The organism is Acidaminococcus sp. HCP3S3_H5, assembly GCF_052122235.1.
GTDB lineage: Bacteria > Bacillota > Negativicutes > Acidaminococcales > Acidaminococcaceae > Acidaminococcus.
Genome location: NZ_JBQKCS010000001.1, coordinates 283,185 through 397,065, shown reverse-complemented (window position 1 = coordinate 397,065; position 113,881 = coordinate 283,185). Strand labels below are relative to the sequence as shown.

Genomic DNA, 113,881 nt, shown 5'->3' with positions numbered 1-113,881 from the left:
GGAAGGGTACGATATCGGAGCTGTAGAAAATCTCCAGGGCATCCACTGGCAGCAAGTGACCATCAAAGGAGCCGCCAACCATGCAGGGACTACGCCCACACGGCTCCGCCACGATGCGGGCCTGGCTGCGGCCAAAGTCAATGTGTTCTGTCGGCAGATGGTGGAAAAATCCGGCGGGGTGTGCACCATCGGCACCATGGCCTACCAGCCCAATGCGGTGAACGTGATCCCCAGTGAGGCGAAATTCACCATCGACCTGCGGAATCCGGACAAGGCCAGATTGGATGGAGATGAAGAGATCCTGGCTGCCTATCTGGAACAGCTGGCCCAGGAAGAGGGCGTGGAAATCACCGCCAAACGGATGACCTGTTTCGATCCAGTGCCCTTTGATGAAGGAATTTGTCAGAAAGTGGAAAAAGCCGCTGCTGCCCGGAACTTGAAATGCCGCCGGATGGTGTCCGGAGCCGGTCAGGACGCCCAGATGATGGCTCGGATCTGTCCCACCGCCATGATCTTTGTACCCAGCGTCAAAGGCATCAGCCACAATCCGGCCGAATACACCCCGGACCAGGCCTGCATCAACGGGGCCAATGTGTTCTTGGATGTGGTGCGGGAAATGATCGGGGCATAAGAAAGGGGATGGGAGAGAGGATTGAAATGGATTTCAAAGAACAACTGACGGCTTGGCGCCATTATCTCCATCAGCATCCGGATACGGCCTTTGAGGAAAAAACGGCTCCCCAGCTGGTTGCAGAACAGATGCGGGCCTGGGGGATCCAGGTGGAAGAAGGCATCGGCAAGACCGGAGTGGTAGGCACTCTCCGGTGCGGGAACGGCGGAGGCTGTATCGGCATCCGAGCGGATATGGATGCTCTGGATATCACGGAACGGAGCTGCCATGACCATATTTCCCTGTGTCCGGGGAAAATGCATGGCTGCGGTCATGACGGCCATACGGTGATGCTGTTGGGAGCGGCCAAACTGCTGGCGGATCGGAAAAATTTCAATGGCACGGTCCGCTTTATCTTTCAGCCGGCAGAAGAACCAGGCCGGGGTGCCCAGGCCATGATCGATGACGGGCTGTTCGAACGGTTCCCCATGGATGAAATCTATGGCCTCCACAATGCGCCTTTCCTGCCGGCCGGGACCCTTTCCACCCGGGTGGGGGGCATGGCTGCCAGCGAAGATGATTTTTCCTTCACCATCACTGGAAAAGGGGGCCATGCTTCTTCTCCCCACGAAGGAAATGATCCACTGGCTTCTTTCGCAGAAATTTATCTGGCACTTCAGACCATCGTCAGCCGGAATGCGCCGCCCATGCGTCCCGTGGTGATTTCCTGTACGGAAATCGAGACGGATGGGGCTCACAATGCCATCCCCACCACCGTGACGGTACGGGGAGATGCCCGGACTACAACACCGGAAGACCAGCAGTTGGTGGAAAATCGGATGCGGGATATTGTGGAGGGAATCTGCCGGATGAACCACGCCCAGTGCAGCTTTGCCTACACCCATGAGTTCTTTCCTACGGTCAATGACGCTGGATGCGTCCAGCATGCGGTGCGGGCTGCCCAGGCGGTGGTGGGAGAAAAACGGACTTTTGGAGACTGTGAGCCATGGATGGCGTCGGAAGACTTTGCTGCTTTCCTGAAACATGTGCCTGGTTGTTTCCTGCTTTTGGGAACTGGAAAAGAGAAAAGCGGAAATGTCTCTCTTCATCAGAATATCTATGACTTCAATGATGATGTATTGGCAACAGGAGCAGAATTTTGGGCCGAGCTGGTAAGACTACGGCTGGCAGCATAAGAAGGGAGCATGACCATGGAGAACGAAATCAAGATCGTGACCCGGAAATCCAGCGGGAAATGTCAATGGGACGGGCTTTTTACCCGGCAGGCAGCAGAAACGGCCCGGAACTTCCATCGGACCATCCCAGGATATGCGCCCACGCCCCTGGTGGATCTGAAAGGATTGGCAGAACACCTGGGGTTGGAGGCGTTCTATGTGAAAGATGAAAGCTTCCGGTTCGGCCTCAATGCCTTCAAAGGACTGGGAGGCAGTTTCTGCGTGGCCCAAGTCCTGGGAGAGAAACTGGGGATTCCCATAACAGAAATGACTTTTGCCCGTCTCCAAGATCCTGCAGTCCATGCAAAGATCAAAGATCTGTGCTTTGTGACGGCCACCGACGGGAACCATGGCCGGGGCATTGCTTGGACCGCCCACTGCCTGGGAGTGAAGAGCCGGGTATTCATGCCCAAAGGAAGTTCTCGGGAAAGACTGGAGAACATCCGGGCTTTGGGCAGCGATGCCTGTATCACGGAATTCAATTATGATGATACGGTACGCCATGCTGCCCGGGTGGCGGAAGAAACCGGCGGAGTACTGGTCCAGGATACCGCTTGGGAAGGATACGAGACCATTCCCGGGTGGATCATGGAAGGGTACACCACCCTGGCCCTGGAAGCGGCAGAGGCTCTCTCTCAGCCGCCCACCCACATTTTCCTCCAGGCGGGAGTGGGGGCCATGAGTGGGGCTCTCACCGGATTCTTCGCCGATTATTACGGCAGCCGGAAGCCGGTGATCACCATTGTGGAACCCAATCGGGCGGACTGCATTTTCCGTACGGCTGCTGCCGGGGATGGGAAGCTCCATACTGTGACTGGGGCATTGGACACCATTATGGCCGGATTGGCCTGCGGGGAACCCTGTACCTTGGGCTGGGGGGAACTGGCAGCTCATGCCGAGCACTTCGCTTCTGTTCCTGATTGGGCAGCGGCCCAGGGCATGCGGATCCTGGGTGCACCGGTCCCCGGGGACTCCAGAGTGATTTCTGGGGAAAGTGGAGCAGTGACCAGCGGCTTTGTCTGTGAATTGTATCGGAACAAAGAGCTGGAACCTCTGAAAAAGGAACTGGGCCTGGACAAAGATTCCCGGGTCCTGTGCATCAGCACTGAAGGCGCTACGGATCGGGAGAGCTACCGGCGCATCGTCTGGGACGGAGCCTGGGGAAAACCCTGCAGTTGATGCACCTGACCACCTGACCACATTGGCGGGGCGCCGGGCCTGCCCCCCTGACCGCATAATTCCTTGCCCCCGTCCTCCTGGGACAGGGGCGCCTTTTTATGATATAATAAAATATAAGTATCCATTTTTTTCAATTTCAAGGAGGTCATTCTCATGATTCAATTTACGTATACCATCCAGGATCCTCAGGGTATCCATGCCCGTCCCGCCGGCATGCTGGTAAAGGAAGCGGCCAAATTCCAGTCCAAATGCAGCGTGGCCGGCAACGGCAAGACCGGGGACCTGAAACGGATCTTCTCCCTGATGGGCATGGGGATCAAAGCCGGCATGGAACTGACGGTTTCCGTGGAAGGACCGGATGAAAAAGAAGCGGCAGCCGCTCTGGAAGCATTCCTGAAAGCCAATCTGTAAGGAGGACTGTCCATGAAGCTTGTACAAGGGAAGGGAGCCTCTGCCGGGGTTGCGGCAGGGCCCATCCTGGTAAAGCCGGCAGGCCGTCAGCCGGAGATCCGGCTGGACACCTGTCTGGATCCCCAGCAGGAACTGAAACGGCTCCAGGCTGCCCAGCAGCAGGTCATCGAAACCCTGGAAGGGCTGAAGGAAAAAGCACGGCAGCAGGTAGGGGAAGAAGAAGCCGGCATTTTTGAAGTCCATCAGATGATGGTCCAGGATCCGGATCTGTGTGACACCATTACAGGTCTGATCCAGGAAAACCACATGACGGCGGAAGGGGCGGTCCGGGAAGCGGGCAGCCAGTTCGCCGCCATGCTGGAAGCCATGGACGATGAATACATGCAGGCCCGGGGGGCCGATGTGCGGGCGGTGTGCGGCCAGCTGGAAGATGCCCTGGCCCAGGGAAGCCGGAGCTGGACGGAACTTCTCACCCAGCCTTCCATTATCTGCGCCGACGACCTGACTCCCAGTGAAACCCTCCAGCTGGACAAATCCCTGATTCTGGGCTTTGTGACCAGCGGAGGCAGCGCCAACTCCCACACCGCCATCCTGGCCCGGACCATGAAAATCCCTGCCATCGTCCATACGGGAATCACCCTGGACGAAGACTGGAACGGTACCCTGGGAGCCCTGGACGGGGGCACCGGGAATTTCTGGCTGGATCCGGAACCCCAGGTGCTGGAAGCCCTGAAGGAAAAACAGCAGCAGCACCGGGCGGCGGAAGATGCCCTGGAACAGTTCCGGGGGAAACCCACCTGCACTGCCGACGGCCGGACGATTGCTTTGTACGGGAACATCGGCCAGCCGGAAGACATCGACCTGGTGCTCCAGAACGACGGGGAAGGGGTAGGCCTGTTCCGCAGTGAATTCCTCTATCTGGGACGGGAAGACTATCCCACGGAAGACGAACTGTTCGAAGCCTACTGTACCGCAGCCCAGGAACTGGAAGGCCGGAAGCTGATCATCCGGACCCTGGACATCGGGACGGACAAAAAAGTGGGTTATTTCCAGCTGCCGGAAGAAGAGAATCCGGCTCTGGGGTTCAGAGCCATCCGGATCTGCCTGAAGCGGCCGGAAATCTTCCTGACCCAGCTCCGGGCCATTCTCCGGGCCTCTGCCTATGGGGAAGTGGCAGTGATGTTCCCCATGATCGTTTCCGCAGAGGAAGTGAAGGCGGCCCGGGCCCTTCTGGAACAGGCGGCAGCCAGCCTCCGGGCAGAAGGGATCCCCTTTGACGAAAAGCTGGAAGTGGGGATCATGGTCGAAACGCCGGCGGCGGCCATCATCAGCGACGACCTGGCCCGGTACGTGGATTTCTTCAGCATCGGCACCAACGATCTGACCCAGTACACTCTGGCGGTGGACCGGCAGAATGCCAGCCTGGAAGAACTGGGGAAGGCCAGCCACAAGGCGGTGCTCCGGCTCATCGACCTGACCATCCGGAACGGCCATGCCGGGGGCTGCTGGGTGGGCATCTGCGGAGAAGCCGCAGCGGACCCGGAACTGATCCCTTATTTTGTAGCCATGGGTGTGGATGAACTGAGCATGTCCCCCGGGAAGATCCTGGGGGCCCGGAAGCTGATCAGCACCCTTCGGGCGGAATGAGAAAGGAGGCGGACCGTTGATCGATCTGGATTTGAAACAGGCGGCGGACAAAGCCATTGCCCTCCAGCCGGATAAACGGGTCCTGCCTTTCCTGTACCAGGACCAGGCCCTGTTCATCAAACGGAAACTGTCCAACCACCGGAACGCCTTTGCCAAACAAAGTGTGGAAGGGGCCTTCTGGTGCGAGGTGTACAAAATCATGACGGTGAACCAGTATTTTCCCCTGGCACCGGAAATCGTCCTGCTCCAGGATGACTATTTTGTCATGAAAGCGGTGGGCAAGACCCTCCAGGGGGTGGCCAAGGAAGCCCCCTGGAAGGACTGCCGGCTGGAAGCCTACCACAAGGCAGGGGAAGCCCTGGCGAAACTCCACCAGATGGGGCTCCACCATGGCCGGCCGGCTCTCCGGGACATTGCCTATGACAAGGAACAGGACAAGATCACTTTCCTGGACTGGGAAAATGAAAAGCGGTTCATCGACGCGGACCCCCGGGTGCTGGATCTGTTCCTGTTCGTCCACAGCTGTTTCCGGGAAAAGAGCTGGAAAGACAGGAGTCTGTTGGAAGAAGCCATGAAAGGCTACTGCAACAGTCCGGCGGGACGGGAAATCCTCCGCCAGGCCAAGGCCCTTATCGGCAGATACAAAACGGCTTTTGCTCTGTGCGAAAAGCTCCGGTGCTTCGGCTGGCGGGACGTGACCAGCCTGGATGATGCCCGGAAGTTCATCCTGGAACGGGAGTAAGGAGAAACCATGCATTTTGGACCTCGATTGGAGGCAGTGGCGGCCCTGGTGCCTCCTTGCCGGACCCTGGCAGATGTGGGCACGGACCATGCCTACCTGCCGGTACTGCTGCTCCAGGAAGGAAAAATTGAGCAGGCCATTGCCGGGGATGTGGTCCCCGGTCCCTGTGAGGCAGCCCGGCACACGGTTCGGCAGTTCCATCTGGAAGAACGGATCGCCGTGCGCCAGGGCAGCGGCCTGACCGTGGTGGCCCCGGGCGAAGTGGAAACGGCTGTTATGGCAGGCATGGGGGCGGAAACCATGCTGCAGATTCTGGGGGAAGCCCCGGAGGTGTGGCAGCATCCCGCCTTCCGACATCTGGTGCTCCAGCCCATGAGCGATTCCTGCCGGCTCCGGCTTTGGGCGGAAGACCATGGCTGGGCGGTGGTCCGGGAGGAGCTGGTCCGGGAGGGAAAGCGGCTTTACGAACTGCTGCTCCTGGAACCTTCCCCGGGCTGGAAATATCCTGGCAGCTGCCGGGAAGTGGGGGATGATCTGGTCCGCCGGCATCATCCCCTGCTGGCAGAATTCGTGGCGGAAAAGAAAAAGAAGATCCAACGGCTGCTGACCCAGATGGACCGGAGTGAGCGGGCCCGGGCCAGCCGCCAGTACAAGGAATATGAGACCCTTTGGAAACAACTGGAGGAAATTGACTGTGGAAACGGAAGAAATGGAAAGTAAGGAAACCACCGTAACGGACATTTGTCTGTTCATGAACCAGCTGGCCCCTGTAGCCTATGCGGAAAGCTGGGACAACCCGGGGCTGCTCCTGGGACATCTGGCCCAGCATGTGCACAAGATCCTGGTGGCCCTGGACCTGAGCCCGGAAGTGGCGGAACAGGCCATCGAACAGGAATGCGATATCATCATCACCCACCATCCCTATTATTTCAGCCTGCCCAAGACCCTGGCGGTTACGGACACCAAGATGGAAGTGCTCTATGAGCTGATCAAACACGATGTGGCTCTTTATGCGGCCCATACCAACCTGGATGCGGCCAAAGGCGGGGTCAATGATGTGCTGGCCGCCCGGCTGGGTCTGGAAGATGTAACGGAAATCCCCCGGAAGGACTGCCCGGAACAGGGTCTGGCCCGGATCGGGGTGCTGGCCGAACCGATGGAACTGAAGGCTTTCGCTGCCAAGGTCCGGGATGACCTGGGTGCGGAACACCTGACCTTTGCCGGCGGGGAAGAACCGGTTTACAAAGTGGCCGTAGTAGGCGGCAGCGGAGCCGACTTTATGGAGGATGCCCTGGCGGCCGGTGCCGATACCCTGGTTACCGGAGATCTGAAGTACCATGTGGCCCAGAAGGCCCTGAACCTGGGTCTGAATGTAGTGGACGGCACCCATCAGCTTACCGAGAGCCCGGTGATCGACAAGCTGGAACAGGTGCTCAACACCTGGCGGGATGAATCCGGCCGTCATTTTGAAGTGATCCGTGCCGAAGAAGAACGGATCCTCCAGACGGTGTAAGGGGCGGCTGTCATGATCCGAGATCTGCAGTTGGGGAATGCCATGGAACAACCCTGCCTGGTCCGCCTCCAGAAGGTGGGCACCTCCTCCAACGGCAAGCCTTATGCCAAGGGGCTGCTGGAAGACAACAGCGGCTGCATTCCCTTTATCTGTTTCGAAGCCGGTCCCATTGGCCGGCTCCGGACCATGGAGGCCCCTTCTCCCTATATCATCGGGGGAAAGGTGGATGTGAACAAATATTCCACCACCATGGCCTACCAGGTGATTGTCCAGAAGGTCCAGGCGGTGACGGAAGAGGACGATCTGTCCAATCTGCTGCCCAGCGGCCACATCGATCTAGAAAAATACAAGACAGAATTTCAGGCCTTTATGGGCCGGATCCAGGATGACGGCCTCCGGGAACTGGTGGAAACCCTGTTTTCCGGGAATACCCTCCGGCAGTTCTTGAAGAATCCGGCGGGAATGCGGCTCCACCATGCCTATGTGGGCGGGCTGCTCCACCACACCGTGTGCGTCACCCGGCTGGCCGTGGCCATGGCCGGGGCCATCGGGAACGTGGATCTGGACCTGGTGATTGCCGGGGCCCTGCTCCATGACCTGGGAAAGATCCGGGAAATCTCTTCGGATCTGGGATTCCCCTATACCACCGAAGGCCGGCTCATGGGCCATATTTCCATTGGAGCCATGGCCGTGGACCGGGCTGCCCGGAAGATCCCCGACCTGTCGGCGGACCGGCGGGAACGGCTCCTCCACATCATCCTCAGCCATCACGGGGATCAGGACAAAGGATCCCCGGTGGTGTGCGTCACCAAGGAGGCCTTCATCGTCCATTATGCGGACGAAGTGGATTCCATCATGAATCAGTTCCACGAAAAAGAACGGAGCGAATCCTGGGAATACGACAAAATGTTACAGCGGTACCTGTGGAAGGTTTGACGGATTGACCAACCTATGGTATCATTTCATCCAGTGAGTGCGGAAAGATAATCGCGGCAGCCTTTGTGCTGATGAGGAAAGTCCGAGCTCCGCAGGGCAGGATGCTGGATAACGTCCAGTGGGGGCGACCCTAAGGAAAGTGCCACAGAAAATAAACCGCCGGCTTTGCCGGTAAGGATGAAACGGTGCGGTAAGAGCGCACCAGCGGTCAAGTGATTGGCCGGCTTGGTAAACCCCATCCGGAGCAAGACCAAATAGGGAAGGGATGAAGCGGCCCGCTGATCCTTCCGGGTAGTGTCGCTTGAACCTGCAGGCAACTGCAGGGCTAGATAAATGATTATCGTTGACAGAACTCGGCTTACTGAGCACTCACCTTTTTGAAAAATACCTTGTGCGGAAGCACGAAGGAGGAAATACCATGGAAATGATGCATATTGGCAGCGCAGACGCTTTTGACAAACTGATCCAGGATGCAGGCAAACCGGTACTGGTGGACTTCTGGGCCACCTGGTGCGGTCCCTGCCGGATGCTGGCTCCCGTTATCGAAGACCTGGCAGCAGAACATCCGGAAGTCCAGTTCGCCAAACTGGATGTGGACCAGGTGCCAGACGTGGCCATGCGGTTCAACGTATCCGCCATCCCTACGGTGGTGCTGTTCAAGGCCGGCAAGGAAGTCCAGCGCTTTGTAGGGGTTGAACCCAAAAGTGCCTACGAACAGGCTTTGGCCGTTTTATAACGGAAAGGAAGACAATGCATGAAAAAGATCTCTTTTGTCGTGCCTGTCTTCAATGAAGAGGAGAATATCCACGAGTTTTACAGGCGCCTTACGCAAGTAATGGCGCCTTTGCCGTATGATTACGAAATCCTGTTCATTGACGATGGTTCCAAAGACCGGACCAGCCAGCTGATCCGGGAACTGGCAGAGAAGGATCCCAATGTCCAGGGGTATGTGTTTGCCCGGAATTTCGGCCACCAGCTGGCTCTGACCTGCGGTCTGGACCAGTCCACCGGGGACGCGGTGATCTCCATGGACGGGGATCTCCAGCACCCGCCGGAAATGGTGCCGGAACTGCTGAAAAAATGGGAAGAGGGCTTCGAAATCGTCCAGACCGTGCGGAAAGCCACGGAAGACGCCACCTGGTTCAAAAATATAACCTCCCGCTTATACTACAAGCTGATCAATTCCATGAGCGAAGTGCGGATCACCCCTGGGGGCAGCGATTTCCGGCTAATGGACCGGAAGGCGGTGGATGCCCTGAACCGGTTCCGGGAACGGGCCCGGTTCATCCGGGGGATGGTGAACAATCTGGGGTTCCGGTACACCACCCTGGAATTTGTGGCACCGCCCCGGTTCGCCGGCCATTCCAAGTTCAATCTGCGGAAAATGCTCCGGTTCGCCCTGGACGGGATCACGGCTTTTTCCCGGGTGCCCCTGCGGCTGGCCCTGTATGTAGGGTGCATTGCAGGGCTGGGGAGCATCCTGCTCATCGGTCATGTCATTTATGTGAAATATATTATCCAGGATGCGGTTCCCGGGTGGACCACCCTGGCAGCGGCAGAGTTCTTCCTGGGAGGTGTGGAGCTGATCGGCATAGGGATCGTGGGAGAATATGTGGGCCGGATCTTCGATGAAGTGAAACAAAGACCTTTGTATATTATTCGTGAACATATCGTGAAAAGTGGTAACAGCCAATAGACAGCGAATAAGAGAATTGTTATAATTAGAACCGGCAAAACTAAATAAAAAAGCCGAATCACAGCAATGTGAACGGGGGAACCAAAGTGGGGTTAATTTCTTCGGAATAGGGCATCTCGACCCGCACCCGGCAGCTAACTTCGTAGGCGTAATCGAGAGGATGTGTTTATTATATTTAGGAGGATGATGCTTGGCGTAGTGCTGGCAGCGGCAACCACCGCAGCAGTGGCACTGCCTGCGCAGAACGTTTTTGCCAGTTTCAAACAGGGTCAGTCAGGACCGGAAGTGGCAGCCATCCAGGAACAGCTCCTGATGGAAGGCTACGATATCGGGATCCCTGACGGGGTCTATGGAGCCCGTACCGTGGCTGCAGTAAAGAAATATCAGGCCAGCATGGGTCTGGCAGCAGACGGGGTCATCGGGAACTTCACCTACAAAAAGCTCATGGGCAGAGAAATGCCCACCCACCGTACGCTGAACACCAACCGGGGCTATGGCAGCAGCTATGGTTACGGCAGCAGCACGGCCAGAGAGCTGATCAGCACCGCTTACGACTATGTGGGCGTGCCTTATGTATTCGGGGGGACCACTCCCTGGGGCTTTGACTGTTCCGGTTACACCCAGTACGTGTTCCGGCAGATGGGGATCGAAATCCCCCGGACAGCGGATGCCCAGTACTATGCTTTCCCGAAAGTTTCTTCCAGCGAGCTGGAACCGGGAGACCTGGTGTTCTTTGAAACTTATGAACCGGGCCCTTCCCACTGCGGCATCTACATCGGCAACGGTCAGATGCTCCAGGCAGGGAGCAGCACCGGTGTCACCGTATCCAACGTATTCAGCGGATATTGGGGCGCAAGATATATCGGAGCGGCAAGAGTCCTCTAACAGCCGCTTACCCGTCAGGGATGATCCCTGACGGGTGTTTTTTTTGTATGGAGAACATCTGCCGGTGGCAGATGGCTTTACATGGAAACGCAGCTCCATCGGCCGCCGGAAGTTGACAAAAGCCGCCGGACTTACCGGCGGCCTTTTCCTACCTTGTCCTGTCTGCTGGTGGGGAGGAAGTAAGGAGCAGGGAAGGGCGTACCCCGGCTGCCCAGAAGCCGATATGTTCAAAGGCGGATGCAGCGGTGCAGGTGCGTCCCTCTTTTTTTTTTTGAACAATGCAAAAAACGTATCCATAAACATGAATTATAACAATTAGCAATGGATACCTATCTGTGTTACACTGGTCCCTGTAAGAAACACAGCACCTTACCCTGGATTCCGGGGCGGGAAATACGCTGGAGAGACAACAGGAGGTCATATGAGCAAAGTACTTGTAATCGGGACCAGTCTCCGGACTGGAAGCAACTCTGACAGATTCGCGGAAGAAGTGGTCCGGGGAGCCAAAGCCGCCGGCCATGAGGTGGAATGGGTGACGCTGAAGGGAAAAGAAATCCATTTCTGCACCGGGTGCTTCGTCTGTCTGGAAAACCATCAATGCATATTCCATGACGGGGCTGCGGAAATTGCGGAAAAGGTCCGCCGTGCCGATACCCTGGTGTTTGCTACTCCTATTTACTACTATGAAATGAGCGGCCAGATGAAAACTCTGCTGGACCGGTGCAATCCGCTGTTCGGATCCGATTACCAGTTCAGGAAGGTGTATCTGGTGTCTACTGCGGCAGAGGATGCTCCTCATATGCCGGAGAAGGCACTGTCCGGGCTCCAGGGCTGGGTGGACTGCTTTGACCGGGCAGAACTGGCAGGTTCTTTCTTCTGTGGCGGCGTCAATGATGGGAAAGAAGCAGAAACCCGGGAAAAGGATCTGGCCAGAGCTTATGACTTTGGAATGAAACTGCAATGATTTGGACAAGATAGGGAGGAAACAATCAATGGATGCAAAGATGCTGGAGGGAAAAGTGGCCATTATCTCGGGAGCCAGTTACGGTATGGGCTTTTCCATGGCTGAGGTGTTTGCCCGGGAAGGGGCCAAAGTGATCATGACTGCCCGTGGCCAGGAAAAATTGGGAGCGGCGGTAAAAGCGCTCCGGGACAAAGGATATGAAGTAACCGGAGTGGCGGCGGACAACAAGAATCTGGAAGATGTACAGCGGGTATTCCAGATGGCATTGGAAACCTACGGAGATCTGGATGTCGTCATCAACAACGCAGCCATCGGGGAACAGAAGATGATCGATGAAACCGATGATGAATGGCTGGAATATGTGTACCAAACCAATGTGTTCGGACCCTTCCGGTTCATAAGGGAAGCCCTGAAAATCTTCCTGCCGAAAAATGAAGGGTGCATCATCAATATTTCTTCTGTAAACGGGACCCGGCCTTTTTGTGGAGCTTCCTATACTTCCTCCAAAGGCGCCATCAATACGCTGACCAAGAATGTGGCCATGCGGCTGATCGATACCAATATCCGGATCAATGCGGTGGCTCCCGGATCCACCATTACCCCGGCTCACCTGGCCAACAAAGCGGGCAAGCAGCCGGGAGGCGCCAAAATGCTGGAATACAGCAAGCATTTTGTGTATTTCCCGGGACCGGAATGTGAACCGGAAGATCAGGCCAATGCCTGTCTGTTCCTGGCATCGGATATGGGAAAACATGTCAAAGGACAGGTCATCCAGGTCTGCAACGGTGCATTCCTGTAAGGAATGGATTTGATTGGCTGGATGGGATTGTTCCATTGTACCAGCAAATACGGTCGTCAAGAGGCCGATAAGTTTAAAACCAGATGGGGGAGCATCTGATCTCCAACGCCCATTGACAATCGACAATTGACCGCTGACAAAGGCCTCCGGACCAACCGGCGGCCTTCTTAGTGTAAAATAGTTCTCGGTAAAAGGTTTGGAAACACAATCTGGAAGACGTCCGCTGCTGCCTGGACATGCTGGAAGGAGAAACCAGCAACGCCGACGAGGAAGAGAACGTTAGGAAACTGCGGGTTTACCTGGAGCGGAACTGGGAATACCTGACGCCCCTGGCAATGCGGGAAGGACTGGAAGAGTACCAGAAAGGACTGGGAACATGTGAGAGCAACCATCGGACGTACACTTACCGGATGAAGAAGCAGGGCCGGCGCTGGAGCAAAGACGGCGGTCTGGCGATGGTCGAGGTGATCAGTGGTTTGAAGAACGGAGACCTGGAGCAGGCCCTGGCAGGGGACTTGTACGGTATGCTGCTGAAAAACCGGAAAGAGTACCGGAATGCTGTGCGGGAAGCCCTGAAAAAAACGCTCTTTGTCCCTCACGTAGGTGTCCACCAGTGCTGCATTGCCAATTACGGACCCAGAAGCAGTCCCATGGGACATTTGGCCGCAGTACTGAACTGGTGATAAGGACGGTCCCAAAGTCCGCCCTGTGAGGGGCGGGGGACCATCCGCAAGGATGGTGGTGGGGGCATCGGCGACAGCCGATACTTCGCAGGACCGGCAGACAACAATGGAGTGTACGGATAAGAGCAAGGCCTCAGGGTTTGCAGTTTCCATTGTTGTATCCCTGGAAAGTGTGACCGTACCCCCGCCAAGGTATTCGGTCCTTTCAGGACCTCATGCCCCCACCACCGGGCAAGCCCGGTCCCCCGCCCCTGCAGGGCGGACTTGGCCTCCGGCCTTGCTGGTACTTTGTGCGGGTATACGTCGATTCTTCGGGAGCCGGGAGGGCAGGCCCAGGAGGAGTCGGCGGGACAACATCGGGTGTTGTCGCTCCTGGGGTGGAGCACGCGGGCGATAGGGTCTGGCTTCCTGGTCCGTAGCCGCTGCCTTTGACCATCAGGGCAAGGCGATAGGCTGTGAGCCTCCCGCCAGGGACGAACGGGTCTGCCCTCCCGGCGGAGAGTCCTCGCGGGTGTATGGGTATAGAAGTTTTTGCCCTCTGGGCGGCCGGAACGGGTTTGCCTGCGGCGAAACCCCTACGTCGTCGACCTCAAAGCAACGATAAAAAATTTTAACCCCATTTCTAAATAACTATACGGCGATGAAGGATTCACCGAGAACTTGTTGACACATACCATCGGCCGCCGGCCGTTGACAAAAGCCGCCGGACTTACCGGCGGCCTTTCTTGCCATTTACTTTCCCCGTCCAGTACGGTACAATTAACACGATTGACTATAAAAACTGACAGAATGGAGAAAACCATGAGCAACGAAAACAAAAAAGTCAAAGTCCATTACGAAGGCACCCTGAACGACGGGACCAAATTCGATTCTTCCTATGACCGGGGCGAGCCTTTGGAATTCGTGGTCGGGGCCGGCATGATGATCAAGGGGTTCGATGATGCGGTCCGGGATATGGCTGTAGGGGAAGTGAAGAACATCCACCTGATGCCGGAAGAGGCCTATGGCCAGCCCAATCCCCAGAACATCCTCACCGTGGAAATTGCCAAGATGCCCGGTTCGGAAAACCTGGAAGTGGGCCAGCGGGTGGCCCTGGGCACCCCCAACGGCCAGCAGATCCCGGTACGGGTTACGGAAAAGACCGAATCCACCATTACCTTCGATGCCAACCACGAAATGGCCGGCAAGGAACTGAATTTCAAGATCGAACTGGTCGAGGTGGAAGGGTAAAAGGAGGATTCTCATGAACCCTTTGTATTTCCTGGAACACCAGTTCTTCCCGGCTGTGGTTTATCCGGATCCGGAAGGGAAGCAGATCAGTCCTTTCCTTTTGGGGAATGCTTTTGGAACCCTGTGTGCCAGTGTTCTGGCGGATCTGCCGGAAACCGGAGACGAGAACGAAAGGTTCTATCAGGAAGAGGACTTCACCGCGGAAGGACTGGAGATCCGCAATGAACATACGGGGCACCCCCAGTTCTATGTGCTGCGGATGCATTTTCCCTTTGAAGCGGGTTGGAACTTCAACACTCTGTGCCCCCGGGCCTACCTGGTCCACGGGCTCCAGGGAGAAAATCCCCGGTATTATACGGTGGAATATGACGCCAATACCATGGGGTATATGCTGTGCAGCTGGGACGGAGAAGGGAACCACACCAATTTCGGCCCGGTGGACCTGGGAGAAGACCCGGAACTGGCCACGATCCTGAAACGGGAGAAGGGGAGGGCCGCTGACCATTGACAGCTGACCATTGACAAAGGCCGCCGGAGGTTCCGGCGGCCTTTCTATTGGGAAGGAAAACGCCAGGGGCGTTTTCCAACCCTTCCATTTGTGCTATAATGGGAGCAATTCTGTACGAGAGAGGCTGGCTGGTTCTTATGGGTATTTCATTGGCAAAGGGCCGCAGGGAATCCATCATCCTGCGGACCAGTTTCATCGGTATCGGAGTGAACGTGCTCCTGGCCGGGTTCAAGGCGGTGGTGGGGTTTTCCACCAACTCCATTGCCATCCTGATGGATGCGGTGAACAACCTGTCGGACGTGCTGTCTTCGGTGATCACCGTGGCCGGGGCCAAACTGGCGGACCGGAACCCGGATTTTGAACATCCCTTTGGCCATGGCCGGTATGAATACCTGAGTGCCCTGGTGATTTCCATCATCATTTTCTATGCCGGGGTCACGGCCATGGTGGAAAGTGTGAAAAAAATCATCGAACCGGAGGTGCCGGAATACACCACCGCCTCTCTGATCCTTTTGGTGGTGGCGGTCATTGCCAAGATCATTCTGGGCCGGTATGTAAAGGCCAAAGGCCAGGAGGCGGATTCCGGAGCTCTCATCGGGTCCGGGTCCGATGCCCTGTTTGACGCGGTACTGTCTTTTTCCGTACTGGTGGCGGCTCTGGTGTATCTGGAATGGGGGCTCCCTCTGGAATCCTATGTAGGGGCCCTGATTGCCTGTTTCATCCTGAAAAGTGGCTATGGGATGCTCCGGGATACCCTGAATGAAATCCTGGGAGAGAGGCCGGATCCCCAGCTGGTCCGGGAAATCAAGAATCTCCTGGTGGCGGAACCGGAAATCCAGGGGGCCTATGATCTGATGATCAACAACTACGGACCGGGCCGGAACTATGCCTCTGTGCACATCGAACTGCCGGATGTGATGACCGTGGAACAGGTGGACCTTTTGACCCACCGGATCCATGAAAAAATCTTCAAGGCCACCGGGGTCCATCTGTCCGGGGTAACAGTGTATTCCTACAATACCCGGGATCCGGAGGCGGCAGCCATCCGGGAAAAAGTGAGCCAGATGGTGATGCGGCACCCCTGGGCCCTCCAGGTCCACGGGTTCTATGTGGACCGGAAAGCAAAGACCATGCGGTTCGACGTGGTGGTTACCTTCGGCCGGGACCGGGGACCCATCGTCCAGGAACTGAAAGAAGAAGTGGGGAAGCTGTATCCAGGCTACACAGTATCGGTGGACGTGGACAGGGATATATCGGCGCTGCAGGGGTGAAAAAGGGCTGTGAAAAAATGAGGAATCATTTTTTCACAGCCCTTTTAGTCGGGGGTGTGGATTTTCACACCCCCGTTATTTCACTTTCTCCGCCAATTCCGGAAACGGGGCCAGGACTCTGGGCAGGATCCCGTTCATACAGGCTATGGCTATGCCGTAGTTGGTCATGGGGATGTTTTGTTTATGGGCGGCACTTTGCCGGTAGGCCACTTCCTGGGGATTCAGCATACAGGCCCCGCAGTGGACGATGAGCTTGAAGGGGCTCAGGTCGTCAGGGAATCCCTTGCCGCTGCTGTAATGGAAGTCAGGCTGTGCCCCGGAATACTTCCGGATCCAGTTGGGCAGCTTTACGGTACCGATGTCGTTGCACTGCCGGTGATGGGTGCACCCTTCGGAAATCAGCACCGGATCCCCGTCCTTCAGGTCTTTCAGCTTCAGGGCTCCATCCAGGAAGGCGGCCAGCTGGCCTTTGTACCGGGCAAACAGAATGGAGAAGCTGGTGAGCCGGATCTTCGGAGGCACCATCTGGTTCACAGTATGGAAGGCCTGGCTGTCGGTAACTACCAGGCTGATCTTTTTGCCCAACAGGCTGATGATTCCCGGAAGTTCCTGGGGCTGGACCACAACGGCACTGCAGTGGCCGTCCAAGAGTTCCCGGATGGTCTGCTGCTGGGGCAGGATCAGCCGTCCCTTGGGAGCGCTTTCATCGCAGGGCACTACCAGCACCACCAGGGCATTGGGTTCCAGCAGGTCCAGGAGCAGGGGCTTTTTCACCCCATCTTTTCCCAGGGCCTGGGAGATCCGTTCCTTCAGTTCCCAGATCTGGGTACCCGCCTGGGCACTGACCAGCATGCTGTGATCCTTCAGGTCTTCCGGCAGGGTGAAGCTGGGCACCAGGTCGCATTTGTTGAACACTACCAGGTAGGGGATCTTCCGGTCACGGATTTCCTGGAGCAGTTTCCGGTCGAAAGTATTCATGCCTGTGGACGCATCCACCACCAACAGGGCGATGTCCGTGCTCCGGAGTACCAGCCGGGCCTTTTCGATCCGGGACTGGCCCAGGTCCGTGTCGTCGTCCATCCCCGGGGTGTCGGTGAGGAGTACCGGCCCCAGAGGCAGGATTTCCATGGCTTTGGAAACCGGGTCGGTGGTGGTGCCCTTGTAGTCGGACACAATGGCCAGGTCCTGGCCGGTAATGGCGTTGATCAGAGAAGATTTGCCGGCGTTCCGGCAGCCGAACAGACCAATATGGACACGTTCCCCGGACGGGGTGGCGTTAAGAGATGCGGGCATGGAAAGTTCCTCCTTCAGGAATTGAAATTTGCCGAACATTGGGCAAACAGAAAACATAAATTGTTTGTGAATATCATACAATAAAAGGGGGGAAGGTGCAAGGGCTGCGTTTCTCTTCAAAAGGACCCGTCAGTTACGGGTCCTTTCCAGCGGCCAGCGGCCGGTAACAGGAGACCGGTGACAGGGGTTGTTCATACAACGTGCAACAACCCCTCTTGATTTTTCAGACAGTTTCCATGTATACTAATACTCGTTTGCAGGCGTAGAAAACTTCTATTATATGCAGCAAGGGATGTGAGCCTATGGAAGATGTGTATTGTGCAGCCTTGGCAGATCTGCTGAGCTACGAGGCCCCTCAGGGGGTACCTTTGCTCCGGGAGGCCTTCGGGTCTCTGGAAAAAGCCTGGAAGGCGGGGACAGGGGAACTGAAGGAGGCGGGGCTTTGGAGCCCGGCTCTGGACAAGGTCTGGCAGTCGCCCCACCGGAGAAATCTGCCGGAAAGGATCTGGGACTGGTGTGAGCATCACCAGGCCCGGGTGATCAGCCGGTGGAATCCGGACTACCCGGTTTTGGTGGACCAGCTGGCCGCTCCTCCACCAGTGCTCTATGTAAAGGGCACCCTGCCGGACCAGCCGGCCTGTGTGGCGGTGGTAGGGTCCCGGAAGGCCACGGATTACGGTCTGGCCGTGGCCGCCCGGTTTGCCCGGGCGGCGGCCCTCCGGCAGGTGCCGGTGATCAGCGGGGGCGCCTACGGCATCGATGCGGCGGCCCACAAGGCGGCCCTGGATGCAGGCGGCCCCACAGTGGCCGTACTGGGCGGCGGACTGGGGGAATTGTATCCCCGGCGCCATCTCCGGCTTTTTGACCGGATCGCCCAGCAGGGAGCCCTGGTGACGGAATATGCCCCCTGGACTCCGCCCCTGCCCCAGAACTTCCCTCTGCGGAACCGGATCATCGTGGGCTTTTGCCGGGCAGTGGTGGTGGTGGAAGCTGCCATCCGCAGCGGGGCCATGAGCACCGCCCATGCCGCTCTGGACGAAAACCGGGAACTGTTCGCCGTCCCCGGGCCCATCTTTTCCGAAACCAGCCAGGGCACCCACCATCTCCTGAAGCAGGGAGCCCGGGTGGGGGATGATCCCCAGGAAGTACTCACCAGCCTGCTGGGGCCGGAAGAGGGAACTCTGCCCCAGGCCGGAGAAGAACCGGACCTGTTCCGGGATTTCGCTCCCGATGAAAAAGAAAAAGCCGGGGCCCTGTGCCGCTGGCTCCAGAAACACCAGGGCAGTTCCCTGGAACAACTGGCCGATGCATTCCCCTGGCCCCTGGCCGTGCTCAGTACCCTGCTCCTGGAGCTGGAACTGTCCGGCCGGGTCCAGCGGAACAGCCGCAATCGCTATCATGCAGTTTAGGAGGAGAAAATCGTGACGAATAAACTGGTCATTGTGGAATCCCCTACGAAAGCCAAGACCATCGAAAAATTTCTGGGCAAGACCTTTACGGTACGGGCCTCCATGGGCCATCTCCGGGATCTGCCCAAAAGTCAGTTCGGTGTTGACGTAGAGCATCATTTCACTCCCAAATACATCAATATCCGGGGGAAAGGACCTTTAATCAAGGAACTGAAGACCCTGGCCAAAAAAGCCGACAAAATCTATCTGGCAACGGACCCGGACCGGGAAGGGGAAGCCATTGCCTGGCACCTGAGCTACATCCTGGGGGTGGATCCGGCGGCTCCCTGCCGGATTTCCTTCCATGAAATCACCCAGACCGCCATCAAAGGGGCTCTGAAGGATCCCCAGTCCATCGACATGGACAAAGTGGACGCCCAGCAGACCCGGCGGATCCTGGACCGGATCGTAGGGTACCAATTGAGCCCTCTCCTGTGGCGGAAGATCCGGAAGGGCCTCAGCGCCGGCCGTGTCCAGAGCGTGGCGGTGAAGATCATCTGCGACCGGCAGAAGCTCATCGACGACTTCGAACCGGAGGAATACTGGACTTCTTCCGTGGTGCTGGCTCCCGGCAAGACTCCCAAGATCACGGCGGATGTGGTGAAACGGGATGGGAAGAAACTGGAAATCCACAACCGGGAAGAAGCGGACCAGGTGACGGAAGACCTGAAGAAGGCCAGCTACCAGGTGACGGACTGCTCTGTCCGGGACCGGCTGCGGAAACCGGCGCCTCCCTTCACCACCAGCAGTCTCCAGCAGGAAGCCAACAAAAAGATGAACTTTTCCACCAAAAAGGTCATGATGCTGGCCCAGCAGCTGTACGAAGGGGTCACCCTGGGCCGGAAAGGCTCTGTAGGGCTCATTACCTATATGCGTACCGACTCGGTGCACCTGGCGGATGCGGCGGTCAGCGAGATCCGGGGCTATGTGGATGCCAATTACGGTCCCAGTTACCTGCCCAAGAAACCCAATGTGTACAGCAGCCGGAAGAATGCCCAGGAAGCCCATGAAGCCATCCGTCCCACCAGTGTGAGCCGGACTCCGGAAGATGTGGCGCCCTATCTGGACCGGGATCAGCTGCGGCTCTACACCCTGATCTGGAAGCGGACGGTGGCCAGCCAGATGGCCAGCAGCGTCAGCACCCTCACCACCCTGACCATTGCCGGGGACAATTACGAACTCCGGGCCACCGGTTCCGTGGTAAAGTTCGACGGGTTCCTGAAGCTGGCGGACCGGAAGGACGAGGAAAAGGACAAGAAGGTTCCGGCTCTGGAAAAAGGCACGGCCATGAACCTGATCCGGGTGAACGAGGCGGTCCAGCACTTTACGGAACCCCCTGCCAACTTCACCGAAGCCACCCTGGTCAAGGAACTGGAAGAAAAGGGCATCGGCCGGCCCAGCACCTATTCGCCCATTATCCAGACCATCCTGGCCCGGGGCTATGTGGCCAAGGAAGGGAAGAAGCTGCTGCCTACGGAACTGGGGAAACTCACCATCGACATGCTGACCCAGTATTTCTCCCCCTTCATCGACGTGCCCTTCAGCGCCCATATGGAAAGCGAACTGGATGCCATCAGCGAGCACAAGACCGATAAGGAAACGGTGCTCCAGGAATTCTACGGTCCTTTTGAAAAGGCTCTGAAGGTGGCGGATGAAAACATCCCGGTGGTGGAAAAGCCCGTGATCGTCAGCGATGTGAAATGTGAGAAATGCGGCCGGTTCATGGTGGTGAAGGAAGGCCGCCACGGCAAGTTCCTGGCCTGCCCCGGATTCCCGGAATGCCGGAACACCAAGCCCATCCTGGTGAAAGTGGGGGTGAAGTGCCCCCAGTGCGGCGGGGATCTGATCGAACGGCACAGCAAGACGGGACGGCTGTTCTATGGCTGCGCCAACTATCCCACCTGCCGGTTCACCTCCTGGGACAAACCCACCAACGAAAAATGCCCCCAGTGCGGCAGCATGATGGTGGAACACAAGGAGCGCAGCGGAAAGACCGTGCTCCACTGCAGCAAAGAGAAGTGCCCCAACGCTTCCCTGAAGAAGAAATGAAAGGAAAATTTCCATGACCGTCCATATTATCGGAGCCGGGCTGGCAGGCTGTGAAGCGGCCTGGCAGCTGACCCGCCGGGGGATCCCGGTGATGCTCCACGAAATGCGCCCGAAAAAAAGCGACCCGGCCCACCATACGGCCCTGTTCAGTGAGCTGGTATGCAGCAATTCCCTTCGGGCCAACAACATTGAAAACGCCGTGGGCCTGCTGAAGGAGGAAATGCGCCGGCTGGATTCCCTGATCATCGCCTGCGCCGATGCCCACCAGGTGCCTGCCGGGGGAGCCCTGGCAGTGGACCGGGAAGGGTTTGCCCAGGCCGTCACTGACGCCATCCGGGAAAATCCCCTGGTGACCCTGGTGGAAGAAGAGGTCACTGATTACAGCCGGTTCGCTCCGGAGGACTATGTAATCACCGCCTCCGGACCTCTCACCAGCGGGGCCCTTTCCGAAGCCATCCAGCAGCTGGTGGAAAAGGATTACTTCCATTTCTTCGATGCGGCGGCCCCCATTGTCACCGTGGATTCCCTGGACCAGGACAAGGTGTACAAGGCTTCCCGGTACGACAAAGGGGAAGCGGCTTATTACAACTGCCCTTTCACCAAAGAGGAATACCTCCGGTTCTGGCAGGAACTGTGCCATGCAGAAACGGCTCCGGTGAAGGATTTCGAGCACAATGTGTTCGAAGCCTGCATGCCCATTGAAGAAATGGCCCTCCGGGGAGAAGACACCATGCGGTTCGGACCTCTGAAGCCGGTGGGACTTCCGGATCCCAGGACCGGGGAGGACCCCTATGCAGTGGTCCAGCTCCGCCAGGACAATGGGGCCGGGACCCTGTACAACATCGTAGGGTTCCAGACCCATCTGAAATGGCCGGAACAGAAACGGGTGTTCCGGATGATCCCGGGACTGGAAAATGCGGAATTCGTCCGGTACGGGGTGATGCACAAAAACTCCTACCTGAACAGTCCACTGCTGCTGAACCCGGATTATTCCCTCCGGAACCGGCCTCATTTCTATTTTGCCGGTCAGATGACCGGGGTGGAAGGGTATGTGGAAAGCGCCGCCTCCGGTCTGGCGGTGGGAATCTATGCTGCCCGGGCCATAGCCGGGAAAAAACAGGTGCTGTTCCCCAAAGAGACTGCCATGGGAGCCCTGAGCCACTACATCAGCAACCCGGAGGTAAAGCATTTCCAGCCTATGAACATTAATTTCGGGCTGATCGCCCCCTGGGATGGCCCCAGGATCCGGGGGAAAAAAGAGAAAAATGCGGCTATAGCTGCCAGAAGTCTAAACTTTCTCGAAAATGTAAAAAATAACTTGCATGATTAGTCTGAATATGGTAGTATGAATTGTCGGGAATTCAATAAAATTCGTACAATTTGAGGCTTGCCATGGAACTGACACATACTCCGGGTTCCTCAGAAAAACTTGGGAAATGGGCGGAGGACTTTGCCACCTATCTGGAGGTGGAAAAGGACGCCTCCCCCCTGACCATTGAGAATTATCTGGCGGATATCCGGCATTTCAGAGACTTTATGGTCCGGCGGAAGGAATCTTTCAGCTGGCCCCAGGTCACTGTCCTGGACATCCGTTCCTATCTGGCGCTGATGCACGATGATAAACTGGCCCGGCGGACCATCGCCCGAAGGATTTCTTCTCTTCGTTCTTTCTACCGGTATCTCCGGCGGGAAGACCGGGTGAAGACCAATCCCTTTACCCAGGTGCGGACTCCCAAACTGGAAAAGAAGCTGCCTGTATTTTTGGAAGAATTTGAAATTAATCTCCTGCTGCGGATGCCGGACTGTACCACTGTCCTGGGCCGCCGGGACAGGGCCATCCTGGAATTCCTCTATTCTACAGGCTGCCGGGTTTCCGAATTGGTGGGACTTACGCTGACCCGGGTGGATCTGGGCAACCGGTATGCCATCCTGATGGGGAAGGGCCGGAAGGAACGGCTGGTGCCTTTGGGGCATCCCTGTGTGGCGGCCATGGAAGACTATCTCCGCCGCAGCCGAAGGCAGCTGATGGTCCGGTACCAGGCAGCTCCTCATCAGGCTGTGTTCGTGAACAGCCGGGGGACACCTCTCAGCAGCCGGAGCGTACGGAGGATCCTGGACAAATACGTGGACATGTGTGCCCTGCAGAAACATGTGAGCCCCCACACCATACGGCACACCTTTGCCACCCATCTGCTGGATCACGGGGCGGATCTGCGGGCTGTACAGGAATTACTGGGACATGTGAGCTTATCCACAACACAAATTTATACTCATGTGACGGCGGAACGTCTCACCGCAGTCTATGAGAAACATCATCCAAGGGCCTAGGAGGGACTTACTATGTTAGCTTTACTGGAAAAAACGCGTATGATCAACAAACTGCTTCAGAACACGGAAACCGTCAGCTACAAAAAGATGGCGGAAGTGCTGAAGGACGTCATCAAGGCGAACATCTACATCGTCTCCAGCGACGGAGAGCTGCTGGGCTACTCCATCCTGGACGGCTTTGAATGCGAGCTGATGATCAAAAAAGTGCTGGATGTGGGCCGTTTCCCTGCCGACTATGTGAAATGGCTGGAAGGAATCCGGGAAACGTCTTCCAACTACCGTCTGGTGAAGAACATGTGCGCTTTCAGCGAAGGGACCAAATGCCTGTTTGAAAGCAAATACACCACGGTGGTGCCCATTTTCGGGAACGGTGTCCGTCTGGGGACCCTGATCCTGGGGAAATTCAAGAAAGAATTCGTGGACAGCGACCTGCTGCTCAGCGAATATGCCGCTACGGTCATCGGCATGCAGCTGCTCCACGACAAAGCCATGCATATTGAAGAAGCCAGCCGGAAGAAGGCCATGGTCCAGATCGCCTTCTCCAACCTGAGCTACAGCGAACTGGAAGCCATTTCTGAAATCCTCAAGGCACTGCCCGGGGACGAAGGACTGCTGGTGGCCAGCAAGATCGCCGACCAGGCCGGGATCACCCGGAGCGTGATCGTCAACGCCCTGCGGAAATTCGAAAGCGCCGGGGTGCTGGAAACCGAATCCCTGGGAATGAAAGGGACCTATGTACGGATTCTCAACGAATACCTGCGGGATGGGCTGAAAGAACACAAAAAATAAGGAAATGGGGAAAAGGGTCAGGCTGCAGGATGCAGTTTGACCCTTTTTCGGCTTTATGGTAGTATGATAGGGATATGGGGCTGCTGCCCCGTCAGCTGTCAACGGTCAGCGGCCGCAGGAGGCCGGCTGCGCCGGCTCTGATTTGAATTCTACCTAATGGAAAGGAAATTTTCCCTATGCTCAATCTGGATGCGTCTCTGATCTACCGGATCCCGGCGCTGCTGTTTACCATTACGGTCCATGAATATGCCCACGGGGCCATGTCCGCCAGCCTGGGGGACCCTACTCCCGAATCGGACGGACGGCTTACCATGAATCCCCTGGCCCATCTGGACCTGATCGGGTCCCTGATGCTGGTACTGGTGGGGTTTGGCTGGGCCAAACCGGTGCGGGTGGACCCCCGGTATTATCCCAACCCCCGGGAAGGGATGCTGAAAGTGGCTTTTGCAGGCCCGGCCAGCAATCTGTTCGTCACCTTTCTGGCCATGTTCCTCCAGCTGTTCCTGGCCCGGTACTTCAACGCCGGCCGGGGCGTGCTGCTGTTTTTGAACTGGCTCATGCTGTACAATGTATGGTTTGCCTTCTTCAACCTGATCCCCATTCCCCCCATGGACGGATACAAGGTGCTCCAGACGGCGCTGCCTCTGGACAAGGCCCTGGCCTATGAGCGGATGGTGGGGCCCTATACCAACCTGATCCTGATCATCCTGTGCTTTACCGGAATCGTGGGCCTGGTGATCAATCCGCTGTCCACTCTGTATCTCCAGCTGTGCCGGGGAATCCTGGCCCTGTTTCTGTTCTGACCGGGAAGAAGGCGGCCTGTGTACCAAGTGAAACTGGCGGATTTCCAGGGCCCGTTGGACCTGCTGATCCACCTGATTGAAAAAGACAAAATCGATATTTATGATATTCCCATTGTTTCCGTTACGGAGCAGTACATTGCCTACATCAATGCCATGCAGGAATACAACCTGGACGTGGCCAGCGAATTTTTGCTGATGGCGGCCATCCTGCTCCAGATCAAATCCCGGATGCTGCTGCCCCGGGACCCGGAGGAAGAGGGGGAGGAAGAACCGGATCCCCGGCAGATGCTGGTGGACATGCTGGTGGAATACCGGAAAACCAAAAAGCTGGCCCAGGCTCTCCGGGAATGTCTCCAGCGGGCCAGCCTCCAGACCGCCCGGTCTCCGGAACCCCAGGGAAAGGTGCTCCAGAAGGTGAAGCGGTACGGCCTGGCGGACCTGCTCCGGGCCCTGGCCGGGCTCATGCCCCGGCAGGAGGACGAGGAAACGGTGATTCCCCGGCAGGAATTCCCCGTCCAGGAACGGATGGAGGCCATCCGGGAGACGCTGGGCAAAAGAAAGGAAAAAATGGATTTCCGCCAGCTGCTCCAGGACCGGAAAAACCACAGCGAGGTGATCGCCACCTTCCTGGCCGTGCTGGAACTGCTGCGGCTGAAGGAAATCGATCTGATCCAGGAAGAGCCTTTCGGGCCCATGGTCCTGGAACCCCGGAAGGAGGAGGCCCATGAAACTGAAGAAAACCGCTGAGCTGGAAGCCCTGCTCTTTGCCAGCGGGGATCCCCTGACCCTGGAGCGGGCGGCAGGGGCCCTGTTCTGTTCCACCGAAGAAGTGGCCCAGCTGCTGGAAACCCTCCAGCAGGAATACCAGCAGGCCGGCCGGGGCATCGAACTGCGCCAGGCGGCGGGAGGCTGGCAGCTGGTAACCAAGAAGGAAGCGGCGGGCCTGGTGCGCCGGCTCCAGGAAAAACAGGAAGTGAAGCTGTCCAATGCAGCCATGGAGACCCTGGCCATTGTGGCCTTCAAGCAGCCGGTGACCAAAAGCGAAATGGAAGCCATCCGGGGGGTGAAGGTGGACGGGGTGCTGAGCACCCTGGTGGAACTGGACCTGGTGGGGGAAGTGGGCCGGAAGGAAGTAATCGGCCGGCCCATCCTTTACGGCACTACGGAGGAATTCCTCAAGGCCTTCGGCCTCAATTCCCTGGAGGATCTGCCCCAACTGCCGGAAGAAGTGCTGGAAGGCCGGCTGGAAGAACCGGAACCTTTATTTGACTGAGTGAAAGGATTAGACAACCATATGGAACAAACCAAAGAACGGCTCCAGAAAGTCATGGCAGCCGCCGGTGTGGCTTCACGCCGGGAATGTGAAAAGATCATCCTGGCCGGACGGGTGCAGGTGAACGGAAAAACGGTGACGGAACTGGGCACCCGGGTGGGGAAGGCGGACCGAATCACCCTGGACGGGAAGGCCATCCACCGGAAAAGCGCCCGGCACACCTACCTGCTGTACAAACCCAAAGGGGTGGTGACCACCATGAAGGATCCCCAGGGCCGGCGGACGGTGGCGGATCTGATGGCGGGGCTCCACCAGCGGCTGTACCCGGTGGGACGGCTGGATTATCTCACAGAAGGGCTGCTGCTCATGACCAACGACGGGGAGCTGGCCCAGCATCTTACCCATCCCAGCCACCATGTGGACAAGACCTACGAAGTGGAAGTCCACGGCCGGGTGCCGGAAGAAAAACTGGACGTGCTCCGGCTGGGGGTGCCCCTGGAAGACGGGCTCACTTCTCCTGCGGTGGTATATGTGAAGGAATGGAATCCGGACAAAAACCTGACCCGGTTCACAGTGACCATCCATGAGGGACGGAACCGGCAGGTCCGGCGGATGTGCGACTTCATTGGATTCCCGGTGAAATCCCTGAAACGGATCCAGGTGGGAGACCTGACCCTGGAGGGGATGAAAAAAGGAGAGTTCCGGGAACTGACTCCCGAAGAAGTAGCCTCCCTGGAAGGACAGGATAACAAATGAAGCGGGTTGTGATTGTGGGAGCCGGAGCAGCCGGGATCCTGGCGGCCATCAAGGCGGCGGAAAACGGAGCCCGGGTGCTGCTCCTGGAAAAAATGGCCATGCCCGGCCGGAAACTGATGATCACGGGCAAGGGACGGTGCAACATCACCAACGCCTGTGACATGAGGGACATGATCCCCATGCTGCCGGGAAACGGAAAATTTTTATTTGGGGCTTTTCATACCTTCACCAATCGGGATATAATGGAGCTGTTGGAAGAAAACGGACTGCCGGTGAAGGTGGAACGGGGAGGCCGGGTGTTTCCCCAGAGCGACCGGGCCCTGGATGTGGTGGAAACCCTGGAGAAGATCCTCCGGAAAAAGAAGGTGGAACTGCGGACCAACACCCGGGTCCGGGAACTGGTACTGGAACAGGGACGGGTCACAGGGGTGGTCTGCGGGGACGGCAAGATGATCCCTGCGGATGCGGTGGTCCTGACCACCGGCGGGGCTTCCTATCCCCGGACCGGTTCCACCGGGGACGGGTATGCCCTGGCCCGGGAAGCCGGGCACACCATTGTGCCTCCCCGGCCGGCCCTGGTGCCCCTGGAAAGCGACGACCCGGAGATCCGGTCCCTCCAGGGCCTGAGCCTGCGGAACGTGCGGGCCACCCTGCTGAAGGGAAACAAGGTGCTGGGCCAGGAATTCGGGGAAATGCTCTTCACCCATTTCGGGGTCAGCGGGCCCATTGTGCTGACCCTGTCCCGGGCGGCTTCCACCGCCTGGAAGAAGGATCCCCAGGCTCTCCTGGACCTGTCCATCGACCTGAAGCCGGCCCTTGCTCCGGAACAGCTGGACGCCCGGGTCCAGCGGGATTTTGCCAAATACAGCCGGAAGCAGCTGAAAAGCGGACTCCATGATCTGCTGCCCCAGAGCCTGATCCCGGTGATCATCGACGCCGCCTGCCTGAAACCGGAGCAGGAAGTGAACCAGATCACCCGGAAGGAGCGGCAGCGTCTGGTGGAGACCCTGAAAAACTTCATGGTGCCCCTGACCGGCACCCGTCCCCTGGCGGAAGCCATTGTCACCGCCGGGGGCGTAAGCACCAAAGAAATCAATCCCTCCACCTTTGCCTCCAAAAAAGTGCCCAACCTATACTTTGCCGGAGAACTGATGGATGTGGATGGATATACCGGCGGCTACAACCTCCAGGCAGCCTTTTCGTCAGGCTGTGTGGCAGGGACTCACGCCGCTTTGGATGGAAAAGAGGAATCTGTGTGAAAAAAATCATCATTGCCATTGATGGCCCGGCGGGAGCCGGCAAAAGCACCATCGCCAAAAAGGTGGCGGCCCTTCTGGGCTATGCCTACATCGATACGGGAGCCATGTACCGGACGGTGACCCTGCGGTTTTTGGAAAGCGGGAAGCCTTTCAGCGACGAGACGGTCACTTCCATTGCGGACCAGATTGCCATTACCTTCCGGTACGCTGATGGAGTGAACCGGGTCTTTGCGGACGGGGAGGAAGTCACCGATGCCATCCGCAGCCTGGAAGTGTCCCGGAACGTGTCCAAAGTGGCAGCTGTAGGCGGGGTGCGCACAGCCATGGTGGCGGCCCAGCGGAAGATCGGCTGTGAGGGCGGCGTGGTCATGGACGGCCGGGACATCGGCACCGTGGTATTCCCTCAGGCCCAGCTGAAGGTGTTCCTGACCGCTTCCGTGGAGGAACGGGCCCGGCGCCGGTATCTGGAACTGAAGGAAAAGGGTACGGAGGTATCCCTGGAAGACCTGGAAAAACGGATCGCCCAGCGGGATGCCCTGGATGAAAACCGGGAGATTTCTCCCCTCCGGTGTGCGGAAGACGCCCGGTATCTGGATTCCACCCATCTTTCCATCGATCAGGTGACGGAACAGATTGCCGCCATGGCCAGAGAGGTGCTGTAACATGTGGTACCGCTTTGTCCAGCTGATTTTTTCCATCCTGTTCCGGATCATTTACCGGCTCCGGGTCATTGGCCGGGACAACATCCCCAAAGAGGGACCGGTAGTGATCGCCTGCAACCACGTAAGCCTGCTGGACCCGCCCATGGTGGGCACGGCCTCTTCCCGGCCGGTCCATTTCATGGCCAAAAGTGAGCTGTTCGTACCGGTGCTGGGAACCCTGTACAAAAGCCTGGGAGCCTTTCCGGTCCACCGGGGAGCAGGGGATGCCCATGCCATCCGGACAGCTCTTACCATCCTGAAGCACAAAGAGGTGCTGGGGATCTTCCCGGAAGGCCACCGGAGCCGGGACGGGAAACTGGGCAAAGCCCAGCCCGGGGCTCTGGCCATTGCCCTGAAGGGGAAGGCGGAAGTGGTGCCCACCTGCATCCTGGGCAGCGACCTGAAACGCCGGAAAAGCTTCTGGCCCAGGATCACCGTGGTGTTCGGCAAGCCCATGAAGCTGGAAAACGAACAGGGAAACAAACTGAAAGTGGAGGAGCTGAGCGAAGAGCTGATGAAGGAAATCCAGGCTCTTATGGACGCGCACAGCGATAATTGACGGATGAAAATCTATGTTGCAGACCCCTGCGGATTCTGTTATGGAGTAAAAAGAGCAATACACGTTGCAGAACTGCAAGCAAAAGGGTATAATGATAGTATTGCCACTCTGGGTGAATTGGTTCATAATCCCCGTGTTGTCGAAAAACTGAAACAGCAAGGTGTAGAATGCAAGGAGAAGCTGGCGCAATTCGCGGCTGGCGATACAGTCATATTCCGATCCCACGGTGTGGGCCCTGCTCTTTATGAGGAGGCCCGCCAGCGGGAACTGAAAGTCATCGATGCCACTTGTCCTCATGTGCGGAAAGCACAGAAAACGGCTGCCGAACTGGCGGACGAAGGCCGTTTTGTCATCATTATTGGGGAGAAGCGTCATCCTGAGGTGCAAAGTATCAAGGCTTGGGCAGGCAGCGATTCTGTGATCATCGAAACACCCGATGATCTTGGATCTCTTCCTGAAAAAGATAAGTTTGGGGTAGTCAGTCAGACGACTTTTGAAGCTGAGAAGTTTAACCTTCTGCTTCGAATGGCTCAGGAGAAACGTCCGGGCGACTATAAAGTCGTGCGAACCATTTGCACTGCCACCGCAGAACGACAGGCTGCCGCACGGCAGCTGGCAGGGAAAACAGATGCTTTCTTCGTGTTTGGCGGCAAGAACAGTGCCAACACGAGACACCTGTGGGAACTGGCCAGGGAAATCAACCCCCGTTCCTATCTTTTGCAGGACGCCAGCGAGATCACTGGACCGATGCTGGCCGGAGCACAAAAAATTGGCATCACTGCTGGCGCATCGACGCCGCAGGAAATTATTGAGGAGGCTATTGGAACTATGGAAACGATGGAAAGTTTGTTGGGCGAACAGGAATGCATGAAATTGCACATTGGCATGATTGTGGAGGCTACCGTGGTAGAGGTGACCGATGATGAGGTCGTGGTAGACTTCGGGTATCAGAGTGAAGGTTCTGTGGCCTTCGACCAATGGACTTTGGGTGGGACCAAGGACACCGTAGCCCCCACTGTGAAACCGGGCGACAAAGTGACCCTGAAGGTTATTGCCAGCGAAAACCAGGATGGTCTGGTTGTTCTGAGCAAAATCAAGGCTGAAGCTGACCAGGCTTGGCTGAAACTGCCGGAAGAACTGGCTGACAAGAAGACTGTTCAGGTAAAAGGCCTGCGGGCTGTAAAAGGCGGCCTGACTGTTTCCTATGATGGACTGACTGGCTTCATCCCTGCTTCTCATCTGGATCTGAAGCATGTGGATGATGTGAAGGAATATGAAGGCAAAGACCTGGAAGTTTCCCTGCTGGAAATCAACCCGGAAAAGAAACGTCTGGTATTCTCCCGGAGAAACGTCCTGCGTGAAGAACGGGCTGCCAAGAACGCTGCCTATAAAGAAGAAAGAGCCAAACGGGAAGAAGAACGGAAAGAAGCCCTGGAAAAGGCTTTCCAGACCTTCCATGAAGGCGAAACTGTGGAAGGGACCATCAAGAGCATCGTTGATTTCGGTATGTTCGTGGAAATCGCTCCCATGGTCCAGGGCCTGGTGCACATCTCTGAAGTGTCCTGGGACCGCAGCGTGAAACCGGCTGACCTGTACAAAGTGGGCGAAAAGATCAATGTGTACATCAAAGGCCTGGATGAAGAAAAAGGCCGTATCAGCCTGTCCATCAAAGCTCTCCAGGAAGATCCCTGGGTGGCTGCTGCCAAGGAATTCCATGTGGGCGATGTAGTGACCGGTACTGTGGTACGGTTCCTGCCCTTCGGTGCCATTGTGAAACTGAACGACAAGAACGAAGGCATGATCCACATTTCCGAAATCGCTGAACAGCGGATTGAAAAACCGGAAGATGTTCTGGAAATCGGCCAGGAAGTGAAAGTGAAAGTCCTGCGTGTGGATACCGAACACAAGAAGATTGCCCTGAGCATCACCAAAGCCAAGGAAGATGCCGAAAAGGCTGAAATGCGTCAGTATCTGGGCAAGAAGAGCACTCTGTCCCAGGGCCTGGGTGAAAAACTGGCTGAAGCGGAAGCCGAAGCAGAAGCTCACAAATAAGCTGTCGGAATAAGCGGGGTTTATACAGATGAAAAGCCGGGAGAGCCGTAAAATCGATCACATCAAGTATGCCGTGCACCTTGAGGATGGTCCAAGGGCCACCGGCTTTTCTGATGTGCAGGTGATGCATCGCTGCCTGCCCCAGGTGGACCGGAGGAAAGTGGACCTTTCCACCAGCCTGCCCGGGGTGGGCATTCTGCCCCACCCTCTGGTGATCGACGCCATAACGGGAGGGGCGGAGAAAGTCACCCATCTGAACCGGAAACTGGCCCTGATCGCCCGGGAAACCGGGTGTCCCATGGCCGTAGGGTCTCAGTACGGAGCCGTCCGGTCCGGAGAGTATGCAGACACCTACAAAGTGGTCCGGGAGGAGAATCCCGACGGGGTGATCTTTGCCAACGTCAGTGCACTGGCCACTCCGGAGGAAGCCCGCCGGGCTGTGGACATGGTGGAAGCCCAGGCCCTGGAGATCCATCTCAACAGTGCCCAGGAATTGGCCATGGAAGAAGGGGACCGGGATTTTTCCCGCTGGCTGGAACAGATCGCCGCTATCTGTGAACAGTCGGAAGTCCCTGTAATCGTGAAGGAAACAGGCTGCGGTATGGAACGGGAAGACGCCAGACGGCTGCTGGACTGCGGGGTATCCATCCTGGATACCGGCGGGGCCGGCGGCACCAATTTCCCGGCCATTGAATGCTGCCGCAACCGGGAAGGGAACAAAGAACTGATCGAGTGGGGCATTCCTTCGGCCCTGTCCCTTCTGGAAGTGGTGGAAGCCAAAGGCTGGCAAAAGGGCATTATCGCTTCGGGAGGCATCCGGACGGCCCTGGACGTGTTCAAGGCCCAGATGCTGGGAGCCAATGCTGTGGGGATGGCTGGAAATATCCTCCGTTTTGTCCGGAACGGCGGGGGACCCCAAAGAGCCATAGACTGGATCCGGCAGCTGCTGGAAGCTGTGAAAGATTTTTACACCCTCACCGGGTGTACCAGAGTGGAGGACCTGCGGCAGGTGCGGTATTATGTTACCGGGGACCTGGCCGCAGCGGTCCGCGCTCTTCCCTACGGGGAAAAATGAATTTAACTGAAAGAGGTTCTTTCCATGAGCAAACCCATAGTTGCCATTGTCGGCAGACCCAATGTCGGCAAATCAACACTATTTAACATATTTGCCGACAGCCGGATCTCCATTGTGGAAGATACCCCCGGTGTGACCCGGGACCGTCTCTATGCTGACGCGGAATGGCTGGACCGGAAATTCACCATGGTGGATACCGGGGGCATTGAAATGCAGAATACTGATTCCATTGCGGTTTCCATCCGCCAGCAGGCGGAAATTGCCGTGCGGGAAGCGGATGTGATCCTGTTTGTGTGTGATGCCCGTACCGGGATTACCAACGACGATATGGAAGTGGCCAAAATGCTCCGCCAGTCCAAAAAACCGGTGGTGCTGGCCGTGAATAAGGCAGATACTCCCAAACAGGAGGCAGAAGCCTACGAATTCTACAACCTGGGCATCGGGGAACCCTACCTGATTTCCGCCTCCAACCGGCTGAATCTGGGGGACCTGCTGGATGCCGTGGTGGAGAAATTCCCTCCGGAATCCGACGATGACGAGGACAATGAAGACGTGATCAAGGTGGCCATCATCGGCCGGCCCAATGTGGGCAAATCCTCCATCTTCAACGATATTATCGGCCAGACCCGTTCCATTGTCAGCGACGTGGCGGGCACCACCCGGGACGCCATCGACGTGCCGGTGGAAAAAGACGGCCAGACTTACCTGTTCATCGATACTGCCGGCATGCGCCGGAAAGGGAAAATCGACGAACCCATCGAAAAATACAGCATCATCCGGACTCTCCGGGCTGTGGACCGGAGCGACGTGGTGCTCCTGGTACTCAACGCCGAGGAAGGAATTACGGAACAGGACAAGAAAATCGCCGGCTATGCCCATGAGGCAGGGAAGGGCATCGTAATCGTGGTGAACAAATGGGATCTGTATCCCAACAAGACGGTGATGTCCACGGAAGAATTCACCAAGAACATCCGCCACGAACTGATCTTCATGCCCTACGCCAATGTGGTGTACGTATCCGCTCTGACCCAGCAGCGGATCAGCCGGCTGCCGGAAATGATCAAGGATGCGGCGGAAGCCAACGCCATGCGGATTTCCACCAGCGTGCTGAACCAGGTGGTCACCGATGCGGTGGCCATGAACCAGCCGCCTATGGAAAAAGGCAAACGGCTGAAGATCCTCTACACCACTCAGGTGAAGGTAAAACCGCCCACTTTCGTGATTTTCTGCAACGAACCGGAGATCATGCACTTCTCCTACCAGCGGTATCTGGAAAATCAGCTGCGGGAAGCCTTCGGGTTCAAGGGCACGCCCATCAACATCATCGTCCGGGGCAAGAACGAGGACGAGGCATAAGGACGGTTGATGATTATGGATTACTTTCTCAGTGCACTGATCGGGTATCTCCTGGGGTCCATTTCCTGCGGGCTGCTGCTGGTGAAGCTGGTATGCGGCATCGATATCCGGGATTATGGCAGCCACAACATCGGTGCCACCAATGTGTTCCGGACCGTAGGGGCCCGGATGGCATCCTTTGTGCTTCTGGGGGATCTGCTGAAAGGGGTGCTGGCCCTGTACCTGGTGAACCGGTTTGTTTCTCCGGATCTGACGGTACAGCTGGTATGCGCCGCCTGTGCCATACTGGGCCACAGCTTTTCCTGGATGTGTGGATTCAAGGGAGGCAAAGGGGTGGCCACCGGTCTGGGGATCCTGCTGTACTTCATGCCGGAAGTGGCGGTGTTTTCTCTGACCATCTGGCTGGCAACGGTATTCGTTACCCGTTATGTGTCCCTGGGGTCCATCCTGGCGGCTCTGGCGGCTCCTTTTTCCGCCTGGTACCTGGGGTATGACTGGAAACTGGTGGCCTTTGCAGGCCTGTGTGCCATCGTTGTGGTGGCCCGTCACTACCAGAACATGATCCGCCTGAAAAATGGCACAGAAAGCAAGATCCGGCAGGGACATTGGAAAAAATGATAGGGGTGTGAAAGGATTTACACCCCGGTCACGGGTCGCGGGCCATGGGCCGCGAGCCTGGACGCTGAATCCGGTTGTTCTTTTTCTATAGAATGATAAGGTAACATCGGTTGGAATCAAAAAACGGGTCTTCGGTTTGCACCAACAAGCCCGCGACTCGAGACCCGCGACCAAAGGGCTGTTGCACCTGCAACAGCCCTTTCTATTTGCAAAGGAGTTGAAACCATGAAAGCAGCTGTGATTGGGGCCGGGAGCTGGGGAACGGTACTGGCCCAGATCCTTTCGGACAACGGCCGGGACGTGTGCCTGTGGGCCCGGAACCCGGAGAAGGCGGCAAAGATCCGGGAAACCCGCTGCAACGGGGATTACCTGCCGGATTTCCGGCTTTCCCCCTCCATCCAGGTGACGGCGGATTTAAAGGAAGCTGTCACGGGAGCGGAAGTCCTGGTGTTCGTGGTGCCTTCCAAAGGGATGGGGTCCATTGCCCGGCAGGTGGCGGCCATCACGGACTGCCGCAGCCAGGTGATCCTTACCTGCACCAAGGGATTTGATCTTGCCACCCATAAACTGATGACGGATATCCTGGAGGAAACTTTCCCCCGGGCCCGGGCCATTGCTGCCCTCAGCGGTCCCAACCTGGCCCGGGAAATCGCCCAGCAGCAGCCGGCTGCCACGGTGATTGCCTGCCGGGAGATGAAAGAGGCCCGGTTCCTCCAGCAGTGCTTCCTGACTCCCTACTTCCGTCCCTATACCTCCACGGATCTTGTGGGGGTGGAACTGTGCGGCTGTGTGAAGAACTGCATTGCCCTGGTGGGAGGGATGCTGTCCGGCCTGGGGCTGGGAGAAAATGCCCAGGCGGGACTGATCACCCGGGGACTGGCGGAACTGACCCGGCTGGGGGTGAAGATGGGAGCCCGGCGGGCCACTTTCTTTGGTCTGGCCGGGGTGGGGGACCTGATTGCCACCTGCACCAGCCCTCTCAGCCGGAACCGGTCCGCCGGCTATGCCCTGGCTCAGGGCAAGACCCTGGAGGAGATCACCGGCGGCACCCATATGGTCATCGAAGGGATCAACGCCACGCCGGTGGTCCGGGAACTGGCCCGGGCCCATCAGGTGGAAATGCCCATCATCGAACAGCTGTACCAGGTGCTGTTCCAGGGAAAGGATGTGCGCCAGGCCATCGGGGATTTGATGAAAAGAACTGCCAAGAAAGAGTAGCATTATTCCACGCACTATGATATAATGTCTTCCTAGGAAGGATTAACATTCTTATGGAAAGGATAGATAACACATGAACAACGAGAAGAAATCAGAATTTTATTTGGTAAGAGAAGAAATTCTTCCAGAAGCAATCAAAAAGACCATCCTGGTCAAAGAAATCCTGAAGCGGGGTAAAATGAAGACTGTCAACGAGGCCGTAAGCAAAGTGGGGCTCAGCCGCAGTGCTTACTACAAATACAAGGATTATGTCTTCCCGTTTTACGATGCCAGCAAGGAAAAGGTCATTACCATTTCTCTGCTGCTGGAACACAAGCCCGGGGTACTTTCCAGTGTGCTGAACACGATTGCTGCCGATGGGGGGAGCGTCATCACCATCAACCAGGGTGTGCCTCTCCAGGGTGTGGCCAATACCACCATTTCGGTGGAGACCAAGTACCTGAACATCGATATGGAAGCCCTGATGGACAAACTCCGGCTCATTGACGGAGTGAAGCGGCTGGACGTGTTGGGCCAGGTGGACTGACCCGGGAAAGAAAAACAGAGGAACCGGCTTCCCGGAAGGGGTAAAACAGGATATCTGCAGGATTTTCAGAGGGCTGTCGTTTTCGGCAGCCCCTTTACAACAGGAGGATGAGGGGAATTGGCTAAGAACGAACAGAAGAAAATCAACATCGGACTGCTGGGAGCCGGTACCGTGGGGGGCGGTGTGATCCTGGTGCTGAACCAGAACCGGCCGCTGATCACCGAACGGGTGGGGGCGGAAATCTGCATCAAAAAGGTCCTGGCCCGTCATCCGGAAAAGGTCCGGGCCTTGGATGCCTCCCTGGCCACCACAGACAAAATCGAAGACATTGTCAACGATCCGGACATTGACATTGTGGTGGAACTGATGGGACGGGAACACCCGGCCCTGGAATACATGGAGGCGGCGCTGAAAGCCGGCAAGAACGTGGTCACCGCCAACAAGGACGTAGTGGCCGTCCATGGAAAGGAACTGTTCGAACTGGCGGCGGCCAACCATGTGGACTTCCTGTTCGAAGCGGCGGTGGCCGGGGGGATTCCCATTATCCGTCCTTTGAAGGAAAGCCTGGCAGCCAACAAAATCAGCAAGATCATGGGGATTATCAACGGTACCACCAACTTCATGCTTACCAAAATGACCCAGGATCATATGGATTTTGCGGAAGTGCTGAAGGAAGCCCAGGACAAGGGTTATGCGGAAAGCGACCCTACCGCCGACGTGGGGGGCTTCGACGCGGCCCGGAAGATTGCCATCCTGGCCTCCATTGCCTTCAACAGCCGGGTGAGCCTGGACGATGTGTATGTGGAAGGCATCGACAAGATTTCTTCCCGGGACATTGAATACGCTGACGAACTGGGCTATGTAATCAAGCTCCTGGGGATCGCCAAGCAGAAGGAAGGCAAAGGGGTCAGCGCCCGGGTCCATCCCACCATGCTCCGGAAGGACCATCCCCTGGCTACGGTGAACGATGTGTTCAACGCGGTGTATGTGGAAGGCCAGCCTGTAGGAGAAGCCATGTTCTTCGGCCGGGGCGCCGGACGGATGCCTACGGCCAGTGCCGTATGCGGGGATATCATCGAAAGCACCCGGAACATCCTGGCCGGCTGCACCGGCCGGGTGGGCTGCACCTGCTACGAAGCCAAACCCATGCTGCCCCTGGAAGAAATCATCTCTCCCTGCTACATCCGGATGCTGGTGGAAGACCAGCCCGGTGTCTGGGCCACCATTGCCTCCGCCTTCGGGGAAAACAAGGTCAGCCTGAAGACCGTTGTCCAGAAACGGTCCCTGGGCACCTTGGCGGAAATCGTGGTGATCACCTACGGGGTCTCTGAGTTCGCCCTGCGGAAAGCCGCCGACGCCCTGTCCAAACTGGCTGTGGTAGCCCGGATCTGCAACATCATCCGGGTGGAAGACAGCACCCTGGACTGAGGAAAGAGGCGCTGACCATGGCAGATATGTTGAAAAAAGTGACGGTACAGGTCCCTGCCACCTCCGCCAACTGCGGACCCGGGTTTGACTGCCTGGGGCTGGCCTGTACCCTGTACAACCGGTTCACCTATGAACGGGTGCCGGAAGCAGAAGGCATCCAGGTGGAAGCGGAGGGCCAGGGAGGGGAATCCCTGCCCCAGGGCCGGAACAACCTGGCGGCGGAAGCTTTCTGCATCCTTTGGGAAAAACTGGGGAAACCGGCCACCGGCCTGCGGATCTCCACCCGGATCGAAGTTCCCGTATCCCGGGGCCTGGGCAGCAGTTCCACTGCCATTGTGGCCGGGCTTACAGCGGCCAATGCCCTGGCGGGCAGCCCTCTTTCCAAAGAGGAGCTGGTGACGGAAGCCACCCGGATCGAAGGCCACCCGGACAATGTGGCTCCGGCCATTCTGGGGGGCATTACTGTGAATGTTATGGAAGAGGGGAAGGTGGAAAGCCTGAAGCTTGCCCTGGCCAGACCCCTTCAGCTGGTGGTGCTGGTGCCCTCCATCCCCCTGCCCACTTCCAAGGCCCGGGCGGCTCTGCCCCAGGAAGTGCCCCATAAAGATGCGGTGTACAATGTAAGCCGGGCGGCTCTCCTGGTAGGGTCTCTTTTGACCGGGGACTATCACTTCCTGCGGACGGCCCTGGAAGACCGGCTCCACCAGCCCTACCGGCTGCCCCTGATCCCGGGAGCGGAAGAAGCCCTGGAAGGGGCCCGGCAGGCGGGAGCCTACAATGGAATCATTTCCGGCGCCGGTTCCACCCTTTTGGCTTATGTGCCGGCGGAGGGAGATGCCCGGAAGGTGGGAGAAGCCATGGCGGCGCCCTTCCGGAAACGGAACATTGAAACGGCTCTCCATGTGCTGGACATCGATCCGGAGGGAGCCAGAGTCATCGAAATCCAATAAGGAGGAATCACCATGCTGCAGTTCCATTATATCCATCATGCCTGTTTCACCCTGTCTGACGGGAAGACCACCCTGTTGTTCGACCCCTATCTGGAGGGGAATCCGGAAGGCCTGAAGCCGGAGGATGTGGCAGCGGACGTGATCTTCATTTCCCATTATCACGGGGACCATCTGGGTTCTGCCTACGAAATCGCCAAAAAACAGGATGCCCTGATCATTTCCACGGCAGAAATCGCCAATGATGCAGCCCAACACGGGCTCCGGTCCCATGCCATGCACCTGGGGGGCACCCATCAGTTCCCCTTCGGCCGGGTGCGGGTGACCCCCGCCTTCCACGGCAGCGGTATTGCAGGCGGCCATGCCTGCGGGTTCATGGTGGAATTCGGGGGGAAGACCGTGTATTTTGCCGGGGACACCAGTGTCTTCGGGGATATGGCCCTGCTGCCCCGGCTGGAAACCATCGATGTGGCCCTTCTGCCCATCGGGGACAACTTCACCATGGGCCCCAAAGACGCCCGTCTGGCGGCAGAACTGCTGAATGTGCCCCTGGTGATCCCCATCCACTACAACACCTGGCCTCTCATCGCCCAGGATCCTGCAGCTTTCAAGAAGGAAGTGGAAACCACCACCCAAAGCAAAGTGCTGGTGGTGGAACCGGGGAAGACGGTGGAATTGTAAAAAAAAGGGTGTGAAAAGGTTCACACCCTCGGTCACTGGTCTCTCGGCCAGTGACCAGTGACAACCAGAGGGGGTGACGCATTGCGTCACCCCCTCCTTTACAATACGCCTCAAGTAAAGTACAATGATGATTGTTGAGTTCCAGTCGCACCTTACTATAAACTGCTTGGAGTGATTTTCATGAATTTGTATCTTGGGGTCATTGTAGGTTATGCGCTTTTGCTGATCCTCCTGGGTCATCTGGTGGGGAAACATGTGAAAGGTGCAGCGGACTTCTTTGTGGGCGGACGCTCCTTCAATGCGGGGCTTTTGTTCACAACCCTGATTGCAGCCAACATCGGAGCAGGTTCCACAGTGGGGGTAACGGGACTGGCGTACAAATTCGGGGTTTCCAGCTGGTGGTGGATCGGCTGCAGCGGCCTGGGGTCTCTGATTCTGGCCTACATTGTAGGGCCGGCTGTGTGGAAAGTGGCCCGGAAGTACAATCTGTACACCATGGGGGATTATCTGGATTTCCGCTATTCCCACGCTTTCCGGGGAGTCACCTCCACCATGATGGCCATCGGCACCCTGGCTCTTTTTTCCGGCCAGCTGCTGGGCATTGCCTGGATCCTGAATGTGGTGGCGGGGATTGAAAAACTCTACGGCATCATCATCGCCGCGGTGGTTGTGACTCTGTACTTTTCCGCCGGGGGCATCAAAAGTGCCGCCATTGTGAATATTATCGAACTGATCGTGATCCTCTTGGGATTCTGCATTGCCACACCCTTTGCCCTCCAGTATGTGGGAGGATGGAGCGGACTCCAGGCCGCTGTGGCCAGCCATATGGCCGATCCGGCCCTGACGGCGAAGTATTTTGCCTGGGATGGCATGGGCACCACCGCCATTGTGGGGTATTTCCTCATGCTGACCCCGGCTTTCTGCATCTCTCCGGGGCTCATCGGGAAAGTCTATGCGGCCAAAGATGAAAAAGCCGTCCGGGTGGGGACCCTGTGGAACGGCATCGTCCAACTGGCGTTCGCTTTCCTGCCCATGCTTATCGGCATGTGCGCCTATGCGGCCTTTCCGGATCTGGGGAACCAGGAACTGGCCCTGCCCAAGGCCATGAAGGAAATGATGCCTTTCGGGGTATCCGCACTGGCTCTTTCTGCTATTTTTGCCGCGGAAGTGAGCACCTGTGATACGGTGCTGTATATGCTGGCCACTTCTTTATCCAAGGATTTGTACAAAACCTTCTTCCGTCCGGATATTTCCGATGAGGAACTGCTGAAGGTCAGCCGGAAACTGACGGTGGTCTGCGGCATCGCCGGGATCTTCATTGCCTGCTACATGGCCAACATCATTACCGCTTTGGCCATTTTCTATTCCCTGATGACCGTATCTCTGGCAGCTCCCTTCCTGTTCGGCCTGTTTACGGAAAAAGCCTCCACCCGGGGGGCCTTCTGTTCCGCCGTGCTGGGGGTGGCTGTGGTGCTGGGGCTGAAGTTTTTCAATGGAGGCAAGGGCATCGGCATCCTGAATTCCACCAGCCTGGGGATCATTGTGGCTGCTGTGGTGATGCTGGTGAGCCTGTGGGTGTTCCCCCGGCAAAAAACTGGGGAAAAATAAGGAAGACAGTGGGGAAGGGGAGCCTGGCTCCCAAAAATCTATTGAGTAACGAGGTATGACCCATTGAACAAGAAACAGAAACGGCTGGCCCTGGGCCTTGTACTGGCCGGCCTTTTGGGGACCGGCACCGCCTGGGCCTCTCCCCTGGAACAGGGTGTGAAGCCGGCGGAAACCGTTCTTTTGGACGAAACTGACGGACCGCTGTCCCATGTCCAGAAAAAGAAACAGGACAAGAAAGAAAAAGTACAGAGAAAAGAAGAAGTCCGGAAAACAGATGAGGAGCAGGAGAAAAAGCCCCTGAGCTTCCGGGAACGGATCCGGCGGCACCGGAAAGAAGAGGACAAAAAGGACCGGAAACAGAAAAAAGCCCGGGACCTGCAGGAGAAGAAACCGGCCCGGGAAGAAAAGACTCATACGGCGGAACCTCCCAAAAAGGAAAAACGCCGGGACAGAGAAAATGAACGGCCCAGGACTCCGGTGATCCGGGATCTGGGGCCGGCGGACCAGGACAGCCTAGTGATCCGGAAGGGTATGATCGCTGTAGTGGGAGAAAAGCTTACCCTGCCCCGGTGGCCGGACCCGGACAAACTGCTGAAGCTGGAAAATCAGGACCGGGTGATCACGGATCCCAGCCTGCAGATCATCATCAACCATCTGACCACCAGGGCTAAGATCTGGGAACTGCCGGACAACTACCAGGAAGTGACCATTGCCGGACCCGGCGAAGCCACCCGGGACCAGGCGGTGGTGCTGCTCCGCCGGTACAATCCCAAACTGCCCATCAAGGCCACCCCGGAACAGATCGTGGATCTGTACTACCAGGAAGCCAGCCGGGAAGGGCTCCGGTGGGACATCGTGTTCTGCCAGGCCCTGCTGGAAACCGGATTCTTCCGGTTCGGGGGCACGGTGGTCCCGGCCCAGAACAATTTCTGCGGTCTGGGGACCACCAGCGCTACGGTCCAGGGCGCCTGGTTTCCCACCCCCAGGGACGGGGTCCGGGCCCATGTCCAGCATCTTATGGCCTATACCACCGACCGGCTGCCGGCCACCCCGGTGATCGACCCCCGGTACTATCTGGTGTACAAGGGCAAGGTCCAGAACGGCTTCTACACCCGCTGGTCCCAGCTCAACGGCAAATGGGCCACCGGCAGCTATTATGCGGAGAAGATCCTGAATCTCCACGAACAAATGAAAAAAATCATCGCCATTTCCGGCAATGACTGGGATGGAGGCGTATTGAAATGATGCACATTGTACTGGTGGAGCCGGAAATCCCCGGGAATACCGGGAACATTGCCCGGCTCTGCGCCGCCACAGGAGCCAGTCTCCATCTGGTCCGGCCCCTGGGCTTTTCCGTGGATGACAAATACCTGAAACGGGCCGGTCTGGACTATTGGCACCTGGTGGACATCCACTATTATGATTCCGTGGAAGAAGTGCTGGCCGCCTATCCGGACAGCCCCCGCTTCCTCTTGACCACCCACGCCCACAAATCCTACAGCCGGGTCCATTACGGACCTGATTCCCTGCTGATCTTCGGCAAGGAGAGCGCCGGCCTCCCGGAAGACTTCCGGCTGGCCCATGGGGAGGAATGTGTGCGGATCCCCATGGTTTCCGAAGCCCGGTCCCTGAACCTGGCCAATTCGGTTTCCATTGTCCTTTACGAAGCTTTGCGGCAAAACGATTTTGATCTTCAGGAGGGAACCATATGATCTGTATCAAGGAATTTGAGTTTGACGCAGCCCATTATCTGCCCAATTACCACGGCAAATGTGAACATCTCCACGGCCACACCTACAAGCTGGTGGTGAAGGTGGAAGGCCATCCGGACCAGGAAGGCATGGTGCTGGATTTTGTCCAGTTCAAGCACACGGTGAAGGATCTGGTGGTGGACCAGCTGGACCATCACTGCCTCAACGACATCCTGCCCCAGCCTTCTGCGGAAAACATTGCTGTCTGGGTGTGGAACAAACTGAAGGAACCGCTCACCGGGGCCAACTATGCCCTCTATGAAGTCCAGGTCTGGGAAACCAAGACCAGCGGCATTGTGTACCGGGGTGAATCATGCTGAAAGATGTCCAGGCGCAGCAGGATCTGCGTCACATTGCACTGAAACATGTGGGCATCCGGAACCTCCGGTGGCCCATTGTGCTGGCGGACCGGGAAAAAGGCAGCCAGCATACGGTGGCGGAAGTGGCCCTGGCAGTGGATCTGCCCCAGGAACAGCGGGGCACCCACATGAGCCGTTTCGTGGAATGCCTGAAGCAGGTGGGCCCCATCCGTCCCCACGAACTGGAAGAAGTGCTGGACGGGCTCCGGCAGAAACTGGAAGCCCGGAAGGCCCTGTTGGAATTTTCCTGCCCCTATTTCATCACCAAAAAGGCTCCTGTCAGCGGCATCGAAAGCTATCTGGACGTGGACTGCCATTTCAAGGCGGAAAAAGGGGACACCTTCTCCCTGGAAGTGGGCGTGGATGTACCCATCCACACCCTGTGCCCCTGTTCCAAGGAAATCAGTAAATACGGGGCCCACAACCAGCGGGCCTGGGCCCGGATCCGCATCCGTTCTTCCCAGCCGGTGTGGATCGAAGAACTGGTGGATATGGCGGAAAAAGGCGCTTCCACTCCTCTGTATTCTCTTTTGAAACGGCCGGATGAAAAATGCGTCACAGAAATGGCTTATGAGAATCCCCGGTTCGTGGAGGACGCGGTCCGGGAAATCGCTTTGCAGCTCAATGCCGATCCCCGGATCGACTGGTATACGGTCACGGTGGAAAGCGAGGAGAGCATCCACAACCACAATGCCTTTGCTACAGTAGAAAAAGAGGTGTGACATGTATCTGACCATTCCTCCTGAACGGATCCGTTATGAAATGGAAAAAATCGAAGTCCATCCCATGGGCATCCAGCTTATGGAACCCAAGGCTTCCGTGCTGCCCCTGAAACTGCTCCAGATCCGCACTCCCGCCGCCAACATCCTGAAACAGGAAATGCTGGCTCTGGGAGGGGAATGTGTGAACCCCAAGGGCACCATCAACTGCAGCCTGGACCGGGTGGATGTGATCCTTCTGGGAAACCGGCGGCAGTACCGGGACCTGGTGAAGAAGCTGGGCTCCATGGCCAACTGGTTCGGGATCCAGGCCATTATGGACGATCTGTGGGAGTTTTTGGAACCGGGGACCCTGGTGACGGTACTGGCCGACGGCCGGAAGCTGACCTATGAGAAAATGCGGGTCATGGGGATTTTGAACGTGACCCCGGATTCCTTCTATGCCGGTTCCCGGATCAGCGGAGAACAGGCCCTTTTGGCCAAGGCGGAAACCATGCTCCGGGACGGGGCGGACCTGCTGGATATCGGAGGAGAATCCACCCGGCCGGGAGCGGATCCGGTGACTCCGGAAGAGGAAAAACGCCGGGTAACCGGGGCTCTGGCTGCTTTGCGGAAGCATTTCCCGGAGAGCATCCTCAGTGTGGATACCTACCATGCAGAGACGGCGGAAGCGGCTCTGGAAGCCGGGGCGGATATCATCAACGACGTTACCGCCGCTACCGGGGACGGCCGGATGCTGGATGTGGCTGCCCGGGCCAAGGCTCCCCTGGTGCTCATGCACATGCGGGGCACCCCCAAGACCATGATGGGGGACGAACTGAAGACCTACCACAATGTGGCGGGAGAAGTGTCTCAGTATCTGCTGGAGCGGGCGGCAGCCTGCCAGGCAGCGGGACTGGGGAAGGACAAGGTGATCCTGGATCCGGGCCTGGGCTTTGCCAAGGACCTGGAAGGGAACCTGGCACTGTGCAGCGGGCTGGGGGAAATGACCGGACACGGGATCCCGGTGCTCCTGGCCGGCTCCCGGAAGGGGTTCATCGGCAAGGTGCTAGGTGGGCTTCCCACTGAAGAACGGCTGGAAGGGACCATGGCCCTTTCGGCTGCCGCCGTGTACGCTGGCGCCCAGATGGTCCGGGTCCACGATGTGAAGGAAAATGTCCGGCTGATCCGGATGCTGGAGGCGATCCGGGCATGTCAGTAGCCTATGTGGCCCTGGGCAGCAACCTGGGGGACAAAGAACAGAATATCCGCCGGGCCCTGGAACTGATGGAGCACCATGGAATCCAGGTGATCCAGGTATCTCCCCTTATTACCACGGAACCCTATGGGGTGACGGACCAGCCGGAATTCCTCAACGGAGCGGCGGAAGTGGAGTGGCCGGGGGATGCGGAAAGTCTCCTCCATACCCTTCTGGCCATTGAGCTGGAAATGGGCCGGCAGCGGAAACGCCATTGGGGAGAACGAAACATCGACCTGGATCTGCTCCTTTTCGGAGATCAGCAGATCCACAGCCATGACCTGGTGCTGCCCCATCCGGACATGGCCAACCGAAGCTTTGTGCTGGAGCCTCTGGCAGCCATCGGGGCCCAGGTGGTCCACCCGGTGCTCCATCGGACCATCGGGGAACTGTGGGAGGAACTCCGGCAAAAAGAAGACAAACAACGAAACAAATGACGAAAGCAGGGAATCATAATGGGTGAACGTGTGAAGACAGGTGCGGTCCTGTTCTTTCTGTATGCAGTTTTATTTGCGGTTTCTCAATTCTACCAGGTGGTGCCGGGCCTCAGCGGGCTCCGGATCCAGGCCATGCTGTCCGTACCCTACGGGCTGATCTTCGGCCGGACCGGGGCGGTGGCAGCGGCTCTGGGGGCAGCAGCGGGGATGGCCCTCACCGGGGGCAACTCCAATTTCATCCCCATTGAATTCCTGGGGGCCCTGCTGTCCGCCTATCTGCCCTTCCGGGTGTGGCAGGGGATGCGGTCTCCCCAGGAACCCTACCTGTGTGTGGAAGACCAGCGGACGGCTACCATGTTCTTTATCCTGAGCCTGATCGGAGCCGTACCCATGGCAGTGTTCCCTGCGGTGGGCGGGGACCTGTACCAGGTGGTGCCCTTCCCGGCATCCTATCCCCGGATCTTCCTGGCTTCCCTGGTGTTTACGGTGGTGGGGGGCTTTCTGGTGTACAGCCAGGCGGCACCCCGGATGTTCCGGGGGGCGGGAGAAGCCCTGTGGAACCGGATCCGGGACAGCAAAGGCACCACCCGGAGCATGGCGGTGGCCATGCTCCGGATCACCCTTACCGGAGGCTTTCTGGGGCTGGGGCTGGCCTTTATCTTCCCCAATGAATTTGAACTGATCATTGTGGAATATGTAATGGGGATCTTTGCGGCGCTCCTGTTCATCCTGACGGCTGTGTGAGGAACTTTCCATGATGTATGTACTGACCTTCATTGTCCAGCTGCTGCTGGTGCTGACCTTTCTCTGGACCTGCAGCACCGTGTTCCTGGGCCTTGTGACCCGGCGGAAAAAACGGCCGGTGGTGGCGGGACCCAGCCGGTTCGCCGTGCTGGTGTGTGCCCATAACGAGGCCAATGTGGTGGGCAAACTGTTCCAGAGCCTGGAAGATCAGGACTACCCTGGTGAGCTGTACCGGGTGTTCCTGCTGGCGGATCACTGTGACGATGCCACGGCGGAGGTAGGACGCCGGTACCCTCATGTAACCGTGCTGGAAAGGCAGGAAGGACCCCGGACCGGGAAAGGGGCGGTGCTCAGCTGGGGCATCCCCCGGATCCGGAAACAGTACGGACGGGAATTCAGCCATATTGTGATTTTTGATGCGGACAATATGGCAGACCGGGGATTTTTGTCCGCCCTGGATTGGAGTTTCCGCCGGGGCGCCCGGCTGGTGATGGGGAACCGGTTGCCTCTCAACCCCTTTGACAATCTGATCTCCCAGTGGTACAGCATGTACTGGCTCAGTGTGGATCTGTTCAGCAAACCCCGGTACAATGTGGATCTGCCCGGGATCATCTCCGGCACCGGGTTCGGGTTCGATGCTTCTTTGCTGGAACCGGACGGCTGGCATACCCGGACTATTGTGGAAGACATGGAATTTTCCATGCAGCAGAATTTTAAGGGTGTCTTCTCTGAATACCAGGACAAAGCCCGGTTCTATGACGAACAGCCGGTGACCCTCCGGGGCATGGTGAGCCAGCTCCGCCGGTGGATGACCGGGAACTACCAGATTGCCCGGCTGTACCGGAAGGAATGGCTGGCCCATTTCCGGGCCCGGCCGGACGCCCGGCTCATCGATAATTTCGTCCCCATGCTTATGTGCGTGGTGTTCGGGTTCTATTTCCTCACCAATGTACTGTGGGTGGGAAACCGGGCCTTGAATGGACTTCCACCTCTGGCCGGCAAGGACATCCTTTGGTGGACCATGCTCTATGTGCTGAGCCTTGTTATGGGCACCTGCGCCATCAAAGCCGGAGATCTGCCGGTGAAGAAAATGCTTCCCGGGATCCTTACAGGAGGGTTCTTCTGCATTTTCCTGTCCCTGGTGGCCGTCTGCTCCGTATTCTTTCCCCAGAAGAAATGGATCCCCATCGCCCATGTCCACGAGGCAGGGCCGGAGAAGTAGGGGGCAGCAAAGCTGACCGTTGACAAAGGGGCTGTTGCATGGGCAACAGCCCCTTCTTATGGTATAATGGATACAGAATATTCAGCCAGAGGAGGGATTGGGATGAAAAAAATGACACGGAACCTGGTGGGTCTCCTGACGGTGCTCCTGAGCCTGCTGTGGGCTTCTGCAGCCCTGGCTTCTTCTCCCATCAGTGCTGACGGAACCTTTAACGGTATCCGCATGGCCGGCAAAGTACGGGTGGTGGAATACAATCCGGACATCAAAGTCCAAGTGGTCACCAGTTTTCCGGATCTGAAGGTGAAAGTGGTGGATCATTTTCCGTCCGCCATCGGGGAATGGCAGTTCGTGGAATACGGCGAAGACTTTACCATCCAGTTCGTCACCAGTTTTCCGGACATCCGGATCAAGTACGTGACCAGTTTCCCGGGGATGCCTTGATGTGAGTGGAGAGTGAAGAGTGCAGAGGGAAGGGGAACCACCCCTTCCTTTTTTTTTCATTTCATCATATAATAAACTATTGAGACTTTTTACTACCGATTAGTTACTCTATATAGAAGGGAAACAGAAAACCAATGACCAAAAGTTACACCATTCTGAATTACGGCTGTCAGATGAACGAGAGTGATTCGGAACATTATGCCGGGCAGCTGTCCGACCTGGGGTACCATTATACGGAAGACTATCACGATGCGGATGTGATCCTCATCAACACCTGCTGCGTCCGGGAAAGCGCGGAAAAGAAGATCCTGGGAAAAATCGGGGAGATGAAGCAGATCAAACGGGAAGATCCTTCCAAGGTCCTGTGCGTTACCGGCTGCATGGCCCAAAAAGACGGGGAGGACTTTTTGAAAAAGTATCCCCAGGTGGACCTGCTTATCGGCACTGCCCATGTAAACAACTTCAGCGCCATTTTGCAGGATTATCTCCAGCAGAACGACCGGAAGGCGGGGATGTACAACGATCTGACGGTAATGCCCAGGGAATTCGAGGGGCATTTCGTCCGGAAAAGCAGCTATGCCGCCTGGGTACCCATCATGTACGGCTGCAACAATTTCTGCACCTACTGCATCGTCCCCTATGTCCGGGGTCGGGAACGGAGCCGGAGCGCCGATGCCATCTGTGAAGAAATCAAGCATGCCGTGGACCAGGGCTACCGGGAATTCACCCTTCTGGGCCAGAACGTGAACTCCTACGGCAAGGACCGGGGAGAAAAGGATGCCTTTGCCGCTCTCCTCCGCCAGGTGGACGCCATCCCCGGGGTGGAACGGGTTCGGTACATGACCAGCCATCCCCGTGACATGAGCGAGGAACTGATCCGCACTGTGGCGGAAAGCAAACATGTGTGCAAGCATTTCCACATCCCTGTCCAAAGCGGCAGCACCCGGATCATGCAGGCCATGAACCGGGGCTACACCCGGGAATCCTACCTGCAACTGGTGGACACCATCCGGAAATATGTGCCGGAGGCAGTGCTTACCACTGACATCATCGTAGGCTTCCCCGGGGAAACGGAAGAAGATTTTGCAGAGACCCTGAGCCTGTTCGATACCGTCAGCTACGACGCCGCCTATACCTTCATCTATTCCAGACGGTCCGGGACCCCGGCTGCCACCATGGCAGATCAGGTGCCGGACAAGGTGAAGAAGGAACGGCTGAACCGGCTTATGGAACTTCAGAACCGGCACAGCCTGAAACACAATCAGAAACTGGTGGGACGCACCCTGCCTGTGATGGTGGAAGGGCTCAGCCACAACAACAGCAAAATGTGGAGCGGCCGCACCGATGGGAACAAACTGGTGCTGTGGCCGGTGGGAGAGCGGTTCTTCAACCCGGGAGATGTGGTCCCGGTGACCATCGAAACCGCCCAGACCTGGCTCCTTAAAGGTCGTGCTGCCTTATGACCGCCCTTACACCCATGCTCCAGCAGTATCTGGAAATCAAGGAACAGCACAAGGACGAGCTGCTGTTCTTCCGACTGGGGGATTTCTACGAACTGTTCAATGAAGACGCCCTTACCGCTTCCCGGGAACTGAACCTGACCCTGACCAAACGGGCCGGAGGAAAGGCCGGTGCTTCCAGTTCCATGCCCATGTGCGGGGTGCCCTTCCATTCGGTGGACGGGTACCTGGCCAAGCTGATCCGGAAAGGGTACAAAATCGCCATCTGCGACCAGATGGAAGATCCGAAAAAAGCCGTGGGCATCGTGAAGCGCCAGGTGACCAAGATCCTGACCCCGGGCACGGTGCTCAGCGACGCGGTGCTGGAAGAGAACCACAACCAGTACCTGGCCTGCCTGGAACAGAATCAGGACACCCTGTGCCTTTCCTACGCCGACGTATCCACCGGGGAATGTGCCTGGTACACCGCCCGGGGCAAAGACCGGGAAGAAGCAGTGCTGGACCAGCTGTACCGGATCCAGCCGGCGGAACTGGTGCTTACCGAACCCAACGAAGCTTTCGGTACCCTCCTGGACAAAATGGTCCAGAAGCTGCCGGACTGCATGATCAACCACTGGGACCCCATCCCGGAACTGGATTACTTCACCCGCCATTTCGGCAGTGACAGCCCGGGGGCAAAAATCCCTCTGGTCCGGGGCACTGTGGAGCACATGCTCCAGTACATCCACGAAAATGTGAAAAGTGACCTGGCCCAGATCAACCGGCTCCGGGAAATCACCACCGATGCGGTGATGAACCTGGACGCCACCGCCATCCGGAACCTGGAACTGGTGAAGAACATGAAGGACGGCACCCGCCACGGCACCCTGCTGGATGTACTGGACTACACCCGCACCGCCATGGGGGCCCGGCAGCTCCGCCAGTGGGTGGAAGCACCCCTTCTGGACACCGCCCGGATCCGGCTCCGGCAGCAGGCCATCGGTACCCTGGTGGACAATGCCCGGCTCCGGACGGACCTGGGGGATGCCCTGGGGGAAATCACCGACCTGGAACGGATCCTGTCCCGGATCGAAGTGGGTTCCGCCAACGCCCGTGACCTGGCTTCCCTGCGGACCGCTCTCCGGGCCCTGCCCCAGGTGAAAAATCTGCTGGACCAGGTGCCCCAGGGTCTGCTCCATACCCTGGACAGCCGGATCAGCCTCCATGAGGACCTGCTGGATGAACTGGAACGGGGCATTGTGGACGACCCGCCCTTTACCGTCCGGGAAGGGGGCATGATCCGGAAAGGCTTCAACGCCGAACTGGACGAAGTCCATGATATTGCGGAAAACAACAACCAGTGGATGCTGAACTTCGAACAGAAAATCAAGGATCAGACCGGCATCAAGAATCTGAAGGTGGGGTACAACAAGGTCTTCGGCTACTACATCGAAGTGTCCAAAGGCCAGGTGTCCCAGGTGCCGGATACCTTTATCCGGAAGCAGACCCTGGTGAACGGGGAACGGTACATTGTGCCGGAACTGAAGGAATTCGAAAACAAAATCCTCAGCGCCAAGGAAAAGATCCAGCAGCTGGAATACTACCTGTTCAACGAGATCCGCCAGGATATCCGGGGCCATCTGGTGGAAGTCCAGGAAACCGCCCGGGCCCTGGGGGTGCTGGATGTGCTCTATTCCCTTGCCATGGCTGCCTTCAAGGGGAACTATGTGTGCCCCCGGCTCAATGACCGGCAGGAAATCACCATCAAAGACGGCCGGCACCCGGTGGTGGAAAAGCTCCTGGAACGGGAACTGTTCGTGCCCAACGATGTGCATCTGAACAACACCGATGAACGGCTGATCATCCTTACCGGCCCCAACATGGCCGGGAAATCCACCTACATGCGCCAGGTGGCCCTTTTGACCCTCATGACTCAGATGGGCAGCTTCATCCCGGCCCGGGAAGCGGACGTGTGCCCGGTGGACCGGATCTTTACCCGGGTGGGGGCCAGCGACGACCTGGCCACCGGCCAGAGCACATTCATGGTGGAAATGAACGAAGTGGCCAACATCCTGAAATACGCCACCAGCCGCAGCCTGATCATCCTGGATGAAGTGGGCCGGGGCACCAGCACCTACGACGGCATGAGCATTGCCCGGGCGGTGGTGGAGTACATCAACGACAGAATCAAGGCCAAGACCCTTTTTGCCACCCATTATCACGAACTGATCGAACTGGAACAGCTGGATCCGGGGATCAAAAACTATTCCGTGGCCGTAAAGGAAAAAGGGAAGGAAGTGGTGTTCCTCCGGCGGATCGTCCCCGGGGGCACCGATAAAAGTTACGGGATCCATGTGGCCCGGCTGGCAGGGCTGCCGGAAAAAGTGGTGAAACGGGCGGATGAACTGCTGGAAGAATACACCGCCCAGGGAACGGCCGTGAAACCGGCGGCACCGGCTCCGGCCAAAACCCCTGCACCCAAAGAAGAGAATCTCCAGCCCAGTCTCTTCGGAGACGTGATCGGAGACACCCTCCGGAACTTGGATGTGATGACCATGACGCCCCTGGAAGCCCTGAACACCCTGTACAAGCTCCAGGAAGAAGCCAAACGGGAAGGAGGCCGCAGCTGATGAGTGTCAAAGTGCAGCTGCTGGACCAGAACACCTCCAACCAGATCGCAGCCGGGGAAGTGGTGGAAAAACCCGCTTCCGTGGTGAAGGAACTGGTGGAGAATTCTCTGGATGCCGGCGCCGATACCATAGAAGTGAGCATTTTCGCCGGGGGGACGGAATTCATCCGGGTCCGGGACAACGGGTCCGGCATGGACGAAGCCAACGCCCGGATGGCCATCCTGCGCCATGCCACCAGCAAGATCGTGAAAGCGGACGACCTGCTGACCCTCCATACCCTGGGATTCCGGGGAGAGGCCCTGCCCAGCATCGCCTCTGTATCCCACTTCACCCTGCTCACCCGGGAGACCGGGGCGGAATTCGCCACCCGGATCACCCTTGACGGAGGAGAGGACCTGGACGTGGAAACCATGGGGGGCGACGTGGGCACCACCATTACGGTAAAGGACCTGTTCTACAATGTGCCTGCCCGGCGGAAGTTTCTCCGGACGGTGAATACCGAAGGCCGTTACATCAGCGACATCCTCTCCAAAATCGCCCTGTCCCGGCCCGATGTGCACCTGGTCCTTACCCGGGACGACAAGGAAGTCATCAACACGCCGGGCAGCGGGGACCTGGTGGATACCATTGAATCCCTGTACGGGAAAGAAGTGACCAAGGAACTCTTGACGGTGGATTATGCCCAGGACGGGATCACCCTGAAAGGGTTCATCAGCCGTCCCACTCTGCTGAAGGGCACCCGCCAGTGGCAGACCCTGTTCGTGAACGGCCGGTGCATCAACAACCGTATGGTGAGCAAGGCCATCGACCATGCCTACCAGTCCCAGATCCCCAAGGCCGGGTTCCCCTTTGCGGTGCTGAACATCGGCATCGATACCCACCTCATCGACATCAACGTCCATCCCCAGAAAAGCGAGATCAAATTCGGGGATGAAAGTGCCGTGTACCGGGCGGTGTACCATGGTCTGTGTCAGGCTCTTACCCAGCCCATGGCCGGGAAGAGGGAAGGGGACGGGTCCGTGGCCCTGGCCCAGCCCGGATTCCGGAAAATGGAACCGCCATTGGCGGGAGTTCCGGCCGGGAGAGCCCCTGAACCGGAACAGAAGCCCCTGTTCCAGGGGGGCGACAAAGGGTACCAGCCCCGGACCAGCGCCTTCGGACGGAGCTATGCCTCCAGTCCTTCCGGCAGCTACGGGCAGCCGGTGTGGAAGGTCCCAGATGCCATTTCCGAAGACACCACAGCGAAATTCTTTGCAGCCCAGCGCCGGGACGACCTGGGAGCCTCCGGGGAAACGGCCGGTGCCGGGAATCCGGCTCCTGAAGGGGAGGCTCTGCCGGCATCCCGACCGGGAGAAGAGGCTTCTCTCAGCGATGAGACCCTTACGGAAGAAGCCCGGGACGGCGCTTTGGCCAGCGGTGTGGACCTGATCTGGCCTCTGGGCCAGGTGGACCGGGTGTTCATCATCGCCCAGTCGGAAACTGCCCTGTATCTTATCGACCAGCATGCCGCCCACGAGCGGATCATGTACGACAAATTCATCCGCCAGCAGCAGGAAATCCCCTCCCAGCAGCTGCTGCTCCCTCTCTTCCTCAATGTGACCCGGCCCGATGTGGACCTGATCGAGGAATATCGGGATGAATTTTTGAAGCTGGGGGTGGATGTGGAACCGGCGGGAGAAACCTCCCTCCGGGTGTCCGCCCTGCCGGCGGATGTGGAAAGCAGCCAGGCGGAAGGGTTCATTGAAGACATCCTGAAGCTGCTGTCGGAAAACAAAAAAATCAAGGCCAGCGACCTGCGGGAAAGCGTGCTCCATTACGCCGCCTGCCACAGCGCCATCCGGGCCGGGGAAGTGCTGAACATCCGGCAGATGCGTCAGCTGATCCTGGAGCTTCTCAACACGGAGCATCCCTTTACCTGTCCCCATGGCCGGCCCTGTATGATCCAGCTGACCAGCGACGAACTGTACCATATGTTCAAACGAACCTGAGGAAGGAGCGATCCATTCATGTCCATCTATGCGGTGACGGCCATCCGGAAATGCGGCACCGAACTGTACAACGAAGCCCAAAGCTGGGCCCGCACCCTGGATCTGCCCTATATTCCCCGGCCCATCCACGGTACCCTGGACCAGCTGCTTCGGGACAGGGGGCTGAAGGCGGTGCTGGTGGCCACCCATCAGGGACCCCAGGTGTATACGGAAGAAGGGATCCTGAAATACCATCCCTCCATGGGGGTGCCCCGGATCCGGAACCTGAAGCGGGGCGGGTCGGACCATCTGGCCCAGGCCTGCGGCTTCCGGCCCGGCATGCGTGTACTGGACTGCACCCTGGGCCTGGCGGCAGATGCAGTGGTGGCCTCCTTCCTGGTGGGCCCTGCCGGGAAAGTGGTGGGGCTGGAAGCCTCCCCGGTGCTGTACTGGGCTGTGTCCCAGGGACTGCAGCACTACGAGATCGAGGACCCGGACATTACCGCCAGCCTCCGGCGGATTGAACCTCGGCTGGGGAAGGCGGAGGACCTTTTGCCCGCTTTTCCTGCCGATTCCTTCGATGTGGTCTATTTTGACCCCATGTTCCGGAAACCGGTGGGGAATTCTGCCAGCATGCAGCCGCTCCGGCCCGCTTCCTACCACAAGCCCCTGGATGCCGGGATGATCCGGGACGCCCTGCGGCTGGCCCCCCGGGTGGTGGTAAAGGAGCGGGACGAAGACCTGCTCCGGAGCCTGGGAGCCCGGGAAATCCAGGGAGGCAAATACAGCAAGCTCCGGTACGGTATCATCCTCCGGGAGGAAGGGGACCAGGATGGAAAATAAACCCAGAGTCATTGCCATCATCGGCCCCACTGCCACCGGCAAAAGCCACTGCGGCATCGCCCTGGCCCAAAAACTGGGGGGAGAGATCATTTCCGGAGATTCCATGCTGGTGTTCAAACACATGGACATTGCCACCGCCAAACCCACGGCGGAAGAATTGGCCCTGGTGCCCCACCATCTGGTGGATATCCTGGAACCGGACGGCAAATTTTCCGTGGTGGATTTCCAGCAGCAGGCGGACCGGCTGATCCGGGACTGCAATGCCCGGGGGAAAGTGCCCATCCTGGTGGGAGGCACCGGCCTGTACATTAAGGCCCTGCTGGAAGCTTACGATTTTTCCCGGGTGGACGAATCTTCTGCCCTGCGCCGGCAGCTGGAGGAATTCGCCGACCGGGAAGGGAATGAGGCCCTTCATGACAAGCTGAAAGTATTAGACCCGGTAAAGGCCAATGAATTGAAGATTAACGACAGAAGGCGTATAATAAGGGCAATCGAAACGATCCGGGGCGGGGACCGGGTGTCCACGGCCAAGGCCACTGAAAGTCCCTACCAGGCGGTCGTATTCGGGTTGACAATGCCTCGCGATTCTTTGTATGAGCGGATCAACCGGCGGGTTGATCTTATGGTGGAACAGGGCCTTTTTGAAGAAACCAGGAAGCTGGTGGCCATGGGGGTGCCGGAAACGGCCCAGTCCATGAAGAGCATCGGGTACCGGCAGGTGCTTCAGTATTTCCATGGTGAATGGACAAAAGAAGAAGCCATCGCCAAACTGAAACAGGCCACCCGGAACTTTGCCAAGCGCCAGATCACCTGGTACAAGAAAATGCCCTACATCCAGTGGTTCCAGCTGGACGATCCTCCCGATTACGGGAAATGTGTCGCAGCCATGCTGGCAGCCCTGGCAGAACAGAAGTTTATTCCGCAACAGGAACCCTGAGGCGTTAAGCGGCCCTTCGGCCACTGAAGCTCAAGGCGGATGCTGCCCAGGCAGACTCCGTGCCAAATCCCAACAAGAGAGAAGGAATACCTATGACAACAGGTAACAATAAACCATTGAATTTACAGGACAGCTTTCTGAACAAAGTACGCAGCGAAAAAAAGACCATTGTGGTGTATCTCCTTAATGGCTTCCAGGTCCGTGGCAGGGTCTGGGGCTTCGACAACTTCACTGTCATCATGGAAAGTGAAGGGAAGCAGCAGCTGATCTACAAACATGCCATCTCCACCATCGCTCCCTTGGAAAACGAAGCAATTCTAGTGCTGAAAAAAGGGAATGATCAGGGTGTCACTAAGGAATAAACTGGAAAAAGAAATCAATCTGTTTTTGGAATATCTGACAGTGGAACTGGGGCTGGCCTACAACACCCGGGAATCCTATGGCCGGGATCTCCGTCTGTTTGCAGGCTGGATCAAAAAGCCCCTGGAAGAAGTCCAGCGGGAAGATATCCTGGGGTACATGCGGATGCTGAAGCAGCACCAGTACGCCCCCACCTCTGCTTCCCGGAAACTGGCGGCACTCAAGGCCTTTTTCCGCTTTATGACCGCCGAAGGTTTCCTGGAAGAGGATCCTTCGGAAGTGGTGGAAGCAGGGAGCCGGGGAGTGGTGCTTCCCAAGGTCATGAGCCTGGAGGAAGTGAAGCAGCTGTTTTCCGCTCCCGACCTGACCCAGCCGGAAGGTTTCCGGGACCGGACCATGCTGGAAGTGATGTACGCTACGGGCATGCGGGTTTCCGAACTGCTGAACCTGAAACGGGCCAGTGTGAACCTGGAGACCCGGTATGTGATCGCCTACGGGAAAGGATCCAAGGAGCGGCTGATCCCTCTGGGACAGTACGCCATCCAGTTCCTGAAAAAGTACCTGGCGGAAGTGCGGCCTCTTTTTGTGAAGAACGGGAAGGACGATGACAGCCTGTTCCTGACCATCCGGGGCACCGGCATGACCCGTCAGCGGTTCTGGCAGATCATCCGGGCTTACGGAGTGAAGGCGGGGATCCAGAAGCCTCTTACACCCCACATCCTCCGGCATTCTTTCGCCACCCACATGCTGGACAACGGGGCGGACCTCCGGACGGTCCAGGAGCTTCTGGGCCATGCGGACATTTCCACCACTCAGATCTATACCCATCTTACCAACAACCGGCTGAAAAAAGTCTTCGACAAAACCCATCCCAGAGCGTAACGAGGTGAAAAACCATGATGAAAACCACACTCTTAATGGGCCTGATGACCGGTCTCCTGCTGCTGATCGGCGACTATATCGGCGGCAGCAGCGGCATGACCGTGATGCTGGCCTTTTCTTTGATTTCCAATGTGCTGCTGTACTGGTACAGTGACAAACTGGTCATTGCCCAGTACGGGGCCCAGCCGGTGGACGCTCAAAGCGCTCCCCAGCTGTACGGCATTGTGGAAAGCCTGGCCCGCCGGGCCCAGCTGCCCATGCCCCGGGTGTATGTGGTGGATACCATGCTGCCCAATGCCTTTGCTACCGGACGGAATCCGGAACATGCGGCGGTGTGCGTTACTACAGGGCTCATGGAAATGCTTACCCCCCGGGAAGTGGCCGGGGTCCTGGGACACGAAATGAGCCATGTGAAGCACAATGACATTTTGATCAGCACCATTGCCGCCGGCATGGCCGGGATCATTTCCGTCATGGCCCGGTTTGCCTTCTGGTTCGGGGGAGACCGGGATGACCGGCGGAACAACCCCATGGCCGGGGTGCTGATGCTGGTGCTGACCCCTCTGGCGGCGGCCATTATCCAGCTGGCCATTTCCCGTACCCGGGAATACATGGCTGACTTTACCGGGGGACAGCTCAGCGGGGACCCGGATGCCCTGGCGGACGCTCTGGAAAAGATCGAAGGGTACGCCCGTACCCGGACCATGCCCAGGGCCACCGAAGCCACTGCCCACATGTTCATCATTTCCCCGTTTTCCGCCAAAGATGCCCAGGCCATTTTCAGCACCCATCCGCCTACAGAAAAGCGGATTGAGCGGCTGCGGGAAGAAGCCAATGAAATGAGGAACCGGGGATTGATCGATCCGGTGGTCTAAAATTGGGGTTGCTGCTTCGGCAGCAGCCCCAATTTTTTTGTCATCATACTTGCAGGCCAATCACTTTTATTTATAGGAAAATACTGTATACTGTATATTCAGTGTACACACGATTTCGTTAAAAGACGAATAAGGTCAAAATTATAGTTAGTAATATTCTGATTATTCTCTTGTTATTTAATCGGAAGTATGCTACAATGATAGCCGTAACGAGGGACTGTCCTTCTGGAGGGGACAGTGCTGTTGCGCAAGGTTTCATAATCTTTTATTATTTCAGAGGGGGTCTTTTGTATGTCGCCTGCAATTATGAAGTACTTCGGTACTTTGACAGCCAAAGCAGGGAGCGTCGCAACGTTCAAGTTCGAGTATCTGACTACCTTGGGCATTGCGGCCATCGTGATTTTCCTGGGCCGGTTCCTGGTGGCCCACAGCAAGGTACTGAGAAAATATGCCATCCCGGCACCTGTTGTTTCCGGTATTATCATTTCCATTATTATTGCCATCATCAAAGGATCCGGTATCATTGCTTTTAAATTTGATACCAAAATCATGAAAGACCTGTGCCAGAACCTGTTCTTCCTGTGCGTGGGCTACGGGTTCAGCACTCAGCTGATCAAGAAAGCCGGCGGCAAGCTGGTGGTCGCCATTGCTGTGGCTGCCTGCCTGCTGATCACGCTCCAGGATATCCTTGGGGTTGTGGTGGGCAATCTGGTTGGCCTGCATCCGCTGCTGGCTCTCCAGTGCTCTTCCGCTTCCATGTCCGGCGGTGTTGGTACCGCTTCCGCTTTCGGGCCGATCTTTGAAGCCAGAGGCGCGGCAGATGCCACGACCGTAGGGGTGGCAGCCGGCACCATGGGCAACATCATGGGCTCCCTGATCGGCGGCCCTGTAGCTGCCTTCCTGATCCACCGGCATCACCTGAAAGCTGACCCCAACGATCAGCCTCAGAAGGAAACCAAGGAAACCATCAACAAACTGGACAACCAGAGAATGGTGGTAGCCTTCGCTTATTCCCTGCTGTTCGCTGCCATCGGTATGCCCATCTACTGCCTGCTGGACAACATCCCTATGATTTCCATGCCGAAATTCATCGGTTGCCTGTTCGCCGGCGCCATCTGCCGGAACCTGCTGGAATCCATGGGCAAAGATACTTATGTGCCTGAATTCAACGCCATCCAGGATATGTTTCTGGAACTGTACCTGGCTCTGGTGCTGATGACCATCGACATCACCGCCCTGGCTCCTGTAGCCGGCCAGATGGGTGTGGTTCTCCTGGCACAGGCCATCTTTATGGCTCTGTTCGGCATCCTGGTTTCCTACAACGTGTTCGGCCGGGATTACGGTGCTGCTGTTATGACCGCAGGGAACTGCGGCTGGGGCTGCGGCTCCGGCCCCAACGCTGTGGCCAACGAAAAAGCCGTTATGGAAGAATACGGCTGGCACACCGTTGCCTGGGTTCTGTATCCGTCCTGGTCCGTTATCTGCGACGATATCTACAACCCGATTTTCCTGTCCATTTTCTCCAACTTCGTTCTCTGATCGAAGCAGGAAATCCAGCGAAACAAAAAGTGGTCCCACTCCAGGGGACCGCTTTTTTGTATATGAAAAGACCGCTGACAGAAAAGGGGATGCTGCACGGAAGGTGCAACACCCCTTTTTTATATGTATACAGAATACACACAAACGACTATTGGAAATAATAAAAATACAGTTACAGTTAACAATATTCGGAAAATATCCTTGAGATTTCACAGTTTCTTTGCTAAAATTGAACATGTAAACCGGCTGTCCCTTCTGGAGCGGGACAGCCAATCTGGAATCATACTTTATATCTTTAAGGGGGGTTCATTATGGAGAGGATGATTATCAAATTATCCATGTTCCACACACTGGCATTGGGAGTACTTTCTATCTGGTTCGGCGACTGGCTGAGAGCCAAATTCCCGTTCCTGAAGAAGTACTGCCTGCCTGGTGCAGTTGTCGGCGGTACGATTTTTGCCATTATCAGTTTATTGCTTTACAACGCGGGCATCTGCGAACTGCAATTTGACTACAAGGTAGCCAACAGCCTGTTCTACTGCATCTTCTTTGCCGCCAGCGGTGCGGCAGCCAGCCTGAGCCTGCTGAAAACCGGCGGCAAATACGTGGTGCTGTTCTGCATTTCCGCTGCCGTCCTGGCCGCTCTTCAGAACGGTATCGCCCTGGGCCTGGGCTCTGTACTGAAGGTTCCGCCTCTGCTGTCCATGATGACCGGTTCCATTCCCATGACCGGGGGCCACGGCAACGCCGCAGCCTTTGCTCCCATCGCCGTACAGTTCGGCCAGAGCAATGCCATGGAAGCCGCCATCGCTGCAGCCACCTTTGGTCTGATCTCCGGCGCCATCATCGGCGGGCCTTTTGGCCGGTTCATCGTCCGGAGACATCACCTGGAAGATCCTGCTCTGGATGGGAAGGGTGAAATGGAAGAAGAATCCGGGAAGTCCACCATGGGCAACCTGATGCACAAAGGGGATGTGGTCCAGGCCATGTACCTGATGTGCTTCGCCCTGGGGGTTGGCGGTGCCGTGTTCACCGTGCTGAAAGCCCTGCACATCTCCTTCCCGATCCACGTATGCTGCATGTTTGCCGGCATCCTGATCCGTCTGTTCTTCGACGCCAAGAAGGGCGCAGATCATACGGCCCTGTATGAAGGCATCGATACCGTTGGGGACTTCTCCCTGGGTCTGTTCGTGTCCATGTCCATCATTTCCATGAAACTGTGGACCCTGGCCGGCATGGGCCTCCAGCTGTTCATCCTCTGCATGGCCCAGGCCATTTTCATCATCTTCTACTCCTATTTCGTGGATTTCTTCGGAATGGGCAAGAACTACGATGCAGCAGTCATCGCCGTTGGTCATACCGGGTTCGGCCTGGGTGCCGTGCCCGTATCCATGGTAACCATGACGGCCGTGTGCAAGAAGTACCGTTACTCCAAACTGGCCTTCTTCGTGGTACCGGTTATCGGTGGGTTCCTGAGCAACATCACCAACGCCATCATCATCAGTAAGTTCCTGGACATTGCACATACCATGCAAATGGCCATGGGGCTGTAAGCGCAAGGATAGTCAACAGAATATCCAATCACACAAAGAGGATCCTGCTCCAGAGGGTCCTCTTTTCGCATATCTGAGAAAATTTCCCAAACCCGCATCCCGCCTTGCGTTCCATGAACACACGTTTTTGTCAAGTCTTTTATATTTTTTCAGCCGTGATATAATGATACCGATTTGTCAGGAGGGGAGGGAGAAACATGCACATTGCCGGCTGGCAGAAAGTATCCCTGGTGGATTACCCGGGGAAAGTGGCCTGCACCCTGTTTACCGGGGGATGCAATCTCCGGTGTCCCTACTGCCACAACAGCGAGCTCCTGGAAGGCGAAATGCCCTCCCAGGATATGGAGGAAGTGATGGCCTATCTGGACGCCCGGAAGGGCATCCTGGACGGTGTGGTGGTCAGCGGAGGAGAGCCCTGTCTCCAGCCTGATCTGGCAGCCTTCCTGGCACGGCTGAAGGAAAAAGATCTTTTGGTGAAGCTGGATACCAACGGGTGTTATCCGGACCTTCTGGGAGAGATCCTGAACCGGCACCTGGTGGATTACGTGGCCATGGACTGGAAAAACGCTCCGGAAGACTACGCCCTTACTGTGGGCCGGGAGGTATCCCCTCTGGAACAGGTGACCGGGAGCCTGGATAAGCTCCTTTCCGGATCCGTCCCCTTCGAGCTTCGTACAACCGTTGTGGAACAGCTCCACACCGAACGTTCGTTTGAAAAAATCCGGGATTACCTGGAGCCGCTCCTTGCCAAAAAAGGGAAAAAGATCCCGGCTTTTTATCTCCAGGCTTTCAAGGACCGGGACACCGTCCCCTTTGCCGGCTTCACTGCTCCGGATAAAAAATCCCTGGAACGGTATGCAGCCTTGCTGGAGCCCCTGGCGGACAAGGTTGGACTGCGGGGCGTATGACACAACATCTAGTATACAACGTTGTATATTACCACCATATATTGACAAGCGTTCCAATACGGGCTACAATGAAAGAGCATTTTGGAAGAGCAATCAAGAGAAAGAGGGAATGGAGCCATGTATTCAGTGGTAAAACGCGATGGCCAGATCGTTGATTTTGACGTGACCAAGATCAGCAGTGCCATTACCAAAGCATTCGAAGCACTTCACAAAAACTACCATCCCAGCATCATCAACATGCTGGCTCTGCAAGTCACTGCCGACTTCGATCCCAAGATTAAGGACAATCTGATCAGCGTGGAAAGCATCCAGGACAGTGTGGAAAAGGTACTGTCCGATTCCGGCTATGCCGATGTGGCAAAGGCCTATATCCTGTACCGGAAACAGCGGGAGCAGATCCGGAACGTGAATTCCTCCCTGCTGAACTACAAGGAACTGGTGGACAACTACCTCCATGTCAACGACTGGCGGGTAAAGGAAAATTCCACGGTCACCTATTCCGTAGGGGGCCTGATCCTGTCCAACAGCGGAGCCATTACCGCTAACTACTGGCTGAATGAAATCTACGACAAGGAAGTGGCTGACGCCCACAAAAGCGCTGCCATGCATATCCACGATCTGAGCATGCTCACCGGCTACTGCGCCGGCTGGAGCCTGAAACAGCTGATCCAGGAAGGACTGGGTGGCATCCCCGGGAAGATCACTTCTTCTCCCGCGAGCCACCTGTCCACCCTGTGCAACCAGATGGTGAACTTCCTGGGCATCATGCAGAACGAATGGGCCGGAGCCCAGGCTTTCTCTTCTTTTGATACCTATCTGGCGCCTTTTGTGAAAAAGGACAACCTGAGCTATAAGGAAGTGAAGCAGTGCGTCCAGTCCTTCATCTACGGGGTGAACACTCCCAGCCGGTGGGGTACCCAGGCACCGTTTTCCAACATCACCCTGGACTGGACCGTCCCCGACGACCTGAAAGACGTGCCTGCCATTGTGGGGGGTAAGGAACAGGACTTCACCTATGGGGACTGCAAGAAGGAAATGGATATGGTGAATAAGGCCTTCATCGAAAACATGATCGAAGGGGACGCCAACGGGAGAGGCTTCCAGTATCCCATTCCCACCTATTCCATTACCAAGGATTTCGACTGGAGCGATACGGAAAACAACCGGCTGCTCTTTGAAATGACCGCCAAATATGGCACTCCTTACTTCTCCAACTACATCAATTCCGACATGAAACCCAGCGATGTCCGGAGCATGTGCTGCCGGCTGCGGCTGGATCTCCGGGAGCTGCGGAAGAAATCCGGGGGCTTCTTCGGGTCCGGGGAATCCACCGGGTCCGTAGGGGTGGTCACCATCAACATGCCCCGGATTGCCTACCTGGCCAAGGACAAAGATGATTTTTACCGCCGACTGGACCATATGATGGACATTGCCGCCCGGAGCCTGAAGACCAAACGGACCGTAATCACCAAGCTGCTGGATGCCGGGCTCTATCCCTACACCAAACGGTACCTGGGCACCTTCAAGAACCACTTCAGTACCATCGGGCTCATTGGCATGAACGAAGTGGGGCTCAACGCCAACTGGCTCCGGAAGGACCTGACCCATCCGGAAACCCTGGAATTCACCAAGGAAGTGCTGACCCATATGCGGGAACGGCTGAAGGATTACCAGGAACAGTACGGAGACCTGTACAACCTGGAAGCCACTCCGGCGGAATCCACCACCTACCGGCTGGCCAAGCACGACAAGGAACAGTATCCGGACATCATCACCGCCAACGAACACGGAACCCCGTATTACACCAACTCCTCCCATCTGCCGGTGGGGTATACGGAAGACCTGTTCACCGCCCTGGATATGGAAGATGATCTCCAGACCCTGTACACCTCCGGTACCGTATTCCATGCCTTCCTGGGCGAAAAACTGCCGGATTGGAACTCTGCCGCCGGTCTGGTGCGGAAGATTGCCAACAACTACAAGCTGCCCTATTTTACCTTGTCTCCCACCTACAGCATCTGCCGGGAACACGGGTATCTGAACGGGGAACAGTACACCTGCCCCTACTGCGGCAAGAAGACCGAAGTCTACAGCCGGATCACCGGATATTATCGGCCGGTGCAGAACTGGAACGACGGGAAGATCCAGGAATTCAAGGACCGGAAAGTCTATGACCTGGGCCAATCCTATCTGAACAAAGAAGAAGCCAAAGGCCAGCGGCCCCAGTTCCGCAAACCGGCGGTGAAACCGGCTCCCACTGAAGCCAAACAGGTGGTCAGCGCCGGCAGGGACAAAGGCTGGATCCTGTTCGGGACCCACACCTGCCCCAACTGCAAAATGGCTGTGAAAGAACTGGAAAAACACGGAGCCGCCTTTACAGAGATCTTCGCCGAAGAACATCCGGAACTGGCGGAAAAATACCAGGTGCAGAGCGCACCCACCCTGCTGGTAACCCAGGGAGACACCCTGAACAAAATCGAAGGGTTCGGACCCATCCGGGCCTTCATCAAGAAGCAGGGGATGTAAAAGAAAAAGGGATGTTGCACGGGCAACATCCCTTTTTTGTCTCGAGACTCGAGACCGAACCGCTGCGACCGGCCCTGCGGAGCCTAACCGATTGGCCGGTAGAAATCCGTAGGGGATGACCAAGGGCTGCGAAGCAATCCCGCCCGGTCATCCCGTATGCACGGACGAATGATGGAGCGGCGGCAGAGAAAAAACCGCCCAGAGAGCCCTCCAGAACGCCATACAGGAGAAAAGCCGGTATGTGGCCAAACGCATCATGCCAGGTTGAGAAAAACGGCAATGCCTGGCTAATGTAAAAACGATAAAAAGTATTGACTTTAAAGTAAAAGGATGGCCTGTTGAGAGGAGAAAATAAGATGAAAGTTAGGTATATTGGCCCCAATCAAGGGGTAGATGCGTTTACAAGTAATAAAATTTATGCAGTTGTTGGGGTCAAGGTTCCTTGGATAAAAATCATAGATGATTCGGGAGAAGACTATGTTTATTTGATTAACGAACCTCGTTTGCTGGATAGTGAGGTATCTGGTAAGTTTGAAATTGTTGAAGATGATGAAAATGGTACGTTAAAAAAAGCTTTTGACGAAGCAAAAAAATGGGCAAATCCAAACTGATTTTTATCGAAGAAAATCCCCCTGCTCCGGCAGCGGGCTTTTCTTCTGCCTGAATTTCATAGTGTTATACAAGGGCACCGGGAAACCGGCTGCCCTATTTTTATGCACAAAAAGGAGAGATGCAAGATGAAGAATGTGAAAACTATGGCCCTGGCTCTGGCAGCCGGTGTGGAACGCGGCTTTCCAGACTTTGAAAAAGTGCGCAAATTTTGCTCTGCTGATTTTTGAAAAGTTGGCAAAAAGTTGGCAAAACAGGCATGAAAAAAGGAACGGTGTGAAACGTCCAAACTGGTTTAAAAACCCCAAAACCCGCATGTTTACAAGGTTTTTAACAGTATGTGACGCTAACCCGTTCCCGTAATAAGCATTGGTGGAGATGAGGGGAGTCGAACCCCTGTCCGAAAGAATTGCCATGCGAACTTCTCCGAGCGCAGACTGCATATTTTGTTTCGCAGCCGGCTTGCCTGCAGACGGGCCAGTCGACCTGCTATCTCGATGGGTTTCCCTGTCATCCTCCGAGAATTGGATGGCAGGTATCCTGCAAGTGTCGTCTATTCTTCTTCAGCAGGAATGAAGAGGAAAGACGTTAGCAATTTAAGCTGCTAAAGCGTAAGAATCGTCTGCGTTTATAACGCGTTTCCACCGTTTAATGGGGTTGGCGGAATCCCAGCTCGCTTATCGCACACCATCTACCCCCGTCGAAACCGGTACATCCCCAGGTATAGTGTGTACATTGTATTTTATCATGCCCATGTGGCTCCGTCAAGGGAGGCCAGGATTTCCCGGGCCCGGTCCACATCTTTTTCTTCCACATCGATGTAGTACATATCCCGGTCGATTTTTCCTTTAGGGCCAAAATCCCGGATATCCAGCTTGGCACCGCAGCCGCAGGCGGGGGCTTCGCTGGGAAGGGAGGTGGAGGAAAAGGAAATGCCGGCGTTTTTCAGGGCTTCTTTGGCAGTTTGCCAGTGGGCTTTGCAGCCTTTTTCCTTATAAACAGTGATCTTTTTGGTGAAAAATCCCATAAGGGGCCTCCTTTCAAATAGCAGATAATATTTTAAGCAAAGAATTATTATTTATTTACTATTATATCACATTATCCCCTTTCTTTCCTCCTGTTTTTATGGTATCATGGACTTGTCAGAAAAGATTGTCGACGAAGGCTGACAACCATACCATTTGCTTGTGAGGAGGAATTTTTTATGGAACAGAAATTCTACAAATGCGCTCATTGTGGGAAGATCATCGCTGTTGTGAAAGAAACCGGCGTGCCGGTAATGTGCTGCGGCCAGAAGATGGATGAACTGGTGCCCAATACCACGGACGCCGCTCAGGAAAAACATGTGCCGGTAGTGGAAGTTTCCGGCAATATCGTAACGGTGACCGTTGGTTCCGTGCTCCATCCCATGCAGCCGGAACATTACATTGAATGGATCTCCCTGCACACCAAACAGGGGAACCAGAGAAAAGAACTGAAGCCGGGGGATGCTCCCAAGGCCGTGTTCGCCCTGGTGGATGGGGATGAAGTGGAATTCGCTTACGCTTACTGCAACCTCCATGGGCTGTGGAAAAAGTGAATTTGGTTGTTAACGGTTAATAGTCAATGGCCGTTGGATGCCAGCACAGCTGGCTTTGAATGGATAAAAAGGACCTGCCGAACATCCGGCAGGCCCTTTTTTATGCTATAATCAACATAAAATCCCTGTCAAGGAGGCCTTTCCCATGTCGTTTCCCCTTTTCTGCATCACCAACCGGCATTTGTACTCCATGCCCTTTCTGGACCAGCTGGACCGGATCCTGACCCTTCGTCCGGCGGGAGTGATTTTGCGGGAAAAGGACCTTTCTTTGGAGGAATATGTTTCCCTGGGCCGGCAGGTGCTGGAAAAATGCCGCCGGGCGGGGGTTCCCTGCTGGTTCCATACTTTTGTGGAAGCGGCGCTGGAACTGGAGCCGGAGGGAATCCAGCTGCCCATGCCGGTGCTCCGGGCCTTGCCTCACAGGTGGCGGCAGAAATTCCCAGGGCAAGTGGGGGCCTCCTGCCACAGTCTGGAAGAGGTGCTGGAGGCAGCCTGGCTGGGGGCGGACTGCTGCACCTTCAGCCATATTTATCCCACCCGGTGCAAGCCGGGTCTGGCGCCCCGGGGCCTTGAACAGCTCCGGCAGGTGTGCGCCCAAAGCCCCATCCCCGTCTACGCCCTGGGAGGCATCACCCCGGAAAAGGTCCCGGAACTGAAAGAAGCCGGAGCCGCCGGGGCGGTGATGATGGGGTGGTGGGGAACTGTTGCCAGTCCAACCCCTTGACTTGCAACCTGGTATCCTATAATATGAAGGAATAAAACCAACTGTGAAGGAGTGGGCCTATGAAAAAACAACTGCTGGCCCTGGCGTTTTCCTGCTTTGTCCTTTGGGGCAGCGGGGATGCCCTGGCGGCCAAACCCACTGATTGGAGCCTTCTGGGAGAAAATACTTCCGGAGCCTACTATACGGACCTTGCCTCGTTCCGCCAGGAATCCAGGACCCCGTCCCTGACCCAGGCCACAGCCCGGGCAGTGCTGAAGAATCCCTCGTTCATCCGGCTGCTGGATCACCTGTATGCCAAGGATCTGAAAGAGGATGATTCGGCCAAAGAATGCATTATGGATGTGGAAATCAACCAAGCTGACCACACCTACCGGATCAACCAGATCCAGGTGCTGACCCGGAAAGGGAAGAGCCTGGAAAAGAAAAAGATCAAAGAAGAATTTCTCCCCATTCCTCAGCGGACCTTTGTGGCCGCCCTGGAAAAAGAGATCCAGGCCTGGAATCTGGAGAACAAAAAGGAGCCTGTGAAACATGAAAATCCGCGGATTTGAAAAAATCTCTTCCTATAAAGAGGTGGATTTCCCCCTGCCCAGCCGGCAGACCGCCCGGAGTGCCGGGTACGACATTTATCTGCCGGAAACCGTGACCATTCCGGCCCACAGCCAGAAAATGGTCCCCACCGGAGTAAAGGCCTACATGCAGGACAACGAATACCTGGGCATCCACATCCGGTCCAGCATGGCGGTGAAACGCCACCTGCGCCTGGTGAACAACGAAGGCATTGTGGATGCGGATTACTACAACAATCCAGACAACGAAGGCCATTTGCTGCTGGCCCTGGCCAATGACAGCAGCCAGGACGTGACCCTGGAAAAAGGGGAACGGGTGGCCCAGGGGATTTTCTATACGTATCTGCTGGCCGATGATGACGCCAGGGCTCCCAAACAGGAGCGGAGCGGCGGCTTCGGCAGCACCACGAAATGAGGGATGACCATGACGGACAATAAATGGAAGAAAATGATCGGCCTGGTGGACACCATGGGAGACTGGGGCGGCTACCAGCTGTATGAATGGTTCAAACTGTTCCCGGAACAGCGGGAAACGGCCCTCCGGGAATATATTTATTTGAAGGCTCACCTGATCCGGGGCTGCCTGACGGCCCTGAAAAAGGACCTTTCCAAAGAAGAATGGAATGAATTCTACCTGGCCCTGGGCAAACAGATGGAAGCCACTCCGGATTACAGCTACGGAGCCACCTATGATGGGCTGGTGGAAGCTCTCCGGGGCTACGAAGGCCAGAACCTGGCCCAGCAGAAAGCCATCTTTGCCAAACGGAGCACCATTGACAGCACGGTATATTCCCAGCAGTTTGTAAAAGATTTAACAAATTTCTTCAGCCGGACCCAGGCGGAACTGCGGAAAGGGCTCCGGGACTGAAAAAAGTTGTCTTCGGTAGTGAATAAAGGTTGACAAGTTGAAGATAAACTCCTATACTGTTACCATAACTAAACAAAAGATAGAGGCGCGGAAAACATCAGTAATTCTCTGAGGGACACCGTTGAGGGGAATGAAAGGGGAACCGCCGAAGCAAAGCTGCGGGTGCGCGCTTATGCTGGGATGCAGGTGAACAATCTGCAGACTGTCGCCTTTGGGTGGAGAGCTATCAATGGGAACGGAACCAAGTCCCCTGCCACGGCAGGAGCGGCTTCTTTTCTTGCAGGTCATTGGGCTCGCCTCGATGACCTGCTTTTTTGTCTCCCAAAGGATCAACAAAGGAGAGATGCACAGAATGATCAAAGTGATGGTAAACGGTGCCCTGGGCAGAATGGGGCATACAGTGGTACAAACGGTCCTGCAGCAGAAGGATATGGAACTGGTGGGCGCCGTGGACGTGTTCGGCAAGGACAAAACCGTGGAAGGCTGCCCGGTGGATACGGACCTGGTACAGGCCCTGGAAGCCCATAAGCCCGATGTGGTGGTGGACTTCACCCGGCCGGATGTGGTCATGGGGAACCTGCGGATCATCCTGAACGCCGGGGTCAACGCCGTAGTAGGCACCACCGGCTTCACCCAGGAAAACCTGGGTGAACTGAAGGGCCTGGCGGAAAAGAACAACGTGGGCATCCTGGTTTGTCCCAACTTTGCCATGGGGGCGGTGCTGATGATGAAAATCGCCGCAGAAGTGGCCAAATACTTCCCCCAGGTGGAGATCATCGAAATGCATCATGACAAAAAGCTGGACGCTCCCAGCGGCACGGCCATCCTTACCGCCCAGAAACTGGCGGAAGTCCGGGGCGGCTTTGTCCAGCAGGGGAATCCCGATGAAGTGGAGAAACTGCCCCATGCCAGAGGCAGCGAATATGAAGGGATGCGGATCCACAGCGTACGGCTGCCCGGGTTCGTGGCCAGCCAGGAAATCATCTTCGGCAGCATGGGCGAAACCCTTACGGTGCGCAACGACCCGGTGAGCCGGGAATGCTACATGCCCGGTGTGATGCTGGGCTGCCGGACCATGGTAAACCGCAAGGGCCTGGTGTACGGACTGGATCAGATTCTGGATTAAGGATAAGAGGAGACGAAAATCATGAAAGAATACAACTTGGCAATTCTGGGTGCTACGGGCGCCGTTGGACAGGAATTCATCAATCTGCTGAACGAACGGGACTTCCCCTTCAAAAACCTGAAACTGCTGGCTTCTGCCCGCAGCGCCGGCAAGGAACTCACCGTCCGGGGCAAGACATATAAAGTGGAAGAAGCCAAAGCCGACTCCTTTAATGGGGTGGATGTGGCCCTGTTCGCCGGCGGCAGCATCTCCAAGACCTTTGCTCCCATTGCCGTAAAGGCCGGTGCCGTGGTGATCGACAACTCCAGCACCTACCGGATGGATCCGGATGTGCCTCTGATCGTCCCTGAAGTGAACCCTCAGGACATTACCAAACATCACGGGATCATTGCCAACCCCAACTGTTCCACCATCATCATGGTCATGGCCCTGAAACCCATCTACGATCTGGCCCGGATCAAACGGATCATCGTCTCCACTTACCAGGCTGCTTCCGGCGCCGGCAAAGACGGGCTGGACGAACTGGAAAACCAGATCAAACAGGCTGCCCGGGGCGAAGAAATGACCGCCAAGATTTTCCCCAGCGCCAGCGCCAAGAAACATTTCCCGCTGGCTCTCAACCTGGTGCCCCAGATCGATATCTTCCTGGACAACCTGTACACCAAGGAAGAAATGAAGATGGTCAACGAAACCAAGAAAATCTTCTCCGATCCGGAAATGCGCATTACTGCCACCACCGTCCGTGTTCCCGTATACCGGAGCCACAGCGAATCCGTCAACGTGGAACTGGAACATGACGTGGAACTGGAAGACATCCGCAAGGCTCTGGCCGGCTTCCCCGGCGTGGTGCTCCAGGACGATCCTTCCCAGCAGATCTATCCCATGCCTCTGTACACCTCCGGCAAGAACGATGTGTATGTGGGCCGTCTGAGACGGGATGAATCCGCGGCCAACAGCTTCAACTTCTGGTGCGTAGGGGACCAGATCCGCAAAGGGGCTGCCCTGAACACCCTGCAGATTGCGGAAACCATGGTGAAGAACGGCTGGCTGTAAGAGAAAACCAAACGAGATATTCGAGGGGAGCCTGAGTTTAAAATGAAAATCATTGTACAAAAATTCGGTGGAACGTCCGTTGCTACGCCTGCCACCCGTGAAAAAGTGGTGGGCAAAGTCCAGGAAGCCATTGCCCAGGGATATTCTCCCATTGTGGTGGTGTCCGCCATGGGACGCCGGGGAGATCCCTTTGCTACGGATACCATGATCGATATGCTGAAAAGTGTGAACCCCAACCCGGCTCCTCATGAACTGGATCTTCTGATGGCCTGCGGAGAAATCATCTCCTCCACGGTAATGGCCGCCACCCTCCAGGAAAAAGGCCTGAAGGCTAAAGCCCTTACCGGGGGCCAGGCCGGCATGATCACCGATGATGAATACGGCAATGCCAAAATCCGCACGGTGGAACCGGACAACCTGCTGGAACTGGTGGAACAGGGGATCATCCCTGTAATCTGCGGGTTCCAGGGGGTAACCGCCGATCACAAGAACGTGACCACCCTGGGCCGTGGGGGCAGCGATACCTCTGCCGCCGCCTTCGGGGTAGCCGTCCATGCGGACAAGGTGGAAATCTACACCGACGTGGACGGGGTCATGACCGCCGATCCCCGGATTGTAAAGGATGCCCACATCATCAAACAGATCTCTTATGATGAAATCCGTGAAATGGCCCACCAGGGCGCCAAGGTCATCCATCCCCGGGCGGTGGAAATCGTTATGCGTTACGGGGTCCCCATGGTGGTAAAGAGCACCTTCTCCGAAGCCCCTGGTACCCTGATCAGCAAGGAAGACCAGCCCAAGGAAATGGAAGAAACCGATTCCCTGGAAGAAAAACATGCCTGCGGGGTGGCCAGCAAGAACAACATCGCCTTCTTCTCCGTGAACCTGGAAACCAATGACGGGGCTGAACTGTTCGACACCCTGGCCAAAAACGGAGTGAGCATCGGTACCATGAGCCTCCAGCCCCATTCCCTGATGTTCGCCGTGTACAGTGCTGCTGCCGCTGATGCGGAAAAAGTGCTGAAAGCGGAAAACTGCAAGTACACCAAAGTGGAAGACTGCGCCAAAGTGACCGTGGTGGGCTCCCATATGGGCGGTGTGCCTGGCATCATGGCCCGGTTCATCAACGCTCTGGCCAAAGCCGGCATCGAGATCCTTCAAACTACAGATTCTGACAACCTGATTTCCGCCATTGTACGGGAATCCCAGGTAAAAGAAGCAGTCAATGCCCTGCACGCTGCTTTCCAACAATAAAAGGTGGTTAGCATGAACAAGAAACCTTATTTCGGAAGACTGATTACAGCAATGGTGACCTTCTTCAACGAAGACGGCTCCCTGAACGCGGACGGGACGGCGGAATTCGCCTCCTGGCTGCTGGACCACGGCTCTGATTCCATCCTGGTCAGCGGCACCAGCGGGGAAGCCCCCACCATGACCTATGCAGAAAAAGAAGAACTGTTTACCAAAGTCATCGCCAAGGTAAGAGCCAAAGGCAAAGGCCAGGTGATCGTAGGCACCGGCTCCAACAACACGGCGGATGTACTGGAAATGAACAAACTGGCAGAAAAAGTGGGCGCCGATGGAGTCCTGGTGGTGGGGCCCTATTACAACAAGCCCTCCCAGGAAGGTTTCTACCGTCATTTCAAGACCATTGCAGACAATACCAGCCTGCCCATTGTGATCTACAACGTGCCCGGACGGACCGGCAGCAATATTTTGCCTGCCACCGTTGCCCGTCTGGCCCATGAATGCAAAAACATTGTGGCCATTAAAGAAGCTGCCGGCAATGTAAGCCAGGTGGAAGACCTGTACCGTCTGGTGCCGGAAGATTTCTCCATTTACAGCGGGGACGATGCCCTGATCCTGCCTTTTATGAGCGTAGGCGCCGTAGGGCTGATTTCCGTCCTGAGCAATGTGAACGGAGAACTGATCCAGGAGATGATGCAGAGCTTCGAACAGGGTAAAGTCCAGAAGGCCCGGGACTTGAACAAGACCATGGTCCTCCAGTCCCGGAGCATGTTCCTGGTGAGCAACCCCATCCCCATCAAAGAAGCCGTAGGACTGATGACACCCTTCAACCCGGGGCCCTACCGTCTGCCCCTGTGCCCCATGACCGACGAAGAAAGAGAAAAGGTCACCCGGGCCTGGAAAGAAAGCGGGCTGTTGAAGTAAACAAGGTCAAGGGTCAACGGCCTGAGACCAGGGGGTGTGAAAAAATGATTCTTCATTTTTTCACACCCCCCTTTTTTTGCTATAATAGGGTCTGTACACCATAGCAGGGAGGGACGGACCCAATGGCAGAACCACAGGAATCACAGCATACCGGGGAATCCGGGGGCAAATACCGGCTGGCAGAGGCGGTGAAACGGCTGATGGCCCGGCAGAGCCTGGAAGACATCACCGTAAAGGAAATCACCGGGGAGGCCGGGGTATCCCGCCAGACCTTTTACCGGCACTTTCTGGACAAATATGATCTGGTGAACTGGTACTTTGATGAACTGCTGGCCAATTCCTTCCGGGAAATGGGCTACGGCAGGACCATTTACGAAGGCCTGGTCCGGAAATTCCGCTATATCCAGGCGGAAAAGGTGTTCTTCCGGGCGGCGTTCCAGTCGGACCAGCAGAACAATCTGAAAGACCACGACTTCCGGAAAATCTATGGGTTCTACCAGGACCTGTACCGGAAAAAGACCGGGAAAGACCTGGAGCGGGCAGTGCTGGCCCTGTTGGAAATGTACTGTCAGGCCTCCGTCTACATGACCGCCAAATGGGTGGGACGGGGAACCCGGGATGCAGCTCCGGAACAGCTGGCGGACCTGATGCTCCAGGCCATGCCGCCTGCTCTTACGGACCTTTTCGTCCGCTGTGACCTGCTCCGGTAATGACTGAACAGTCAAGGTGACAGATGAGGAAAAGTGTCACTTGTGGAACTTCTCTTTCTTTTTTACAATGGAATCAAAGAACAACGGACTGTGTTCCGATTCCGTAACAAAAGAAAGGGGAGTTTTTTTATGGCAAACAGAATTTCCTTGAACGGTACTTCCTATCACGGCAGCGGTGCCATTAAAGACATCATCACCGAATTCCAGAACAGAGGGTTCACCAAAGCTTTCGTAGCCTCCGATCCGGACCTGGTGAAGTTCAACGTCACCGCCAAAGTCACCGATCTGCTGGATGCGGCCAACATTCCCTACACCGTCTATTCCGACATCAAACCCAATCCCACCATTGCCAACGTCCAGCACGGGGTGGAAGCCTTCAAAGCCTCGGGCGCTGACTGTATCATCGCCATCGGCGGCGGCTCCTCCATGGATACCTCCAAGGCCATCGGCATCATCATCGCCAACCCGGAATTTGCTGACGTCCGGAGCCTGGAAGGCTGCGCTCCCACCAAGAATCCTTCCGTGCCCATCCTGGCTGTGCCCACCACCGCCGGTACCGCTGCGGAAGTGACCATCAACTACGTGATCACCGACGTGGAAAAAGAACGGAAATTCGTCTGTGTGGATCCCCATGACATGCCTGTAGTGGCCTTCGTGGATCCGGATATGATGTCCAGCATGCCCAAAGGCCTCACCGCTTCCACCGGCATGGACGCCCTGACCCACGCCATTGAAGGGTATACCACCAAAGCCGCCTGGGAAATGACCGACATGTTCCACATCGAAGCCATCCGGCTGATCGCCGAAAACCTCCGGGGCGCAGTGGCCAACACCAAAGAAGGCCGGGAAGGCATGGCCCTGGCCCAGTACATTGCCGGCATGGGCTTTTCCAATGTGGGCCTGGGCATCGACCATTCCATGGCCCACACCCTGTCCGCCCATTATGACACTCCCCACGGAGTAGCCTGCGCCATGCTGCTGCCCATTTCCATGGAATTCAATAAGGAATACACCGGCGACAAATACAAAGCCATCGCCAAAGCCATGGGGGTGGAAGGAGTGGATTCCATGACCCAGGAAGAATACCGGGATGCTGCCATTGCCGCTGTCCGGAAGCTGTCCCAGGACGTGGGGATCCCGGAAAAGAACGAAAAGATCCGGGAAGAAGACCTGGACCAGCTGGCCAAAGACGCTCTGGCCGACGCCTGCTATCCCGGCAACCCCAGAGAAGCCACCAAGGAACAGGTCATCGAAATGTTCCGGAAACTGATGTAAGGAAAGGGAAAGTCTCCAGCCTGAGGAGAGGGGCTGCTGCGCATGCAGCAGCCCCTCTTCTGTGTCCCCCTGAAAGGGGGACACATCTGGATTCCTTGGTTACGGGACAACATCGGGTGTTGTCGCTCCTGGGGTGGAGCACGCGGGTGTATGGGTATAGAATTTTTTGCCCTCTGGGCGGCCGGGACGGGCGGGCCTGACAGGCCCGCCCCTACAGCGTTGGGGTCGGAGACTCGTACATCTGGCGAACCGCCTGTTGTGCGTCCTCTACGGGCCCATGCTCTTCACTCTGCACTCTTCACTCTTTACTTTCGGACATGAATGAATAACTATACTGTGATGAAGGTTTTACTGAGAACTTGTTGACACATACCGGAGATCCTTCCCCGTTTGCACAATTGCTGAACATAGTGTAGAATAGAATGTAAACACTAACCAAAATAACCAGCATCTCCGATGCTGCAGCAATAAGGTGAAAACGTATGGAATACCATGAATCAGAATCCACGGAAATGTACCTGGAAACCATCCTGGTGCTGAAAAATCGTCTGGGGCTGGTACGCTCCATTGATATTGCCAACGAAATGGGCTATTCCAAGCCCACCATCAGTGTGGCCATGAAAAAGTTCCGGGCAGAGGGCCTGGTTACGGTGGACGAATCGGGCTTTGTGAACCTGACGGAAACCGGCCGGGATATTGCGGAACGGATCTATGAGCGGCACCAGGTGCTGACCCACATCCTTATATCCCTGGGCGTCTCCCAGGAACATGCGGAACACGATGCCTGCAAAATCGAACACGATATCTGTGACGAAACCTTTGATGCTCTGAAAAAAGAATATCTCCGGCTCCGGTCGAAGAAATGAGCCAGGAGGGGGACTGCTGCAAAGGCAACGGTCCCCCTCTGTTGACATTTTATGATATAATAAACCAATGGAGTGCCGCTTTTGGACACTCAGTTATGGGTCCTGGAAGAAGGGATTCTTTCAATCCGGCAGCTTTCTGCCAGAAGAGTGAGGGCTTTCTATGAACAAACAACAGACCGTATTGATCGCGGATGACGAACCGCAGATCCGTGAGATTTTAAGCATTTATTTCAAAAAAGAGGGCTTCAAGGTCATTGAAGCGGCGGACGGGGCAGAAGCCCTGGTCCAGGTCCAGGCCGGCAAGCCGGACATTATCCTGCTGGACATTATGATGCCTGTATTGGACGGACTGGAAGTGTGCAAACAGGTCCGGAAGATTTCCGACATTCCCATTATCATGCTCACGGCCAAGGATTCTGATGACGACCGGATCCTGGGACTGGAGATCGGGGCGGACGACTACATTTCCAAACCTTTCAATACCCGGGAAGTGGTGGCCCGGGTGAAAGCGGTGCTCCGCCGGACCAACGCCTCCATGAACAGCCAGAACAAACAGGTGCTGGAATATCCCAACCTGATGATCAATCTCAGCGAATACCGGGTGGTTGCCTTTGGCCGGGAAATCACCTTCACCGCCAAGGAAATGGAACTGCTCTGGTGCCTGGCCTCCAATCCGGGGATCGTGTTCAGCCGGAACCAGCTGCTGGAAAAGATCTGGGGCTACACCTACTACGGGGATACCCGTACTGTGGATACCCATATCAAGCGGGTCCGGCACAAACTGGACATTCCGCCGGATTCCACCTGGGACATTATGACCGTCTGGGGTGTGGGCTACAAGTTTGAGGTCAAAAAGTGAAGAAGTCATTAAGCACCAGGCTCATGTACAGTTACATGGGCCTGATTCTGGCTATTATCGTGGGAATTTCCGTAGGCCTCAGCTACCTGATCACCGATTATTTCTTCCGGACCAAGGAACTGGAACTCAATGACAAAGGCGGCCAGGTGGCCATGATGATCCGGTACTTCGACGCCACGCACATGGACAAGACCATCCTTCGGGAATATCTTACTTCCATGGACCAGCTGGTGGGGGCCCGGATCTGGGTGTTCAACAACCAGTTCGACCTGATCGGGGCTTCGGAAACTGGTACGGAATACGAACAGGTCCATGATGGATCAGATTCCTCCAAACAGGAACGGGAAGCCAAGCGCCGGGAAAAATGGATGAAAAGCGTGGCGGCCATCGATCAGCAGATCCAGGAAGGAGGCCCCAACAGCGAGCGGTTCCGGAAAACCCTGGCGAAAGTGTACAGCGGGGACCGGGTCAATGAACGGATTTATCATCCCTACTACAAGGAACAGGTGCTGATGGTGGGGATCCCCCTGAAGGACACCCGGGGGGAAGTGACCGGGGCCCTTTTGCTGGCGTCTCCTTTGGGAGGCCTGAACAAGGTGCTGAAGGATATTTACATCTACACCATCATTGTGGGGATCATCGCCCTGTTCGTCAGTGTGATTATTGTCAGCGGGCTTACCCGGCGGATGGTGAAGCCTCTGATTTCCATGAAGAATTCCGCCAAGGCCATTGCTCTGGGGGACTATTCCCTGAAAGTGGCAGTGGACGGAGATGACGAAGTGGCGGACCTGGGACGGAGTCTGAATTCCCTGGGCCGGGATCTGGAACAGTTCGTACGGAAAAGCCGGAAAATGGAAAAGATGCGCCGGGATTTCGTGGCCAATGTGTCCCACGAGCTCCGGACTCCCATTACCATTATCCAGGGCTACAATGAAGCGTTGTCCGATGGGACCATTACGGATCCGGAAGACATCAGGAAATACCGGAAGCTGATCAACGACGAAACCCAGCGGCTGGAACGGCTGATCAACGAACTGCTGGACATCAGCCGGCTCCAGCGGGGTGAAGGAGAGGAAATGGAACCCATCCCTTTGGGCAAAGTGGTGGAAAGCGTGGTGAACATGCTGGAAGGCCGGGCCAAGAAACGGGATATCCGGTTGGAACAGTATGTGGATGACAGCCTTCTGGTGTACGGCAACGGGGACCGGCTGTATCAGCTGGTGATGATCCTGGGGGACAATGCCATGAAGTATTCCCCGGACAGTTCGGTAATCCGGTTCCAGGTGATGGAAAACCGCCAGAAGGGTACCGTGCTTACCGTGGCCGACCAGGGCTTCGGAATTCCTGAAGAGGACATTCCCTATATCTGGGAGCGGTTCTATAAGGCGGACAAATCCCATTCCCGGCATATTCCCGGGACGGGGCTGGGACTGGCCATCGGCAGGGAAATCATCCGGATGCACAAGGCCAGGGTCCAGGTCCAGAGCAAGGTGGGCAAGGGCACGGCCTTTGTGATCACCTTCCCGCCCTGTGCCCCTCCGTCTAAGGTGGATGCCAACGGGGCCCACGAGGCGGAAGTGGTGGAAAACGTCCATCCCCTGCCGGAGGACGATACGGTGGAACAGGAAGGAGAGAACCGGGATGTTTAAGAAAACGGCAATCCTGTCAGCCTGTCTTTGTGTGGGGCTGGCACTGACGGCCCGGGCGGCAGCCTGGGAACCGGAGGAACTGAACCGGGAAGAAGCGGCCCTGGTGGGCTTTTATCAGGGAAACGGAGAGCAGGTGGCGGTCCGGGAAAATAAGGGCCAGCTCCAGCTGCTGTACCGGTTCCAGAGCCAGGACCGGGATTACACCGGCAGTAATGTGTACCAGCTGGTGAAGAACCATTACGACAATTATGACCTGCGGGAAGTGGGACCCAACACCGATGCGGACAGCACGGTCCGGTTCGACCGTGACAAGAACGGCCTGGGGATCAGCCTGAACCTGGGCCAGAAAAGCTATACCCGCCGATTCACCGGTGGGGAAAACGGCAAACCTGTCCGGGTGACGCCTCCCAACCCCATGGAAGAACTCCGGAAGGAAGCGGCGGCAGCCGTGCCACCCAGTCTGCCCTATGACAAGACTGCGGACCTGGTGGATGTGGCCCAGACCGTACCCGGGGTAAAGCTGGATCTCCGGTACACCACGGACAACAATCTTTTCGGGGCGCCTCTGGTGCTGCGCCAGAACGCCCTGCTGGACCGGAGCGCCGCCCAGGCCCTGGCCAGGGTCCAGAACGGACTGCGGCCCTATGGATACGGCCTGGTGGTGTGGGAAGCCTACCGGTCCTGGCAGGATTTCAAACTGGCCACCCTGGCTTTGGGCAAGGACCATGCAGATATGCTTCCCAAGGCGGAAGAAGGGTATTCCCACAATTCCGGCCGGAGCATCGACGTGAGCCTGTACAGCCTGGACACGGGAGAAGAAGTACCCATGATCTCGGATTTTGACGAACCCTCCCCGGCCCAGTATGCCCAGTTTGCCGGAGGGACCCAGAAGCAGCGGTACCTGAGGGACCTGCTCCGGCAGCAGATGACCCTGCAGGGCTTTACGGCCAGCGATATGGAATGGTGGCATTTCGATTACGACGCCGGCAGCCGGTACCAGGTGCTGAACCAGTGAAAAGGAGCCGGCTGCGTTTCCTTTGGAAAAATTTGTCTGCAAATTTTATCCTTTTATGGTAAAATTAATAAGATATGAATCTATTTTTAGGAGGTTCAGACCATGAACGTTTATGACGAAATGAACAATCTTTGCAAAGCCATTAAGGAATCCCATGAATATAAAGTGCTGGTGGAAGCCAAAGGGAAACTGGCCTCGGATTCTTCTGCAGAATCCATGGTGAAGGATTTCCTGAAGCAGAAACAGGAACTGGAAATCGCCCAGTACCAGGGCCAGAAACCTGATGATGCCAAAGTGAAGAAAATGCAGGAACTGTACAACGTGCTCCAGCTGAACCCGGTGGCCGCAGAATACATCCAGGCCTACATCCGGTTCCAGATGATGTTCGGAGACCTGTCCAAGACCCTCAGTGATACGTTGAAGGAAGTTATGGACTGATGACCATGTCTGGTTTACTTTCTTTTCTGGAAGAACACCTGCCCGGGAAATTCCAGATCAATGCCCCTATGGAACAGTACACCACCTTCCGGGTAGGGGGGCCGGCGGACCTTCTGGTGGCACCGGAGACCCGGGAAGAGGTGTGCAGCCTCCTTCAGGAGATCCACCATCAGAACGTCCCGCTTACGGTAATCGGCAACGGATCCAACCTGCTGGTCCTGGACAAAGGCGTCCGGGGCTGTGTGGTGAAACTGGGCCGCAGCCTGAAGAAGCTGGCCATTGAAGGTACCACCATCCGGGTGGAAGCAGGGGTGCTTCTTTCCCGGCTGGCTTCGGCGGCGGCAGAAGGAGGACTGTCCGGCCTGGAATTCGCTTCCGGGATCCCCGGCAGCCTGGGGGGCGCCATTCTTATGAATGCCGGTGCCTACGGGGGCGAAATCGGCACCCTGGTCCGTACGGTGACTGTGGCGGATACCCAGGGCAGATGCCGGACCCTGGACCGGGAAGAAATGGACTTCCGGTACCGCCATTCTGTGGTGATGGAGACCGGGGACATCATTCTGGATGCCACCCTGGAACTGACCCGGGATGATCCGGAAGCTATCCGGCAGCGGATCAATGATCTGACCCAAAAACGGGTGAGTAAACAACCTTTGAATTTCCCCAGTGCGGGAAGCACTTTCAAGAGACCTCCAGGATATTTTGCAGCGGCACTGATCGACCAGGCAGGCCTTCGGGGCTACCGGGTAGGTGATGCCCAGGTATCAGAGAAACACACCGGTTTTGTGGTGAACCGGGGCCATGCCACGGCCACGGAGATCCTCCAGCTGATGGACGACGTGAAAGAACGGGTCCACGCCATGAGCGGCGTCTGGCTGGAGCCGGAAGTCCGGATCATCGGTGAGAAATAACCATCTGTTATACCCAGGAAACGCCTCCGCGACGCTTCCTTTGGATTTTATCCTGGAAGGAGTCAAGTAAAATTTTATGAATAAGGGGTATATTTTCGTCCTTGTAACCGCCTTTCTGTTTGGGACTATGGAAACGGCCCTGAAGTTTTTCGGGAACATGTTCCATCCCATCCAGATCACATTCCTCCGGTTCCTGATCGGGGGACTGGTGCTGATGCCCATGGCCTTCAGCGCCCTGAAGAAAAAGAACGTCCAGCTGAACGGACAGGATCTGAAATTCTTCCTGTTTTCCGGTTTCCTGGGGGTTGTGGTCAGCATGATCCTGTATCAGATGGCCATTGTCTACGGCAAGGCTTCGGTAAACGGGGTCATCTTCAGCTGCAACCCGGTGTTCGTGGTGCTGTTTGCCTATTTCCTGTTGGGTGAGCCCATTGACAAACTGACCGTCTTTTCCCTGATGGCCAGCTTTGCCGGGATCATCTGCATCGTAAACCCGGTGAACATGTCCGGCAGCCAGCTGAGCATCATCCTGATCCTGCTGTCTGCCCTGACTTTTGCCCTGTACGGCATCGCCGGACGGAAACACGCCCAACGCTACGGGGGCATTGCCATGACCAGCCTGAGTTTCATCTGCGGGTCTTTGGAAATGCTGGTCCTGATCGGGATCTCCACCTTTGAACCGGTGCGGAACCTGATGCTGTCCCTGGGACTGAAAGTCTTTACGGACATTCCCATTCTCAGCGGCCTTACCGCTGCCCACATCCCGCCTCTGGCCTACATCGCCGTAGGGGTGACGGGGCTGGGATACGCCAGCTATTTCCTGGCCATGGAATATACGGACCCTGCTACCGCGTCCCTGGCTTTTTACATCAAACCCATCCTCACCGCCTTTATGGCCTGGCTGGTGATTGATGAGCCCATTACGGTGAACATGATCGTGGGCATCGCCCTGATCCTGTTCGGTTCCTGCCTGTCCATTATTTCCAAACGGAAAAAGGCAGCCTGAAGAAAGGAAGAATCCATGAACTTCAAATTTGTCCACAACAACTTCAATGTGCTGGACCTTCAGAAATCCCTGGCTTTTTATAAGGAAGCCCTGGGCCTGGAAGAGACCCGGCGGATCGAAACCCCGGATTTCACCATTGTGTACCTGGGGGACCATCAGACCAGCCATCTGCTGGAACTGACCTGGCTGAAGGACCGGAAGGAACCCTACAACCTGGGGGACAATGAATTCCACCTGGCCTTTGAAACCGACGACTTTGCCGCCGCCCATGCCAAGCATGAAAAAATGGGCTGCATCTGTTTTGAAAACCCGGCTATGGGGATTTATTTCATCACCGATCCGGACAACTACTGGCTGGAAATCCTGCCGCCGAAAAAATAAAGGAGAACAATGATGGGGAGCTTTTTCAAGGAATTCAAAGACTTCGCCCTCCGGGGCAACGTGGTGGACATGGCCGTCGGTGTTATCATCGGGGGTGCTTTCGGGAAGATTGTCTCTTCCGTGGTCAACGACATTATCATGCCCCCTCTGGGGATCCTGATCGGGGGCGTGGATTTTTCTGACCTGTTCATCAATCTGTCCAGCAAAAAGGTGAATACCCTGGCGGAAGCCAAAGCCGCCAACCTGCCGGTGATCGCCTATGGCAGCTTCATCACCAATGTCATCGATTTCATCATCATGGCCTTTGTGATCTTCTGCCTGGTGTCCCTGATGAACCGGTTCAAGAAAGAAGAACCCAAAGCAGAACCCACCCTGTGTCCGTTCTGCAAAATGCCGGTGGATCCGGAAGCTACCCGCTGCCCTCATTGCACGTCTGAAATACCCAAGAAATAAGGAACCGGGCTGGTCAGGCTGCCATCGGCCGGGCCAGCCGGCTTTTTTGTGTTGAAAATTGCTACAGGAGGATGTTCCATGAACGTATTGGATGTACTGGAAGAACGGGGATACCTGAAACAGATGTCCCACCCGGATGAAATCAGAGAACTGCTGGGAAAGGAAAAGATCACTTTCTATATTGGCTTTGACCCTACTGCGGACAGCCTCCATGTTGGTCACTTCATCGCCCTGATGGTCATGGCCCATATGCAGCGGGCCGGCCACCGTCCCATTATCCTGCTGGGCGGGGGCACCGGTATGGTCGGAGACCCCAGCGGCAAGAATGAAATGCGGAAGATGCTTACCCCGGAATTCATCAACCACAATATCGAATGCTTCAAGAAACAGATCGGCCGGTTCATCGACCTGTCCGAAGGGAAGGCCATTGTAGCCAACAACGCCGACTGGCTGCTGAAGCTGAACTATGTGAACATGCTCCGGAGCGTAGGGGTCCATTTCTCCGTGAACCGGATGCTGGCCGCTGACTGCTACAAAACCCGTCTGGCCAGCGACAACGGGCTGACCTTCTTCGAAATGAACTACATGATCATGCAGGCCTATGACTTCTATACCCTGCACAAGAAATACAACTGCGTCATGGAACTGGGCGGGGACGACCAGTGGTCCAACATGATCGCCGGGGTGGAATTGATCCGCCGGAAGGACCGCCAGCCTGCCTACTGCATGACCAACACTCTTCTGACCAACAGCCAGGGCCAGAAAATGGGCAAGACCGTAGGCGGCGCTGTGTGGCTGGATCCGGAGAAATTCTCTCCTTACGATTTCTACCAGTACTGGCGGAATATCGACGATGCGGATGTGGAAAAATGCCTGGCGCTGCTGACTTTCCTGCCCATGGATGAAGTCCGGCGGCTGGGGGCTCTCCAGGGTGCGGAAATCAACGAAGCCAAGAAGGTATTGGCCTACGAGGTGACCAAGATCGTCCATGGGGAAGCAGAAGCGGAAAAGGCGAAAAACGCCACGGAAGCGTTGTTCGGTTCTGGCAGCAACATGGACAATGTGCCTACCATCACCGTCCGGAAGGACGAATGGGGCTGCCGTCTGCTGGATCTCCTGGCAGAAAACAAGGTGATCGCCACCAAGAGCGAAGGCCGCCGGCTGATGCAGCAGAACGGCCTGTCCATCGAAGATGCCAAGATCACCGACGTGGACACCGTTGTGGACGACACTCTGTTCGACGGCAAAGAAAGCCTGCTGCTCCGGAAGGGGAAGAAGAAGTACTACCGGTTGGTAAGGGGATAAAAAAATGGGGCTGTTGCGTGAGCAACAGCCCTGTCAACGGTCAGCTGACAAAAAAGGAGTACTGCACGCTCATGTGCAGTACTCCTTTTTCATCTAAGTTCCTTCTTCGCGATTTTCCCCGTTGCCAGGTGGGGCATGGCTTCCAGCTGGCGGAATACCCGGGGGACTTTGTAGATGGCCAGATTCTGCTGCAGGTATTTTTTCAGGGCCCTGGGGTCCACGGTTTCCCCTTCCCGGACCGTGTAGAAGCAGCATCCGGCCTGGCCCCGGAGCTTGTCCGGGATGCCGATGACCGCCGCTTCGTCGATGCCCGGGTAGGCATAGACCAGTTCTTCGATTTCCCGGGGATAGATGTTTTCCCCCATGCTGATGATCATGTCCTTCAGACGGTCCACGATCCGCAGGTATCCGTCCTGATCTTCCACCACCACATCGCCTGTGTGGAGCCATCCGTCCACCAGGGCATCTGCCGTGGCTTCCGGCAGATGCCAGTAGCCCAGCATCACATTGGGTCCTTTGACCAGCAGTTCGCCCCGGCTGCCCTGGGGCATTTCCCGTCCCTCCGGATCCACCACCTTCACCTGGATCTCCGGCAGGGGCAGGCCAATGGTGCCGCTTTTCACCTTCTCCGGGGGATTGACGGACACCACCGGCGAAGCTTCCGAAAGGCCGTATCCTTCAATGATGGGCTGATGGTACCGGGCTTCAAAAGCCTGGAGAAGGGAAAGCGGCATGGCGGTGCCTCCCACCACGGTGTACCGGACGGAGGTCAGGTCCTCCGGCTGTCCCCGGCGGATGAGCAGGGAACAGAGGGAAGGCACCAGGTACAGCACCGTCAGCTGCTGGTCCCGGATGAAATGGACAATGTCCTTCAGGTTCACGCTGTCATACAGGAAGAGGGAGGCTCCCACCAGCAGTGGATTGATCAAGGCGGTGATCAGGCAGAAACAGTGGTACAGGGGCAGCACCGCCAGCACCCGGTCCTCTGGGGTGATGCGGAGGATTTCCTGGAACTGGCGGGCGTTGCAGGTCACATTGGCGTGGGACAGCAGAGCCCCTTTGGGCCGGCCGGTGGTGCCGGAAGTATAGATGATGAGGAAAGGCTCCTGGTCCGTGAAGGTTTCCGAAAGAGACGGCGCTTCCGGGGCCGGGCTGTCCAGATACCCGTCCAGAGGCAGCTGGCGGATGGATCCCTCCAGATCCGCCGTGGCTTCCAGGGCGTTCCAGGCAAAAGGATTACCGGTATAGAGCAGTAAACTGGACTCAGAATCCCGGAGGATGAATCCCACTTCCCGCTGGCTCAGCTGGCTGTTGATGGGTACGGCAATGGCGCCCAGGGAAGCCAGGGCCAGATAAGCAACGATATAGTGGACGGTTTTCCGGGAAAAAATGGCAACACGGGTCTGCTGCCGGATCCCCTGGGCATACAGGGCATTCCGGCATTGACGGACCAGAGTACGGAGATCCAGGTAGGTATAGGAACGGCCCTGGTCAAAGACCGCCAGCCGGTCCGGTTCACCAAAGGACAACAGATGGTGGACGAGCATGGTAAGGCCTCCTTTTATCAGATTCCTCTTTCTATTGTACCGTGAAAAAAGAAAATAGGGAAGAGTGAAGAGGGAGGCCGGGATGGGGTTGTTGCACGTTCTGTGCAACAACCCCCTAGTCGTAGAGACGCATAGCGGCTTAAGTCTGGAGCCTGAAGGCTGGAGCCAAATGTTGAATTTGCAGGCAAATTTTTGAATATGCTGCAAAAACTGGTTGCCGCATACCGCAGGCAGCAGTCCCTTTTTCTTTCCCTTTCCTTCATGGTATAATGAGGAAAAAGTCATGCTAATCACTTAGCTTGACAGGAGGGAGGGGACCATGGAGCAATTTTTACAGGAAATGACAGAGCTCCTGCCGTTCCTGCAGGAACCCCGGTTTGGCATTCCTCTGCCTGTATTGTATCTGATCATAATGATCGGGGTGATCCTGTGGGGTGGGTCCCTCCGGGAACGGATCTTCCAGCTGGGGGCCCGGGAGGCGGTGGGCTGGAGCATCTGGGTGTGGCTGGTCTGGCTGACCATCCGGCTGCTGCGGCTGACCCTGATTACCGGCTGGGCTGCCCTGGCCCGCCTGCTCTGGTACGGCTATTATCCCTGCATGGGGCTGCTGGCTTTTCTGGTGGTCTGGATCAGCTATGCCAGCAACCGGAGACCGGAAGACAGGGCTCTTCCCCGCTGGCTCCAGGGCCTGCTGCTTGTTGACCTTCTTTTAGCCGGGCTGGCCCTGACCAATGACTGGCATCAGCTGGTGTTCCAGATCCAGCCCAGTACCAATCCCCACCAGGATATCTATACCTATGGCTTTGTGTATTACCTGATCCTGTTCAGTTATCTGGCCCAGCTGCTTCTGGCCAATGGGTGGCTGTGCTGGAGGGCTTTCCGGGAAAAAATCAGTCTGGAGAGGCTGTGGCAGCCCTTTACGGTCATCCTGCTGTACGGAGGATACATTGCCGGCTATATCCTGCGGGTTTCCTGGATCTTCCGGAGTGAACTGGTCCTGTGGACGGCATTTTTCGGTTTCCTCTGGATGGAAGCCCTGCTCCGGTCCCGGCTGCTGCCGGGGAACAGCCAGTATCGGGACTGCTTTCTCCATTCCCGCCTGGGGCTGACCATCCTGGACCGGCAGGGACGGACGGTGTACCAGTGCCAACAATTGCCCGTCCCTCCGGACGGAGACTGGCAGCGGAGGACCATGCCCATTTCCGGGGGACAGGTGGTATGGTACCAGGACATGGGCGAACTGCGCCAAAAAAAGAAAAAACTGGAACTGACGGCCCAGACCCTGCAGCGGGTCTACCGGCTGCGGCGGAACTGGGAAAAGATCCGGCGGGAACGGATCCATCAGCAGACCCGGCAACGGATTTATGAGGAAGTGGAGGGCATACTCCAGAGCAAAGGGCCCCTTTTCCTGCAGTATGCCCGGGCCCTGGAGCAGGCCCAACCAGGAGAGGGCATCCGGCAGATGGTGGCACGGCTCAATGTGCTGGCTTGTTATTTGAAGAAAGAATGTGTCCTGCTGCTCCGGGGACGGGAAGACAACAGCCTGCCGGTCCGGGAACTGCAGCTGGCGGTCCGGGAACTCTGCCATTACCTGGAACGGACCGGACTGAAGACGCTGGTGGACGATCGTCTGGAGGGGCAGCTGCCGGTGACAACGTCCCTGGCTTTCTTCCAGCTGCTGGAGGAGGCTTCGGAAGAGGCGGTGCGCCAGGGGGAAAGTTCCCAGATCTGCTGCTTCAAAGAAAGTGAGAAGGGATGGGAGCTGTCCCTGCTCTGGGATCCCCGGCCCTGGGTCCGGGAATTTGTGGCGCAGCATCAATCTCGTTATGGCAGGGGCCTGTTCTGCCGGGAACTGGAATACGGGAGCAGTCTGGTTCTTCAGCACCAGAAGGGGGACGGATCATGGTAGATTTTGTAAAGCTGGGACCTCTGTTCCACCGGGTGCTGGTGCTGCTGGGCTTTGTGGGGCTGATGAGCCAGAGCCTCCTGATCTATTTCCTCCAGCCCCTTCCCCGGTTCCGGTTTCGCCGCCGGAAAGCGCTGGAAGGGGTGATCCTGGTCCTCCTGATCCTCCTGGAAAGCGATCTGATCCAGGATATCCAGCTGGGTCGGGAAGAGCCCTATGGTACGGGGTTCCGTCTGGTCCTTGGCGGCAGTCTCCTGGTGCTGGCCCTGTGGCAGCAGGGAGATTCAATCAGGTGTCTGTCCCTGTGCCTGGCCGGAATGGCGATCCTGCCCTTTTTCGACGGGAGCTATCCCTGGGAGATGGGCCTGGCCCTGGGGCTTTTTCTGGTGCGGTCCCTGGATCTCCTGCCGGAAACCATCCAGGAAAAACGGATGCAGATCACGGAGTATTCCATCCAGGAAGCCATTGATTCTTTAGAGGAAGGGGTCCTGATCTCGCTGGCTAGCGGCGAACCGGTGCTGATGAACCGGGCCCTGTTCCGGTATACGGAAAGTGTCCTGGGGGTGGGGATCCGGAACGGCAATATGCTGTGGCACCTGCTCCAGGAAGTCCGCAGGCCCGGGCTGCATCGGGAAAACCAGGGCAGAGGGCTGCTTTTCCGGCTGCCGGACGGCCGCTGGCTGCTGTTCCAGCGGGTCAAGATCTATTTCCAGGGGCAGTCCCACTGGCAGCTGACTGCCAGTGATGTCACGGAACTCCAGCGGCTGAACCAGTCCCTGGACCAGCAGAACCGGCAGCTGCAGCAGAAAAATGCTGAGCTGAAGGAACTGCTCCAGCATGTCCAGGAAATCCAGAGCCGGGAAACCCTCCGGGAAATCCGGATCCGGATCCATGATCTGATGGGGATGCGGATCAGCCTGCTCCAGCAGGTGCTGAACAACAGGGATTTCGCCGATTACCAGCGAATCATGCCCCTTTTGGTCAACATGCTTTCTGATGTGCGGCAGGAAATCCGGGTGAAACCCCAGGTGCGGCTGGCTGAACTGGTTTCTGTGTACCGGAAGCTGGGGGTACTGGTCACCGTGCGGGGAAATCTGCCGGAGGAGGAATGGAAAGGGGAACTGTATGTGCAGATCATCCGGGAAGCCCTGACCAATGCCGTCTGCCATGGGCGGGCCAGCCAGGTGGCTCTGGTCCTGGACGAAGAAAACCTTCTGATCCAGGACAATGGACTGGGCTGCACCGGACCCGTCCAGGCAGGAGGCGGGCTTACCGGGATCCGGGAAAAAGTGGAAAGCCGGGGCGGGAAACTGGACGTTTCCGGGACCCCTCATTTTATACTGAAAATCCGTTTTGGGATGGAAGAAAAGGAAGGGACGAACGATGATCCGTATTCTGCTGGTGGATGACCAGAAAATCCTGCTGGATGGGCTGGCCAGGCTGCTGGAACCGTATGAAGACCTGGAGGTGGTGGGGCAGCTGCCCTTTTCGGAAATGGTGGAAACAGCCTGCGTCCGGCTGAAGCCCCATGTGGTACTGATGGATATCTGCATGGAAGGGAAGACCAGCGGGATCGAATGTACCCGGAAGATCAAAAAGCATTTTCCCCAGATCAAAGTCATCATCATGACCGGTTTCCAGGATGTGCATTTTGTGGAACTGGCCCAGGAGGCGGGGGCGGACAGTTTCATCTACAAAGAAAGTGCTGCAGACCAGTTCGTGGACTGCATCCACCGTACCATGGAGGGGGAGCATCTGTTCCCGGATGTACAGGAACGGACCACCTTTGGATTTTACAACGCCACCCTGACCCAGCGGGAAATCCAGATCCTGCACCTGGTCTGCCAGAACCTGAGCTATCAGGAAATCGCCGACCGGCTGCAGCTGACCCGCCGGACCGTCAGCTTCCACATCAGCAACATGCTCAGCAAAACCGGCCACAAAAGCCTGGTGGGACTGGCTGTGGAAGCGGCAGAGAAAGGGTATGCGGGGAGGGAGTAGGTCTGTTGCTGGGGCAACAGACCCTGTCAGCAGTCAACTGTCAACTGCCGAAGGAAGCCAGTAAACTGGCTTTGAACAAGGGCAACAATTGGATAAATCGTACCTGTAGGGGCAGCAGGCCCGGCTGCCCGCCAAATCAGAAGTTGACCATGTGTTCTGCGGGGCGCCGGGCCTGCGCCTCCTACGGTTTATGCTGTTTAAAAATCAATTTGAAAATTGATTTCTATCGGCCGCTGACCGCTGACCGTTGACAGCTGACAAAATGGAGGGGTGTTGTACTTTTTGTGCAAAACCCCTCCATTTTTCTCAACCCTGTACTTTAGTACAGTGCGGAAATCTCCTGCTTCCGGTATACTGGAGACAGGAGGTGAAGACAATGAAGATACAGAATGATTTCAGAAAATTCTTTCGTATTGTGGGGATCCTGGCGCTTGCGGTCCTGGCCCCTTTGGGGCGGGGGCTGGCGGCTGAGAAGGAAAAGGTGATCCTGGATACGGATATGGTGGAACTGCTGGATGACGGGGTGGCCATGATGATGCTGGCCCAGGCCCCCAACATCCAGTTGGAAGGGGTGACCATCGTCTTTGGGAACACCTGGGTGGAAACCGGGACCGCAGCGGCCATCCGTCAGTTGGAAGGGATGGGACGGAAGGATATCCCGGTGTTTATGGGGGTGAATGAACCCACCCGGAAAGACCGGTTTGCCCATATGGCGGAAGAAAAACGCCTGTACGGACAGAATTTCGACAGCCATAAAGGAGCCGCCGGCTATCCCCGTCCGGCTTCCTGGCAGCAGGTATACCGGGAACGGTACCACCGGGAACCGGAACTGCAGCCCCGGAAGGAGGCGGCAGCCGATTTCATTGTCCGGACCATCCGGAAGAATCCTGGAGAGGTGACCCTGGTGGCCATTGGAAGTGGAGCCAACCTGGCGGCAGCCCTGGACCGGGATCCGTCCATTGCCGGAAAGGTGAAACGGGTGGTGTACATGGCCGGAGCCTTCATGGTGGAAGGCAATGTGATGCCCCACGGAGAATTCAATGTATGGATCGATCCGGAATCGGCCCGGAAAGTGTACCGGGCACCCTGGACGGAACAGGTGTTCCTGCCGCTGGATGTATGCAATACGGCCAAACTGAGCCGGCAGGAATATCAGGTGCTTACGGGGAAAATCACCCAGCCCTGGGCCCGTGCCATGTGGAAGGATTACTGGGCAGGGCCTCTGTTCCAGCAGGATCCGGGCTTTTCCAGCTATATCTGGGATGTGCTGGCCGCTGCCGTGGTCATCGATCCCCTGGTGATCACCCGGGAAGAAACCCTGCCGGTGGATGTGAATGACCAGTACGGACCGGGCTATGGAGATACGCTGGCTTACCGGGGCTTTGGACCGGAAGGTACCCAGAAGGCCCGGATCGTCTTTGCCGTGGATCAGGACCGGCTGTGGCCCATGGTGGAAAAAGTATTTGACCGGCTGTAAAAAAGAGAGGAGAAAACCATGCTCAACCGCAAGAAATTCCTGCGGGCCGGCGCTTCTGCCGCCCTCTTTGCCCTTCTGCTGCCTCTCCAGGCCTGGGCCCAGGTGGTGCTGCTCCACACCAACGACATCCATTGCGGGGTGGACAGGAACCTGACCCTGGCCCGGGTGGCGGCTTATAAAAAGAAACAGAAAGCCCTGAATCCCCAGACCCTGCTCCTGGACGCCGGAGATGCCATCCAGGGGGAACCCCTGGGGAAACTCACCGACGGACGGGCCATGGTCCGGATCCTGAATGGGGCGGGCTATGATTTTGCCATTCCCGGCAACCATGAATTCGATTACGGCATGGACAACTTCCTGTCCCTGGCCAAAAAACTGGACTGCGGGTACACCAGCTGCAACTTCGTCCGGCTGGATACCGGGAAACCCGTCCTGGCCCCCTACCGGATCTTTCCCTTCAAAGAACGGAAGGTGGCGCTTATCGGGGTCACCACCCCCGGTACCCTGGTGTCGTCCACGCCCCGGTTCTTCCAGGACGGAAAAGGCCATTTTATCTATGGATTCTGTGAGGACAAAGCAGGGGTGAAGCTTTACAGACAGGTCCAGGATACGGTGGAGGAAGCACGGGAACAAGGGGCGGATACGGTGATCCTGGTGGCGCATCTGGGCAGTGACGGTTCCATCCCCGTATGGAGCAGCCGGGCACTCCTGGCCCATGTAACCGGCGTGGACGGGCTCATCGACGGCCATTCTCACGAACAGTACGAAGTGTTCTATCCGGACCGGAACGGGAAAATGATCCCGGTGGCCCAGACCGGCACCAAACTCCAAAGTCTGGGGCGTATGGTCATCGAAGATGACGGTACCATCCGGGGCGAACTGGTCCGGGAGCTGATGGAGCCGGATCCCCAGGTGGAGAAACTGGTCCGGAAAGAAATGGCCAAAGTGGACCGGGCCCTGTCCCAGAAGGTGGGAGAATCCTCTGTGGAACTGGTGGATTCCCTGGAGGGCCAGCGGGCTGTGCGCCAGAAGGAAACCAATCTGGGGGATTTTGCCGCAGATGCTTTCCGGACCTGTTTCAAGGCGGATGCGGCCCTGATCAACGGGGGCTCCTTCCGGTCCGGTCTGCCCCGGGGCGCCTGGACCCGGAAGACCCTTCTGACCCTGTTCCCCTTTGGGAACCAGGCGGTGCTCCGGAGTATTTCCGGCCAGCAGCTGCTGGATGCCCTGGAACTGAGCGTATCCCATGCGCCGGAAGAAAACGGCGGGTTCCTCCAGGTATCCGGGCTGACCTTTGTCTACGATCCGGCCATCCCCTCACCGATGAAACTGGATGACCAGGGAAATTTCGCCCGGGTGGAAGGGGAACGGAGGGTCCGCCAGGTGATGATCGGCGGCAAACCCCTGGATCCGGCGGAAGACTATCTGGTGGCCGGGACCAGCTACATCCTCAGCGACGGGGGCAACGGCTATACCATGTTCCGGGACACCACCCTGGTAGCGGAACCGGGCCTGTCCGACGTGGAAATCCTGGCTGATTACGTCCAGAAACAGGGCGTCAGCGAAGCCTATCGGAAGCCGGAAGGACAGGGACGGATTCAAGTAAATAGGAAATAAGAAGTCAGACCCGGCCCTTAAGGGGCTGGGTCTGACTTCTTTTTTACCAAAACCTGTACTTTAGTACAGTGTGTTCCTTCTGAAAATTCTGTACAATAAAAGCAGAAAGAGAACGAACGGATATCTGGAGAAAGGAGCATACTATGAAAAAGACATGGAAACAAATTCTGTTGGGAGCATTGACCCTGTGTGTCCTGGCATCCGGCTGCGGTGGGGGAAACGGGGGCGGAGGAACCCCTGAAGACCCCAACGCCGACCTGCCGGTGCGGAAGAAAATCAGCACCCCGGTGGCATCCAGTTTTAAAGTAGACGGCCGGACGGTGAACATCTATGAATATACCGGGCTGACCTTCAAGGACCAGATCCTGTGGACGGACACCCTGGCGGTGGACGGGGACCGGATTTACTTCTTCGGCTTCGACAACAAGGACGAAACATACCGGACCAAACTCCGGTCTGTCAGTTTCAAGGATGAGACGCTCAGTGACCTGAAGGTGCTGGATGAACGGGCCTACTGGCGGGACAAACTGGTGGTATCCAACGGAACTGTCTATGACTGGCACAAACAAGGGGATTATAAAAGTCGTGAAAAGAAAAATGAAGCTTCCTATTGGCATTATTACGACGGAAAGACCATGGTGCCCACCGATTTCACCGGCACGACTCTGATTCCCATCGATCAGGGGAAGGATGTGGTCTTTACCCAAAAATGGGACTACTGGACCGGGATCCTGGACAAAGGGACCCTTACCAAGGGGAAGGAACTCCTTACCGTAGAGGCGATAAGGAAGGCTGGACTGAACATCAAGAAACAATGGGCGGACAAGGACGGATTATACCTGATGGGGTATATGAAAAACGACAAGGGTGAAAATCAAAATGTGGTCCGGCAGTACAGTCTGCAGGACGGACAGCTGATCCAGTCCTTTGAGGGACCTCTTACCAAAGAAGGCCGTGGGTACGTGGTCACCGAGCACCGGGTGGTGCTGGGACAAGAAGGCGGCATCTACTGGATTTACCGCAAGAAGGATGGAAAGCTGTTGGGGAAATTCAAGACAGAACCCAAACTGACCATGGAAATCCTCACCCCCATGAAAAACGATTCCATCCTGATCTACCGCCGGATCAGCCGGGAGAAAGGCGAAGCCAAACTGTACCGGATGGATCTGTAGGGGAGAAAAGAGGGAAGAGTGTAGAAGATATGGAAAATAGGAACGGATTGAAGAAAGAGAGGTAAATTATGGGACTGATCAAAGCAGGGATGGGCGCTGTAGGCGGCGTGCTGGCCGATCAATGGAAAGAGTTTTTCTACTGCCAGATGGCACCGGACATCCTGATGATGAAAGGCCAGAAACGGACCGGGAGCCGGAGCTCCAACCAGGGCGACGACAACATCATCAGCAACGGATCCCGGATCGCTGTGAACAACGGCCAGTGCATGATGATAGTGGAAAACGGCAAGGTGGTGGATCTGTGTGCAGAACCGGGGGAATACACCTACGACAAAAGCACCGAACCGTCCATCTTTACCGGAGACCTGAAAGACAATGTGAAGGAAATCTTCAAACAGATGGGGAAACGGTTCACCTTCGGCGGGGATACCGGTAAGGATCAGCGGGTATACTATTTCAATACCAAGGAACTGATCGGGAACAAATACGGGACTCCCAGCGAAATCCCCTTCAAGGTGAAGGATGACACCACTGGCCAGGTGCTGACCATCCTGCTCCGGTGCTTCGGAGAATACAGCTACCGGATCACGGACCCCATCCTGTTCTATACCCACGTGGCCGGGAACGATTTCGACGAATACCGCAGGGAAACCCTGGACAGCCAGATGAAAAGCGAACTGCTCATGGCCCTGGCACCGGCTTTTGCCCAGCTCAGCGCTCAGCGGATCGACTACACGGAAATCATGGCCCATACCTTTGAACTGGCGGAAGCCCTCAACGATGTCCTGAGCAAAAAATGGCGGGACCTCCGGGGTATTGAAATCGTTTCCTTCGGGATCAGCAATATCAAAGCCAATGAAGCGGATGAAGAAAAGATCCAGAAGGTCCAGATGGGCATGACCATGGGCAGCGATCCCCGGATAGCCATGGGGGCCGTGGTGGATTCCAGCACCGATTCCATGAGGATAGCGGCAGGAAACCAGAACGCCGGAGCCGCCTTCGGGTTCATGGGCATGAATATGGCAGGGAATGCCGGGGCGAACATGTTCCAGGCCCTGGCAGGCCAGGCGGCGGCCCAGCAGCCGGCCCCACCGCCGGCAGAAGCACCACGTCAGCCCAATGGGTTTGCCCCAGGAGCGGCGGCTCCCAATAGCTGGGACTGCAGCTGCGGCCAGAAGGGCAATACCGGGAAGTTCTGCATGGCCTGCGGCGCCAAAAAGGCGGAACCGGCAGGGACCTGGGACTGCGCCTGCGGCCACAAAGGGAATACCGGGAAGTTCTGTATGGAATGCGGCGCTCCCAAACCGGAAGCCCAGCCCCAGGGATGGACCTGCCCCGGCTGCGGCACGGTGAACCAGGGAAAATTCTGCATGAACTGCGGAGCCAAAAAACCGGAGGATGCACCGCTGTACCGCTGTGACAAATGCGGCTGGCAGCCCCCCGATCCCCATCATCCCCCGAAATTCTGCCCCCAGTGCGGAGATCCTTTTGACGACAACGACAAGACCTGAAACAGGAGGTGAGTGAAAATGACCGATACCTCTGTTGCCTACAAGTGTCCCAACTGCGGCGGGCCCCTGGAATTCCAGCCGGGGGCAAGCCAGGTGGTCTGCCCCTACTGCGATACCAAACTGGACGTGGCACAGATGGAAGCCCTCTTTGCCCGGCAGCAGGAACGGGCGGCAGCGGCCCAGGAGGCCAAAGAAGAACGCTGGAATACGGAAATGGCGGGCAAGGAATGGAGCACGGAAGAAGCTGCCATCCTGAAAGCCTTCACCTGTTCCGCCTGCGGGGCGGAAATCGTCTGTGACGAAAACACCCTGGCTACCGAATGCTGCTACTGCGGGAATCCCACCATGCTTCCCAACCGGTTCAGCGGCATGCTGAAGCCGGATTACGTGATCCCCTTCCAAAAGACCAAAGAAGATGCAGTGGCGGCCCTGAAGGAATTCTACAAGGGCAAGCGCCTGCTGCCGGCGGCCTTTACGGCCAACAACCGGATCCAGGACATCCAGCCCATGTACGTGCCCTTCTGGCTCTTTGATTCCAAGATCCATGCCAGTGCCGACTTCCAGGGGGAAGACGACAATGTGATGGAAACCAGCGATGAGATCATTACGGAAACCCGGGTGTTCCAGTGCATCCGCAGCGGCCGGATGAGTTTCCACAAGATTCCGGTGGATGGGTCCAGCAAAATGGACGATACCTACATGGAAAGCATCGAACCCTTCGATTATTCCCAGATGGTGCCCTTCAGCCCGGCCTATCTCACCGGTTTCCTGGCGGATAAATACGATGTGGATGCGGAAGCTTCCGTGCCCCGGGCCGATGAACGGGTGGAACGGTCCGCCGTAGGGGTGCTGGAAGAAACCGTCAAGGCCAGGGGCTATGACCGGACCATCCTCAAGGACAGCGTGGTCCGGAAGGAAGAAGACCAGGTGGCCTATGCCCTGGCTCCGGTGTGGATCCTGACCACCCGGTATCAGGACAAACCCTACACCTTTATGATGAACGGACAGACCGGGAAGATGGTGGGGACACTGCCCTATGACAACCAGAAATCCCTGATGATCATGGGGGCTGTGGCGGCCATCCTCACACCGGCGCTGTATTTTGTGGCAAAGATGTTTCTGACGTAAGGAGGTCATCATGAAGAAGTTACTGCGCATCCTGGCACTCCTGGTGCTTCTGGTGGGCATGGCCGTTTCCGCATCGGCAGCCTCTGCCCTGGTGCTGGATCAGGCTGATCTCCTGCGGCCCCAGGAAGAGAAAGTCCTCCAGCAGTCCCTGGACCAGGTGAACCAGAAATATCAGGTACGGCTGGCGGTGGTCACGGTGAAAAGCACCGGAGGCGTAAAAACCGGAGAGTTCGCCAATGTACTGCTGGACAAGATCAAAGACAGCAGGCTCAAGGGGAATATGGTACTGCTCCTGTCCATGAAGGAACGGGACTGGTACATTTCCACCGACAACGGCATGCGGAAAATGATCACCGACAAAGCCGGCATCAAGGCCCTCAGCGGAAAATTCCTGCCGGCCCTGAAAAAGAACAACTATCCGAAAGCCTTCGGCCAGTTTGCCAAAGGGACGGATGAACTGCTGGCCTACTACCAGAAAGAAGGCAAACCCTATGATCCGGCCGACGCCTTCAATCCCCTGGCCCTGGCCATTGGGGCGGCGGTGTCCCTGGGCATCGGATTCCTGGTGCGCCGGATCCTCATCGGCCAGATGAACAATGTGATGCCGGCTCTGGAAGCCGGGGTCTATCTGGACCGGGACAGCTTCCAGCTGGAAGAAAATGCGGACAACTACCTGTACATGACGGTCCATCGTAAGCCGAAGAAGAGCCGCGAAAACGCCAAGGCCGACAGTACCGATGAGGATCATGGGGGCGGCGGCGGAAAGTTCTGAAAAGGAGGAGCCATGGAAAGAAAGGACATTTGGAGGCCGCTGGCCTGTCTGTGCCTCATGGCTTTTCTTACTGGTCTGCCGGTCCTGGCAGGAGCTTCCAGCGGAGAAGGAATCTATGGCCGGGAACTGGACACCCTGTATGATATGATCCAGGGAGGCAGAGACCCTGACTCTTATGGAGAGGACCGGGAGGACCTGGTGGCTGTCTGGGAGGGAATCCGGGAACTGTCCCCGGCCCAGGGGCTGGAACAGGTGAAGTACCAGCTGCTGGACTGCAACGGGAACGGGGAGCCGGAACTGCTGACGGGCCAGGACAACAGGATCACCAACCTGTTCACCCTCCGGGAGGGCCGGCCCCACCGGGTGTTCAGCGGCTGGTACCGGGACGCCTGGTATTATCTGGGAAACGGGCGGTTCCTGAACCAGGGAGCCGGAGGCGCGGGGCTTTCCATCCTGGGCGAGTACCATCTCGACGGGGACGGGAACCTGGTGTGCGAAAGCTGTACCTTCACCAACTGGGACCCGGTTGAGGAGAAGGAGGAAGTGTACTGGAACAACCATGGAGTCCCGGACAGAGCCCTGTCGAAGAAACAGGCCATGACACCGGGGCAGTTCTTCGAACTTCAGAAAGAACGGATGGGCAAGGTGGAAACGCTGTCCTGGCAGTCCCTGGCCTGGTGGGGCAAAGGGAGCGTGGAATTTTCCCTGATTCAGCCCGGCGAGTTCAGAGAACCCCTGCTGGCGGTGATTCCCAGAGAGACCCTGGAAGATGTGCACCTGCTCACCCTCCAGGTGGCAGAGGTCAGTGACAGCGGTCAGGTGACCTGGCAGGTGGAAACGGATGAACCATTGGGGAACCTGGAACCGGGTACCCGATACAACTACCCCATAAATCTGGAAGGGACGGCCCGGGCCACCGGCCTGTCCTATTACGACCGGAAGGGGTATCATCGGAAGATCCTCCAGCTCAGCGGAGAAGACGGCAGCCTGGTGGTGCGGGAGGAATAGGGAGGTGACAGTTGATGAAACGGATCGGTAAATTATGGACGGACCTGATACGGGCTCTGCTGCTGTGTCTGGTCCTGGTTCTGGGGTTGACGGCCGGGGGTTTTGCTGCTCCCCGGAAAACCGTCCTGGTCCACAATGTACAGGAAATGATGGAGGCCCTGGATGACCATACGGAAGTCATCCTGGCACCAGGCCGCTACAACCTGTCCACCTGGCTGGCCAGCACCGCTGCGGAGCAGGTGATCCACAGATTCCCATGGAATCCCCTCAGCCCTCCAGGCTTGTATATGGCCTATGAGGACCTGGAGCTGGCCGGATTCCAGGATCTCACCATCCGGGGCCAGGATACGGAGAAGATCACGGCAGAAATCGTAACAGAGGATCCCTATACTCCGGTGCTGCATTTCCGGAACTGTCAGAACTTCCGGCTGGCCCATCTCCGGGTCGGCCATTCCCTGCAGGCTGGCCGCTGCAGCGGAGCCGTACTGAAACTGGATCTGGTGCAGGACGCAAGGCTGGAAAATCTGGACCTGTACGGGTGCGGGACCTATGGGTACGAAGCCCTGGGCTGTGAAAGCGTTACCCTCCGGGACAGTGTGATCCGCAGCTGCACCTATGGCCTGATCAATGCCATCGAGTGCAGGGATATGAAGATCATCCAGACCCTGTTCAAAGACACCAGCACCAATCTCCCCCTTTTCGCCGTGGCCCAGTCCCGGCTGGAACTGATCGACTGTACCTTCAAGAATGTCCAGGGAAGGATCAATGATATGGACCTGGCAGGAGGAACCGTGAGCCAGATGGTTGAAAGGTAAAGAGAGCCGAAGAAGGGAGGGGGAACAATGGATGGATCCATTAAAAAACGTGCCGCCTGGGGACTGCTCGTTCTGTTGTTGGGAGCAGCTCCGGCTCTGGCCTGTGAACGGGACCTTCCCCACAGACATGAGTGGCCCGGCGGTGTCTCTGAACCCCGGCCCCTGGCCCCCGGTGCTCTTCGGTACCAGCTCCAGATCCTTCTGGCCAACCGGGAACAGTGGGACCGGGTCCCCAGATGGGAGGGCATGGTGAACCTTGCGGTGCTGGATATGGACTGGAACGGGCAGCTGGAAATCCTGGTCAATGCCGAAGGAGAGGGCAGGGAACAGGGCTATGAGGTACAGCCAGAGACCGGGAAACTGAAGAAAATCCCCGAACAGCAGTTGTACAGATCCCTGAACAATCTCCTGAGAGCTCCGGCCTGGTTCACCATCATGCCGGAAAAGCGGCAGGACTGGCTGCAAAAAGACCCCGCCCAGGTCATCCATATGCTGCGGGACAGCTATGAGAACTATGCGGGGCTCAAAGAAGGGTTTGGTTAAAAATACGCTGTCACGCTGGTCCCCAGGACCCACTCCCGGAAATCCCGGGTGAAGGGTCCTGTTTTTTTGTTCTGGAGCCGGAATCCTTCCAGGGCCCAGACCAGGCCGGGGACTACCACATAATCCATCCGGATGCCCCAGCCCCGGAACCCCTGACGCTGGAAAAATCCCGTATCCCCGTCCATGGTATGGTACAGGATGCTGGACTGGGGCTGGTCATAGTACCGGAGCCAGGTTTCCCAGGTGCCGCCCTTCCGTTCATCCAGTTCCCCATAGGTCACCGCAGCCACAAAGCCGGTTTTCTTTTCCTGGTATCCATCCTGTCCATGGGAGCCTTTGGACCCCAGCAGTTCCAGGTCGAAGAGCCATCGGTCCCGGGGCTGGTATTCCAAACGAGTGGTCCAGATCTGCTGCCGGTCAAAGCCTTTGCCGCTGGATTCCGGTTCCAGACCAAAAGCCTGGAGAGCGGGCAGGCTGGCAGGCTGGTCCTGGCGGTTGCGGAAATCCAGGAAGGCGGACCGGAAGTTCAGTTTTCGCCATTGTTTTTCTCCCTGGATGAACCAGCCGGTTTTCCGATGGAGGTTGTCGTCTCCGGTGGTCTGGCCCGCAAACAATGTGGTCCGTCCGGCGGGGTCCGTCTTTTTCCCAAAGCTGGTGCGGATCCCGTCCACCCGTTTGTCGATCACGTTCCCATCCATGAGATACAGGTTGAACCGGCCCAGCTCCCATTTGGTGTGGTCATTTTCGTGCTGGAGATAAGCACGAGAGAGGGAGGGGTGATGGTCCTGGGTATGGTCCTTGTCGTTCCGTTTGTCTTCGATCATGAATTTCAGCTGGGTCTCCTGGCTGGTGTGGACCACCGGGAACAGCCGCAGCCGCCGCTGGAGCAGGAATACATCCTGGTCCCTCCGGGGCCAGCGGCTTTTTTTCAGGTTGGCGGGGGTCCGGGCGGCAAACCGGCCTTTGCCGTAGAGATATCGGTAGTCTCCGTGGAGCTCCAGCCAGGGGGCTGTCCGCTTTTCCTCCTGTTCGGGAGGGTCAGCCTGGGAAGGGTCCACCGGGGCCCCTTCTCCCAAAGCTCCAGGCAGAGCCAGGCAGAACAGCAAAAAGAACCAGAAGGGGGAAGTCATGTCCATCACCTGCTTTCTGTCGTTTCTTATATCATACTATATGTAAGGTGAAGAGTGAAGAGCGCAGAGTGCAGAGCCCTGCCCTACCCACATTTCCCGGGATATGGTATAATAAAATAATTAAAATGAATAAACTTGCGTTTGAGGAGAAGCCTATGAACGACGAAGAAGTAAAACAGCAGGCGCAGTTGGAAAACAGTCCGGACGCGGACGATATGGGAGCCATCAAGGTGGCCGACGAAGTCTTGAGCATTGTGGCGGGGCTGGCCGCTTCAGAGGTGAACGGGGTCTACGGCATGAGCGGGGGCATCCGGGAAGGGCTCACGGACATGCTGGGCAAACAGAATTTCTCCAAGGGCATCAAGGTCTATACGGAAGGTCATACGGTGCGGGTGGAGGTCCATGTGATCATCACCTACGGGTTCAACATCCCGGATGTGGCCATCAAGCTCCAGGAAAAGGTCAAGGAAGCCGTGGAGAACATGACCGGCTACGAAGTCACAGGGGTGGACATCCATGTGGAAGGCGTGAAGAAGAAAAAAGAAAAGGCCTTTGCGGAGAAAGACGATACGGATGAACTGATGAAGAAATGGGAGGAAGAACCGGCTGACAGACCGTCCCTGCCGGAAGGCGCCTTTGCCGGGGAAGAAACTCTGGAAAACAGGGAATCGGTGGAAGCACAGCCAGAAGCAAAGGAAGCTCCAGAACCGGTCCGGCCGCCGGAAGGAGAATCTGACCCCAAAGGCCAGGAAACGTCGGGGGGAGAAGCATGAGCATATTCGATCGGATCATTTTGACCATGTACACCATCATTATGGCAGCAGTGGCGGTGCTGATTGTCATTGTCAGCGTCAACGGCATCCCGGTCCATGAGCTTACAGAGTTTGCCGCCCGGGTCCCCGGACGCTGGGAATACACCATCGGCGGGGTGGTGATTTTCCTGGTGAGCCTCCGGCTGCTGTTTGCCAGCTGGAGCCGGGGCGGCAGCAACGACCTGACCTTTGACAACGACCGGGAAGGGAAGATCCATGTAAGCCAGCGGGCCATGGAAGACTACATTTCCGGGTTCACCAATGATGTATACGGGGTGTTCGGCGCCAAATGCCGGGTAAAGCTGCTGAAGGACAACCAGCTCAGCGTCCGGATCAACGCTTCCATCGAGCCTGGGATCAACATCCCGGACACCACCGACGAAGTGAAGCGGACGGTGAAAAAGAACATCATGAACGTGGTGGGCGTGGAAGTGGCGGAAGTGTCCGTGTACTTCAAGCACATCAAGGCCAAGGAATAGGCGGTGGAAGACCATGTGGCAGGAAATTTTACGCAAACTGTTTGAAACCAGCCGGTGGCGGATCATAGGCGCTTCGGTGGGCCTGGTGGTGGGCATCCTGTTCCTTCTCCTGGGCTTTTTCCGGGCGGTGTTCCTGCTGTTTTGCATCGGCCTGGGTTTTTACATCGGTTACAAAATGGATGCAGGGGAAGATCTGGTGGATCTGCTGGACAACCTGCTGCCTCCGTACCATAAATAAAAGGAGTTTACCAATCATATGAGCAGAAGAGAAGCACGTACCATTGCAATGAGAAGCCTGTTTGCCCTGGAATTCTCTCCGGAACAGTCTCCGGAAGAAACGGTGAAGACCATGGCGGAGGAAGAAGACATCCAGGATACCCGGAAAAAGGACCTGGCCTATGCCCTGGAACTGGTGAACGGGGTCCGGGAAAACCGGGAAGCCCTGGACGGGGAACTGAACGGCCTGGACGCCAAATGGACCCTGAAGCGGATGAACGGCATCGACCGGAACCTGCTGCGGATCGCATCCTGGGAGATGTTCTGCAGCCCGGAACCGGTGCCTCCGGCAGTGGCCATCAATGAGGCCGTGGAACTGGCCAAAATCTACGGAGGGGATGATTCTCCCGCCTTCATCAACGGCCTTTTGGGGAGCCTGGTGAAGAAGCATGGCCGCTGAGGAAGCGGTCCTGGGGCTGGATACCAGCTGCTACACCACTTCGGCGGCGCTCATGGACCGGCAGGGGAACCTGATGGGAGACCAGCGGCGGCTTTTGACGGTGAAACCGGGTCGCCGGGGCCTGGCCCAGTCGGAAATGGTCTACCAGCATACCCGGAATCTGCCGGATCTGCTGGAAGCCCTGGAACTGGACGGCCGCCGGATTGCGGCCATCGGCGTCAGCGCCAAACCCCGGCCCCGGGAAGATTCCTACATGCCCGCCTTTCTGGTGGGACTGGGGATGGCCCGGAGCCTGGGAAAGGTGCTGGGTGTGCCGGTCCATTTTTTTACCCATCAGCACAATCACATGTATGCCGGTCTCTGGTCCGTGGGGAAAACGGCCCCGGACCGGTTCCTTTTGGTCCACATCTCCGGCGGCACCACGGACCTCCTCCTGTGTGAGCGCCAGGAGGACGGGGAATTCACTCTGGAACCCCGGGGCACCAGCATCGACCTCCACGCCGGCCAGTTCATCGACCGGGTGGGGGTGGCTCTGGGCCTGGCCTTTCCCGCCGGAGCCCGGCTGGAGAAACTGGGAGAGACCGCAGCGGAACCCCATCCTCTGAAGGTATGGAGCCAGGAGGGGGAATTGTCCCTGTCCGGGCCCTGCACCCAGGCTCTCCGGGCCATTGACCAGGGGGCGGATCCGGCTTCCCTGGCCCTGGGGGTGGAACAGGCCATCGGCAAAGCCCTGGCCCGGACCATCGGCTGGGTGTGCCAGAAGGAAGCCCTTTCCCAGGTGCTCCTGGTGGGAGGGGTCAGCGCCAACAAAGAAATTCGCCATCAGCTGGAAGCTTTCCTCAGCCGGCGGCAGATCGGCCTGTGGGCCCCGGATCCCCGGTACAGCGTGGACGGTGCCGTGGGCAATGCCTGGGCCGCCGTACTCCGGGAAAGGCAGGAGGAACCATGATCGTTGGAAAAATCTATACGGTGTCGGAAGTGACCCGGATCGTCAAGGGGCTGTTCCGGAAGGAACCGGAATTCGCCAACCTCCAGATCCAGGGGGAAGTGTCCAACTTCCGCCAGTATCCTTCCGGTCACTGTTATTTTAATTTAAAAGACGGCAAGACCCTGCTGAAAGCCGTTATGTTCGCCGGTGCGGCCCGGCGCCTGAAGCAGCTGCCCAAAAACGGGGACCAGGTGCTGGGGGTGGGCCGGATCGACCTGTATGAACGGGACGGGGTCTATCAGTTCTACGTGGACATGATGATGCCCCTGGGAGCCGGGAACCTGATGATCGCCTATGAGCAGCTGAAGGAAAAACTCACCGCCGAAGGGCTCTTCGACCCCGGCCGGAAGCGTCCCCTGCCTGCCTATCCCAAAGTGGTGGGCATCGTCACATCTTCTGCCGGGGCAGCGGTCCGGGACATCATCAACGTGGCCGGCCGCCGGGATCCTTCCGTAAAGCTCCGGCTGTATCCCGTAAAGGTCCAGGGCACGGAAGCCCCTCCGGAAATCATCCGGGGGATCCGGTTCTTCAACCGGCACAAACTGGCGGACGTGCTGATCGTAGGCCGGGGCGGGGGTTCTATGGAAGACCTGTGGGCCTTTAACGATGAGGGTGTGGTCAGGGCCATCGCCGCTTCGGAAATCCCGGTGATTTCTGCCGTGGGTCACGAAATCGACTTTACCCTCAGCGATTTTGCGGCAGACCTCCGGGCTCCCACTCCCTCTGCAGCCGCGGAACTGGCAGTGCCGGAACGGAGCGGGGACCGGGAAAATCTGGCCAAGCTGGTGCGCCGGCTGGAACGGACCATGGAAACCCGGCTCCAGGACAGCACCCGGGCTCTGGAACAGCTCCAGGGAGAATGGGTGTTCCTCCATCCGGAACGGCTGTGGGAAAATGCCGGCCAGACCCTGGACAGCCTGAGCCAGCGGCTGGAACAGGCCGGGGACCGGCTGCTGGAAAACCGGCAGCAGAAACTGGAAGTGATTACCGCCAAGCTGGGGGCCCTGGATCCCTATGGGGTGCTCCGGCGGGGTTATACCATAACAGAAAATGCACAGGGAAAGGTGGTCCGGCAGGCGTCGGATCTCCGGCCCGGTGATACCCTGGTGACCCGGTTCGCTCAGGGAGCGGCAGTCTCCCAGGTGGAAACGGTCAAGGAAGGAAAAGCATAATGCCCAGAAAGAAAGCAGAAACGGTTTCCTTTGAAGAGGGCCTGAAACGGCTGGAAACCATTGTGGAAAAGCTGGAAAGCGGGGAACTGTCCCTGGATGAGACAGTGGCTCTCTATAAAGAAGGTATGGAACTGAGCCGGAATTGTGCGGCCCAGCTGAAAAAAGTCCAGCAGGACGTGAAAAAAATCGTGGAAACCAGCCAGGATGATTTTGCCCTGGCCCTGTTTCCGGAGGAGAAGGAATAATGGAACTGCGCAGTTATTTACGGAGCCGTGGGGCTCTGGTCAACGGATATCTCCAGGTGCGCCTGGGAGTGGGGAGCATTTCCCCGGTGGACAAGGCCATGATGTATTCTGTGGCGGCCGGGGGCAAGCGGCTCCGGCCCATCCTGCTCATGGCGGCAGCAGATGCGGTGGGGGCCAACGGTACGGATTTTGTGGCGGTGGCCGCAGGACTGGAAATGATCCATACCTATTCTCTGATCCACGACGACCTGCCTTCCATGGACAATGACGATTACCGCCGGGGCCGCCTCACCAACCACAAGGTGTTCGGGGATGCCATGGCCCTTTTGGCCGGAGATGGCCTGCTGACCCAGGCTTTTGAAGTGATGCTGGAACAGCGGGGAGTGGATCCCAAGGTGCTCCTGGAGGTGGTCCGTCTGGTGGCAAAATGCGCCGGCCCTACCGGCATGGTAGGCGGCCAGGCTCTGGACATTACCTCTGAAGACCAGCAGCTGACCCTGGAACAGATGAAGAAGCTCCACGAAGCCAAGACCGGGGCCATGTTCGTGGCTGCGGTCCGGGGCGGCGCCATGCTGGGGGGGGCGGATCCGGACACCCTCCGGACCATGACCCATTTTGCCGCTCTCTTCGGTCTGGCCTTCCAGATCACTGACGACATCCTGGATGTGGAAGGGGATGCCAAGGTTATGGGCAAACCGGCCCACAGCGACGAAAAACTCCACAAATCCACCTATGTGTCTCTGTTCGGTCTGGAAAAAGCCAAAGAAATGGCCGCCCAGACCCTGAAAGAAGCGGAAGAGACCCTGGCGCCCCTGGGCGAAAAGGCCCAGCCCCTGGTGGAAATCACCCGCTATCTGTACAACCGGAAGAAATAAGGACGGGGGAGGACGGACCCTTATGAAACTCTTGCCAACCATACATGCACCGTCGGACCTGAAAAAAATCCCCGATGCCCAGCTGCCGGAACTGTGCCAGGAAATCCGGGAGGAGATCCTGGAAGTGACCAGCCGGAACGGAGGGCATCTGGCCCCCAACCTGGGAGTGGTGGAACTGACCGTCGCCCTGCATAAGGTGTTTTCCATGCCTCGGGACAAGATCGTCTGGGATGTGGGCCATCAGTCCTATGTCCACAAACTGCTGACCGGCCGGCTGGACAAATTCCCCACTCTCCGGCAGTACGGCGGCCTCTGCGGCTTCCCCAAACGGACGGAAAGCGAATATGACTGCTTCGGCACCGGCCACTCCAGCACCTCCATTTCGGCGGCTCTGGGAATCGCCTGTGCCCGGGACCTGGCCGGGGACGACTACAATGTGATTGCCGTCATCGGGGACGGAGCCCTTACCGGCGGGGAAGCCATGGAAGGGCTGAACAACGCCGGGGATCTCCACAAGAAGCTGATCGTGGTCCTCAATGACAACGAAATGTCCATTTCCAAAAACGTGGGGGCCCTGTCTTCCTATCTTACGGAACTCCGGACGGATCCCACCTATTCCCGGGTGAAAACGGAAGTGGAAAACTTCCTGAAAGGGCTGCCTTCCATCGGCAGCAGTGTGGCCCGGGCGGTGGGCCGTCTCAAGGACAGCTTCAAGTACTTCTTTGTGCCCGGGATGCTCTTCGAAGACTTCGGCTTTAAATACCTGGGACCGGTGGACGGCCACGACCTGACTGCCCTGATGGAAACCTTTGAAAAGGCCAAGCAGCTGGATGAGCCGGTGTTCATCCATGTGCTCACCACCAAGGGGAAAGGGTACAAACCGGCGGAAGAGCGGCCCAACGCTTTCCATGGCACCGGCCCCTTCGACATTGCCACCGGGAAGAAATTCTCCAATCCCCAGGCTCCTGCCACCTATACCAAAGTGTTCAGCGATGCCCTGGTGGAACTGGGAGAGAAGAACCGGAAAGTGGTGGCCATTACCGCCGCCATGCCGGAAGGCACCGGCCTGGACGTATTTGGGAAATATTACCCGGACCGGTTCTTTGACGTGGGCATTGCGGAACAGCATGCAGTGACCATGGGCGCCGGGCTGGCGGCCAACGGGTACCATCCTCTGGTGGCCCTGTATTCCACCTTTGCCCAGCGGGCCTTTGACCAGCTGCTCCACGATGTGGCCATGCAGAACCTGCCTTTTACCCTGTGTCTGGACCGGGCCGGGCTGGTGGGGGACGACGGCAGCACCCATCACGGGGCCTATGACCTGTCCTACCTGCGGCTGATGCCCAATATGGTGATGATGGTCCCGGGGGACGAAAACGAGCTCCGGCACATGCTGAAAACCTCTCTGGAATACAACGGGCCTTCCGTGCTCCGGTATCCCCGGGGGTCCGGGCTGGGAGTGCCCCTGGATTCGGAAATCCACACCCTGCCCATGGGGAAGAGCCGGCGGCTCCGGGAAGGAAATCAGATTGACCTGTGGGCGGTGGGGACCATGGTGGATACAGCCCGGAAAGTGGCGGATATCCTGGAAAAACAGGGCCTTTCCGCCGGGGTGGTGAACGCCCGGTTCGTAAAGCCCCTGGACAAAGAAGCCCTGGAAGAAGCCAGCCATCAGGTAAAGCTGCTGGTGACCCTGGAAGAGAACTCCCTGGCGGGAGGCTTCGGAGAAGGGGTGCTGGATGCCCTGAACCGGTTGGGCCGGCTGAAAGACTGCCGGGTGCTGAACCTGGGGATCCCGGATCTGTACGTGCCCCACGGGAAACGGGAACGGCTGCTCCAGGATTTGAAACTGGATCCGGAAGGGGCGGCAGATGTGATTGCCAAAGCCTGGAAAGAGGAACTATGAAAAAAGAACGTTTGGATGTGTTTTTAACGGAACAGGGATTCTTTGAATCCCGGAGCAAGGCCCAGGCGGTGATCATGGCCGGGGAAGTGCTGGTGAACGACCAGAAAATCGACAAGCCCGGCACCATGGTGAAGCCCGATGCCAAGATCACCCTGCTGGGGAAAAAGATGCCCTTTGTGAGCCGGGGCGGCTACAAACTGGACAAATCCCTGAAGGTGTTCCCCATTTCCCTGGAAGGGAAGGTGGTGGCGGACCTGGGAGCCTCCACCGGAGGCTTTACGGACTGTGCCCTCCAGCACGGAGCCAGCAAGGTCTATGCCATCGACGTGGGCTATGGCCAATTGGCCTGGAAGCTCCGGCAGGATCCCCGGGTGGTGAACATGGAACGGACCAATGTCCGGTTCCTGGAAGCGGATTCCCTGGGGGAACTGGTGGATGTGTTCACCATTGATGTGGCCTTCATTTCCCTGGACAAGGTGCTGCCCAGTGCCTACAAGATCCTGAAGCCCGACGGCTTCGGCATCGCCCTGATCAAGCCCCAGTTCGAGGCGGGACGGGAGAAAGTGGGGAAAAAAGGCGTGGTCCGGGATCCGGCGGTGCACCTGGAAGTCATCGAAAAGGTGATCGCCCAGGCCCGGGAACTGGGCTTTGCGGCCCGGGGACTGGATTTTTCGCCCATCCGGGGACCGGAAGGGAACATTGAATACCTGTTCTACATGGGGAAAGAAGGGGAAGACACCGTAACACCGGAACGGATCCGGGAAGTGGTGGCAGCTTCCCATGAGACCCTGGAAAAATAAAAAGAACCAGGAGAAATGGAGAAATGAGGGGTGGCACAATGGAAAAAAGACTGCGGCTGGGGGTGTTCCCCAATCTGCCCAAAGAGAAGGTCCGGGCCCTGTTGCCCAAGCTGGTGGAATTCTGCAAGGCGGAAGAGATCCCGGTGGTGTTCCCCCGGGAAATCGCCGAAAGCTACGGAGTACCCGGCTATGACCAGGAAGACCCGGCCAGTCTGTCCCAGCTTTCCATGGCTCTGACCCTGGGGGGAGACGGGACCATCCTCCGGGCTGCCCGGTACGTGACCCAGCTGAACATCCCCCTGCTGGGGGTGAACATGGGGAAACTGGGATTCCTGACGGAAGTGGGGGCTCCGGATCTGTACAAGGCCCTGCTGAAGGTAAAGGCGGGAGAATACATCCTGGAAAAACGGAACATGCTCCAGCTTACGGTATGGCAGGGAGAGAAGATGATCTGCAAGGCCCATGCCCTCAACGACATGGTGCTGGAAAGCGGGGACCGGTCCCGGCTTACCCGGCTGAGTCTGAAGATCGACGGGGAACCTACCGCCAACGCCCCTTCCGATGGGCTGATCATTGCCACCGCCACCGGGTCTACGGCCTATTCCCTTTCGGCAGGGGGACCGGTGGTCCATCCCAGCCTGAAGGCCAGCATCATCACCCCCATCTGCCCTCATGCCCTCCATGCCCGTCCTCTGGTGATCCCCATGGAGCATGCCATTGAAATCGCCCCCCGTCCTCCTTACGAAACCATCCTGATTTCCGCGGACGGGATGACGGTAAGCCATCTGGCCTGGAACCAGCGGGCCCTGATCGAAAAAAGTCCCTGTGATGCCCGGTTCGTGCGCATCAATCCCCTGTCCTACTATGCGACCTGGCAGGACAGGATGCTGAAAAATGAAGGTCAGACCATTCTTTAGGAGGCAAGCGGAAAGACCATGAAAATATCCAGACAGGAAGCCATTAAAGACATCATCAAGAACCAGCAGATCGAAACCCAGAGTGATCTTGCAGAAGCTCTGAAGAAGGCTGGCTTCAACGTGACCCAGGCCACCGTGTCCCGGGACATCAAAGAAATGATGCTGATCAAGATCCCCGATGAGGACGGACGGTACAAATATTCCTTCCCTTCGGAAAACAGCAAGATCCTGACCACGGAACGGCTGGAGGACACCCTCCGGGGCTACACCCTTACCATCAGTTCCGCCGAGAACCTGATCGTCCTCCATACCCTGCCGGGCACTGCCCAGGCTGTGGCCTATGCCCTGGACCATCTCAGCTGGAAGGAACTGCTGGGGACCGTAGGGGGCGATGATACGGTGCTCCTGATCGTGGATTCCAAGGACCATGTGGAGACGGTGAAGCAGCGGCTCATGGTCAAGAAAGGACGCTGACATGCTGAATTCCTTGGAAGTGCACAATTTTGCCCTGATCGACCATCTGCGGGTGGACTTTACCCCGGGGTTCAATGTGTTCACCGGGGAAACCGGCGCCGGGAAATCCATCCTGATCGACGCCTTCAGCATTGTACTGGGCAGCCGGGCCAGCGGGGACTACCTGCGGAAAGGGGCGGATTCCTACTGGATCCAGGCGGTGTTCGACATCGAGGGGCTGGAAAATGTCCATGACATCCTCCGGGAACTGGATCTGGATCTGGGGGAAGACACCCTGTTCCTCCGCCGGAAGGTCACTGCCGGGGGCAAGAGCCAGGCCTTTGTAAACGAGCGGCAGGTGCCGGTGTACGTGCTCACCCGTCTGGCCAGCCAGCTGGTGGACATCCACGGTCAGCACGAGAACCAGACCCTGCTGGCCCCCGGGGCGGCTCTCACCATCCTGGACCACCTGGAACCAGGGCTCCAGACCCTGTTGGAAAAATACCAGGAAAAATTCGTGGCCTATGACAAAGCCAGGGAAACGGTGAAAAAGTGGCTGCTGAAGGATGCCCACCAGACCGAAGACCTGGAGCGGCTGGAAGCAGAAATCAAGGAAATTGACGAAGCCCATATCCAGCCGGGAGAAGATGATCAGCTCCGGGAAACGGTCCGGAAGCTGAGCAACCAGGAAAAAATCCTCCAGGCAGTGGGGGAAGCCCATCACTACCTGGAAGGGGGCGAAGACAGCGGCCCCAGTGCCCTGGATGCCATCAACACCGCCCGGACCACTCTGGAAGGGGTGCTGGACTATGCGCCTGAGCTGAAACCCTATGCGGAAAGTATGGATTCTGCCTGGGAAACCCTGGAAGACGTGCGCCAGTCCCTGGGGGACATTCTGGCGGCGGATCATGATGACCGGGATACCCTGGAAGCGGCCCAGGAACGGCTGGACCTGCTGTACCGGCTGAAGCAGAAATTCGGAGGCAGCCTGGAAGAGGTACTGGCCTACCGGGACAAGGCCCAGGCGGAATATGAAGGGCTCCTGTCCCTGGAATCCACCCTGGCCCGGCTCCGGAAACAGGAAGCCATCCTGAAGGCAGAAATGCAGACGGAAGCGGACAAACTCACGGCCGCCCGGAAGAAAGCCGCTGCCGGCCTGGTGAAGGCCCTGCTGCCCCATATCCGGGACCTGGCCATGCCTGAAGGCCGGGTGGATCTTCAGTTTACCCGGCTGCCCGAATGCCACGGCCGGGGCCAGGACAGCATCCAGTTCCTGTTTTCCGCCAATGCGGGGATGGATCTGAAGCCTCTGGGCCGGATCGCTTCCGGCGGTGAACTGTCCCGGTTCGCCCTGGCTCTCAAGACGGTGATGATGAAGAAGTTCGGGGTGCCCACCATGATCTTCGACGAAATCGACACCGGGGTGGGGGGCGTTACCGCCCAGAAAATGGCGGAAAAAATGGCCCTCATCGCCCGGGAGCGGCAAGTGCTGTGCATCACCCACCTGGCCCAGATCGCCTGCTTCGCCGACCATCAGCTGTACATCCATAAAAGCGCGGAAAAAGGCAGCACCATCAGCCAGGTGGATGTGCTGGATCCGGAAGGACGGATCCAGGAGATCATGCGTATGACCGGCGGCACCAATACCTCCCGTTCTGCCCGGGAAAATGCCAAGGAACTGTTGGCTATGGCCGCCAAATTCAAAGAAACGAAGGAGTCTGACATTCATGAAAACCCTGCACGATGATCGGCTGGATGAAAAACAGCTTTCTACCCGGACCGCCTTTGAAGGCCGTCTGCTCCATCTCTATGTGGACCAGGTGAAACTGCCCAACGGCAATGATTCCACCCGGGAATACATCCTCCACCAGGGAGCCGTGGGGATCCTGCCGGTCATGGAAGACGGCAGCATGGTGTTTGTAAAGCAGTTCCGGTATCCTGTCCATTCGGTGATCTACGAGATCCCGGCGGGCAAACTGGAAAAAGGGGAAGAAATCCTCCCCAGTGCCCAGCGGGAACTGTCCGAAGAAACCGGTCTTACCGCCGATCACTGGACCCGGATGACTTCCATTGTCACTACCCCCGGATTCACCAACGAAACCATCCATCTGTTCCTGGCCACCGGTCTCCACCAGGGAAAGATGCATCCCGATGCCGATGAATTCCTCCAGGTGGAAGTGATTCCGGAAGAAAAAGTCAAACAGATGGTCATGTCAGAAGACATTTTTGATGCAAAAACCCTGTCAGCGCTTCTACTGTACTTCCTGAAAAAAGAAGCCTGTTAAAAATTCATGTAAAAAAATTGTAAAATTGAAAAAATGTGTAACAAATTCCCTAAAGTATGTTATAATATCCATAAATTGATTTTTGGGAAACGATTCACTCATTGCAACACTGATTGGAGTACTGCGTATTGAACATTTTCCAAACATCACAAAAAATGATGAGGGGGAACCGAACATGGATGTACTAAAGGTTTCGACAAAATCCAATCCGAATTCTGTAGCAGGTGCGTTAGCAGGTGTATTGAGAGAAAACGGTAAAGCTGAAATCCAGGCCATTGGGGCTGGTGCCCTGAACCAGGCAGTGAAAGCCATCGCCATTGCCCGGGGGTTTGTGGCTCCTCATGGTATGGATCTGGTATGTGTTCCCGCGTTCATTGATATCAACATCGACGGTGAAGAACGGACCGCCATCAAATTGCTGGTGGAACCTCGCTGAAAGTAAAAAAAAGAAGCTGTTGCAGCTGGCAACAGCTTCTTTTTTTTACTTACTTTACAAACAACGCATCCACATCCACTTTCTTTTCCATCATCCCGGAGGCAACCAGGAAATCCTGGGTCTTCTTCAGGGAGGCGATGGCTTCGGGGGTAATGGTCATGCTGAAATCATAGAGGGGAGCCATTTCCTTTACGGCTTCCGGTTTCAGTTCCGTGGCTTTGGCGGTCATTTCCAGGGCCTTGTCCGGATTCTTCTTCATGAAGTCCAGGGTTTCCTTCTGGACGGCCAGGAAAGTATCCACCAGGTCCTTGTGTTCCTTGTAGAACTTGCCGCTGACTGCGGTAACCGTCAGGCCGGATACCAGCCCTTCTCCGGTGGTGACCACGTGCATGCCCTTCTTTTCCACATTGTAGGCCAGAGGACCGGCCAGGAGAGCACAGTCAGCACTGCCGTTTTCCAGGGCGGAAGCGGCGGCAGGAAGGCCCATGGAAACGAACTTCACATCGTTCATGGAAAGCCCGGCCTGTTGGAGATAAGCGGCCAGCAGTTCGTGGAGGATGGTGCCCTTGGGCCCGGCAATGGTCTTGCCCTTCAGGTCAGCGGCACTTTGGATGCTGCCGTCCTTGGAGAACAGCTTGAAGGCCTTGGGAGCCTGGGAGTACAGGCTGATGATCTTGATGTCGTTGCCGTTGGCAGCGCTGAGGAGCACGGAAGAACCGCCCACACAGTTCAGGAACTGGATGTCCCCGCTGGCCAGGGCAGCCGTCTGATCCGCTCCGGAAGTGATGGTGGAGTAGGAGGCGGTGATGTTCTTTTCCTTGAACTTCTTCTCAAAGCTCTGGTTGGCCTTTTCCACAATGGAAGGGATGTTCAGGGGTGCCTGGACATAGGTGATGCTCACCTTGTCCATTTTGGGAGCCGCCTTCTGGGCGGATTTGCCGCTGCCGCACCCGGCAGCCAGGGCTCCCACTGCCACCAGACAGCAGGCAAGAGCAACAGAGAGTTTTTTCTTCAATGACATTTGTAACAGATCCTTTCGTCTCAGGGGATATCCGCCCTCGACAAGGGCGGGGGACCAGCCGTCAGGCTGGTGGTGGGTTAGCCGCTTCAGCGGCGTTTCTCTTCAAAGGAACCGGCTGGAGCAGGTTCCTTCTTTCAGTCGTTGACCGTTTAACGGGCCGCTGCCGGGCTGCAGCA

At 57.0% G+C, this 113,881-nt stretch carries 116 protein-coding genes, 2 other RNA genes and 2 riboswitches (2 of these 120 only partly in view); of the genes, 111 read left to right on the top strand and 7 right to left on the bottom strand.

The features are described from left to right. The 19 genes from ACTQY5_RS02015 to ACTQY5_RS01925 form a co-directional block, all read left to right on the top strand. Positions 1-631, top strand: partial view of a Zn-dependent hydrolase gene (locus ACTQY5_RS02015; RefSeq protein WP_022486717.1) — the 3' portion only. 590 nt of this gene lie to the left of the window's left edge; the window shows 631 of its 1,221 coding nt (coding positions 591-1,221); the start codon falls outside the window, past its left edge; it ends in the stop codon at positions 629-631. A gap of 8 nt (positions 632-639) precedes the next feature. Then, entirely contained in the window at positions 640-1,806 is a 1,167-nt protein-coding gene (locus ACTQY5_RS02010; protein ID WP_441368705.1) for an amidohydrolase, read from the top strand. A gap of 15 nt (positions 1,807-1,821) precedes the next feature. Beyond that, positions 1,822-3,024 carry a diaminopropionate ammonia-lyase gene (dpaL, locus tag ACTQY5_RS02005; protein WP_353844381.1) on the top strand — a complete coding sequence of 401 codons (1,203 nt, stop codon included), beginning with the start codon at positions 1,822-1,824 and terminating at the stop codon, positions 3,022-3,024. A 153-nt stretch (positions 3,025-3,177) separates the two neighbouring features. Beyond that, positions 3,178-3,435 carry an HPr family phosphocarrier protein gene (locus ACTQY5_RS02000; protein ID WP_012938187.1) on the top strand — a complete coding sequence of 86 codons (258 nt, stop codon included), beginning with the start codon at positions 3,178-3,180 and terminating at the stop codon, positions 3,433-3,435. A 12-nt stretch (positions 3,436-3,447) separates the two neighbouring features. Beyond that, a complete protein-coding gene (gene ptsP / locus ACTQY5_RS01995; RefSeq protein ID WP_441368704.1) occupies positions 3,448-5,082 on the top strand; it encodes a phosphoenolpyruvate--protein phosphotransferase in 1,635 nt (544 codons plus the stop codon). Between the two features lie 16 nt (positions 5,083-5,098). Further along, a complete protein-coding gene (locus ACTQY5_RS01990; protein WP_022486713.1) occupies positions 5,099-5,824 on the top strand; it encodes a hypothetical protein in 726 nt (241 codons plus the stop codon). Positions 5,825-5,833: 9 nt separating this feature from the next. Next, positions 5,834-6,544, top strand: a complete 711-nt coding sequence (locus tag ACTQY5_RS01985) for a tRNA (adenine(22)-N(1))-methyltransferase (RefSeq protein WP_022486712.1) — start codon at positions 5,834-5,836, stop codon at positions 6,542-6,544. Then, positions 6,519-7,337 carry a Nif3-like dinuclear metal center hexameric protein gene (locus tag ACTQY5_RS01980; protein ID WP_279127516.1) on the top strand — a complete coding sequence of 273 codons (819 nt, stop codon included), beginning with the start codon at positions 6,519-6,521 and terminating at the stop codon, positions 7,335-7,337. Before ACTQY5_RS01985 ends, ACTQY5_RS01980 begins: the two co-directional genes overlap by 26 nt. A gap of 12 nt (positions 7,338-7,349) precedes the next feature. After that, positions 7,350-8,273 (top strand): 3'-5' exoribonuclease YhaM family protein, encoded by a 924-nt coding sequence (locus ACTQY5_RS01975; protein ID WP_022486710.1) that lies wholly within the window; start codon positions 7,350-7,352, stop codon positions 8,271-8,273. Positions 8,274-8,307: 34 nt separating this feature from the next. Next, an RNA gene (gene rnpB, locus ACTQY5_RS01970) (RNase P RNA component class A) lies at positions 8,308-8,649 on the top strand. A gap of 15 nt (positions 8,650-8,664) precedes the next feature. Then, positions 8,665-9,009 carry a thioredoxin gene (gene trxA / locus ACTQY5_RS01965; protein ID WP_308664228.1) on the top strand — a complete coding sequence of 115 codons (345 nt, stop codon included), beginning with the start codon at positions 8,665-8,667 and terminating at the stop codon, positions 9,007-9,009. An 18-nt stretch (positions 9,010-9,027) separates the two neighbouring features. After that, on the top strand, positions 9,028-9,969 hold the full coding sequence (locus tag ACTQY5_RS01960; protein WP_022486708.1) for a glycosyltransferase family 2 protein: 942 nt from the start codon (positions 9,028-9,030) through the stop codon (positions 9,967-9,969). Positions 9,970-10,010: 41 nt separating this feature from the next. Further along, a riboswitch (cyclic di-AMP (ydaO/yuaA leader) is annotated at positions 10,011-10,133 on the top strand. 22 nt (positions 10,134-10,155) lie between these two features. Then, positions 10,156-10,854 carry a C40 family peptidase gene (locus tag ACTQY5_RS01955; protein WP_022486707.1) on the top strand — a complete coding sequence of 233 codons (699 nt, stop codon included), beginning with the start codon at positions 10,156-10,158 and terminating at the stop codon, positions 10,852-10,854. Positions 10,855-11,275: 421 nt separating this feature from the next. Further along, the gene (locus tag ACTQY5_RS01950) at positions 11,276-11,818 is read left to right on the top strand and encodes a flavodoxin family protein (protein ID WP_441368703.1); all 543 of its coding nucleotides are present in this window, start codon (positions 11,276-11,278) and stop codon (positions 11,816-11,818) included. A 28-nt stretch (positions 11,819-11,846) separates the two neighbouring features. Continuing rightward, a complete protein-coding gene (locus ACTQY5_RS01945; RefSeq protein ID WP_288311535.1) occupies positions 11,847-12,617 on the top strand; it encodes an SDR family NAD(P)-dependent oxidoreductase in 771 nt (256 codons plus the stop codon). A gap of 209 nt (positions 12,618-12,826) precedes the next feature. Further along, complete coding sequence (locus ACTQY5_RS01940) at positions 12,827-13,300, top strand: UPF0236 family transposase-like protein (protein WP_441368731.1); 474 nt, start codon at positions 12,827-12,829, stop codon at positions 13,298-13,300. An 801-nt stretch (positions 13,301-14,101) separates the two neighbouring features. After that, entirely contained in the window at positions 14,102-14,530 is a 429-nt protein-coding gene (locus ACTQY5_RS01935) for an FKBP-type peptidyl-prolyl cis-trans isomerase (RefSeq protein ID WP_022486706.1), read from the top strand. 13 nt (positions 14,531-14,543) lie between these two features. Next, entirely contained in the window at positions 14,544-15,038 is a 495-nt protein-coding gene (locus tag ACTQY5_RS01930) for a hypothetical protein (RefSeq protein ID WP_022486705.1), read from the top strand. A gap of 137 nt (positions 15,039-15,175) precedes the next feature. Next, entirely contained in the window at positions 15,176-16,309 is a 1,134-nt protein-coding gene (locus ACTQY5_RS01925; protein WP_308664226.1) for a cation diffusion facilitator family transporter, read from the top strand. A 75-nt stretch (positions 16,310-16,384) separates the two neighbouring features. Here ACTQY5_RS01925 and hydF read toward each other — a convergent pair whose 3' ends face one another. After that, a complete protein-coding gene (hydF, locus tag ACTQY5_RS01920; RefSeq protein WP_022486703.1) occupies positions 16,385-17,602 on the bottom strand; it encodes a [FeFe] hydrogenase H-cluster maturation GTPase HydF in 1,218 nt (405 codons plus the stop codon). Positions 17,603-17,904: 302 nt separating this feature from the next. On the opposite strand from hydF, the gene dprA reads away from it, so the two are divergent. The 44 genes from dprA to ACTQY5_RS01700 all read left to right on the top strand — a co-directional run bounded on the left by dprA (position 17,905) and on the right by ACTQY5_RS01700 (position 65,056). Continuing rightward, positions 17,905-19,011, top strand: coding sequence for a DNA-processing protein DprA (dprA, locus tag ACTQY5_RS01915; RefSeq protein WP_154488527.1), 1,107 nt, complete (start codon positions 17,905-17,907; stop codon positions 19,009-19,011). A 12-nt stretch (positions 19,012-19,023) separates the two neighbouring features. Then, a complete protein-coding gene (gene topA, locus ACTQY5_RS01910; RefSeq protein WP_308664225.1) occupies positions 19,024-21,099 on the top strand; it encodes a type I DNA topoisomerase in 2,076 nt (691 codons plus the stop codon). Positions 21,100-21,112: 13 nt separating this feature from the next. Then, entirely contained in the window at positions 21,113-22,429 is a 1,317-nt protein-coding gene (trmFO, locus tag ACTQY5_RS01905; RefSeq protein ID WP_022488348.1) for a methylenetetrahydrofolate--tRNA-(uracil(54)-C(5))-methyltransferase (FADH(2)-oxidizing) TrmFO, read from the top strand. Positions 22,430-22,491: 62 nt separating this feature from the next. Beyond that, entirely contained in the window at positions 22,492-23,427 is a 936-nt protein-coding gene (gene xerC, locus ACTQY5_RS01900) for a tyrosine recombinase XerC (RefSeq protein WP_022488347.1), read from the top strand. Between the two features lie 12 nt (positions 23,428-23,439). Then, positions 23,440-24,216: a GTP-sensing pleiotropic transcriptional regulator CodY gene (gene codY, locus ACTQY5_RS01895; protein ID WP_022488346.1), complete on the top strand. Its 777-nt coding sequence runs from the start codon at positions 23,440-23,442 to the stop codon at positions 24,214-24,216. Positions 24,217-24,392: 176 nt separating this feature from the next. Beyond that, complete coding sequence (locus ACTQY5_RS01890) at positions 24,393-25,019, top strand: site-2 protease family protein (RefSeq protein ID WP_022488345.1); 627 nt, start codon at positions 24,393-24,395, stop codon at positions 25,017-25,019. An 18-nt stretch (positions 25,020-25,037) separates the two neighbouring features. Continuing rightward, positions 25,038-25,766: a segregation and condensation protein A gene (locus tag ACTQY5_RS01885; RefSeq protein WP_022488344.1), complete on the top strand. Its 729-nt coding sequence runs from the start codon at positions 25,038-25,040 to the stop codon at positions 25,764-25,766. Continuing rightward, the gene (gene scpB / locus ACTQY5_RS01880; RefSeq protein WP_022488343.1) at positions 25,744-26,292 is read left to right on the top strand and encodes an SMC-Scp complex subunit ScpB; all 549 of its coding nucleotides are present in this window, start codon (positions 25,744-25,746) and stop codon (positions 26,290-26,292) included. Before ACTQY5_RS01885 ends, scpB begins: the two co-directional genes overlap by 23 nt. 21 nt (positions 26,293-26,313) lie before the next feature. Continuing rightward, positions 26,314-27,048 carry a pseudouridine synthase gene (locus tag ACTQY5_RS01875; RefSeq protein ID WP_154488526.1) on the top strand — a complete coding sequence of 245 codons (735 nt, stop codon included), beginning with the start codon at positions 26,314-26,316 and terminating at the stop codon, positions 27,046-27,048. After that, entirely contained in the window at positions 27,045-28,307 is a 1,263-nt protein-coding gene (locus ACTQY5_RS01870) for an NAD(P)/FAD-dependent oxidoreductase (RefSeq protein ID WP_154488525.1), read from the top strand. The genes ACTQY5_RS01875 and ACTQY5_RS01870 overlap by 4 nt, the downstream gene beginning before the upstream one ends. Continuing rightward, a complete protein-coding gene (cmk, locus tag ACTQY5_RS01865) occupies positions 28,304-28,969 on the top strand; it encodes a (d)CMP kinase (protein WP_022488340.1) in 666 nt (221 codons plus the stop codon). The genes ACTQY5_RS01870 and cmk overlap by 4 nt, the downstream gene beginning before the upstream one ends. A gap of 1 nt (position 28,970) precedes the next feature. Beyond that, the gene (locus ACTQY5_RS01860; protein WP_022488339.1) at positions 28,971-29,567 is read left to right on the top strand and encodes a lysophospholipid acyltransferase family protein; all 597 of its coding nucleotides are present in this window, start codon (positions 28,971-28,973) and stop codon (positions 29,565-29,567) included. Between the two features lie 3 nt (positions 29,568-29,570). After that, positions 29,571-31,619 carry a bifunctional 4-hydroxy-3-methylbut-2-enyl diphosphate reductase/30S ribosomal protein S1 gene (locus ACTQY5_RS01855; RefSeq protein WP_022488338.1) on the top strand — a complete coding sequence of 683 codons (2,049 nt, stop codon included), beginning with the start codon at positions 29,571-29,573 and terminating at the stop codon, positions 31,617-31,619. A 28-nt stretch (positions 31,620-31,647) separates the two neighbouring features. After that, positions 31,648-32,694, top strand: a complete 1,047-nt coding sequence (gene fni, locus ACTQY5_RS01850; RefSeq protein WP_154488523.1) for a type 2 isopentenyl-diphosphate Delta-isomerase — start codon at positions 31,648-31,650, stop codon at positions 32,692-32,694. A 24-nt stretch (positions 32,695-32,718) separates the two neighbouring features. Further along, complete coding sequence (gene der, locus ACTQY5_RS01845; RefSeq protein WP_022488336.1) at positions 32,719-34,050, top strand: ribosome biogenesis GTPase Der; 1,332 nt, start codon at positions 32,719-32,721, stop codon at positions 34,048-34,050. Between the two features lie 15 nt (positions 34,051-34,065). Then, positions 34,066-34,668 carry a glycerol-3-phosphate 1-O-acyltransferase PlsY gene (plsY, locus tag ACTQY5_RS01840; RefSeq protein ID WP_154488522.1) on the top strand — a complete coding sequence of 201 codons (603 nt, stop codon included), beginning with the start codon at positions 34,066-34,068 and terminating at the stop codon, positions 34,666-34,668. A gap of 225 nt (positions 34,669-34,893) precedes the next feature. Beyond that, on the top strand, positions 34,894-35,886 hold the full coding sequence (locus tag ACTQY5_RS01835; protein ID WP_022488335.1) for an NAD(P)H-dependent glycerol-3-phosphate dehydrogenase: 993 nt from the start codon (positions 34,894-34,896) through the stop codon (positions 35,884-35,886). Positions 35,887-35,959: 73 nt separating this feature from the next. Continuing rightward, positions 35,960-36,412 carry an ACT domain-containing protein gene (locus ACTQY5_RS01830; protein ID WP_022488334.1) on the top strand — a complete coding sequence of 151 codons (453 nt, stop codon included), beginning with the start codon at positions 35,960-35,962 and terminating at the stop codon, positions 36,410-36,412. A 117-nt stretch (positions 36,413-36,529) separates the two neighbouring features. Next, the gene (locus tag ACTQY5_RS01825; protein ID WP_022488333.1) at positions 36,530-37,840 is read left to right on the top strand and encodes a homoserine dehydrogenase; all 1,311 of its coding nucleotides are present in this window, start codon (positions 36,530-36,532) and stop codon (positions 37,838-37,840) included. Positions 37,841-37,857: 17 nt separating this feature from the next. Continuing rightward, complete coding sequence (gene thrB / locus ACTQY5_RS01820; RefSeq protein WP_441368702.1) at positions 37,858-38,790, top strand: homoserine kinase; 933 nt, start codon at positions 37,858-37,860, stop codon at positions 38,788-38,790. A 12-nt stretch (positions 38,791-38,802) separates the two neighbouring features. Further along, entirely contained in the window at positions 38,803-39,468 is a 666-nt protein-coding gene (locus tag ACTQY5_RS01815) for a metal-dependent hydrolase (protein ID WP_302574712.1), read from the top strand. Between the two features lie 180 nt (positions 39,469-39,648). Beyond that, positions 39,649-41,076: a sodium:solute symporter family protein gene (locus ACTQY5_RS01810; protein WP_441368701.1), complete on the top strand. Its 1,428-nt coding sequence runs from the start codon at positions 39,649-39,651 to the stop codon at positions 41,074-41,076. A gap of 63 nt (positions 41,077-41,139) precedes the next feature. Beyond that, positions 41,140-42,321, top strand: a complete 1,182-nt coding sequence (locus ACTQY5_RS01805) for a glucosaminidase domain-containing protein (protein WP_154488518.1) — start codon at positions 41,140-41,142, stop codon at positions 42,319-42,321. Continuing rightward, a complete protein-coding gene (locus tag ACTQY5_RS01800) occupies positions 42,321-42,788 on the top strand; it encodes a tRNA (cytidine(34)-2'-O)-methyltransferase (protein WP_288219226.1) in 468 nt (155 codons plus the stop codon). Before ACTQY5_RS01805 ends, ACTQY5_RS01800 begins: the two co-directional genes overlap by 1 nt. After that, positions 42,785-43,147, top strand: coding sequence for a 6-carboxytetrahydropterin synthase QueD (queD, locus tag ACTQY5_RS01795; protein WP_022488328.1), 363 nt, complete (start codon positions 42,785-42,787; stop codon positions 43,145-43,147). The genes ACTQY5_RS01800 and queD overlap by 4 nt, the downstream gene beginning before the upstream one ends. Beyond that, on the top strand, positions 43,144-43,908 hold the full coding sequence (gene folE2 / locus ACTQY5_RS01790) for a GTP cyclohydrolase FolE2 (RefSeq protein WP_367996908.1): 765 nt from the start codon (positions 43,144-43,146) through the stop codon (positions 43,906-43,908). The genes queD and folE2 overlap by 4 nt, the downstream gene beginning before the upstream one ends. Position 43,909: 1 nt before the next feature. Beyond that, positions 43,910-45,106 carry a dihydropteroate synthase gene (gene folP / locus ACTQY5_RS01785; protein WP_022488326.1) on the top strand — a complete coding sequence of 399 codons (1,197 nt, stop codon included), beginning with the start codon at positions 43,910-43,912 and terminating at the stop codon, positions 45,104-45,106. Then, positions 45,097-45,579, top strand: coding sequence for a 2-amino-4-hydroxy-6-hydroxymethyldihydropteridine diphosphokinase (gene folK, locus ACTQY5_RS01780; RefSeq protein WP_022488325.1), 483 nt, complete (start codon positions 45,097-45,099; stop codon positions 45,577-45,579). The genes folP and folK overlap by 10 nt, the downstream gene beginning before the upstream one ends. A gap of 18 nt (positions 45,580-45,597) precedes the next feature. Beyond that, positions 45,598-46,323, top strand: coding sequence for a hypothetical protein (locus tag ACTQY5_RS01775; protein ID WP_303225010.1), 726 nt, complete (start codon positions 45,598-45,600; stop codon positions 46,321-46,323). A gap of 10 nt (positions 46,324-46,333) precedes the next feature. Next, positions 46,334-47,545, top strand: a complete 1,212-nt coding sequence (locus tag ACTQY5_RS01770) for a glycosyltransferase family 2 protein (RefSeq protein WP_288310180.1) — start codon at positions 46,334-46,336, stop codon at positions 47,543-47,545. Positions 47,546-47,656: 111 nt separating this feature from the next. Continuing rightward, complete coding sequence (locus ACTQY5_RS01765) at positions 47,657-47,986, top strand: hypothetical protein (protein ID WP_154488537.1); 330 nt, start codon at positions 47,657-47,659, stop codon at positions 47,984-47,986. Between the two features lie 134 nt (positions 47,987-48,120). Beyond that, on the top strand, positions 48,121-49,449 hold the full coding sequence (gene miaB / locus ACTQY5_RS01760) for a tRNA (N6-isopentenyl adenosine(37)-C2)-methylthiotransferase MiaB (protein ID WP_022488322.1): 1,329 nt from the start codon (positions 48,121-48,123) through the stop codon (positions 49,447-49,449). Next, entirely contained in the window at positions 49,446-52,055 is a 2,610-nt protein-coding gene (mutS, locus tag ACTQY5_RS01755) for a DNA mismatch repair protein MutS (protein WP_022488321.1), read from the top strand. Before miaB ends, mutS begins: the two co-directional genes overlap by 4 nt. Further along, a complete protein-coding gene (gene mutL / locus ACTQY5_RS01750) occupies positions 52,055-54,043 on the top strand; it encodes a DNA mismatch repair endonuclease MutL (RefSeq protein ID WP_441368700.1) in 1,989 nt (662 codons plus the stop codon). Before mutS ends, mutL begins: the two co-directional genes overlap by 1 nt. Before the next feature lie 18 nt (positions 54,044-54,061). Then, positions 54,062-54,865, top strand: coding sequence for a class I SAM-dependent methyltransferase (locus ACTQY5_RS01745; RefSeq protein WP_022488319.1), 804 nt, complete (start codon positions 54,062-54,064; stop codon positions 54,863-54,865). Beyond that, positions 54,855-55,802 carry a tRNA (adenosine(37)-N6)-dimethylallyltransferase MiaA gene (gene miaA / locus ACTQY5_RS01740; RefSeq protein WP_022488318.1) on the top strand — a complete coding sequence of 316 codons (948 nt, stop codon included), beginning with the start codon at positions 54,855-54,857 and terminating at the stop codon, positions 55,800-55,802. Before ACTQY5_RS01745 ends, miaA begins: the two co-directional genes overlap by 11 nt. A 92-nt stretch (positions 55,803-55,894) precedes the next feature. Further along, positions 55,895-56,164, top strand: coding sequence for an RNA chaperone Hfq (hfq, locus tag ACTQY5_RS01735; protein WP_022488317.1), 270 nt, complete (start codon positions 55,895-55,897; stop codon positions 56,162-56,164). Continuing rightward, entirely contained in the window at positions 56,139-57,044 is a 906-nt protein-coding gene (gene xerD / locus ACTQY5_RS01730) for a site-specific tyrosine recombinase XerD (RefSeq protein ID WP_022488316.1), read from the top strand. Before hfq ends, xerD begins: the two co-directional genes overlap by 26 nt. Positions 57,045-57,058: 14 nt before the next feature. After that, positions 57,059-57,919, top strand: a complete 861-nt coding sequence (gene htpX / locus ACTQY5_RS01725; protein ID WP_288310158.1) for a zinc metalloprotease HtpX — start codon at positions 57,059-57,061, stop codon at positions 57,917-57,919. Between the two features lie 291 nt (positions 57,920-58,210). Further along, positions 58,211-59,458 carry a sodium/glutamate symporter gene (locus tag ACTQY5_RS01720; RefSeq protein WP_441368699.1) on the top strand — a complete coding sequence of 416 codons (1,248 nt, stop codon included), beginning with the start codon at positions 58,211-58,213 and terminating at the stop codon, positions 59,456-59,458. A gap of 311 nt (positions 59,459-59,769) precedes the next feature. Further along, positions 59,770-61,011 (top strand): sodium/glutamate symporter, encoded by a 1,242-nt coding sequence (locus tag ACTQY5_RS01715; protein WP_012938553.1) that lies wholly within the window; start codon positions 59,770-59,772, stop codon positions 61,009-61,011. 197 nt (positions 61,012-61,208) lie between these two features. Continuing rightward, a complete protein-coding gene (locus ACTQY5_RS01710) occupies positions 61,209-61,919 on the top strand; it encodes an anaerobic ribonucleoside-triphosphate reductase activating protein (protein ID WP_022488314.1) in 711 nt (236 codons plus the stop codon). Positions 61,920-62,036: 117 nt separating this feature from the next. Then, complete coding sequence (locus ACTQY5_RS01705; RefSeq protein ID WP_441368698.1) at positions 62,037-64,445, top strand: ribonucleoside triphosphate reductase; 2,409 nt, start codon at positions 62,037-62,039, stop codon at positions 64,443-64,445. A 356-nt stretch (positions 64,446-64,801) separates the two neighbouring features. Beyond that, positions 64,802-65,056, top strand: a complete 255-nt coding sequence (locus tag ACTQY5_RS01700; protein WP_022488312.1) for a hypothetical protein — start codon at positions 64,802-64,804, stop codon at positions 65,054-65,056. A 368-nt stretch (positions 65,057-65,424) separates the two neighbouring features. Here the strand turns inward: ACTQY5_RS01700 and ssrA are convergent. Both ssrA and ACTQY5_RS01690 read right to left on the bottom strand, forming a co-directional pair. Next, positions 65,425-65,773, bottom strand: a transfer-messenger RNA (tmRNA) gene (gene ssrA, locus ACTQY5_RS01695). Between the two features lie 26 nt (positions 65,774-65,799). Next, positions 65,800-66,081: a hypothetical protein gene (locus tag ACTQY5_RS01690; protein WP_022488310.1), complete on the bottom strand. Its 282-nt coding sequence runs from the start codon at positions 66,079-66,081 to the stop codon at positions 65,800-65,802. A gap of 177 nt (positions 66,082-66,258) precedes the next feature. Here ACTQY5_RS01690 and ACTQY5_RS01685 point away from each other — a divergent pair, with 177 nt between their 5' ends. The 21 genes from ACTQY5_RS01685 (at position 66,259) to tyrS (ending at position 84,013) form a co-directional block, all read left to right on the top strand. Next, positions 66,259-66,633, top strand: a complete 375-nt coding sequence (locus ACTQY5_RS01685; RefSeq protein WP_441368697.1) for a desulfoferrodoxin family protein — start codon at positions 66,259-66,261, stop codon at positions 66,631-66,633. A gap of 145 nt (positions 66,634-66,778) precedes the next feature. Beyond that, positions 66,779-67,357: a thiamine phosphate synthase gene (locus ACTQY5_RS01680; protein ID WP_022488308.1), complete on the top strand. Its 579-nt coding sequence runs from the start codon at positions 66,779-66,781 to the stop codon at positions 67,355-67,357. Between the two features lie 59 nt (positions 67,358-67,416). Continuing rightward, positions 67,417-67,908, top strand: coding sequence for a hypothetical protein (locus ACTQY5_RS01675; RefSeq protein WP_022488307.1), 492 nt, complete (start codon positions 67,417-67,419; stop codon positions 67,906-67,908). Further along, entirely contained in the window at positions 67,889-68,341 is a 453-nt protein-coding gene (locus ACTQY5_RS01670; RefSeq protein WP_022488306.1) for a deoxyUTP pyrophosphatase, read from the top strand. Before ACTQY5_RS01675 ends, ACTQY5_RS01670 begins: the two co-directional genes overlap by 20 nt. A 9-nt stretch (positions 68,342-68,350) precedes the next feature. Next, positions 68,351-68,794 (top strand): hypothetical protein, encoded by a 444-nt coding sequence (locus tag ACTQY5_RS01665; protein ID WP_022488305.1) that lies wholly within the window; start codon positions 68,351-68,353, stop codon positions 68,792-68,794. A 72-nt stretch (positions 68,795-68,866) separates the two neighbouring features. Next, a riboswitch (Lysine riboswitch) is annotated at positions 68,867-69,028 on the top strand. Positions 69,029-69,146: 118 nt separating this feature from the next. After that, positions 69,147-69,920 (top strand): 4-hydroxy-tetrahydrodipicolinate reductase, encoded by a 774-nt coding sequence (gene dapB, locus ACTQY5_RS01660; RefSeq protein ID WP_022488304.1) that lies wholly within the window; start codon positions 69,147-69,149, stop codon positions 69,918-69,920. A 21-nt stretch (positions 69,921-69,941) separates the two neighbouring features. Further along, on the top strand, positions 69,942-70,973 hold the full coding sequence (locus tag ACTQY5_RS01655; RefSeq protein WP_022488303.1) for an aspartate-semialdehyde dehydrogenase: 1,032 nt from the start codon (positions 69,942-69,944) through the stop codon (positions 70,971-70,973). A gap of 42 nt (positions 70,974-71,015) precedes the next feature. Continuing rightward, positions 71,016-72,227 (top strand): aspartate kinase, encoded by a 1,212-nt coding sequence (gene dapG, locus ACTQY5_RS01650; protein WP_022488302.1) that lies wholly within the window; start codon positions 71,016-71,018, stop codon positions 72,225-72,227. A 12-nt stretch (positions 72,228-72,239) separates the two neighbouring features. Beyond that, on the top strand, positions 72,240-73,145 hold the full coding sequence (dapA, locus tag ACTQY5_RS01645) for a 4-hydroxy-tetrahydrodipicolinate synthase (RefSeq protein WP_022488301.1): 906 nt from the start codon (positions 72,240-72,242) through the stop codon (positions 73,143-73,145). 122 nt (positions 73,146-73,267) lie between these two features. After that, positions 73,268-73,855, top strand: a complete 588-nt coding sequence (locus ACTQY5_RS01640; protein ID WP_022488300.1) for a TetR family transcriptional regulator — start codon at positions 73,268-73,270, stop codon at positions 73,853-73,855. 129 nt (positions 73,856-73,984) lie between these two features. Next, positions 73,985-75,130: a lactaldehyde reductase gene (gene fucO, locus ACTQY5_RS01635; RefSeq protein ID WP_154488177.1), complete on the top strand. Its 1,146-nt coding sequence runs from the start codon at positions 73,985-73,987 to the stop codon at positions 75,128-75,130. Positions 75,131-75,612: 482 nt separating this feature from the next. Then, positions 75,613-75,996 carry a metal-dependent transcriptional regulator gene (locus ACTQY5_RS01630; RefSeq protein ID WP_022487596.1) on the top strand — a complete coding sequence of 128 codons (384 nt, stop codon included), beginning with the start codon at positions 75,613-75,615 and terminating at the stop codon, positions 75,994-75,996. 160 nt (positions 75,997-76,156) lie between these two features. Continuing rightward, the gene (locus ACTQY5_RS01625) at positions 76,157-76,855 is read left to right on the top strand and encodes a response regulator transcription factor (protein WP_022487597.1); all 699 of its coding nucleotides are present in this window, start codon (positions 76,157-76,159) and stop codon (positions 76,853-76,855) included. Beyond that, entirely contained in the window at positions 76,852-78,504 is a 1,653-nt protein-coding gene (locus ACTQY5_RS01620) for a sensor histidine kinase (protein WP_279127104.1), read from the top strand. The genes ACTQY5_RS01625 and ACTQY5_RS01620 overlap by 4 nt, the downstream gene beginning before the upstream one ends. Next, positions 78,497-79,519 (top strand): M15 family metallopeptidase, encoded by a 1,023-nt coding sequence (locus tag ACTQY5_RS01615; protein WP_195839626.1) that lies wholly within the window; start codon positions 78,497-78,499, stop codon positions 79,517-79,519. Before ACTQY5_RS01620 ends, ACTQY5_RS01615 begins: the two co-directional genes overlap by 8 nt. A 102-nt stretch (positions 79,520-79,621) precedes the next feature. Continuing rightward, the gene (locus ACTQY5_RS01610; RefSeq protein ID WP_022487600.1) at positions 79,622-79,957 is read left to right on the top strand and encodes a YlbF family regulator; all 336 of its coding nucleotides are present in this window, start codon (positions 79,622-79,624) and stop codon (positions 79,955-79,957) included. Further along, positions 79,957-80,868, top strand: coding sequence for a UDP-N-acetylmuramate dehydrogenase (gene murB, locus ACTQY5_RS01605; protein WP_022487601.1), 912 nt, complete (start codon positions 79,957-79,959; stop codon positions 80,866-80,868). Before ACTQY5_RS01610 ends, murB begins: the two co-directional genes overlap by 1 nt. Before the next feature lie 76 nt (positions 80,869-80,944). Next, on the top strand, positions 80,945-81,874 hold the full coding sequence (locus ACTQY5_RS01600) for a DMT family transporter (RefSeq protein ID WP_022487602.1): 930 nt from the start codon (positions 80,945-80,947) through the stop codon (positions 81,872-81,874). 15 nt (positions 81,875-81,889) lie between these two features. Beyond that, positions 81,890-82,255 (top strand): VOC family protein, encoded by a 366-nt coding sequence (locus tag ACTQY5_RS01595; protein ID WP_012938203.1) that lies wholly within the window; start codon positions 81,890-81,892, stop codon positions 82,253-82,255. A gap of 12 nt (positions 82,256-82,267) precedes the next feature. Beyond that, a complete protein-coding gene (gene mscL / locus ACTQY5_RS01590) occupies positions 82,268-82,708 on the top strand; it encodes a large conductance mechanosensitive channel protein MscL (protein ID WP_195839627.1) in 441 nt (146 codons plus the stop codon). A 78-nt stretch (positions 82,709-82,786) separates the two neighbouring features. Further along, positions 82,787-84,013, top strand: a complete 1,227-nt coding sequence (gene tyrS, locus ACTQY5_RS01585) for a tyrosine--tRNA ligase (RefSeq protein ID WP_441368696.1) — start codon at positions 82,787-82,789, stop codon at positions 84,011-84,013. Between the two features lie 89 nt (positions 84,014-84,102). Here tyrS and ACTQY5_RS01580 read toward each other — a convergent pair whose 3' ends face one another. Further along, entirely contained in the window at positions 84,103-85,560 is a 1,458-nt protein-coding gene (locus ACTQY5_RS01580; protein ID WP_022487604.1) for a class I adenylate-forming enzyme family protein, read from the bottom strand. A gap of 319 nt (positions 85,561-85,879) precedes the next feature. On the opposite strand from ACTQY5_RS01580, the gene ACTQY5_RS01575 reads away from it, so the two are divergent. The 12 genes from ACTQY5_RS01575 (at position 85,880) to ACTQY5_RS01520 (ending at position 99,510) form a co-directional block, all read left to right on the top strand. Then, positions 85,880-87,469: a hypothetical protein gene (locus tag ACTQY5_RS01575; RefSeq protein ID WP_441368695.1), complete on the top strand. Its 1,590-nt coding sequence runs from the start codon at positions 85,880-85,882 to the stop codon at positions 87,467-87,469. Further along, positions 87,463-88,875, top strand: a complete 1,413-nt coding sequence (locus tag ACTQY5_RS01570) for a sensor histidine kinase (RefSeq protein ID WP_303225037.1) — start codon at positions 87,463-87,465, stop codon at positions 88,873-88,875. Before ACTQY5_RS01575 ends, ACTQY5_RS01570 begins: the two co-directional genes overlap by 7 nt. Next, positions 88,850-89,467 (top strand): response regulator, encoded by a 618-nt coding sequence (locus ACTQY5_RS01565; protein WP_441368694.1) that lies wholly within the window; start codon positions 88,850-88,852, stop codon positions 89,465-89,467. The genes ACTQY5_RS01570 and ACTQY5_RS01565 overlap by 26 nt, the downstream gene beginning before the upstream one ends. 376 nt (positions 89,468-89,843) lie before the next feature. Continuing rightward, positions 89,844-90,944, top strand: a complete 1,101-nt coding sequence (locus tag ACTQY5_RS01560) for a nucleoside hydrolase (RefSeq protein ID WP_012938210.1) — start codon at positions 89,844-89,846, stop codon at positions 90,942-90,944. 18 nt (positions 90,945-90,962) lie between these two features. Beyond that, positions 90,963-92,561 carry a bifunctional metallophosphatase/5'-nucleotidase gene (locus ACTQY5_RS01555; protein ID WP_441368693.1) on the top strand — a complete coding sequence of 533 codons (1,599 nt, stop codon included), beginning with the start codon at positions 90,963-90,965 and terminating at the stop codon, positions 92,559-92,561. 143 nt (positions 92,562-92,704) lie between these two features. Next, complete coding sequence (locus tag ACTQY5_RS01550) at positions 92,705-93,733, top strand: hypothetical protein (RefSeq protein ID WP_154488171.1); 1,029 nt, start codon at positions 92,705-92,707, stop codon at positions 93,731-93,733. A gap of 68 nt (positions 93,734-93,801) precedes the next feature. Beyond that, entirely contained in the window at positions 93,802-95,244 is a 1,443-nt protein-coding gene (locus ACTQY5_RS01545) for an SPFH domain-containing protein (protein ID WP_441368692.1), read from the top strand. 18 nt (positions 95,245-95,262) lie between these two features. Continuing rightward, positions 95,263-96,372, top strand: a complete 1,110-nt coding sequence (locus ACTQY5_RS01540; RefSeq protein WP_022488112.1) for a TFIIB-type zinc ribbon-containing protein — start codon at positions 95,263-95,265, stop codon at positions 96,370-96,372. 10 nt (positions 96,373-96,382) lie between these two features. Then, entirely contained in the window at positions 96,383-97,144 is a 762-nt protein-coding gene (locus ACTQY5_RS01535; protein ID WP_022488111.1) for a TPM domain-containing protein, read from the top strand. A 12-nt stretch (positions 97,145-97,156) separates the two neighbouring features. Beyond that, positions 97,157-98,152, top strand: coding sequence for a hypothetical protein (locus ACTQY5_RS01530; protein ID WP_288310121.1), 996 nt, complete (start codon positions 97,157-97,159; stop codon positions 98,150-98,152). A gap of 14 nt (positions 98,153-98,166) precedes the next feature. Further along, a complete protein-coding gene (locus ACTQY5_RS01525; protein ID WP_022488109.1) occupies positions 98,167-98,967 on the top strand; it encodes a hypothetical protein in 801 nt (266 codons plus the stop codon). 27 nt (positions 98,968-98,994) lie between these two features. Further along, a complete protein-coding gene (locus tag ACTQY5_RS01520; protein ID WP_022488108.1) occupies positions 98,995-99,510 on the top strand; it encodes a hypothetical protein in 516 nt (171 codons plus the stop codon). Here ACTQY5_RS01520 and ACTQY5_RS01515 read toward each other — a convergent pair. After that, positions 99,507-100,646 (bottom strand): hypothetical protein, encoded by a 1,140-nt coding sequence (locus ACTQY5_RS01515; RefSeq protein WP_441368691.1) that lies wholly within the window; start codon positions 100,644-100,646, stop codon positions 99,507-99,509. The genes ACTQY5_RS01520 and ACTQY5_RS01515 overlap by 4 nt on opposite strands. A gap of 149 nt (positions 100,647-100,795) precedes the next feature. On the opposite strand from ACTQY5_RS01515, the gene ACTQY5_RS01510 reads away from it, so the two are divergent. From ACTQY5_RS01510 to ACTQY5_RS01440, 15 genes are all read left to right on the top strand, one after another. Then, entirely contained in the window at positions 100,796-101,413 is a 618-nt protein-coding gene (locus ACTQY5_RS01510) for an Asp23/Gls24 family envelope stress response protein (protein WP_441368690.1), read from the top strand. Further along, positions 101,410-101,931, top strand: coding sequence for an alkaline shock response membrane anchor protein AmaP (amaP, locus tag ACTQY5_RS01505; protein WP_329777440.1), 522 nt, complete (start codon positions 101,410-101,412; stop codon positions 101,929-101,931). Before ACTQY5_RS01510 ends, amaP begins: the two co-directional genes overlap by 4 nt. 13 nt (positions 101,932-101,944) lie before the next feature. Further along, positions 101,945-102,169, top strand: a complete 225-nt coding sequence (locus tag ACTQY5_RS01500) for a DUF2273 domain-containing protein (protein WP_012938222.1) — start codon at positions 101,945-101,947, stop codon at positions 102,167-102,169. A gap of 18 nt (positions 102,170-102,187) precedes the next feature. Beyond that, positions 102,188-102,607, top strand: coding sequence for a transcription antitermination factor NusB (nusB, locus tag ACTQY5_RS01495; RefSeq protein ID WP_022487771.1), 420 nt, complete (start codon positions 102,188-102,190; stop codon positions 102,605-102,607). Next, on the top strand, positions 102,597-103,556 hold the full coding sequence (locus tag ACTQY5_RS01490) for a Kae1-like domain-containing protein (protein ID WP_022487772.1): 960 nt from the start codon (positions 102,597-102,599) through the stop codon (positions 103,554-103,556). Before nusB ends, ACTQY5_RS01490 begins: the two co-directional genes overlap by 11 nt. After that, positions 103,553-104,767, top strand: coding sequence for an exodeoxyribonuclease VII large subunit (gene xseA, locus ACTQY5_RS01485; protein WP_154488165.1), 1,215 nt, complete (start codon positions 103,553-103,555; stop codon positions 104,765-104,767). The genes ACTQY5_RS01490 and xseA overlap by 4 nt, the downstream gene beginning before the upstream one ends. After that, complete coding sequence (xseB, locus tag ACTQY5_RS01480; protein ID WP_022487774.1) at positions 104,767-105,012, top strand: exodeoxyribonuclease VII small subunit; 246 nt, start codon at positions 104,767-104,769, stop codon at positions 105,010-105,012. The genes xseA and xseB overlap by 1 nt, the downstream gene beginning before the upstream one ends. After that, the gene (locus ACTQY5_RS01475) at positions 105,012-105,887 is read left to right on the top strand and encodes a polyprenyl synthetase family protein (RefSeq protein WP_022487775.1); all 876 of its coding nucleotides are present in this window, start codon (positions 105,012-105,014) and stop codon (positions 105,885-105,887) included. Before xseB ends, ACTQY5_RS01475 begins: the two co-directional genes overlap by 1 nt. 22 nt (positions 105,888-105,909) lie before the next feature. Then, complete coding sequence (gene dxs / locus ACTQY5_RS01470) at positions 105,910-107,793, top strand: 1-deoxy-D-xylulose-5-phosphate synthase (protein ID WP_441368689.1); 1,884 nt, start codon at positions 105,910-105,912, stop codon at positions 107,791-107,793. Then, a complete protein-coding gene (locus ACTQY5_RS01465; RefSeq protein ID WP_022487777.1) occupies positions 107,790-108,593 on the top strand; it encodes a TlyA family RNA methyltransferase in 804 nt (267 codons plus the stop codon). Before dxs ends, ACTQY5_RS01465 begins: the two co-directional genes overlap by 4 nt. 38 nt (positions 108,594-108,631) lie before the next feature. Continuing rightward, positions 108,632-109,510, top strand: coding sequence for an NAD(+)/NADH kinase (locus ACTQY5_RS01460; protein WP_154488163.1), 879 nt, complete (start codon positions 108,632-108,634; stop codon positions 109,508-109,510). A gap of 18 nt (positions 109,511-109,528) precedes the next feature. After that, on the top strand, positions 109,529-109,984 hold the full coding sequence (argR, locus tag ACTQY5_RS01455) for an arginine repressor (protein WP_022487779.1): 456 nt from the start codon (positions 109,529-109,531) through the stop codon (positions 109,982-109,984). Position 109,985: 1 nt separating this feature from the next. Further along, positions 109,986-111,710, top strand: coding sequence for a DNA repair protein RecN (gene recN / locus ACTQY5_RS01450; protein ID WP_288310106.1), 1,725 nt, complete (start codon positions 109,986-109,988; stop codon positions 111,708-111,710). Further along, positions 111,691-112,248: an NUDIX domain-containing protein gene (locus ACTQY5_RS01445; RefSeq protein WP_154488161.1), complete on the top strand. Its 558-nt coding sequence runs from the start codon at positions 111,691-111,693 to the stop codon at positions 112,246-112,248. The genes recN and ACTQY5_RS01445 overlap by 20 nt, the downstream gene beginning before the upstream one ends. Positions 112,249-112,423: 175 nt before the next feature. After that, complete coding sequence (locus ACTQY5_RS01440; RefSeq protein ID WP_012938234.1) at positions 112,424-112,684, top strand: stage V sporulation protein S; 261 nt, start codon at positions 112,424-112,426, stop codon at positions 112,682-112,684. A gap of 49 nt (positions 112,685-112,733) precedes the next feature. Here the strand turns inward: ACTQY5_RS01440 and ACTQY5_RS01435 are convergent, their stop codons facing one another. Together ACTQY5_RS01435 and ACTQY5_RS01430 are read right to left on the bottom strand one after the other, a co-directional pair. After that, entirely contained in the window at positions 112,734-113,705 is a 972-nt protein-coding gene (locus tag ACTQY5_RS01435; protein ID WP_022487782.1) for an ABC transporter substrate-binding protein, read from the bottom strand. A 102-nt stretch (positions 113,706-113,807) separates the two neighbouring features. Beyond that, positions 113,808-113,881, bottom strand: partial view of an ABC transporter ATP-binding protein gene (locus ACTQY5_RS01430; RefSeq protein ID WP_022487783.1) — the end only. Its footprint extends 679 nt past the window's final position; the window shows 74 of its 753 coding nt (coding positions 680-753); its start codon lies off the right edge, out of view; its stop codon occupies positions 113,808-113,810.

Excerpts from the sequence above, each read along its gene's own strand:
- ACTQY5_RS01555 (WP_441368693.1), top strand. The coding sequence starts at position 90,963 with ATGCTCAACCGCAAGAAATTCCTGCGGGCCGGCGCTTCTGCCGCCCTC.
- folP (WP_022488326.1), top strand. The coding sequence starts at position 43,910 with ATGTATCTGACCATTCCTCCTGAACGGATCCGTTATGAAATGGAAAAA.
- ACTQY5_RS01560 (WP_012938210.1), top strand. The coding sequence starts at position 89,844 with ATGAAGATACAGAATGATTTCAGAAAATTCTTTCGTATTGTGGGGATC.
- xerD (WP_022488316.1), top strand. The coding sequence starts at position 56,139 with ATGATCAGGGTGTCACTAAGGAATAAACTGGAAAAAGAAATCAATCTG.
- miaA (WP_022488318.1), top strand. The coding sequence starts at position 54,855 with ATGGAAAATAAACCCAGAGTCATTGCCATCATCGGCCCCACTGCCACC.
- dapG (WP_022488302.1), top strand. The coding sequence starts at position 71,016 with ATGAAAATCATTGTACAAAAATTCGGTGGAACGTCCGTTGCTACGCCT.
- ACTQY5_RS01985 (WP_022486712.1), top strand. The coding sequence starts at position 5,834 with ATGCATTTTGGACCTCGATTGGAGGCAGTGGCGGCCCTGGTGCCTCCT.
- ACTQY5_RS01550 (WP_154488171.1), top strand. The coding sequence starts at position 92,705 with ATGAAAAAGACATGGAAACAAATTCTGTTGGGAGCATTGACCCTGTGT.
- ACTQY5_RS01670 (WP_022488306.1), top strand. The coding sequence starts at position 67,889 with ATGAAAATCCGCGGATTTGAAAAAATCTCTTCCTATAAAGAGGTGGAT.
- ACTQY5_RS01950 (WP_441368703.1), top strand. The coding sequence starts at position 11,276 with ATGAGCAAAGTACTTGTAATCGGGACCAGTCTCCGGACTGGAAGCAAC.
- ACTQY5_RS01490 (WP_022487772.1), top strand. The coding sequence starts at position 102,597 with ATGGCCGCTGAGGAAGCGGTCCTGGGGCTGGATACCAGCTGCTACACC.
- plsY (WP_154488522.1), top strand. The coding sequence starts at position 34,066 with ATGGATTACTTTCTCAGTGCACTGATCGGGTATCTCCTGGGGTCCATT.
- ACTQY5_RS01860 (WP_022488339.1), top strand. The coding sequence starts at position 28,971 with ATGTGGTACCGCTTTGTCCAGCTGATTTTTTCCATCCTGTTCCGGATC.
- ACTQY5_RS01685 (WP_441368697.1), top strand. The coding sequence starts at position 66,259 with ATGGAACAGAAATTCTACAAATGCGCTCATTGTGGGAAGATCATCGCT.
- ACTQY5_RS01875 (WP_154488526.1), top strand. The coding sequence starts at position 26,314 with ATGGAACAAACCAAAGAACGGCTCCAGAAAGTCATGGCAGCCGCCGGT.
- mscL (WP_195839627.1), top strand. The coding sequence starts at position 82,268 with ATGGGGAGCTTTTTCAAGGAATTCAAAGACTTCGCCCTCCGGGGCAAC.
- ACTQY5_RS01465 (WP_022487777.1), top strand. The coding sequence starts at position 107,790 with ATGAAAAAAGAACGTTTGGATGTGTTTTTAACGGAACAGGGATTCTTT.
- ACTQY5_RS01680 (WP_022488308.1), top strand. The coding sequence starts at position 66,779 with ATGTCGTTTCCCCTTTTCTGCATCACCAACCGGCATTTGTACTCCATG.
- hydF (WP_022486703.1), bottom strand. The coding sequence starts at position 17,602 with ATGCCCGCATCTCTTAACGCCACCCCGTCCGGGGAACGTGTCCATATT.
- tyrS (WP_441368696.1), top strand. The coding sequence starts at position 82,787 with ATGAACGTATTGGATGTACTGGAAGAACGGGGATACCTGAAACAGATG.
- dapA (WP_022488301.1), top strand. The coding sequence starts at position 72,240 with ATGAACAAGAAACCTTATTTCGGAAGACTGATTACAGCAATGGTGACC.
- ACTQY5_RS01665 (WP_022488305.1), top strand. The coding sequence starts at position 68,351 with ATGACGGACAATAAATGGAAGAAAATGATCGGCCTGGTGGACACCATG.
- ACTQY5_RS01545 (WP_441368692.1), top strand. The coding sequence starts at position 93,802 with ATGGGACTGATCAAAGCAGGGATGGGCGCTGTAGGCGGCGTGCTGGCC.
- ACTQY5_RS01540 (WP_022488112.1), top strand. The coding sequence starts at position 95,263 with ATGACCGATACCTCTGTTGCCTACAAGTGTCCCAACTGCGGCGGGCCC.
- ACTQY5_RS01515 (WP_441368691.1), bottom strand. The coding sequence starts at position 100,646 with ATGGACATGACTTCCCCCTTCTGGTTCTTTTTGCTGTTCTGCCTGGCT.
- dxs (WP_441368689.1), top strand. The coding sequence starts at position 105,910 with ATGAAACTCTTGCCAACCATACATGCACCGTCGGACCTGAAAAAAATC.
- ACTQY5_RS01435 (WP_022487782.1), bottom strand. The coding sequence starts at position 113,705 with ATGTCATTGAAGAAAAAACTCTCTGTTGCTCTTGCCTGCTGTCTGGTG.
- ACTQY5_RS01775 (WP_303225010.1), top strand. The coding sequence starts at position 45,598 with ATGGGTGAACGTGTGAAGACAGGTGCGGTCCTGTTCTTTCTGTATGCA.
- xseA (WP_154488165.1), top strand. The coding sequence starts at position 103,553 with ATGATCGTTGGAAAAATCTATACGGTGTCGGAAGTGACCCGGATCGTC.
- mutL (WP_441368700.1), top strand. The coding sequence starts at position 52,055 with ATGAGTGTCAAAGTGCAGCTGCTGGACCAGAACACCTCCAACCAGATC.
- ACTQY5_RS01535 (WP_022488111.1), top strand. The coding sequence starts at position 96,383 with ATGAAGAAGTTACTGCGCATCCTGGCACTCCTGGTGCTTCTGGTGGGC.
- ACTQY5_RS01500 (WP_012938222.1), top strand. The coding sequence starts at position 101,945 with ATGTGGCAGGAAATTTTACGCAAACTGTTTGAAACCAGCCGGTGGCGG.
- xseB (WP_022487774.1), top strand. The coding sequence starts at position 104,767 with ATGCCCAGAAAGAAAGCAGAAACGGTTTCCTTTGAAGAGGGCCTGAAA.
- ACTQY5_RS01745 (WP_022488319.1), top strand. The coding sequence starts at position 54,062 with ATGTCCATCTATGCGGTGACGGCCATCCGGAAATGCGGCACCGAACTG.
- ACTQY5_RS01935 (WP_022486706.1), top strand. The coding sequence starts at position 14,102 with ATGAGCAACGAAAACAAAAAAGTCAAAGTCCATTACGAAGGCACCCTG.
- ACTQY5_RS01580 (WP_022487604.1), bottom strand. The coding sequence starts at position 85,560 with ATGCTCGTCCACCATCTGTTGTCCTTTGGTGAACCGGACCGGCTGGCG.
- trmFO (WP_022488348.1), top strand. The coding sequence starts at position 21,113 with ATGACCGTCCATATTATCGGAGCCGGGCTGGCAGGCTGTGAAGCGGCC.
- ACTQY5_RS02000 (WP_012938187.1), top strand. The coding sequence starts at position 3,178 with ATGATTCAATTTACGTATACCATCCAGGATCCTCAGGGTATCCATGCC.
- dpaL (WP_353844381.1), top strand. The coding sequence starts at position 1,822 with ATGGAGAACGAAATCAAGATCGTGACCCGGAAATCCAGCGGGAAATGT.
- ACTQY5_RS01855 (WP_022488338.1), top strand. The coding sequence starts at position 29,571 with ATGAAAATCTATGTTGCAGACCCCTGCGGATTCTGTTATGGAGTAAAA.
- ACTQY5_RS01835 (WP_022488335.1), top strand. The coding sequence starts at position 34,894 with ATGAAAGCAGCTGTGATTGGGGCCGGGAGCTGGGGAACGGTACTGGCC.
- ACTQY5_RS01530 (WP_288310121.1), top strand. The coding sequence starts at position 97,157 with ATGGAAAGAAAGGACATTTGGAGGCCGCTGGCCTGTCTGTGCCTCATG.
- ACTQY5_RS01815 (WP_302574712.1), top strand. The coding sequence starts at position 38,803 with ATGCTGCAGTTCCATTATATCCATCATGCCTGTTTCACCCTGTCTGAC.
- dapB (WP_022488304.1), top strand. The coding sequence starts at position 69,147 with ATGATCAAAGTGATGGTAAACGGTGCCCTGGGCAGAATGGGGCATACA.
- ACTQY5_RS01705 (WP_441368698.1), top strand. The coding sequence starts at position 62,037 with ATGTATTCAGTGGTAAAACGCGATGGCCAGATCGTTGATTTTGACGTG.
- ACTQY5_RS01975 (WP_022486710.1), top strand. The coding sequence starts at position 7,350 with ATGATCCGAGATCTGCAGTTGGGGAATGCCATGGAACAACCCTGCCTG.
- ACTQY5_RS01955 (WP_022486707.1), top strand. The coding sequence starts at position 10,156 with ATGCTTGGCGTAGTGCTGGCAGCGGCAACCACCGCAGCAGTGGCACTG.
- ACTQY5_RS01640 (WP_022488300.1), top strand. The coding sequence starts at position 73,268 with ATGGCAGAACCACAGGAATCACAGCATACCGGGGAATCCGGGGGCAAA.
- dprA (WP_154488527.1), top strand. The coding sequence starts at position 17,905 with ATGGAAGATGTGTATTGTGCAGCCTTGGCAGATCTGCTGAGCTACGAG.
- ACTQY5_RS01575 (WP_441368695.1), top strand. The coding sequence starts at position 85,880 with ATGGAGCAATTTTTACAGGAAATGACAGAGCTCCTGCCGTTCCTGCAG.
- recN (WP_288310106.1), top strand. The coding sequence starts at position 109,986 with ATGCTGAATTCCTTGGAAGTGCACAATTTTGCCCTGATCGACCATCTG.
- ACTQY5_RS01630 (WP_022487596.1), top strand. The coding sequence starts at position 75,613 with ATGGAATACCATGAATCAGAATCCACGGAAATGTACCTGGAAACCATC.
- codY (WP_022488346.1), top strand. The coding sequence starts at position 23,440 with ATGTTAGCTTTACTGGAAAAAACGCGTATGATCAACAAACTGCTTCAG.
- queD (WP_022488328.1), top strand. The coding sequence starts at position 42,785 with ATGATCTGTATCAAGGAATTTGAGTTTGACGCAGCCCATTATCTGCCC.
- amaP (WP_329777440.1), top strand. The coding sequence starts at position 101,410 with ATGAGCATATTCGATCGGATCATTTTGACCATGTACACCATCATTATG.
- ACTQY5_RS01675 (WP_022488307.1), top strand. The coding sequence starts at position 67,417 with ATGAAAAAACAACTGCTGGCCCTGGCGTTTTCCTGCTTTGTCCTTTGG.
- nusB (WP_022487771.1), top strand. The coding sequence starts at position 102,188 with ATGAGCAGAAGAGAAGCACGTACCATTGCAATGAGAAGCCTGTTTGCC.
- ACTQY5_RS01445 (WP_154488161.1), top strand. The coding sequence starts at position 111,691 with ATGAAAACCCTGCACGATGATCGGCTGGATGAAAAACAGCTTTCTACC.
- ACTQY5_RS01945 (WP_288311535.1), top strand. The coding sequence starts at position 11,847 with ATGGATGCAAAGATGCTGGAGGGAAAAGTGGCCATTATCTCGGGAGCC.
- ACTQY5_RS01595 (WP_012938203.1), top strand. The coding sequence starts at position 81,890 with ATGAACTTCAAATTTGTCCACAACAACTTCAATGTGCTGGACCTTCAG.
- ACTQY5_RS01830 (WP_022488334.1), top strand. The coding sequence starts at position 35,960 with ATGAACAACGAGAAGAAATCAGAATTTTATTTGGTAAGAGAAGAAATT.
- ACTQY5_RS01960 (WP_022486708.1), top strand. The coding sequence starts at position 9,028 with ATGAAAAAGATCTCTTTTGTCGTGCCTGTCTTCAATGAAGAGGAGAAT.
- ACTQY5_RS01870 (WP_154488525.1), top strand. The coding sequence starts at position 27,045 with ATGAAGCGGGTTGTGATTGTGGGAGCCGGAGCAGCCGGGATCCTGGCG.
- der (WP_022488336.1), top strand. The coding sequence starts at position 32,719 with ATGAGCAAACCCATAGTTGCCATTGTCGGCAGACCCAATGTCGGCAAA.
- ACTQY5_RS01525 (WP_022488109.1), top strand. The coding sequence starts at position 98,167 with ATGAAACGGATCGGTAAATTATGGACGGACCTGATACGGGCTCTGCTG.
- ACTQY5_RS01475 (WP_022487775.1), top strand. The coding sequence starts at position 105,012 with ATGGAACTGCGCAGTTATTTACGGAGCCGTGGGGCTCTGGTCAACGGA.
- fucO (WP_154488177.1), top strand. The coding sequence starts at position 73,985 with ATGGCAAACAGAATTTCCTTGAACGGTACTTCCTATCACGGCAGCGGT.
- ACTQY5_RS01690 (WP_022488310.1), bottom strand. The coding sequence starts at position 66,081 with ATGGGATTTTTCACCAAAAAGATCACTGTTTATAAGGAAAAAGGCTGC.
- ACTQY5_RS01890 (WP_022488345.1), top strand. The coding sequence starts at position 24,393 with ATGCTCAATCTGGATGCGTCTCTGATCTACCGGATCCCGGCGCTGCTG.
- ACTQY5_RS02010 (WP_441368705.1), top strand. The coding sequence starts at position 640 with ATGGGAGAGAGGATTGAAATGGATTTCAAAGAACAACTGACGGCTTGG.
- fni (WP_154488523.1), top strand. The coding sequence starts at position 31,648 with ATGAAAAGCCGGGAGAGCCGTAAAATCGATCACATCAAGTATGCCGTG.
- ACTQY5_RS01565 (WP_441368694.1), top strand. The coding sequence starts at position 88,850 with ATGATCCGTATTCTGCTGGTGGATGACCAGAAAATCCTGCTGGATGGG.
- ACTQY5_RS01570 (WP_303225037.1), top strand. The coding sequence starts at position 87,463 with ATGGTAGATTTTGTAAAGCTGGGACCTCTGTTCCACCGGGTGCTGGTG.
- ACTQY5_RS01610 (WP_022487600.1), top strand. The coding sequence starts at position 79,622 with ATGAACGTTTATGACGAAATGAACAATCTTTGCAAAGCCATTAAGGAA.
- xerC (WP_022488347.1), top strand. The coding sequence starts at position 22,492 with ATGGAACTGACACATACTCCGGGTTCCTCAGAAAAACTTGGGAAATGG.
- ACTQY5_RS01925 (WP_308664226.1), top strand. The coding sequence starts at position 15,176 with ATGGGTATTTCATTGGCAAAGGGCCGCAGGGAATCCATCATCCTGCGG.
- ACTQY5_RS01460 (WP_154488163.1), top strand. The coding sequence starts at position 108,632 with ATGGAAAAAAGACTGCGGCTGGGGGTGTTCCCCAATCTGCCCAAAGAG.
- ACTQY5_RS01720 (WP_441368699.1), top strand. The coding sequence starts at position 58,211 with ATGTCGCCTGCAATTATGAAGTACTTCGGTACTTTGACAGCCAAAGCA.
- ptsP (WP_441368704.1), top strand. The coding sequence starts at position 3,448 with ATGAAGCTTGTACAAGGGAAGGGAGCCTCTGCCGGGGTTGCGGCAGGG.
- ACTQY5_RS01510 (WP_441368690.1), top strand. The coding sequence starts at position 100,796 with ATGAACGACGAAGAAGTAAAACAGCAGGCGCAGTTGGAAAACAGTCCG.
- ACTQY5_RS01715 (WP_012938553.1), top strand. The coding sequence starts at position 59,770 with ATGGAGAGGATGATTATCAAATTATCCATGTTCCACACACTGGCATTG.
- thrB (WP_441368702.1), top strand. The coding sequence starts at position 37,858 with ATGGCAGATATGTTGAAAAAAGTGACGGTACAGGTCCCTGCCACCTCC.
- htpX (WP_288310158.1), top strand. The coding sequence starts at position 57,059 with ATGATGAAAACCACACTCTTAATGGGCCTGATGACCGGTCTCCTGCTG.
- ACTQY5_RS01930 (WP_022486705.1), top strand. The coding sequence starts at position 14,544 with ATGAACCCTTTGTATTTCCTGGAACACCAGTTCTTCCCGGCTGTGGTT.
- ACTQY5_RS01600 (WP_022487602.1), top strand. The coding sequence starts at position 80,945 with ATGAATAAGGGGTATATTTTCGTCCTTGTAACCGCCTTTCTGTTTGGG.
- ACTQY5_RS01625 (WP_022487597.1), top strand. The coding sequence starts at position 76,157 with ATGAACAAACAACAGACCGTATTGATCGCGGATGACGAACCGCAGATC.
- scpB (WP_022488343.1), top strand. The coding sequence starts at position 25,744 with ATGAAACTGAAGAAAACCGCTGAGCTGGAAGCCCTGCTCTTTGCCAGC.
- argR (WP_022487779.1), top strand. The coding sequence starts at position 109,529 with ATGAAAATATCCAGACAGGAAGCCATTAAAGACATCATCAAGAACCAG.
- hfq (WP_022488317.1), top strand. The coding sequence starts at position 55,895 with ATGACAACAGGTAACAATAAACCATTGAATTTACAGGACAGCTTTCTG.
- murB (WP_022487601.1), top strand. The coding sequence starts at position 79,957 with ATGACCATGTCTGGTTTACTTTCTTTTCTGGAAGAACACCTGCCCGGG.
- ACTQY5_RS01615 (WP_195839626.1), top strand. The coding sequence starts at position 78,497 with ATGTTTAAGAAAACGGCAATCCTGTCAGCCTGTCTTTGTGTGGGGCTG.
- ACTQY5_RS01655 (WP_022488303.1), top strand. The coding sequence starts at position 69,942 with ATGAAAGAATACAACTTGGCAATTCTGGGTGCTACGGGCGCCGTTGGA.
- ACTQY5_RS01800 (WP_288219226.1), top strand. The coding sequence starts at position 42,321 with ATGCACATTGTACTGGTGGAGCCGGAAATCCCCGGGAATACCGGGAAC.
- ACTQY5_RS01700 (WP_022488312.1), top strand. The coding sequence starts at position 64,802 with ATGAAAGTTAGGTATATTGGCCCCAATCAAGGGGTAGATGCGTTTACA.
- ACTQY5_RS01765 (WP_154488537.1), top strand. The coding sequence starts at position 47,657 with ATGACACGGAACCTGGTGGGTCTCCTGACGGTGCTCCTGAGCCTGCTG.
- ACTQY5_RS01770 (WP_288310180.1), top strand. The coding sequence starts at position 46,334 with ATGATGTATGTACTGACCTTCATTGTCCAGCTGCTGCTGGTGCTGACC.
- mutS (WP_022488321.1), top strand. The coding sequence starts at position 49,446 with ATGACCGCCCTTACACCCATGCTCCAGCAGTATCTGGAAATCAAGGAA.
- folK (WP_022488325.1), top strand. The coding sequence starts at position 45,097 with ATGTCAGTAGCCTATGTGGCCCTGGGCAGCAACCTGGGGGACAAAGAA.
- ACTQY5_RS01810 (WP_441368701.1), top strand. The coding sequence starts at position 39,649 with ATGAATTTGTATCTTGGGGTCATTGTAGGTTATGCGCTTTTGCTGATC.
- miaB (WP_022488322.1), top strand. The coding sequence starts at position 48,121 with ATGACCAAAAGTTACACCATTCTGAATTACGGCTGTCAGATGAACGAG.
- ACTQY5_RS01440 (WP_012938234.1), top strand. The coding sequence starts at position 112,424 with ATGGATGTACTAAAGGTTTCGACAAAATCCAATCCGAATTCTGTAGCA.
- ACTQY5_RS01710 (WP_022488314.1), top strand. The coding sequence starts at position 61,209 with ATGCACATTGCCGGCTGGCAGAAAGTATCCCTGGTGGATTACCCGGGG.
- ACTQY5_RS01520 (WP_022488108.1), top strand. The coding sequence starts at position 98,995 with ATGGATGGATCCATTAAAAAACGTGCCGCCTGGGGACTGCTCGTTCTG.